At 58.5% G+C, this 115,343-nt stretch carries 76 protein-coding genes and 3 riboswitches (1 of these 79 cut by a window edge); of the genes, 44 read left to right on the top strand and 32 right to left on the bottom strand.

Annotated elements, in window-relative coordinates; genetic code table 11:
• Nucleotides 1-73: 73 nt before the first annotated feature.
• Nucleotides 74-562: a hypothetical protein gene (locus ACIX8_RS15040; protein WP_014266213.1), complete on the top strand. Its 489-nt coding sequence runs from the start codon at nucleotides 74-76 to the stop codon at nucleotides 560-562.
• Nucleotides 563-922: 360 nt separating this feature from the next.
• Here ACIX8_RS15040 and ACIX8_RS15045 read toward each other — a convergent pair whose 3' ends face one another.
• The 4 genes from ACIX8_RS15045 to ACIX8_RS15060 form a co-directional block, all read right to left on the bottom strand.
• Nucleotides 923-2,758 (bottom strand): carboxypeptidase-like regulatory domain-containing protein, encoded by a 1,836-nt coding sequence (locus ACIX8_RS15045; protein ID WP_014266214.1) that lies wholly within the window; start codon nucleotides 2,756-2,758, stop codon nucleotides 923-925.
• A gap of 15 nt (nucleotides 2,759-2,773) precedes the next feature.
• Nucleotides 2,774-4,528, bottom strand: coding sequence for a GWxTD domain-containing protein (locus ACIX8_RS15050; protein WP_014266215.1), 1,755 nt, complete (start codon nucleotides 4,526-4,528; stop codon nucleotides 2,774-2,776).
• 114 nt (nucleotides 4,529-4,642) lie between these two features.
• Nucleotides 4,643-5,605, bottom strand: coding sequence for a tyrosine-type recombinase/integrase (locus tag ACIX8_RS15055; RefSeq protein ID WP_014266216.1), 963 nt, complete (start codon nucleotides 5,603-5,605; stop codon nucleotides 4,643-4,645).
• Nucleotides 5,602-6,555, bottom strand: a complete 954-nt coding sequence (locus ACIX8_RS15060; RefSeq protein ID WP_014266217.1) for a tyrosine recombinase — start codon at nucleotides 6,553-6,555, stop codon at nucleotides 5,602-5,604. Before ACIX8_RS15060 ends, ACIX8_RS15055 begins: the two co-directional genes overlap by 4 nt.
• Before the next feature lie 214 nt (nucleotides 6,556-6,769).
• On the opposite strand from ACIX8_RS15060, the gene ffh reads away from it, so the two are divergent.
• The 3 genes from ffh (at nucleotide 6,770) to ACIX8_RS15075 (ending at nucleotide 8,977) form a co-directional block, all read left to right on the top strand.
• Nucleotides 6,770-8,152: a signal recognition particle protein gene (ffh, locus tag ACIX8_RS15065; RefSeq protein ID WP_014266218.1), complete on the top strand. Its 1,383-nt coding sequence runs from the start codon at nucleotides 6,770-6,772 to the stop codon at nucleotides 8,150-8,152.
• 65 nt (nucleotides 8,153-8,217) lie between these two features.
• A complete protein-coding gene (locus ACIX8_RS15070) occupies nucleotides 8,218-8,496 on the top strand; it encodes a UPF0175 family protein (RefSeq protein WP_014266219.1) in 279 nt (92 codons plus the stop codon).
• Between the two features lie 10 nt (nucleotides 8,497-8,506).
• The gene (locus ACIX8_RS15075) at nucleotides 8,507-8,977 is read left to right on the top strand and encodes a hypothetical protein (protein ID WP_014266220.1); all 471 of its coding nucleotides are present in this window, start codon (nucleotides 8,507-8,509) and stop codon (nucleotides 8,975-8,977) included.
• Between the two features lie 25 nt (nucleotides 8,978-9,002).
• Here the strand turns inward: ACIX8_RS15075 and ACIX8_RS15080 are convergent, their stop codons facing one another.
• Complete coding sequence (locus ACIX8_RS15080) at nucleotides 9,003-10,559, bottom strand: carboxylesterase/lipase family protein (protein WP_150110615.1); 1,557 nt, start codon at nucleotides 10,557-10,559, stop codon at nucleotides 9,003-9,005.
• Between the two features lie 395 nt (nucleotides 10,560-10,954).
• On the opposite strand from ACIX8_RS15080, the gene ACIX8_RS15090 reads away from it, so the two are divergent.
• On the top strand, nucleotides 10,955-12,052 hold the full coding sequence (locus ACIX8_RS15090) for a YeiH family protein (RefSeq protein ID WP_014266223.1): 1,098 nt from the start codon (nucleotides 10,955-10,957) through the stop codon (nucleotides 12,050-12,052).
• Nucleotides 12,053-12,475: 423 nt separating this feature from the next.
• Entirely contained in the window at nucleotides 12,476-13,132 is a 657-nt protein-coding gene (locus ACIX8_RS15095) for a peroxiredoxin-like family protein (RefSeq protein ID WP_014266224.1), read from the top strand.
• Between the two features lie 23 nt (nucleotides 13,133-13,155).
• Here the strand turns inward: ACIX8_RS15095 and ACIX8_RS15100 are convergent, their stop codons facing one another.
• Complete coding sequence (locus ACIX8_RS15100; RefSeq protein ID WP_014266225.1) at nucleotides 13,156-13,848, bottom strand: alpha/beta fold hydrolase; 693 nt, start codon at nucleotides 13,846-13,848, stop codon at nucleotides 13,156-13,158.
• The gene (locus ACIX8_RS15105) at nucleotides 13,845-14,264 is read right to left on the bottom strand and encodes a hypothetical protein (protein WP_014266226.1); all 420 of its coding nucleotides are present in this window, start codon (nucleotides 14,262-14,264) and stop codon (nucleotides 13,845-13,847) included. The genes ACIX8_RS15100 and ACIX8_RS15105 overlap by 4 nt, the downstream gene beginning before the upstream one ends.
• Before the next feature lie 200 nt (nucleotides 14,265-14,464).
• Here ACIX8_RS15105 and pgi point away from each other — a divergent pair, with 200 nt between their 5' ends.
• The 4 genes from pgi (at nucleotide 14,465) to ACIX8_RS15125 (ending at nucleotide 20,159) form a co-directional block, all read left to right on the top strand.
• Nucleotides 14,465-16,096 carry a glucose-6-phosphate isomerase gene (pgi, locus tag ACIX8_RS15110; RefSeq protein ID WP_014266227.1) on the top strand — a complete coding sequence of 544 codons (1,632 nt, stop codon included), beginning with the start codon at nucleotides 14,465-14,467 and terminating at the stop codon, nucleotides 16,094-16,096.
• A gap of 212 nt (nucleotides 16,097-16,308) precedes the next feature.
• Nucleotides 16,309-17,169, top strand: coding sequence for an IclR family transcriptional regulator domain-containing protein (locus ACIX8_RS15115; RefSeq protein WP_014266228.1), 861 nt, complete (start codon nucleotides 16,309-16,311; stop codon nucleotides 17,167-17,169).
• A 207-nt stretch (nucleotides 17,170-17,376) separates the two neighbouring features.
• Complete coding sequence (locus ACIX8_RS15120; RefSeq protein WP_190273670.1) at nucleotides 17,377-18,465, top strand: hypothetical protein; 1,089 nt, start codon at nucleotides 17,377-17,379, stop codon at nucleotides 18,463-18,465.
• A gap of 173 nt (nucleotides 18,466-18,638) precedes the next feature.
• Complete coding sequence (locus ACIX8_RS15125; protein ID WP_014266230.1) at nucleotides 18,639-20,159, top strand: MBOAT family O-acyltransferase; 1,521 nt, start codon at nucleotides 18,639-18,641, stop codon at nucleotides 20,157-20,159.
• A gap of 282 nt (nucleotides 20,160-20,441) precedes the next feature.
• Here the strand turns inward: ACIX8_RS15125 and ACIX8_RS15130 are convergent, their stop codons facing one another.
• The 3 genes from ACIX8_RS15130 to lexA all read right to left on the bottom strand — a co-directional run bounded on the left by ACIX8_RS15130 (nucleotide 20,442) and on the right by lexA (nucleotide 23,553).
• The gene (locus ACIX8_RS15130; RefSeq protein WP_014266231.1) at nucleotides 20,442-21,140 is read right to left on the bottom strand and encodes an HAD family hydrolase; all 699 of its coding nucleotides are present in this window, start codon (nucleotides 21,138-21,140) and stop codon (nucleotides 20,442-20,444) included.
• A 294-nt stretch (nucleotides 21,141-21,434) separates the two neighbouring features.
• Entirely contained in the window at nucleotides 21,435-22,289 is an 855-nt protein-coding gene (locus ACIX8_RS15135; RefSeq protein ID WP_014266232.1) for a DUF4097 family beta strand repeat-containing protein, read from the bottom strand.
• 658 nt (nucleotides 22,290-22,947) lie between these two features.
• Nucleotides 22,948-23,553, bottom strand: coding sequence for a transcriptional repressor LexA (lexA, locus tag ACIX8_RS15140; protein WP_014266233.1), 606 nt, complete (start codon nucleotides 23,551-23,553; stop codon nucleotides 22,948-22,950).
• A gap of 604 nt (nucleotides 23,554-24,157) precedes the next feature.
• On the opposite strand from lexA, the gene ACIX8_RS15145 reads away from it, so the two are divergent.
• From ACIX8_RS15145 to ACIX8_RS15165, 5 genes are all read left to right on the top strand, one after another.
• The gene (locus ACIX8_RS15145) at nucleotides 24,158-24,844 is read left to right on the top strand and encodes a dienelactone hydrolase family protein (RefSeq protein WP_014266234.1); all 687 of its coding nucleotides are present in this window, start codon (nucleotides 24,158-24,160) and stop codon (nucleotides 24,842-24,844) included.
• A gap of 175 nt (nucleotides 24,845-25,019) precedes the next feature.
• Nucleotides 25,020-25,286 (top strand): 30S ribosomal protein S15, encoded by a 267-nt coding sequence (gene rpsO, locus ACIX8_RS15150; protein WP_014266235.1) that lies wholly within the window; start codon nucleotides 25,020-25,022, stop codon nucleotides 25,284-25,286.
• A 372-nt stretch (nucleotides 25,287-25,658) separates the two neighbouring features.
• The gene (gene pnp, locus ACIX8_RS15155) at nucleotides 25,659-28,115 is read left to right on the top strand and encodes a polyribonucleotide nucleotidyltransferase (RefSeq protein ID WP_014266237.1); all 2,457 of its coding nucleotides are present in this window, start codon (nucleotides 25,659-25,661) and stop codon (nucleotides 28,113-28,115) included.
• 85 nt (nucleotides 28,116-28,200) lie between these two features.
• Complete coding sequence (locus ACIX8_RS15160) at nucleotides 28,201-29,088, top strand: hypothetical protein (protein ID WP_014266238.1); 888 nt, start codon at nucleotides 28,201-28,203, stop codon at nucleotides 29,086-29,088.
• A 464-nt stretch (nucleotides 29,089-29,552) separates the two neighbouring features.
• Nucleotides 29,553-29,963, top strand: a complete 411-nt coding sequence (locus ACIX8_RS15165) for a hypothetical protein (RefSeq protein WP_044176837.1) — start codon at nucleotides 29,553-29,555, stop codon at nucleotides 29,961-29,963.
• A 26-nt stretch (nucleotides 29,964-29,989) separates the two neighbouring features.
• Here ACIX8_RS15165 and ACIX8_RS15170 read toward each other — a convergent pair whose 3' ends face one another.
• From ACIX8_RS15170 to ACIX8_RS15180, 3 genes are all read right to left on the bottom strand, one after another.
• Nucleotides 29,990-30,505 carry a DinB family protein gene (locus ACIX8_RS15170; protein WP_014266241.1) on the bottom strand — a complete coding sequence of 172 codons (516 nt, stop codon included), beginning with the start codon at nucleotides 30,503-30,505 and terminating at the stop codon, nucleotides 29,990-29,992.
• 50 nt (nucleotides 30,506-30,555) lie between these two features.
• Complete coding sequence (gene mak / locus ACIX8_RS15175) at nucleotides 30,556-31,461, bottom strand: fructokinase (RefSeq protein ID WP_044176839.1); 906 nt, start codon at nucleotides 31,459-31,461, stop codon at nucleotides 30,556-30,558.
• Between the two features lie 167 nt (nucleotides 31,462-31,628).
• A complete protein-coding gene (locus ACIX8_RS15180) occupies nucleotides 31,629-36,065 on the bottom strand; it encodes an Ig-like domain repeat protein (protein ID WP_014266243.1) in 4,437 nt (1,478 codons plus the stop codon).
• Nucleotides 36,066-36,468: 403 nt separating this feature from the next.
• Here ACIX8_RS15180 and ACIX8_RS15185 point away from each other — a divergent pair, with 403 nt between their 5' ends.
• Entirely contained in the window at nucleotides 36,469-38,472 is a 2,004-nt protein-coding gene (locus tag ACIX8_RS15185) for a winged helix-turn-helix domain-containing protein (RefSeq protein WP_014266244.1), read from the top strand.
• Between the two features lie 21 nt (nucleotides 38,473-38,493).
• On the opposite strand, the gene ACIX8_RS15190 is transcribed toward ACIX8_RS15185, so the two are convergent.
• The 5 genes from ACIX8_RS15190 to ACIX8_RS26570 are packed head-to-tail and all read right to left on the bottom strand — an operon-like array spanning nucleotide 38,494 to nucleotide 42,141.
• Entirely contained in the window at nucleotides 38,494-39,189 is a 696-nt protein-coding gene (locus ACIX8_RS15190) for an MgtC/SapB family protein (protein WP_014266245.1), read from the bottom strand.
• A gap of 9 nt (nucleotides 39,190-39,198) precedes the next feature.
• Nucleotides 39,199-40,173, bottom strand: coding sequence for an acyl-CoA dehydrogenase family protein (locus ACIX8_RS15195; RefSeq protein ID WP_014266246.1), 975 nt, complete (start codon nucleotides 40,171-40,173; stop codon nucleotides 39,199-39,201).
• Nucleotides 40,170-40,883 carry a glycosyltransferase gene (locus ACIX8_RS15200; RefSeq protein ID WP_014266247.1) on the bottom strand — a complete coding sequence of 238 codons (714 nt, stop codon included), beginning with the start codon at nucleotides 40,881-40,883 and terminating at the stop codon, nucleotides 40,170-40,172. Before ACIX8_RS15200 ends, ACIX8_RS15195 begins: the two co-directional genes overlap by 4 nt.
• On the bottom strand, nucleotides 40,880-41,455 hold the full coding sequence (locus ACIX8_RS15205) for an SAM-dependent methyltransferase (RefSeq protein WP_014266248.1): 576 nt from the start codon (nucleotides 41,453-41,455) through the stop codon (nucleotides 40,880-40,882). Before ACIX8_RS15205 ends, ACIX8_RS15200 begins: the two co-directional genes overlap by 4 nt.
• Nucleotides 41,452-42,141 (bottom strand): PIG-L deacetylase family protein, encoded by a 690-nt coding sequence (locus ACIX8_RS26570; RefSeq protein WP_014266249.1) that lies wholly within the window; start codon nucleotides 42,139-42,141, stop codon nucleotides 41,452-41,454. Before ACIX8_RS26570 ends, ACIX8_RS15205 begins: the two co-directional genes overlap by 4 nt.
• Nucleotides 42,142-42,310: 169 nt before the next feature.
• Here ACIX8_RS26570 and ACIX8_RS26575 point away from each other — a divergent pair, with 169 nt between their 5' ends.
• Nucleotides 42,311-42,454 carry a DUF3309 family protein gene (locus tag ACIX8_RS26575; protein ID WP_014266250.1) on the top strand — a complete coding sequence of 48 codons (144 nt, stop codon included), beginning with the start codon at nucleotides 42,311-42,313 and terminating at the stop codon, nucleotides 42,452-42,454.
• 68 nt (nucleotides 42,455-42,522) lie between these two features.
• On the opposite strand, the gene ACIX8_RS15215 is transcribed toward ACIX8_RS26575, so the two are convergent.
• Both ACIX8_RS15215 and ACIX8_RS24660 read right to left on the bottom strand, forming a co-directional pair.
• Entirely contained in the window at nucleotides 42,523-46,440 is a 3,918-nt protein-coding gene (locus ACIX8_RS15215; protein WP_014266251.1) for an Ig-like domain repeat protein, read from the bottom strand.
• Between the two features lie 82 nt (nucleotides 46,441-46,522).
• Entirely contained in the window at nucleotides 46,523-49,150 is a 2,628-nt protein-coding gene (locus tag ACIX8_RS24660) for a choice-of-anchor tandem repeat GloVer-containing protein (RefSeq protein WP_014266252.1), read from the bottom strand.
• A gap of 203 nt (nucleotides 49,151-49,353) precedes the next feature.
• Between ACIX8_RS24660 and ACIX8_RS15225 the strand changes: the two genes are divergently transcribed.
• Nucleotides 49,354-51,597 carry a winged helix-turn-helix domain-containing protein gene (locus ACIX8_RS15225; protein WP_014266253.1) on the top strand — a complete coding sequence of 748 codons (2,244 nt, stop codon included), beginning with the start codon at nucleotides 49,354-49,356 and terminating at the stop codon, nucleotides 51,595-51,597.
• 188 nt (nucleotides 51,598-51,785) lie between these two features.
• Here the strand turns inward: ACIX8_RS15225 and ACIX8_RS15230 are convergent, their stop codons facing one another.
• From ACIX8_RS15230 to ACIX8_RS15240, 3 genes are all read right to left on the bottom strand, one after another.
• The gene (locus tag ACIX8_RS15230) at nucleotides 51,786-52,910 is read right to left on the bottom strand and encodes a phosphatidylinositol-specific phospholipase C1-like protein (protein WP_014266254.1); all 1,125 of its coding nucleotides are present in this window, start codon (nucleotides 52,908-52,910) and stop codon (nucleotides 51,786-51,788) included.
• A gap of 115 nt (nucleotides 52,911-53,025) precedes the next feature.
• Nucleotides 53,026-53,967: a metallophosphoesterase family protein gene (locus ACIX8_RS15235; RefSeq protein ID WP_014266255.1), complete on the bottom strand. Its 942-nt coding sequence runs from the start codon at nucleotides 53,965-53,967 to the stop codon at nucleotides 53,026-53,028.
• A 22-nt stretch (nucleotides 53,968-53,989) separates the two neighbouring features.
• Complete coding sequence (locus ACIX8_RS15240; protein WP_223295349.1) at nucleotides 53,990-57,532, bottom strand: TonB-dependent receptor; 3,543 nt, start codon at nucleotides 57,530-57,532, stop codon at nucleotides 53,990-53,992.
• 315 nt (nucleotides 57,533-57,847) lie between these two features.
• Here ACIX8_RS15240 and ACIX8_RS15245 point away from each other — a divergent pair, with 315 nt between their 5' ends.
• Nucleotides 57,848-59,227, top strand: a complete 1,380-nt coding sequence (locus ACIX8_RS15245; RefSeq protein WP_044176846.1) for a hypothetical protein — start codon at nucleotides 57,848-57,850, stop codon at nucleotides 59,225-59,227.
• Between the two features lie 108 nt (nucleotides 59,228-59,335).
• Nucleotides 59,336-60,811, top strand: a complete 1,476-nt coding sequence (locus tag ACIX8_RS15250) for a SulP family inorganic anion transporter (RefSeq protein WP_014266258.1) — start codon at nucleotides 59,336-59,338, stop codon at nucleotides 60,809-60,811.
• Nucleotides 60,812-60,897: 86 nt separating this feature from the next.
• On the opposite strand, the gene ACIX8_RS15255 is transcribed toward ACIX8_RS15250, so the two are convergent.
• The gene (locus ACIX8_RS15255; protein ID WP_190273672.1) at nucleotides 60,898-62,856 is read right to left on the bottom strand and encodes a mechanosensitive ion channel family protein; all 1,959 of its coding nucleotides are present in this window, start codon (nucleotides 62,854-62,856) and stop codon (nucleotides 60,898-60,900) included.
• A 215-nt stretch (nucleotides 62,857-63,071) separates the two neighbouring features.
• On the opposite strand from ACIX8_RS15255, the gene ACIX8_RS15260 reads away from it, so the two are divergent.
• On the top strand, nucleotides 63,072-63,815 hold the full coding sequence (locus tag ACIX8_RS15260) for a GntR family transcriptional regulator (protein WP_014266260.1): 744 nt from the start codon (nucleotides 63,072-63,074) through the stop codon (nucleotides 63,813-63,815).
• Nucleotides 63,812-65,146, top strand: coding sequence for a chromate efflux transporter (chrA, locus tag ACIX8_RS15265; protein ID WP_014266261.1), 1,335 nt, complete (start codon nucleotides 63,812-63,814; stop codon nucleotides 65,144-65,146). Before ACIX8_RS15260 ends, chrA begins: the two co-directional genes overlap by 4 nt.
• Nucleotides 65,147-65,463: 317 nt before the next feature.
• On the opposite strand, the gene ACIX8_RS15270 is transcribed toward chrA, so the two are convergent.
• Together ACIX8_RS15270 and ACIX8_RS15275 are read right to left on the bottom strand one after the other, a co-directional pair.
• Entirely contained in the window at nucleotides 65,464-69,018 is a 3,555-nt protein-coding gene (locus ACIX8_RS15270; RefSeq protein WP_150110616.1) for a TonB-dependent receptor, read from the bottom strand.
• Between the two features lie 165 nt (nucleotides 69,019-69,183).
• Nucleotides 69,184-69,382: riboswitch (cobalamin riboswitch) on the bottom strand.
• Nucleotides 69,383-69,404: 22 nt separating this feature from the next.
• A complete protein-coding gene (locus ACIX8_RS15275; RefSeq protein ID WP_014266263.1) occupies nucleotides 69,405-70,013 on the bottom strand; it encodes a histidine phosphatase family protein in 609 nt (202 codons plus the stop codon).
• Nucleotides 70,014-70,449: 436 nt separating this feature from the next.
• Between ACIX8_RS15275 and ACIX8_RS15280 the strand changes: the two genes are divergently transcribed.
• The 15 genes from ACIX8_RS15280 (at nucleotide 70,450) to ACIX8_RS15350 (ending at nucleotide 88,341) form a co-directional block, all read left to right on the top strand.
• Nucleotides 70,450-70,668, top strand: coding sequence for a CbtB domain-containing protein (locus tag ACIX8_RS15280; protein ID WP_014266264.1), 219 nt, complete (start codon nucleotides 70,450-70,452; stop codon nucleotides 70,666-70,668).
• A 5-nt stretch (nucleotides 70,669-70,673) separates the two neighbouring features.
• Nucleotides 70,674-71,432 carry a CbtA family protein gene (locus ACIX8_RS15285; protein ID WP_014266265.1) on the top strand — a complete coding sequence of 253 codons (759 nt, stop codon included), beginning with the start codon at nucleotides 70,674-70,676 and terminating at the stop codon, nucleotides 71,430-71,432.
• A 37-nt stretch (nucleotides 71,433-71,469) separates the two neighbouring features.
• A riboswitch (cobalamin riboswitch) is annotated at nucleotides 71,470-71,659 on the top strand.
• Nucleotides 71,660-71,849: 190 nt separating this feature from the next.
• Complete coding sequence (locus tag ACIX8_RS15290) at nucleotides 71,850-76,211, top strand: cobaltochelatase subunit CobN (protein WP_014266266.1); 4,362 nt, start codon at nucleotides 71,850-71,852, stop codon at nucleotides 76,209-76,211.
• Complete coding sequence (locus tag ACIX8_RS15295) at nucleotides 76,208-77,929, top strand: ATP-binding protein (RefSeq protein ID WP_014266267.1); 1,722 nt, start codon at nucleotides 76,208-76,210, stop codon at nucleotides 77,927-77,929. The genes ACIX8_RS15290 and ACIX8_RS15295 overlap by 4 nt, the downstream gene beginning before the upstream one ends.
• Nucleotides 77,930-78,002: 73 nt before the next feature.
• A riboswitch (cobalamin riboswitch) is annotated at nucleotides 78,003-78,173 on the top strand.
• Between the two features lie 117 nt (nucleotides 78,174-78,290).
• Entirely contained in the window at nucleotides 78,291-78,851 is a 561-nt protein-coding gene (cobU, locus tag ACIX8_RS15300; protein ID WP_014266268.1) for a bifunctional adenosylcobinamide kinase/adenosylcobinamide-phosphate guanylyltransferase, read from the top strand.
• Nucleotides 78,848-80,233: a cobyrinate a,c-diamide synthase gene (locus tag ACIX8_RS15305; protein ID WP_014266269.1), complete on the top strand. Its 1,386-nt coding sequence runs from the start codon at nucleotides 78,848-78,850 to the stop codon at nucleotides 80,231-80,233. Before cobU ends, ACIX8_RS15305 begins: the two co-directional genes overlap by 4 nt.
• The gene (gene cobT / locus ACIX8_RS15310; protein ID WP_014266270.1) at nucleotides 80,230-81,306 is read left to right on the top strand and encodes a nicotinate-nucleotide--dimethylbenzimidazole phosphoribosyltransferase; all 1,077 of its coding nucleotides are present in this window, start codon (nucleotides 80,230-80,232) and stop codon (nucleotides 81,304-81,306) included. The genes ACIX8_RS15305 and cobT overlap by 4 nt, the downstream gene beginning before the upstream one ends.
• Nucleotides 81,306-82,088, top strand: coding sequence for an adenosylcobinamide-GDP ribazoletransferase (gene cobS / locus ACIX8_RS15315; protein ID WP_014266271.1), 783 nt, complete (start codon nucleotides 81,306-81,308; stop codon nucleotides 82,086-82,088). The genes cobT and cobS overlap by 1 nt, the downstream gene beginning before the upstream one ends.
• Nucleotides 82,085-82,648 carry a histidine phosphatase family protein gene (locus ACIX8_RS15320; protein ID WP_014266272.1) on the top strand — a complete coding sequence of 188 codons (564 nt, stop codon included), beginning with the start codon at nucleotides 82,085-82,087 and terminating at the stop codon, nucleotides 82,646-82,648. The genes cobS and ACIX8_RS15320 overlap by 4 nt, the downstream gene beginning before the upstream one ends.
• A complete protein-coding gene (locus tag ACIX8_RS15325; protein ID WP_014266273.1) occupies nucleotides 82,645-83,463 on the top strand; it encodes a hypothetical protein in 819 nt (272 codons plus the stop codon). Before ACIX8_RS15320 ends, ACIX8_RS15325 begins: the two co-directional genes overlap by 4 nt.
• Nucleotides 83,460-84,035, top strand: coding sequence for a cob(I)yrinic acid a,c-diamide adenosyltransferase (locus ACIX8_RS15330; RefSeq protein WP_014266274.1), 576 nt, complete (start codon nucleotides 83,460-83,462; stop codon nucleotides 84,033-84,035). Before ACIX8_RS15325 ends, ACIX8_RS15330 begins: the two co-directional genes overlap by 4 nt.
• The gene (gene bluB / locus ACIX8_RS15335; RefSeq protein ID WP_014266275.1) at nucleotides 84,017-84,706 is read left to right on the top strand and encodes a 5,6-dimethylbenzimidazole synthase; all 690 of its coding nucleotides are present in this window, start codon (nucleotides 84,017-84,019) and stop codon (nucleotides 84,704-84,706) included. Before ACIX8_RS15330 ends, bluB begins: the two co-directional genes overlap by 19 nt.
• On the top strand, nucleotides 84,703-86,280 hold the full coding sequence (locus ACIX8_RS15340; protein WP_014266276.1) for a cobyric acid synthase: 1,578 nt from the start codon (nucleotides 84,703-84,705) through the stop codon (nucleotides 86,278-86,280). Before bluB ends, ACIX8_RS15340 begins: the two co-directional genes overlap by 4 nt.
• Nucleotides 86,277-87,248 (top strand): adenosylcobinamide-phosphate synthase CbiB, encoded by a 972-nt coding sequence (cbiB, locus tag ACIX8_RS15345; RefSeq protein WP_014266277.1) that lies wholly within the window; start codon nucleotides 86,277-86,279, stop codon nucleotides 87,246-87,248. Before ACIX8_RS15340 ends, cbiB begins: the two co-directional genes overlap by 4 nt.
• Nucleotide 87,249: 1 nt before the next feature.
• Nucleotides 87,250-88,341: a pyridoxal phosphate-dependent aminotransferase gene (locus ACIX8_RS15350; RefSeq protein ID WP_014266278.1), complete on the top strand. Its 1,092-nt coding sequence runs from the start codon at nucleotides 87,250-87,252 to the stop codon at nucleotides 88,339-88,341.
• On the opposite strand, the gene ACIX8_RS15355 is transcribed toward ACIX8_RS15350, so the two are convergent.
• Complete coding sequence (locus ACIX8_RS15355) at nucleotides 88,315-89,346, bottom strand: YihY/virulence factor BrkB family protein (protein ID WP_014266279.1); 1,032 nt, start codon at nucleotides 89,344-89,346, stop codon at nucleotides 88,315-88,317. The genes ACIX8_RS15350 and ACIX8_RS15355 overlap by 27 nt on opposite strands.
• A 390-nt stretch (nucleotides 89,347-89,736) precedes the next feature.
• On the opposite strand from ACIX8_RS15355, the gene ACIX8_RS15360 reads away from it, so the two are divergent.
• Complete coding sequence (locus tag ACIX8_RS15360) at nucleotides 89,737-90,345, top strand: polysaccharide deacetylase family protein (protein ID WP_044176849.1); 609 nt, start codon at nucleotides 89,737-89,739, stop codon at nucleotides 90,343-90,345.
• On the opposite strand, the gene ACIX8_RS15365 is transcribed toward ACIX8_RS15360, so the two are convergent.
• Nucleotides 90,346-90,987, bottom strand: coding sequence for a TetR/AcrR family transcriptional regulator (locus ACIX8_RS15365; RefSeq protein ID WP_014266281.1), 642 nt, complete (start codon nucleotides 90,985-90,987; stop codon nucleotides 90,346-90,348).
• A 77-nt stretch (nucleotides 90,988-91,064) separates the two neighbouring features.
• Here ACIX8_RS15365 and ACIX8_RS15370 point away from each other — a divergent pair, with 77 nt between their 5' ends.
• Nucleotides 91,065-91,949 carry an aldo/keto reductase family oxidoreductase gene (locus tag ACIX8_RS15370; RefSeq protein WP_014266282.1) on the top strand — a complete coding sequence of 295 codons (885 nt, stop codon included), beginning with the start codon at nucleotides 91,065-91,067 and terminating at the stop codon, nucleotides 91,947-91,949.
• Nucleotides 91,950-92,198: 249 nt separating this feature from the next.
• On the opposite strand, the gene ACIX8_RS15375 is transcribed toward ACIX8_RS15370, so the two are convergent.
• From ACIX8_RS15375 to ACIX8_RS15385, 3 genes are all read right to left on the bottom strand, one after another.
• A complete protein-coding gene (locus tag ACIX8_RS15375) occupies nucleotides 92,199-93,899 on the bottom strand; it encodes a 30S ribosomal protein S1 (protein WP_014266283.1) in 1,701 nt (566 codons plus the stop codon).
• A gap of 382 nt (nucleotides 93,900-94,281) precedes the next feature.
• The gene (locus tag ACIX8_RS15380; protein WP_014266284.1) at nucleotides 94,282-98,070 is read right to left on the bottom strand and encodes an Ig-like domain repeat protein; all 3,789 of its coding nucleotides are present in this window, start codon (nucleotides 98,068-98,070) and stop codon (nucleotides 94,282-94,284) included.
• A 480-nt stretch (nucleotides 98,071-98,550) separates the two neighbouring features.
• The gene (locus tag ACIX8_RS15385; RefSeq protein ID WP_044176852.1) at nucleotides 98,551-98,922 is read right to left on the bottom strand and encodes a hypothetical protein; all 372 of its coding nucleotides are present in this window, start codon (nucleotides 98,920-98,922) and stop codon (nucleotides 98,551-98,553) included.
• Nucleotides 98,923-99,034: 112 nt separating this feature from the next.
• On the opposite strand from ACIX8_RS15385, the gene ACIX8_RS15390 reads away from it, so the two are divergent.
• Complete coding sequence (locus tag ACIX8_RS15390; RefSeq protein ID WP_044176854.1) at nucleotides 99,035-102,151, top strand: sensor histidine kinase; 3,117 nt, start codon at nucleotides 99,035-99,037, stop codon at nucleotides 102,149-102,151.
• Entirely contained in the window at nucleotides 102,148-102,768 is a 621-nt protein-coding gene (locus ACIX8_RS15395; protein ID WP_014266287.1) for a response regulator, read from the top strand. The genes ACIX8_RS15390 and ACIX8_RS15395 overlap by 4 nt, the downstream gene beginning before the upstream one ends.
• A 114-nt stretch (nucleotides 102,769-102,882) precedes the next feature.
• Here the strand turns inward: ACIX8_RS15395 and ACIX8_RS15400 are convergent, their stop codons facing one another.
• The gene (locus tag ACIX8_RS15400; protein WP_014266288.1) at nucleotides 102,883-105,264 is read right to left on the bottom strand and encodes a tetratricopeptide repeat protein; all 2,382 of its coding nucleotides are present in this window, start codon (nucleotides 105,262-105,264) and stop codon (nucleotides 102,883-102,885) included.
• Between the two features lie 345 nt (nucleotides 105,265-105,609).
• On the opposite strand from ACIX8_RS15400, the gene ACIX8_RS15405 reads away from it, so the two are divergent.
• The 3 genes from ACIX8_RS15405 to ACIX8_RS15415 all read left to right on the top strand — a co-directional run.
• A complete protein-coding gene (locus ACIX8_RS15405; RefSeq protein ID WP_014266289.1) occupies nucleotides 105,610-109,230 on the top strand; it encodes a TonB-dependent receptor domain-containing protein in 3,621 nt (1,206 codons plus the stop codon).
• Between the two features lie 220 nt (nucleotides 109,231-109,450).
• Entirely contained in the window at nucleotides 109,451-112,663 is a 3,213-nt protein-coding gene (locus ACIX8_RS15410) for an alpha-mannosidase (RefSeq protein WP_150110620.1), read from the top strand.
• A 69-nt stretch (nucleotides 112,664-112,732) separates the two neighbouring features.
• On the top strand, nucleotides 112,733-115,343 hold the 5' portion of the coding sequence (locus tag ACIX8_RS15415; RefSeq protein ID WP_014266291.1) for a S53 family peptidase. The gene runs 848 nt beyond the window's last position; 2,611 of the gene's 3,459 nt are visible here — the first part of the coding sequence; its start codon is at nucleotides 112,733-112,735; the stop codon falls past the right edge of the window.

The following is a 115,343-nucleotide window of genomic DNA, read 5'->3' on the forward strand; positions in this document are numbered from 1 at the left end:
CGTAAGCCATAGCCCGCGATGAACGTCAGGTCACCTTACTAGCAAATCAAAGTGAAAGAGAGAACATCGGACAATGGAAGACTCTGTACCTGGATCATGGAGCAAAAGGAACGCGCTCCTGGCAATCGCTATAGGCGGCATGATTGCCGGAGCTTTGGACCTTACACAAGCCTGCATCCTGTTTGGATGGGACATCCCCCTCTCGATTGCGGCCGGCCTGATTGGGCCGAAGGCCCTCCATGGAGGCGCCGGCACTTATGTTCTCGGTGTCTCTTTGCACTTCGTTATTGCTCTCTCCGCAGCGACGATTTACTACGCTGCAAGCCGCAAGCTCGGCTTTCTTATAGAGCATCCGCTGGTATGCGGCTTGTTCTACGGTGCCGCCATTGAAACGGTCATGAACCTTATCGTCTTGCCGCTCTCCGCGCTCCACGCAAGAGGACCTTACGAACTTCATGACCTGCTTCAAGGCCTGCTAGTACATATGGTCGTAGCTGGGCTGCCAATCGCTTTCAGCATTCGGCGATTAGCGAATAATCCTATGCGCGCCATAAAGCCCTAGAACCTGTCATCAAGTTGCTTTTGTTTTTCTGGTTGTCATTCCGGCCCTGAGCGTAGTCGAAGGGGAGTGAACCTGCTTCCTCCCTTTTTCGCCAGTGATGCCACAAACGTTATGCTTCAACCCAAATATCGTTTCGGTTCGCGCCTACATGTTTTCGGGGGGGACGAGCGAAGAAAGGGAAAACAATAGGTCGCTCGCTACGCGCGAAATAACTGCCAGAAAAGCAAAGGCAACAACCTCTCTTTATCCAGCTACGGCACTAGCACTCAACGAATCTGCGAAATAGCCTGCGCCCAGCAGACGATAGAAATTAAGGACTTTAGCCAGAGAGACTACAACAGGCAATGCTGCCAGAAACAATTAGAAGTTGAACGCCAACCCACCCTGAAAAGCGCGCGGCATCTGGGCGAGGAACAAAGTCTGCCCATCCGGCGCGAGAACCGGCTGATAGCCCTGCTCCAGTAGGTTCGTAGCCTCTACGACCGCATCCAGTCCTTGCGGAAGAAATCTTCCGCGCCAGAGCCGTTGCCGCACATAGAAGCCCACATAGGCTTCTCCAGCATCCGCATTGTAGGCATTGACCTGCGTAAGCGTACGCACGGGCTGCCAGCGATACTCTGCCTTCAGCGAAGTTCCCGTACGCTGAATCTTTCCCCGCAACGACACGCTGGCCGCCTGAACGGTATGAGGCGCAATCTGGTTCTGGACATCGCTTACAGCGAACGACGGCTCCAGGCTGCTCCGCAACGCCGTACCCAGGTCATACTCCACCCACGCCGAGAGCGAAGACGTCAGCGGCTCTACCAGCGTGGCACTAACGCCGCGCCCGGTATATCCATCAGCCGTCAGACGGAAGGCTCCTGTTGTCGGGTCCGTAACCATTCCCAGACCGCCCGCACTCAACTCTTCGAGATCGTTGCGGTCGATCAGGCCATTGCCCTCAAGGGCTGCATTGGAAAACTCGTCATGGTAGGCAGCCACCGTGATCGAACGCTCCCCACCCAGCTTGCGGGTGATCGAAACCTCTTGATGGCTTCCCTTCGCGTCCAGTGGACGTCCCGCCGCATCGGACAACACTCCCACCGGAGGCTTCAGATCGTCCAGATCGTCGGAGCTCTGTAACGTACGGCCTGTCGCGTAGCGATACTCCACCATCACATTGGAAGTGGGCTTTACCTTGACTCGCACAAACGGTTCGGAGGTAAATCGACTTGCAGCCAACCGTTCCGCCTGGATCAGGGTTCCAGCATCGATCATGACCGCATCGCCCAGATTCAGTTGTTCTGCGCTGGCCAGTTGCAGCACCTGCAACCCGGTACCGTCTCCATAGGTCAACTCAGGATGCGACTGGTAGCTCGAGACCATCCGCATGCTTCCGCCAAGCGGCGAACGGCGCTCATAACCAGCGGTCATCTCGACTGAAGCTCCTTCTGGAACTCCCGGCCGTGGGTCGCCGATCTCGGCGCGCATAACCGTGTTATCGCCATTTCTAAGGGTGTGGTTCAGGATCAACGTCTGATGGACGCCACCTTCACCAAAAGCACCATCGCTGCCGGACACGGTTACACGACCCTGCAGGCCCAAACGATGGCCTTCCTCTGTGTCCGAGGAATTCGGTGCTTTGTCATCATCGGAGCCGACGAGCCGCAGCAGAGGACGGTTAGCCGTCGATCGCAGCGTCCACTTCCAATCGTCGACCGGTTCATCGGCACGACGCTTTTGTGCCGGCAACCAGTTTTCCGCTTCGAACAAGGTGCTCATCGTCAGGTTGACGATGGCGGCTGCGCCCGCCTGCAGCTTCAGATTTGCCCGCGTTACCGGAACAAGAAATGCCGCCGTCGCACGAATCTGATATTGCCCCGGAATGATCGAAGCCAGACGATAACGTCCCTGGTCATCCGTGAAAGCAGTGGCAATCGCACCAGCATCGGCTGAGAGCAGTTCCACCACGGCGCCCATCTGCGGTGTTCCGTGCGCGTCGCGGACTACGCCGGAAACGATGGCGTAGTTCGACGCGGCAAAGCACGACCCGGTCAAACCGAGCAATACCGCCAGCAGCATACCTGGTACAAACACTTTCACCGCGCTATTATGCCCTCGCGCGCCCGACTCTCCAAAGATGGACGTCCCTGAAGTACCTGAGACGCTGGTGCCTGTGCTATGAAGCTGGCCATCGCGATCCGGTCTGCGTGGCATTGCTTCATCTTATTTCTACTGCTCCACGGTAAATGGTGCGGACTCCGCAATGTGCTGCTGCGAGATTCCGTCATTCACCTTGATCGTTACCTGGTACTTGCCCGGTGGCAGACTGGCCAACGGCATCGTCTTCTCCAGAGTCAACTGGTCTGCATTGGGGTTCAGCTTCGACGCCGACTCCTGAGAAACCAGAACCTGTTTGTTGGTCGCAAGATCCAGAACCTGGTACTCAATGGTTGCGTCGTTCTTCTTGGTGCTGTCCGAGATGCCCAGGTTATACACCTGCATCCAGAAGTTGAGGTTCTGTCCGCGATGGAAGGTTACCGGCGTAGAGATAGTCGCCGGAACGCGCGGGATGACCTTCGTGTTTCCGATGACAAAGTTGCCCGTGCCTACATCCTTCGTGGGCACCCGCTCCATCGAACCCGCCAGGATCAACGATGACGCGGCTAACCGATCATCGTCATACTTCGGAACCAGAACGCTGCGCCGCCAGACACCCACGTGGTCGGCGTTGTTGTCGTCCTTGATAGCAATCTCGATCTTGTAGTTGCCCGGAGGCAGCGGCAACGCCTTCCAGTACACCTGAAGGCCGTTCTTCGTCTTATCCAGCAGGTCGGCAGGGGTTTCCACCGTCACCGTGTCTTCAAACGTTTGTACGATATGGTGGGTCATTGTGCTCACGCGCCCACGAATATCCACGACACCACGAGCGTCGCCATCCTTAGTGTTATAGGTAATGTCGCTATTACGAATCTGCAGCGTGATCGGCACCATGACCGTGTCATTGGTCAGCTTCACATAGTCGGTCCGAACGTCGAACAGGAAGGGCGGACCAGTCAGCACTTTGGCCGTACCCAGAAACTCATCCAGATCGGCAAACTTCACAGGAGGCGGCGCCATGATCTTGGCGAACGTGTCCAGGCGATCGAACTGCTTGCCCTGGTTGCTGGAGGCCATGGGACCATCACCCAGCTGCTCCAGACCACCACCGCTGAAACGATCAGCTTTGGTCGACTTGCCCATCTGCTCATAGAGCGTCTGGCCAGCACCGGGGACGTTCTTCAAGGCGTCCTTCTCCGAACGATCGATCGTAGCGTGATAGTCGCCGCACATGCAGGTATCGACGAACTCGATGTCGATATTGTCACCCACATTGGACAGATACCGGTAGTGCCACACTTCGAAGGGATAGGTCGACGTATTGCCGCCGCCCTCTTCCATCGGGCGGTCATAGTTGCCGCCGGAAGGATGCGAATCAATGCTGTCCGGCTTGCCGTAAGCAATATAGATATGGCCGCGGTCGGTCATCCAGCCGGGTTTGCCGGCGGCAAAGTGCTCGTTGGCATAGGCGATGCGCGCATAGTGCTCATCGCGAAACTCATTTTCAGGCGACTCGGGATTCGGGTTGCGACGCAGCCAGAATTGCTCGATGAACTGATCGCGCTCTTCATCGTTGGCGAGTCCCTTGAAGGCTCGGGCCTCTTCGTCGGTGATGATCCACCGTACATCCTCATTCAGCCACTGCTTGTACTCACCCTTAAGTTCCTGTCTGGTGAGTTCGCGGCGCTTCTTTTCCTGGCTGTCGCTCAATCTGCGCTTCAACGGATCGGGCTTTTCCTCGATCGGAGGCGACTTCACGACGGTACCACTGCCATCCTGTAAAACCTGTTGATCAGGCTGTGCCGGCGCCGTCTGCGCGTGTGCTCCTGGGGCCATACCTGAGAGCGCCAGGATCGTTATCGCAGATAGAAAAAATCGGACTTGCATGGGTGCCGGCTCCTTGAGTTAAGACCCCACCATTCTATGCCCCGCCACCCCCCTTTCACAAGCGACGCGCACAACCCCTGGCCGGGGTTTCGCATCTGGGCCAGCTCGGCTCATCTAGCGGGCACGCGGATGCGTCTCTTCATACACCCTCTGCACCTGCCCGACCGTCAGTTGCGTGTATCGTTGCGTGGTCGAAAGCCGCTCATGCCCGAGCATCTCCTGGATTGCTCGCAGGTCCGCGCCCTCCTCGAGCATGTGCGTTCCGAACGCATGGCGCAGGGTATGGGGATGTACATCGGCGGCAAGGCCCCGGCTCAGGGCAATGCGCTTGACGATGCGTCCGACACTGCGAGTCGTCAGCCGGCACGCGCCGCGCATGCGCAGGTTCATCAGCAGTGCGCCGTCATGCACCAGCTTCGCCTTCCCCGCCGCCTCAAGCCGCGCCTGGCGCTGGGGCAGATAGGCCCGAATCGCTGCCGCCGCCTCATCGCCCAGTGGAACCAGCCGCTCCTTTTTCCCCTTGCCGAAGACCCGGATCGCATCGTCGTGCCAGTGAATGCTTTCGAGGTTCAACCCCACAAGTTCCGAGTTGCGAATGCCGCAGCCATACAGCAGCTCAAAGATGACGCGATCGCGCTCCGGCCACGTCGCGGCCTCTTCTCCATCCTCCCCCTTCGTGCCCGCACTCATTGAGTTCAGAACGCGGTTCAGCTCTTCCATCCCCGGAACCCTGGGAAGATGCTTGGGCAGCTTCGGAGTACTCACCAGCGACGCTGGATTCGCCTCGACAAAGCCCGACTTCGCAAGCCACTTGAACCAGCTTCGTACCGCCGCCAGCGCCCGCGCCGCACTGGCCTTCGTCAGCCCCTTGTCATAGAGGACTGCCAGATAAGCCCGGATGTGCGTGTGCTCCACGCTGCGAATATCCGCATCTTCGCCCAGCAACTCGCCAAGAAAATCGGCAAATCCACGAACCTCGCGCGAGTAAGCCCGCAGCGTGTGCTCAGACGCACCCCGCTCATCGCGCATCATCGCGAGAAAACTCTCTGCCAGCTCATGAAAGTTACGTCTCTTCACGATGCCCTCTCTTGTAGAGGAGTGGAATGGACCTTCGCCCGCGGATGATGCAACCGATGCACCTGCTTCAACCGGTCGATCGCCAGATGCGTATACACCTGCGTCGTCGCAATGTCCGCATGCCCCAGCAGTGTCTGTACGGTGCGCAGGTCCGCTCCATGCTCGACCATGTGCGTCGCGCAGCTATGGCGCAGCTTATGCGGACTGGCATGGGAGTTCACACTGCGCACCATCTGCCATACTTTCTGCGTCGTCAGAGGATTGCCGCGCACGGAAAGAAACAGCGTCCGCTGCACCCCTGACTTCGAGCGCATCAACTCCGGTCGTCCGCGCTGCACATACGCCTCCAGGGCCTCAATCGCCGAGCGCCCAATCGGCACAATGCGCTCCTTGTCTCCCTTGCCGCGCACCTGCACACTCGCCGATTCAAGCCGCAGATCTTCCTGCCGCAGCGAGACAATCTCTCCCACGCGCAGCCCCCCGGCGTACAGCAACTCCAGAATCGCGTGGTCGCGCAGTGACGCTCCATCCGCCGCATCGCTCCGAGCCGCAACCCCGGTACGCTCCAGCATCTCGTTCACTTCAGTCTCGGCAAGGCTCTTGGGCAGCACCTTCCAGCTCGATGGCGACTCGATATTCACCGTCGGATCGTGAGGAATGCGCTTATCCATCAACAGCCAACGGTAGAACCCGCGCAGACAACTCAACTTACGCGCCACGGAGCGCGATTCGATACCATGCTCCCGCAGATGCTGCATAAATCCGCTGACGCTCTCCTGCCGCGCCGTCAGCAGCGTTGCGTTCGCCCCCTCCAGGAACTCCGCAAACATCTCCAGGTCCCGCTGATAGGCCTCGCAGCTCAGCGGACGCAACCCTCGCTCCACGCGAAGATGCGTCATATACTCGCGCAGCAGACTGGCAGCGTTGATCGTTGGCGACGGCAAAGGCATACCTTTGATTCTTGCTCTCCACGAGGCCCAGCGCCAGCCCCCTGAACCACGCTTGCCAAGTATCCACACCAACCCACCCTTTGTGATACAAGGCCATTGCCTTTGTTTTTCTTGTTGTCATTCCCGCAGGGAATCTGCTTCCCGAATCACCACAACCGCACAAGTAAGGCAATAAACGCCAGAAGCAGATTCCCCACTGGTAAACTTAACCTCTATGTTTGAGAACCTCTCCGAGAAGCTGCAACGCTCCTTCAAGACCCTGCGCGGCCAGGGCACCCTCACCGACGAGAACATCAACGACGCCCTGCGCGAGATCCGTCTCGCCCTGCTCGAGTCCGACGTCAACCTCAACGTCGCCAAAGACCTCATCGAGCACATCCGCACCAAGGCCCTCGGCTCCCAGGTCGCCACCGCCCTCTCGCCCGCCGAGCAGATCGTCAAGATCGTCCGCGACGAGCTCGTCGAAGTTCTCGGCCGCGACACCGCCCGCTTCAAGTTCGCCTCACAGCCGCCCACCGTCATCCTCATGGCCGGCCTGCAGGGCTCCGGTAAGACGACCACCTCCGGCAAGCTCGCCCAGTGGCTCAAAAAGGGCGGCCACCGCCCCATGCTCGTCTCGGTCGACGTCTATCGTCCCGCCGCGCGTGAGCAGCTCAAGGTCGTAGCCCAATCCATCAACGCCCAGATCTACGAGGGCGACACCAAGGGCGAAGCCGCCGGTACTCCGCTCGTCGAGCGCCTCGCCCGCGAGGCTCGCCGTGAAGCCGCGAACTACGGCTGCGACATCCTCATCGTCGATACCGCCGGCCGTCTCGGAATCGACGAGGCCCTCATGGAGGAGATGGCGCTGCTCAAGAAGCAGCTCAATCCCTCCGAGATTCTCTTCGTCGCCGACGCGATGACCGGCCAGGACGCCGTCAACTCCGCCAAGGCCTTCAACGACAAACTCACCATCACCGGCTCGATCCTCACCAAGATGGACGGCGACTCACGTGGCGGTGCGGCGCTCTCCATCCGCCAGATCACCGGCCAGCCGGTCAAGTTCCTCGGTACGGGCGAAAAGTCCGACGCCTTCGAACCCTTCCACCCCGACCGCATCGTGGGCCGCATCCTCGGCATGGGCGATATCGCCACGCTGCTCGAACGCGCCGACGAAAAACTCGACAAGACCAAGGCCGAAGCCTTCGCGAAGAAGGCGCTCTCCGGCGATGGCTTCACCCTCGAAGACTTCCGCGAGCAGCTTCGCCAGATCAAGAAGCTCGGCAGCATGCAGTCGATCCTGAAGATGTTGCCCTCCGTCGGCCCCTTCGCGGGCATGCAACAGGCCGCGGCCAACGTCGATGAGAGCCAGTTCACGCGCGTGGAATCGATCATCAACTCGATGACCAACAAAGAGCGCCAGAACTCGTCGATCATCAACGGCAGCCGCCGCAAACGCATCGCGATGGGCGCAGGCGTCCAGGTCTCCGAGGTCAACAACCTCCTGAAACAGCACGCCCAGATGAGCAAGATGTTCAAGACCATGGGTGCTGGCGGAAGCAAGATGCAGCAGCGCCTCATGAGCCAGATGCAGGGTGGGCAGCGGTTCGGAAGATAAGGTCACAATGGCACTAACTGGACGATAGGCTTCAGATCTGAAGCCCCAAATGCTATCGTTATGCCATGCAAGTGACCATCGACATTCCGGACACTCTTGCCGCCCAGCTCTCAGCAGCGGGCAAGAATCCCTCACGGGCAGCTCTTGAAGCCCTGGCCGTCGATGGTTATCGCACCCGGCAACTATCTGAAGGCGAAGTCCGCACGATGTTGGGATACGAAACCCGCATGCAGGTCCACGAATTGCTCAAGGAGCATGGAATCTATCTCAATTTTTCTGTCGAAGATCTTCAGCAGGATATAGAGACTTCCGACAGACTTTTCGAACGATCAACTGCAGCATAAATCTCCCCAGATGATCGTCGTTGCCGATACAAGTCCCCTGAACTATCTGGTGCTCATCGAGCATATCGATGTTCTTCCTAAGCTCTATGGCTCGGTTGTCATACCGATAGCCGTCAGAGAGGAATTGCTCGTTCCGCTCGCCCCACAGCCTGTAAGACGTTGGATCGAGAGCGCTCCCGACTGGTTGGAAGTTCGCGATTCTGGCGCCATCACTCTGAGCTTTGATCCCAAACTTGATGCAGGAGAGCGCGAAGCTATTACGTTGGCGCACGTTCATCGAGACAGCTTGCTACTTATCGATGAGGCTCTCGGCCGACAGGAAGCCCGGCATTTTGGCATCGAAATTATCGGCACACTCGGCATCCTCCGCTACGCACATCTGCGAGGTCTTCTCGATCTAAACGAGGCAGTAAAGAGTCTACAGACGACCACATTTCAAGCCTCTCCTTCTCTCATCAAGTCCGTGCTTGCATCTGTTTAGACGACTGAAGCAATAGGCGCCTGTCTCACAACACCCCATCCCAAAACCGCAACTCCGCCTCCTGCGGCTTCTCTTCCACTCTGCTCTGCGTATCCAGAACCATCGTCTGCCGCGCCCCATTGACATACTGCGGCCACTCCGGAAACCCCGGCGCCCCTGGTGTCTTCCCCTGGATAAACGCCACCCAGGCCTGGTGCATCTGCTTGGCCAGCGCCGCCTCCGCAGCCGCATTGTCGATGTCCCGATTCGGCTTGTCCCACGCCAGTCCCAGGTCCTCCGAGTGGTATGCATAGCTCTTGAGCCTGCCGCTGCTCGGCGCAAAGTCCAGCCGATACATCCACGCGCTTCCACCGCCGCGAACATGAGCATCCGCCACGCGCATCGACGGCACCCAGTACTCCTCCGCCGTCAACGCACGAATCCGTAGCCGCTCTTCGTTCATCTCCGGATACAGCGCCTTGTACTTCGCATACACCGCCTGGAACCGTTCCAGCGGCACATTCCCCAGGTCGGCCGCGGTCGCATCGTGCGCCGGATGCGGCCCCACAAACAGCGCGCTCTCATCGCGATTGGTCCCGATCAGCAGTCGCTTCCCGCGCGTCGATCCACCTGCCGAACCACCTGCGATCGTCTCCACCGGAAGCTTCGGCAACAACGTGCCATCGATCTCTGTGCGCAACGGAAAGTGCTGCGGCCAGCTATCGATAAAGCTCGTCTGCGCCGTCATCAACTCCGTCGCCGAAGCCGTCTTCAAACCGGCAGCCCCACGCGCACCCCACACGTCTCCAAAGCCCTTCGCCACCGCCGTTGCATTCGACGCAGGCCACACGCGCTCCGCTCCGCCGCTCTCCGAGATCATCTGATGGAACAAGCCCTGCGCCTCCGGCACACCCATCAGAATGTCTGTCAGCTTCGCTCCCGCGGACTCACCACCCAGCGTCACCCGTGCAGGATCGCCGCCAAACGCAGCGACGTTCTCCTGCACCCACTCCAGCGCCAGCATAAGGTCGCGCAACGCATTGTTGCCCGAGCCGGCATACTCCGCCCCCAACAGCGGCCCCATATTCAGGAACCCCAGCACGCCCAACCGGTAGGTGACAGTAATACAGATAATCCCCTCGCGCGCGAATTCGGTGCCATCGAAGATTGGGGCAAACGAGTTCCCGCCCGTAAAGCCGCCGCCGTGGATCCACACATACACCGGCAGACCCGCACCGCTCTTCGCGGCCGCGCCTTCCAGTGCCCATACATTCAGGTACAGACAGTCCTCACTCTTGCTGACCGCCGGATCGCCCGTCTGTATCGCCGCAGCCGCAAAGCGCGTCGCATCGCGCTCGCCCTTCCACGCAGCCTTCTTCACAGGAGGCCGAAAGCGCAGCGGCCCCACCGGCGGCTCGGCAAACGGGACACCGCGAAACACTCGCACCCCATCCGTACTCTCTCCGCGCAAAACACCGTTGGGAGTCCTCACCACACACGGCCCCGCCGTTCCCTGTGCAAACAGCCTGCGTCCCTGCAACGACAGCGCCACCATCGCGCTCTTTGCCAGAAACCCTCTGCGATTCATGCCACGTTCGATCATCCCGCCATTCTAGTGGGACAACTACCTGTAACACTCCTTTTATGTCCACAAAGCCCTGCTCCGTGGTACAAATAACCAACGCATGAGCACCCCTATTTCATCTTTCGCTGCTCTGCCCTCGCCTGCGCGTACGCGTTGTTGTTGTACAGGCCATAGCTGTCTGCGCTAAGCAACTGTCTGCGCTAAGCGCCCCTGCCCCACCCCAAAAATCCAGATCAGAACAGCCGCGGCCTTTTTCCATGCACCTTCGCTGCTGCTGTTAAGGAGCCATTCCATGCCGGCCAATTCCCGCCGCCTCTCGCCAGATACCTGGGCCGTTCTACTCTCACTCGGCCTCGCTCTCCTCATTCGCTTCGGCGTCCTCAAAGTAGTGCCCTGGTAGGAAAGGAGACCCCATGTCCACAAGCACCCAAACCATCCCCCAACCTATTGTCCAGACCGCGCCGGACTCCTCCACGAACCCGCTCGGCCTCATCCCCGGCTTGCTCCTGCTCGCCGCCGTCGGCTATGGCGGAAAGTTCATCGAGCAGTTCATCGCCCGCTACGGTAAAGTCCACCACCTGGTTCTGCCCAACATCGAGTACGTCCTCTGGGCCATCCTCATCGGCCTCGCCATCTCCAATACCGTCGGCGTCCCGGCAATCTTCCGTCGCGGCGTGGCCACCTATGAGTTCTGGCTCAAGACCGGCATCGTCCTGCTCGGAGCGCGGTTCATCCTCGGAGACATCGCCAAGCTCGGCGGCATCTCCCTCGCGCTCGTCTTCATCGAGATCGCCCTCGCCCTCACCTTCATGACCTACCTCGGCCGAGGCTTCAAGCTCTCGCCGAAGCTCGTCACGCTGCTCGCGGTCGGCAGCTCCGTCTGCGGAGTCTCCGCCATCATCGCCACCCAGGGTGCCATCGAGGCCGACGAAGAGGACTCCTCCTACGCTATCGCCGCCATCCTCGCGCTCGGAGCGGTCTCGCTCTTCATCTTCCCCCTCGTCGGACACGCGCTGCACCTCTCCGACCATGCCTACGGCGTCTGGACCGGCCTCGCCGTGGACAATACCGCTGAGACCGCCGCGGCCGGCGCGCTCTACTCCGACGCCGCCGGCAAGATCGCCGTCCTCACCAAGACCTGCCGCAACGCCTTGATCGGCTTCGTCGTCCTCGGCTATGCCATCTACTGGGCCTCCAAAGGCCAGGCCGCAAAGGTAGAAAATAAAGCCGCCTTCCTCTGGTCGAAGTTCCCCAAGTTCGTCCTCGGCTTCCTGCTGATCTCGCTGCTCGCGACGGTCGGGTTCTTCTCCAAGCCGCAACTGCTGGCCGTCGGCAACCTCTCCCGCTGGGCCTTCCTGCTCACCTTCGCGGGAGTCGGTCTCCGCACCAGCTTCCGAGACCTCAGCAAACAGGGCCTTCGTCCATTCCTCGTCGGAGCCATCGGTGAGGTGGTCATCGCACTCCTCACCCTCGGCCTCGTCTATGGCGCAGACCACGCCTTCCATTTGTAGCCAGTGACTTTATTAGCGGGCTGGAAGGGGATGCAACAGCAATTTTTAGGTGAGACAAGAACAGTAAGAAGCGACACAGCCCCCAGCCCCGCAGGGGCGGCTCCATCACAGCCCAGGGTGGAACTCTGGGTTACGGAATCACTATAAGAATCGAGCCCTGAAGGGGCGATCTATTGCGGGTGCATCGATAGATCGCCCCTTCAGGACTCTGCATTTTCTTAGCATCACAGCCCAGGGTTCCACCCTGGGCTGTGATGAAGCCGCCCCTGCGGGGCTAGGATTTGTGCGACACAATCGACTTCTGCTTCATCTCAGACAATTCAAAAAGTCACCGGTTCTCAGGATGACGCTTTTAAAGTGAGGTCAAAAACCACCTCGTCCCCCCACGCCACCATAGCTCCCGACCATCTACACTGGAAGCAGATGCCGTCCTCCGCCACGCCCCGACTTCAAGACCAGCTCGACACCATCACGGCGCAAACCCGAGGCCTCGTCCAGCCGGAACGCCTCGCCATCACCGACACCGCCGTGCAGGAGCTCCTCGCCACCGGCATCGAGTCCCGCATCCCGAGTGTCGGCACACAGGCTCCGGAGTTCGCCCTGCCCGACGCCATCAACGGCAAAACGGTACGATCCTCTGACCTGCTCGCCGTCGGCCCGCTCGTCGTGAACTTCTTCCGAGGCCGCTGGGACCCCTACTGCATGACAGAGCTCGAAGCTTGGCAGAAGCTCTACCCCACAGTCCGCGAACGCGGCGCTTTGCTGGTAGCGATCTCGCCGCAATCACAGCGGCAAAACGATTTCACCGTCCAGCAGCACAACCTGACCTTCCCCATCCTGTCCGACGCAGGCGCCCGCCTCGCCGAACAGTTCGGAATCACCTACGCGGTCCCGGAGCCCATGCAGCGCCACTACCGCTCGATCCTGGTGAACATCCCCTTCATCAACGGCGACGAGAGCTGGAGGCTCCCCCTCCCCGCGACCTTAGTGATCTCGCAGGCAGGAAAGATCCTCTTCAGCGAAGCCCACGCCGACCACCGCGTCAGGCCTGATCCAATGGATGTATTGGGAGTGCTCTAACCCAAAACCTCGCGGCAAACGGCTCACGCAAGTCCTTGCACAAACTTCATCACCACTTCCGCGCTCAGCACCGGCTCCCGCTGGAACAACAGATGCGGCCCATCCACTACCACCGTCATCTCCGGCTTGATGCTTCTTGCCACCTCCAGGCTCACGGGACCGACCATCTTGTCCTGCGCGGCCTGTAGATACAGGATCGGCACGTTGACCTTCGCCATCTCCGCGCGCACGTCGCATGTCAGCACATCGCGGGCACGGCCCGCCATGATCTCCGGTTCAACCCACGAAGACGCCGCCTGCACCGCGGATACCAGAGCAGACGAAGCCCCCGGCCCGGCCAGAAACATCTCAATGAAGAAACGCGGCAGCGGCAGCCAGAAGATGAACTGCGCCAGCGCCAGGGCAAGCGTACGCCGCCATCCCCATACCGGACTGGTGACAAACCCCGCACACAGCACGATTCCCTTCAAGTTCGGAGGATTCGTCGCTGCGTACAGGATCGCAAGAGGCGTCGAGAACGACTCCGCCACCAGGCAGAACGGCTTGTCTTCCGGGGCCGCCGCGCGCACGAACTCCAGCAGCCCCGGGTACCGCAACCGGCGGTCGCCCGGATAGTGCACTGCGACCGTATCGGTTCCCTCCGGCAACGCCGCTACAAAATCCCGGAACAACTCACCCGTTCCATCCATGCCGGGCAACAAGACGAGCTTCGTCACCGGCAAATACCCATGCGCTCAAACATTGCAATCCCCCTGGCCACCTTCTTCTTGCCCCGAAATACCGTGTACGTCATGGTCATGCGCCGCCCATCCTCCGTGACCACGAGGGTCTCCTGAATCGTCACAATCCCCTGCCTGCTGGCAGTTCCGGAGATCGTCTGGTTGTCGAGGCGTGTGTAGGCTATGGCGTCTGCCGCCGGTGACCCACTTACGGTATACGATTTGCCGTTGAATTTAGCTTCAATCTCAACGATCGTCGCATGGCCTCCCCCAAAGTCGATCTCCTCCCGCACACTCACCACGTCCCCCTCGCACTCGATCGTCTGCACCCACCTTCTCGGCCCCGGCGTATTCATCTTCGACAGCGCGGGCCGGAAGATCCAGCAACCCGTGAAGGGATCGACCTTATCCATATGCGTGTGATTTTAAGGCCTGCGGAAAAAAGAAAACGTCAAAATCGATTTTGCCTTTCGACGCCATCCTGATCACAGCATTCAGGACGACGAAAGGCTGTTCACTGCATATGACAACCTTCGCGCTCCTGGGGTTGTCATAAAGGGGTTGTCATAAAGCAGTGATCGCTCAATGTTCTAATAGCGACAGGAGAGATTCCATGAGTGAAAAGATAGCCCCTCTGACCCAGCGCCCAGCCTGGAAAGCCTTGACGCAGCACGCAGAAACCGTGAAGACGCTCCAGCTTCGCCAGCTCTTCAAGGACGACCCCGCACGCGGCACACGCCTTACCGCTGAGGCCGAAGGCCTCTTCCTCGACTACTCGAAGAACCGTGTCACCGACGAGACGCTGAGCCTGCTCACGCAGCTCGCCGAGCAGTCCGGCCTGAAGCAGCACATCGAGGCCATGTTCACCGGTGAAAAGATCAATATCACCGAGAACCGCGCCGTGCTGCACGTCGCCCTGCGCGCTCCCAAGTCCGAGTCCATCAAGGTCGACGGCGAAGATGTCGTTCCTGAAGTCCACAAGGTGCTCGACAAGATGTCCGGCTTCGCCGACCGCATCCGCTCCGGCGAGTGGAAGGGCCACACCGGCAAGCGCATCAAGAACGTCATCAACATCGGCATCGGCGGCTCCGACCTCGGCCCCGTCATGGCCTATGAGGCACTGAAGCACTACTCCCAGCGCGACCTCACCTTCCGCTTCGTATCCAACGTCGACGGCACCGACTTCGCCGAGGCCGTGCAGGACCTCAATGCCGACGAGACCCTCTTCCTCGTCGCCTCCAAGACCTTCACCACGCTTGAGACCATGACCAACGCGCACTCCGCGCGTGACTGGGCTCTCGCCTCGCTGAAGGACGATTCGGCGATCGCCAAGCACTTCGTCGCCATCTCGACCAACGCCAAGGCCGTTGCAGCATTCGGCATCGACACCGAGAACATGTTCGGCTTCTGGGACTGGGTCGGTGGTCGCTACTCGATGGACTCCGCCATTGGTCTCTCTACGATGATTGCCATCGGCCCGGACAACTTCCGCGCCATGCTCGCCGGCTTCCACGCGATGGACGTTCACTTCCGAACCACGCCCTTCGAGAAGAACCTGCCCGTGCTGCTCGGCCTGCTTACTGTCTGGTACACGGACTTCTTCGACGCCCAAACCGTGGCGATTCTGCCCTATGAGCAGTACCTCAAGCGCTTCCCGGCCTATCTCCAACAGCTCACGATGGAGTCGAACGGCAAGCACGTCACGCTCTCCGGCGAGCACGTTGCAACTGAGACCGGCCCGATCTACTGGGGCGAGCCCGGCACCAATGGCCAGCACTCGTTCTATCAGCTCATCCACCAGGGTACGCGACTGATTCCCTGCGACTTCATCGGCTTCTACAAGACACTCAACCCGCTCGGCAGGCACCACGACATGCTGATGGCGAACGTCTTCGCACAGGCCGAAGCGCTGGCCTTCGGCAAGACCGCCGAAGAGGTCAAGGCGGAAGGTGTCGCCGAGGCTCTGGTGCCGCACAAGGTGTTCGAGGGCAACCGCCCCTCGAACACGATCCTCGCCGACGTACTCACACCCGAGGTGCTGGGCAAGCTGATCGCACTGTATGAGCACTCCGTCTTTACCCAGGGAACGATCTGGAGCATCGACTCGTTCGACCAGTGGGGCGTAGAGCTCGGCAAGGTGCTGGCACAGAAGATCATCGGCGAACTCGAGAGCGCGACAGAACCGACACTCGCGCACGATACGTCAACCACCAACCTGATTCGCCGCTACAGAAGCAAGAAGTAATTACCGGAAAGAAAATGCAAAGGTCGCCACGGAATTCGTGGCGACCTTTGCGTTTTTACTCTGGTCAAAAGCCGTTGGAAAGAGACGCCATTTCCGTACCGCCTGGGGGAGAAATGGGGGAGATCTTGCGCTTATCCGCATCGTGCGTTTATCGTAGAGACAGGACGGCAATCGCACCATGTCGGTACGTGGCCCGTTTTTAGGAGGTTTCCGTGAACCCCACTCTGCCCGCGGCCACGCCAGCAGTCCCCGTTATTCCGTCTACCCCCGCTCCCAAAGTCAAGATCTCCCCTGCTACCGCGCTTGAGGTTTACACAGGCGACCCGAACTTTATGGCCTCGCTGGCTCGCGGCCTCGTAGTGATTCAGGCTTTTACCCCGCAGACACCGCAGATGACCATCTCGCAGCTCAGCGTACGCACCGGCCTCTCGCGCGCTGCCGTGCGGCGTTGCCTGTACACCCTGGTCAAGCTGGGATTTGCCGGCTCCGATGAGACCCAGCGCTACTCTCTGCGGCCCAAAATGCTGACCCTGGCTAACACCTACACCGCCTCCAGCACACTCGCAAACGCAGCGCAGCCCATTCTGGAGCGCATGTCGTCCACCCTGCACGAGTCCTTCTCCGTGGCCACGCTCGACGGCGACGACATCGTCTACATCGCGCGCACCAGCGTTACGCGCGTCATGTCAGTCGATCTGCACATCGGCTCTCGCCTGCCGGCGTTCTGTACCAGCATGGGCCGCGTCCTGCTGGCTTACCTGCCCCAGGACCAGCTTGAGCTCTACCTCTCGCGGGCTACCTTCACGCAGTTCACGCCGCGGACGATCACCTCGGCCGACAAGCTGCGGCTCGCACTCCGGAATGTCCGCCGTAACGGCTATGCCCTGGTGGACCAGGAACTGGAGATCGGTCTGCGCTCTCTGGCGGTACCGGTACAGGCTCCCAATGGACGCGTCGTGGCCACCGTCAATCTGAGCGGTCATGCTCCGCGCATGCCGATGCTTGAAATGCAGACGCGCTTCCTGACCCATCTGCGTGGGGCGGCAGCCGAGTTGAGCGTCTTTCTGCGCTAGTAACTCATTGATAAAAAACAATTTGGGAGCTATGTAATCTTATTGGCTAGTTCTTCGTCAAAGATCATAGTGGGTTGACTTACAGGCTTCTGCAATGAAGCCGTACGCTGCCCTGTTATGAAAACGACGCTGTCTACAGATTCGCCAAACCGGTCTTCCCGGTTAAGCGGACTTGTAGGTAGAATGATCCCACAAACCTTGGACCTCATGAGCTTGGCACTAGAGCTTCACGAAGCTGCGACGCACTTGCCTTCGACCGCCATCGGTCACCAGACAGGGCGACAGACCGCCGATCCAGCGATTCGCTACTGCATGCTGGTCGTGCTCCTTCCGCTATTGGCGATACCGGCGTTTATCTGCCTCGGCAAATCCGATTTCTTTCTTCACCATGGCGCCAGCGTCTGGGTTCAGTCCAATGACGCGATCTTCAACTTTCAAGATCGCAACTGCGACGTACTCGTCTATGGCGACTCCACCGCGATGACGGGTATCGACCCCGAGGTGGTGAACCGCGAAACCGGCTTCAAAACCTGCAACATCGCCGTGACCAACGCCGTTCTGGCCGTCACCGGAAACCTCACGCTCGACCACTATCTCAAACAAAACACACACCCTAAGGTGCTGGTCGTACAGTTGGCACCGGATGACTTCCAGCAGGAAAACCGTGTCTGGAGGCACACCATCTACGCGGAAGGCCTGCTTGAACTGCTGCGTCATGGATCACCCAGCGAAAGCCGCCAGGTCCTTTTGAGTCACCCCCATGAAGCCATTGCCTTTGCCGGCTATGCCGCAGGCTTCACAGCGTATTACGCAATTAAAGATGTTTGGTTCCGTACAACGCATCTTCGCGCGGAAGAAGACCAGATTCAGGTACGCAACGGCTTCTTTACTCCCCCCTCGCCGGCTCGAACGTACTGCGAATCGGCTGCCAAGCTCAATGAGCACTCCCATGGAGACTTTCCGCGCACCCTGGCGGATCAGTATCGGAAGGGCTATTCCAACCGCAGCGCCATCGTCCTGGTAGATGTCGCCCCGATCCCCTCCTGCGACGACAATCTCAAGGCCTACTCCTCACAGTTGGAAGGCATCACCAGCAACTCTCTGCAATCGTTGCCCATCGGCCTCTTCAACGATGGCCGCCACTATACGGCCTTCGGATCGCGCATCGTCAGCACCCTGGTGGCGCGCCAGGTCAACGAAGTCCTCCAGAAAAACCCCTATATTGACAACGACAACCGCAGCATTGCGTCACAGCCCAACATCCCTGAGTTTCACTCTGTTTCTCTGCAGCGTTAGAGCAGAATCCCTATCACTGTCCCCCGGAAAGAGCTGAGGAGTGACGCTTTTCCTGGGGAAAAGCGCCGTCTAGAGGATTGCCTTTGGGTATACCTATAGGGATTCTGCTCTAGTCTCGCGTAGGCCCCGGCCCGCTTTGATACCCTCGTCTTTTATTTACGCTGCGGCAAACAATGCTTTTTAACTCTTTCAAATTCATCTTCTGCTTTCTCCCCATCACCATGGTGGGATTCCACCTGCTCGGGCGCCTTGGACGCAGGCCCGTGATCGCGTGGCTTGCTCTCTGCTCAATCGTCTTCTATGCGGTCTTCAAGCCGGTCTTTGTCTTCTTCCTGTTGGGCTCCATCGTCGTCAACTACCTGGTTTCGATGGCCATTGCCTCGTCCGAGGAAGGAAGCTCGCGGCGTCGCCAATTTTTGACATTGGGCATCACGCTCAACCTGCTCGCACTCTTCTACTTCAAATATCTGTACAAGACGCTGCTGCTGATTCACAGCCTGCACCTGCCCGCTCCCGCCGCGCATCCGGTGCTTCTGCCCCTTGGAATCTCCTTCTTCACCTTCACCCAGATCTCGTATCTCGTAGATCTCGCGCAAGGACAGGCTGAGCGCCAGGACCTTCTCAGCTATGTGCTGTTCGTCACCTTCTTCCCGCACCTCATCATCGGTCCGATCCTCCATCACAAGGAGATGATGCCGCAGTTCGCGGTGGGACGACGCTTTCGCCTGGTGCCTGCGGACGTATCGCTGGGAATCACCTGGTTCCTGTTCGGCCTCGGGAAAAAGGTGTTGATCGCGGACAGGCTCTCAGGACAAGCCAGTCTCGCCTTTGCTCATGCCGGTTCGCAGTCCGCAGCCTCAGCGTGGACCGGACTCATCCTCTACACGATGCAGCTCTACTTCGACTTTTCGGGCTACTCGGACATGGCTTTGGGACTGGCGCGTATCTTCTCCATCCGCTTCCCGCTCAACTTCGACTCCCCGTACAAAGCCACCAGCGTGACCGAGTACTGGCAACGCTGGCACATGACGCTCACGCGCTACGTCACGCTCTATCTCTACAATCCGATCCTGCTGGGCGTGCAGCGCCGCCGCCTGGCGGCTGGGAAGAAGATCTCGCGCAAGGCTCTGGCGACCGTTGGCGGGTTCTCCGCGATGGTGGCCTACCCGACGATCATTACCATGCTGCTCACCGGACTGTGGCACGGCGCAGGCCTGCAGTTCCTTCTCTTCGGACTGCTGCATGGCATCTACCTGACGGCAAACCAGGCCTGGCGGCACTTCCGGCAGCGGCAGAAGGGCGTCACGGAAGAGCCTCCGACGGGACTTCTGCGTATGGCGCTGCGCATCGGCGTCTATCTGCAGGTCTCGCTCGCGCTCATCTTCTTCCGCGCGGATTCTCTGCATTCCGCCTTCGCCATGCTGCACGATCTCTTCGGCGGCAACGGGCGTGGACACATCGGCAATCTTCTGGACGGAGCCCTGGGGCTGGCGCTCTTCCCCATCGTCTGGTTCATGCCCAACACCCAGGAGATTCTCGGAGAAGAACCGCCGTCCTCAGCCGCGCCCAGTATTCTTCTGCCGCGTCTGCGCTGGTCTTCCAACATTGTCTGGGGCATTGCGATGGCGGTACTCTTCTTTGCTATCCTCGCCAATCTCGACCACACGAGTTCGTTTCTTTACTTCCAGTTTTGAGAGTGTCCAAAGGTTCGTGGCGTTGACATTGGCTTTTGCTTTTCTGGTTGTCATTCCGACCCTGAGCGTAGCCGAAGGGGAGCGAACCTGCTGTCTCCGGTTTTTGCCATTGTCGCCAGAAACATTGTGTGTCAGCTGAAGCCAAGCCTCAGTTCCAGATCGCTTGCTTTCTGGGTGATACGAACGAAGAACGGGAGACAGCAGGTTCGCTCGCTGCGCTCGGAATGACAACCAGAAAAGCAAAGGCAACAGCAAGGGCAAGGGCAAAGGCAAAGGCAAAAACTACAACCCGAGCACCGCTGGCCACTCCGAGGCATGTTCAACAAACGCATCGGGTTGTGCAGCAGCCAGAGCATGAGGCGACAAACCGAACCCACAGCCGAGAGTGCGAACTCCGCAGCTCCGTCCAGTGAGCACATCCACATCCGTATCGCCAATCATCACAATCTCATGGGCCTGTAGCGGCTGCTCGAGCCTTGCATTCGCTTCAGCGATGAGCGTCTGCAACCCTTGCGGATCGGGCTTCTTGGTGGGGAAAGAGTCGCCACCGTAGTTCTGGAAGAAGAACGGCTCAAGGCCCAGTTGCCTGCAAATATCGAGCGAAGGCCCTACCGGCTTATTGGTCAGCACAGCCATCAGGATCTGCGGATGCCGGCTGCGAATCTGTTCCAGCGAGGTCAGCACTCCGTCATAGACGACCGTGTTATCGAGCTTGTGCACACGGTAGTAGCTCAGGAAAAACTCGAGCGCTTCGCGCACCACGCTCTCATCGTGGGTACTGGCATCGAGGTCCCCGGGATCACCCAAGGCGCGGCGAACCAGCATCGCCGCGCCATCTCCGATGTAACTTGCGATCACTGCATTCGGCAAAGGAGGCTTGCCGAGGTGCTCCAGCATCGCATTGACCGAGTTGCAGAGGTCAAGCGAAGAGTTGATAAGGGTACCGTCGAGATCGAAGACCAGAAAACGTGGAACAGGCATGAACCTAGTTTAGGTTAGAGCGTGTCATCAAACCCACAGCTTCAAACTACGGATGAGGGGATTAGAGCTCAAGTTTTTGTTTTGAAGGGGCGGGGCTTTAGCCCGCCGTTGAGGCGATCTCCTGAAGGGCTTTAGCCGCGGAGGGGACATGGGTTTGCTCCGATATCATTCCCTCAGTGGCTAAAGCCACCGTTCGCAGCGACTTCTAACGGCGGGGCTGAAGCCCCGCCCCTTCAAAACAAGAATCTGGCTAAACCTGGAATAGGACTGCTGGAACAGGACTGAATGACCAGCCTAGCGAGGCTCCACATTGATGTTCCCGGAACCCGTGCGGATCTCCAGGGGAGCTCCGCCTCCATTGATGGAGGCCGTGAGGTGGTGCCGCGAGGAGTCATCCTGCTTCGGAGCTCCGGGGAACTGGATGTGAATATCGCCTGAGCCCGTTGACGCTTCGAGGTTAAAGCGCGCATCCGGATTCAGATGCAGGCGCACCGATCCCGAGCCGCTCGCCAGATTTCCTGTTCCCTCAAGCCGTCCGATCGCCTCAACATCGCCCGAACCCGTGCGAGCATTCAGTGAGCCATTGAACTCGTGAATGCGAATATTGCCGGAACCGGTCTTGGCTTTCACATCGCCGGCAGCATCCTGATCCAGTTCGATATCGCCCGAGCCCGCCTGAAGTTCGGCAGGTCCATGAATGCCATGGGCGCGTACGTTTCCTGAGCCACTGGTCGCCGAAAGATAGCGGCCCACGTGGTTGATCTCGATGTCACCCGAACCGCTATGGAGGTTGAGTGCGGCGGATGAGGGAACGGCAATCTCGTAGTCGATGGAGATGTTATTGAACAGGTTGCGATCGTTTGTCTCACCGATGCGGACTTCATTCCCGTTCTGCACGATTGGCGGGTTGTCGACGATACGCTGTTCGCGGGCTTTGACGTCGCCGAAGGAGCTCCATCCGGCATGAATGTGGCCAACCACATGAATCTGGTTGTCATTGGCCTGGGAGATCTTGATATCGCCTGACCCCGTAGAAACATAGAGATCGGCCTGCGACGAGACGTTTAAGGTGCGGGTAAAGGTGCTGTCCGCGAAAGCGGGCGCGACAAACAGCAGAAGACTCGAAGCGACAAGAAGATGAAGTTTCATGATGACGGCGGCTCCCTCATAAAGCGGCAGTTGTACAAGCTAGATCAGGATACGCAGTCTTACAGGTATTAGTTCCCCTCATTTCCTGGGGTGTGTCATCAAATCGCTCTTGTCGCGGAAGCGAAGGGTGCAAACAGTTTGTTGAGGCAGGGATCGGAAGGATCTGGCTTCAGCCAGGCCGTATGGGACCGGGACTAAACTCTTTCCGCAAGGACCGTGCAAGGCTCACAGGCATGTATCCGTAGCGAGGGAGGATTAGTTTGCCACGGCCAAAGAATGCAATTCAGTCGTTGCGGCTTCGCCTTCACTCCGGCCTTCGGCAGAATGGTATGCCCTTGGGCCTGCTATTTACGGCATGGCTAAACAGGCTGCGGAAAAACTCTTAGCCGGGAAGCGAGTCTTGATCTTTAGGGCCAAAGGCCCGTTTCATACCAGCCTGGGGTGAAGCGCAGCAGCGAGCGGTTTTTAGCTCGCTGCAAGCCTAACCTGGGGCGTCGCTCCCCGAGCCACCACGCTGTCGCGTGGTGCCCCTGGGTTCGCTTTGCCCCAGGCTGGGATGAAACGGGCCTTTGGCCCTAAAGATCAAATGGGGATTTTTCCGCAGCCTGTGAAGCCATGCCCTTAACGAAACAATGCCGTGGCAGTTGCCTGAACAGCCCTACGCGTACTTGCGCAGGACTCCCAGCACCTTCCCCTGGATGCTCACATTGGAGGCCGGAGCGTAGATCGGGGCCATCTCCGTATTGGAAGGCTGCAGCCGGATGAGATTGCCCTCGCGGTAGAAGCGTTTGAGCGTGGCATCGGCGCCGTCGATCAACGCGACGATAATCTCGCCCTCCCGAGCAGTGCGGGTTCTCTCGACCAGTACATAGTCTCCGGAGACGATGTGTTCGTCCCGCATGGAGTCTCCGCGGACCTCCAGGGCGTAGACCTCGCGGTTGCCGATAATGTCGCCCAGGGAGATGGATTCGGCGGTCTCGATGGCCTCCACCGGCTTGCCCGCTGCGATACGGCCCAGCAGAGGAAGGCGGTCGAAGCCCTTCTTCGCGGAGCGCTGCGGCAGAACGTCGATCGACCGGCTGCGGTTGTGAGCGCGCTGGAGCAGGCCTTTGTTCTGCAGATTGGTGACGTGCTTATGCACCGTGGCCAGCGAATTCAGGCCGAGGCCCGACGCTATCTCTTCGTACGAAGGAGAGTAGCCGTTCCTGGTGGTAAAGCTCGAAAGAAAGTCGATGACTTCTTTTTGCCGCCGCGTAATCGCCATGCGGACATTCTAGCGAATAAAAAGCGAATTGCAAGCGGGGGAATCACATTTGCCATCATTTCCCAGTATTTGTCATCAAACTCCCCTTGGTGTTAGACCGAACGGCGCAGTCAGTTTGTTGAGGCACGAATCGGAAGGGCACGGTTTCAACCGTGCCGAGAAAGCGGCGACAAAGCCTCTTTCCACTCTGCCGAAGGCGGGAGCGAAGGCGCAGCCGGAGCGACGGAATTGCTCTCTTTCATCGCGGCGAAACGGGTGGCCACATCCCCGGTGCTCCTTGTTCAGCCTGGGCCGCACGAAGGAAGGCAATTCAGTCGTTGCGCCCTGCGGGCTTCACTTCAGCCTTCGGCAGAGCGGAGAGGACCTCTAAAAGCTCCCTTTTCGGCACGGTTGAAACCGTGCCCTTCCGATTCGTGACTCAACAAACTGCTTGCACCCGTCCGACTTCGTCTCAGGAAGCAGTTTGATGGCACACTCTAGCCGTCGAACGCCCCCGGATATGAACGGCACAATAAATCATCCGTTTACCGCGCGCGTGACAAACAGATGATGCACCTTTTCACAGCTTTCCTTCGTCTGAGGCAGTGGAGGACAAGTAAACAACATGAGTGAATGGGTAAACGTAAAAGCAGCCGACGGGCACGAACTTTCCGCCTACGTGGCAAAGCCTGAAGGCGAGCCGATCGGCGCGCTGATCGTGGTGCAGGAGATCTTCGGCGTAAACGCTTCGATCCGCAGCGTCGCCGACAGCTATGCCAAGGACGGGTTCCTGGCCATCGCACCGGCGATCTTCGACCGCTTCGAGCGCGGGCTTGAACTGACCTACGAAGGCGAAGATCTGAAGAAGGCCTTCGACCTGTACGGAAAGCTCAATCCCGACACCCAGCTTCTGGATATCGCCGCAGCTTACGAGCACGTCAAAGGTGCCGGAAAGGGCGTTGCCATCCTTGGGTTCTGCTACGGCGGCCTGATGAGCTGGGTGAGCGCGACTCGCGCCGAAGCACACAAGATGCAGCTGGATTGCTGCGTCGGCTACTATGCCGGCGGTATCGGCAAAGTGGCTGCCGAAGAGCCCACCTGCCCCGTTCTGCTGCACTTTGGCGCGGAGGACAGCCACATCGGCAGCGACCAGATCGATGCCGTGCGGAACGCGCATCCTGAGGTCGAAATCTTCCTCTACGAGGGCGCCGGGCACGCCTTTGCCAACCACGCACGCACCGACTACAAGGCGGAAGCGGCAAAGCTGGCCCGCGAACGCTCGTTGGAGTTCCTGAAAGAGCACGTAGCGTAAAGGCAGAGTGTAGAGAATAGAGCGTAGAGGATAGAGACAGCGGAGCAATCCGGTTGCCTCTATCCTCTACGCTCTTTTGCGTCTACACTCGGTTCCTGGGCTCCAGCGTGCTATCTTTAATTGGACACTGAGAGAAGTGGACTAGAGCACAGAGAATCAGGAGTACGTTACAGCCGTGTTGGCACCCGCAAAGAAGACAGACATTATCACTAAATTCCGCACTCACGATTCGGACACTGGTAGCCCGGAAGTGCAGATTGCGATCCTCAGCGAGCGTATCGGCGAGTTGACCGAGCACTTCAAAACCCACAAAAAGGATCACGGTTCACGCCGCGGTCTGCTGATGCTTGTGAGCAAGCGCCGCCGCCTTCTGGACTACCTGAAGAAGACGGATCCGGATCGCTACCGCGACGTTATCGGCAAATTGGGTATCCGCAAGTAGCTTGCACGTATCCCATCGAGGGCTGTCGCGGCCTGTCGTGCCGCGCAGTCATCAGGAGTATAGGAAAGCATTGAGTTCGCCAAGCGCCATGGATTGGATGGGAGCCCCTTCGAGTGTTCCCGTTCCCGCTGCTCTCCGCAGTGTCACCCTGCGCTTGCCGCTGATGCTTCCGGCTTTCTATACCCTGAACTCACTAACTGGCTATGCCCCAAACCGGCTAAATTTTCAGACCCCGAATTCATACCTGAACCAAGGAGCCCCGACCGAAGCTACTTCGGCGGGGCTTTTGTCTTAGCACTGCTCCCGTAGCGGGCAGTCGGACGACATGACTTTCGAAAAGCTTAAAGACAGAAGACAAGAAGAGGAACGTACATGAAACAAGACGTTACAGTGGAGCTTGCCGGTGGCAAGCAAATCAAATTCGAGACAGGACGGATAGCCAAGCAGGCATCCGGCGCCGCCTATACGACCAGCGGCGATAACGCGGTACTGGCCACCGCAGTCGCTTCGCCCGACCCGAAGGAAGGCATCGACTTCTTCCCTCTTACGGTTGAATACCGCGAATTCACCTATGCCGGCGGACGCATCCCCGGTGGCTTCATCAAGCGCGAGGGCCGTCCTTCCGAGAAGGAGATCCTGACCAGCCGCCAGATCGACCGGCCGATTCGCCCCTTGTTCCCTGAGGCCTTCCGTAACGAGACGCAGGTCGTCGCGTTCGTGTACTCGGCCGACAAGGAAAACGATCCGGACGTGCTCGGCATCAACGGTGCAAGCTGCGCCCTGGCGCTCAGCGACATCCCCTTCCACGGCCCCGTGGGCGCGGTTCGCATCGGCTACATCGATGAGCAGTACATCGTAAATCCGACCTACACCGAGCGCCTCACCAGCAAGCTGAACATCATGGTCGTCGGCACCAAGGACGGCATCGTGATGGTTGAATCCGGAGCGAAGGAGATCCCCGAGGAAGTCGTCGTCGGCGCGATCGAGTTTGCCCACGAAGAGATCAAGAAGATCGTCGCCGGTATCGAAGACCTGGTCAGCCGCGCCGGCAAGACCAAGCGCACCGTTACCCCGCTCGAAAATGACACCGAGTACGCCGCGGCCCTCAAGGCCAAGGTTGGCGAGTCGCTCGCCGATGCGCTCAACACCAAGAAGTATCCCAAGTTCGAGAGCTACGCCAAGGTCAAGGAGATCAAGGACGCGCTCAAGAAGGACCTTCCCGAGGGCGATGCAGCCGCAGCCAAGAAGCTCGGCAAGTACTTCGAGGGCCTGCGCGAGACCATCTTCCGCGAGCAGGTTCTGAACGACCGCATCCGCCCCGATCACCGCGCCTTCGACGAGATCCGTGCGATCACCATCGAGACCGGTGTTCTCCCCCGCGTTCACGGCTCGGCCCTGTTCACCCGCGGCGAAACCCAGGCGCTGGTCTCCGCGACGCTCGGCACCACCGACGACGCGCAGCGCATGGAGAGCTACGAGGGCGAGCAGAAGCGCAAGTTTATGCTGCACTATAACTTCCCGCCGTTCTCGGTAGGCGAAGTCGGCCGCATGACCGGCGTAGGCCGTCGCGAGATCGGTCACGGCGCACTTGCCTGGCGCGCCATTGAAGCCGTTCTTCCTGGCGAAGACGAGTCCCCCTACACGCTGCGCGTCGTCTCGGACATCCTCGAGTCGAACGGTTCGTCGTCCATGGCGACGGTCTGCGGCGCTTCCCTCTCGCTGATGCAGGCCGGTATCCCCCTCAAGGGTTCCGTTGCCGGCGTTGCGATGGGCCTGGTGAAGGAAGGCGACAAGTACGCCATCCTGACCGACATCGCCGGAGCCGAAGATCACTACGGCGACATGGACTTCAAGGTCGCCGGCACCCGCAACGGCATCACTGCCCTGCAGATGGACATCAAGATCATGGGCATCACCGCCCAGATCATGCGTGAGGCGCTCGAACAGGCCCGCCACGGACGTCTCTTCCTGCTGGACAAGATGGACGCCATCATCTCCAAGGCGAACGAGGAGAAGAGTGCTTTCGCTCCGCGGATTCACACCATCCAGATTCCGACCGACAAGATCCGCGACCTCATCGGACCTGGCGGCAAGGTCATCCGCGGCATCGTGGACGCGACGGGCGTCAAGATCGACGTGGACGACACGGGCCGCGTCAACGTCGCTTCGAGCGACGCAGAAGGACTCGCCAAGGCGATCCAGATGATCAGCGACATCACGGCAGTGCCCGAGGTCGGCAAGACGTACCTCGGCAAGGTCGTTCGTCTGGCGGAGTTCGGCGCATTCGTCGAGATCTTCCCCGGCACCGATGGCCTGCTGCACGTCTCCGAGATCGCAGAGCATCGCGTAAAGGACGTCAAGGACGAACTTCGCGATGGCGACCAGGTCCTGGTGAAGGTGCTTTCGATCGAAGGTAACCGCATCAAGCTCTCGCGCAAGGCCGTGCTCAAGGAGCAGCGCGCCAAGCTCGGCCTGCCTGACCCGGAACAGCCCACGACGGGCGGCGACGAGCCGCGCCGCGAGCGTGCTCCGCGCCCTGAGCGTGGCACACGTCCCGAAGCGCCCAAGCATGAGGACACCATCACCATCGAAGGCGGCGAGGATTTCGACGACGACGATGAGGATGAGGACTTCGACGGCGATGAGGATGAGGGTACCGAGGACAACGGCGTCGAGGAGAACAACGACGCCCCCACAGAACAGCCGGCGGGCGGCGCTCCAGCGGGCACCCGCCCCGCAGGCGCAGGCCAGCAGAAGCGTCGCCGCCGTCGCGGCGGTCGTCGTCCCGGCCAGGGTGGCGGAGCTGCTCCTCAGGGCGGCAACAGCTAGTCTGAAACACGAATGCAAACGATGGAAGCCGCGCCTTGTGCGCGGCTTCTATCGTTTCAGCGTCGAACCAGACAGAAGAGGTCGTATGACACAGAGACGGGGGATTGACCTGTTGCGCCAGGGATGGCCGTTCGCTCTGCTCTGCCTCGCCGCTTCGAGCGAAGGGTGGATCACCGACACCTGGCCCCAGGCAGGTTCAACGCTGGCTTCTGAGACCGCCGCCTGCGCCCTGGCTGCGGCGCTGAGCTTTGGTCTGGCCTTTCTGAAGCCAAAAGCACGCCCTACACGGCTATCGACCTCTTCAACAGCATGGGGTGGAGCTTTGATTCTTGTCGGCCCTGCCATCGGACTCTTCCTGATGTCTTCTCTGGGACCCGCGAACCGGGTTCTGGCGTTGGCACTGACACCGGTGGTAGTCGCTGTCGCTGAAGCCGCTCTCGGCACTCAGGAGCAGGGCCTTTCAGCAAGAAGCCTCTGGCCGGGGCTTGCCGCTGTCTCCGGCCTACTGCTCGTGCTGCCGGAGCCCTCCCTGGCGAGTCCACTCAACGATGCAGCCTTGCTATTGGCACCCCTGCTCACTGGTATCGGATGTACTTTGTTCCGCCGCCACACTCTCGATGCGATGGACGCCACAACCACCTTTGCGGGCGGGTGCCTTCTCTTTGGCCTCGGCACAGTCGTTCAATCCGCGCTGCAACACACCCTTCCCGTTCCAGATTTTGCGGCTGTAGCCATCGACCTTGTTCTCACACTGCTCTCCATCCTTGCGCTGCAAAGGCTGACAGCCACCCAATACGTGTCGCGATACGTGCTCGTCCCGTTAGTGATCCTGTTGCTAAGCCTTCTTCAGGTTCACGAGACGATCACGGCTCGGAGTGTGACCTGCGCTGTCCTGCTGGCAGGAGCGGCAATTTCGCTTTTGCGGCAAAGCGACAGACGGAAAGATGAACCCTTGAATGTTGTGATTGGCTAAGGTGTGTCATCCAACCGCTTTAGGACACTGCGTGAATGCCAGCCCCAAAGGGGCGATATATACCAGCCCAGGGTCAAGTGGCGAAGAAGACCGAGCGCTGTAAACGCGACATATCGTGCAGCCGCGATAGGTCGCCCCTTCAGGGCTCTACCTTCGCGGAGCCCGTAACCCAGGGTTGCGGCGACACGGCGAGCAAAGAACGCTCGCCAGCCGCCTCCACCCTGGGCTAGTATAGGCCGCCCCTTTCGGGCTTGTACCCGTGGACGTGTGAGCATTTCCTCTCCATTTTGTGTTCCCGTAGGCGCGAAGTGGGCAAAGTCCCATCATTATCTCGGACAACAATTTGATGACACGCTCTAGACTCACTATCTTTCTGGCAAAGGCACAGGAAGCGTGAACCATGAACTATTCAGACCCACAAAAGCCACTCGAAGATTTGCCCCTGCGAAGGTAAACTGCGGAACATGGCAGCATCGATGTATATCGTGGTCCAGGGCGAGGATCCCGGCTTCAACATCTACGTCAACGGACGCGCGCTGGCACGTCACGAAAGCGCCGTGGAACGTCTGGCGCTTGAGCTTGGGGTGCGTCCGCTGCTCGAGTTCTTCTCCGCGGATGAAAGCTCCATGTCGCTGCTGATCGAAGAGGGCGCGGGCAATCCCGAGCTGCTAAAGCGCCTGCCGCCGCCGCAGTGGTATCGCGGCGAAGACGGCATGCCCACCGTCATGGCCCTCATCGAATCTCTCGAAAACGACCCGCAACAACTCGGCACCGAGGGGGCTTCGGTGCTGGAAGAACTCCGCGAGTATGAGATCGTCCTGCGTAAGACAGCGGAACGCGACCTTCGCTGGCATCTTGCAGTAAGCTGGCGCTAAGAATTACGCCCGAATGAAGAAGTGCGTTAGTGTTTCTTCCACACACCCAGCAACCGCCGCAACACGATCAGTTCACCGATGTGGTACGCGTTGTGGTCGGCGATCAGCAGGGCCTCTCGCAGCAACGTCTGACCGTTTCCCCAGGAAAAGGCTTCGGTCAGCGCCTTCTCGTCCGCTGCCTTCAAAAGCTTCTCGAAGGCCTTGCGATCGGAATGAATCTCGCGAATCGCATGATCCCATGCGGCTTCACTCGGTGGCGCGGCTTCCTTTGGCCAGTACTCCTCCGGCCACTTCAGCTCGCGATACCCTCCAGCCTTGTTATCGCTGAATTCGAGGATGTCACGCTGCGTAATCCGCAGGTGTTCGACAAGCTGCCAGGCGGAGTACGGCAGGCCCACAGGAATCTCGCTGCGAAGCTTTGCCGGAAAATCCTTTACGGCGTCTTCGAAGGTGGCATGGGCATTACCGCCCTCAAAGAGGGAAAGCAGCTCCCGTACCAGGCTTCCATTCAGATCTTCTTCGGTCGTCGAATCGTGTCTCATGCCCTATCGGATGCAGGTTCGCGGAGAACCGTCGCATGAAAGATGAAGCCTTAGCGTGTCTCCGGCTGCCACAGCCACGCTGCCCCACGAACGCCGCTGGAATCTCCATGAACCGCCCGAACGACGGGGGTATCAACGCCGCCGCCAAACGGATAGTCACGCAACCGTCGCGAAATTCCCGCGTAGAGACGTTCAATGTTGGAGAGTCCGCCCCCCATCACGATCACGTCCGGGTCGAGGATATCGATCATGATCGCCAACCCACGCGCCATGCGGTCTTCCAAGCGGTCGAGCGCGTCCAGGGCCTCAGCATCTCCAGCCTCAGCCGCCGCGACGATCTCCTTGCCGAGAAGATCCCGCCCGGTTCTGCGAGCAAAGTCCTGCTCAAACCCCGTGCCCGAGATCCAGGTCTCCAGGCACCCGGTGCGGCCGCAGTAGCACTGCGGACCGGGCACCTCATCGCCCTGAGCCCAAGGCAGAGGAATGTGTCCCCACTCCCCGGCGATACCGTTCCTGCCGGCATGGACACGGCCGTCGATCGCCACGCCACCACCGCAACCTGTGCCGACGATCACGCCAAAGACGATCCGAGCGCCACGGGCCGCGCCGTCGGTGGCCTCACTGACGGCAAAACAATTCGCATCGTTCGCGCAACGGACCTCGCGTTCGAGCGCGACACTCAGATCGTGCTGGAAGGGACGCCCGTTGATCCACGTCGAGTTCGCATTCTTTACAAGCCCGGTCGACTCAATAATCGTTCCGGGAATTCCCACACCGACGCTGCCGACCCGTTTGGTCGCCTGCTCCATGTCATGAACCAGTCCGGCAATCGTGGACACGGTTGCATCGTAGTCTCCACGTGGTGTTGCCACGCGAATCCGGCGCAGTTCCTGTCCTTTTGCATCCAGCGCAATCGCTTCTATCTTCGTCCCACCAAGGTCAATTCCAATTCGCACGTCTTCGTTCACTCCAACCTGTCTAGTCAAGGGTAACGCGAGCATGGAGTTTTGGGCTACGTCGATTGAATTCAGTCACCTAAACCCTTGTTCGCAGTCGCAAAAAACGTGTAGAGCGGCCACCCGAAGGTGACCGCTCTGTTTTATTCGTTCGCAATGGTAAGGACTTAGTTAAGGGTGATCGGCAGACTGATGGAGTGAACCAGGGTGCCGGAGGTCGCAGTGATCTGCAGCGTGCTGCTTCCGGTGATCACCTGGGTAACAGGGGAGGAAGTGCTTCCACTGTCCTTTGCATCGCCGCTGTACACGGCCGTGATCGTATGCGCCCCCACAGCAAGGGTGGAACTCGCGAGCGTTGCCGTCCCGTTCATCACGGTCACTGACGATCCAAGCTCCGTGCTTCCGTCGTAGAACTTAATCGTTCCTGTCGGATTGCTTGCAAGCGAGTTGAGTGTGGCTACCAGCGATACACTCTGACCGGAAGCTGTCTTGGTGTTGCTGGAGGTCAGCGACAACAAAGTCGCCTGAGGTACAGGTGCGCTCGGACTTGAGCCACCACAACCGACAACCGGCAGAAGCACCGCCAGCAGAACCAGAAGAAATCCCGGACGGCGGCGTACCGCAGGCAGACAAAACAGAAGCAGCCCCGCGAGACTGGTAAGTTCAAGCACGCTCCCCGTGAATGCCGGCTTCATCGCTACCCTTGCACTGGTCATTGGCGACGGCGCAGGAGTCGAGATCGAAACCGTAGCGGTTTGCGCGGTGCCAAACGTTACGCTCGAAGGATTGACGACACAGACCGCCCCTGCTGGGACGCCTGTACCGCAAGCCAGTGTCACGCTGCCGGTGTAACCCAGCTCCGGAGTCAGCGACAACGTCGCCGCGCCAGGAGCCCCCGCCGTCAACTGCAAGCCGGCTTGTCCGCTGGTGAAGACGAAGTCCGGCGGGCTGACCACAACCATCGTGGAGGAGACGACAGCATTGAAGTTCGGATCGCCGGGATAGGTTGCGGTAACGACATTTGTTCCGACAGGCAAGGTAAACCGTCCGCTATAGCCTTCAAGCAGACCATTGATCGGAAGCAGCTGGAAATTACCTAGCGGAGTAGCTGCTGCACCATTCACAGAATCGGTAAAAGTGATGGTCCCGGTAGGAGCCTGCTGCGCTCCGCCGGAGTTGATGACCAGACCCGCCGTTGTGTAGTTGAGACTCAACTGTGTGTTCGGCAGGATGTAGCTTGCTCCCGCCGCGAAGGTTACCGCCGGAGTTAGCTTTGGAACAGTAAGCGTGATGTTGTCTTTCGCGGCGCTAGTGCTGCTCGCAAAGTTGTTGTCTCCCTCATACGTTGCGGACATCACAAAGGTTCCGGCACCGTCCATGTAGCAGGCACCTGTCGCCGTACCGTTGACAAGATTGCCTCCGCATATGGCACCGGAACTGCCGGCCGGGTAGACAAGGACCAATCCTGAAGGCACGTTGGCGTTTTTACTTTGTGACTTCACAGTGAATACGAAGTTGGCGATCTGCCCTTGCTGCAAGGTTGCAGGCGTGGTCATCGTGAATGTGGTTGTCGTGGCCGCTCCCGTATTGCTGCCCACGTTGATCGTTGTGACTTTTGCGTAGGGACTATTAAGAGCCACACCCACATAATTCGTATCGCCACTATAGACAGCCTGAAGCGAATGGGACCCGGGGGTAAAGGTGTAGGGAATATTGACCTGCGGCCCGCTATTGTTTGCTCCCATAACGATCGGCATCGGCTGGCTGATCGCCTGGCTGACCCCCTTGTATTCGTCAAAGATCTGCAATGTTCCAGTCGGTTGCGTCGTCCCCGAGACCCCGAGATAAGCCGTAATGCCATTTCCGGTTTGCACTAGTGTGGAACTCTGACCCTTGGCGACAACGACCGATACAGGACTGGATGTGCTCGGGTTGAAGCTGTTATCGCCGAGATACTGCAGCGTGATGGCGTGGTTTCCCACCGGCACAGTCCCTGACGAAAGAAGAACTCCCGCATCGAGTGTCAGGGTTGTAGATCCGAGGTTCGTGGTTCCATCCATCAGCACATTGACGGTTCCCGTCGGTATACCTTGTCCGGAAAGCCCCGCAACCGATCCCTTGAAAAACAAAGCACTGCCTAAAAAGTTCGAGGTGGGGGTAGAGGGGACAAGAGCACCCGTATTGGGATCGATGATATCGACCGCAAGCATGGGCGTGCTGTCTTCAGGGGTGATGTTCAGGCTCGTTCCCGCCGATGTACTGGAAGCATACGTACCGTCTCCTGCATAACGAGCGGTGAGCGTATACGTGCCGCCGGGAAGATCCTTCACCTGTCCCGTCCACGTTCCATCCGAGCCCAGGGTGTACTGGTCGTTCGCACCGTACTTATCGGTGAGCAGCACGAAGTCTCCACCCGGAGTGCCTGAGGCAGACGTAACGGCCACCGACAGAGGGACCGCCGTGCCATGCTTGGCGGTTGTCGTCGTCGCCGTCAACTGGGTAGTCGTAGCCGTTCCGCCGGTGCCTGCCTTCCATCCCGCCACCAGGTTGGCGATGTTGACACTGCCCAATCCCGTCGCCAGATCGTAGCCCACACCTGCGGTAAAGTCCGCAGTATCGGTGCCATATCCCGGCAGCCCCGGCGCGCTGTTATTGCCTACGATTACGTCGTTGAAGATGCAGGTCACGGGCGCGGCCGGATCGGTGCGGGCACTCGAAGAACAGGAAGCATTCTGCTGCGCGAGGCTATACAAAGTCGGGTTCACAAGCCCCTGGAACGCGCCATTCTGCTGCTCGACAAGAGCCAGGATCGAAGCCATCACCGGAGATGAAGCCGACGTTCCGCCCACGAGGGACTCCCCTGTGAGCGAAGTGCCCGTGCTTGTCTGCGTATACGTACAGCTTCCCAGGAAGCAGATGATGTAGGGATCATCGACTCCGGAAGCATTGAGCGCGACATCCGGAATATCGCGAACTCCGTCTGCGGGTACGCCCGTGCCGGACTGCCATGAAGGCTTCGGATACCCAGCCGTGCACGTCACATTGCCGCTGTTGTCGACCGTACCGGTTGCGCAGTTACTGCGGCCACCACCACCGCCGGTGCTCTCGTAGTACGTCTGTCCATAGGCACAGTTTCCTGAGCCAACACCCACCGGCAAGGTAGGATCGCAGCTCTGGTTCCACACCGCCTCGGGAATATATCCGAGCGCCGACGCGAATCCCGTGCTGTTGTTCGAGTCCCAATACTGGAAGGCAAGATCGCCCTCGGCAAACTGCGTTCCGCCCACGGCGAGGTTGTATGGCGTGGACGCAATTCCATTGACCGAATCACCATCGATGTCGGGCGAGTTTCCATAGTCGGCATCGCAGATTCCCGCGCCGCCATCCCCCGAAGAGGCGAGGGCAGTAATGCCTTCAGCGGCTGCCTGCTCCCAGAGCGTGCTCCAGAATAAGTTGCCGGACGGCCCCTCGTCCTTCTCGCACGCGCCATAGCTGACGGTCATAATCGGGGACACGACATTTTCGACGGCATAGGCTGCGGCGAGCGAGATGCCATCCGTCGTATCCGTGCTGCCGGCGATCACAAAGTTGACGGTTGCCTTGGGAGCAATGGCGCCAGCCCACTCCAGGTCCAGGCTCGACTCGATGGCATCGTTCAGGCTATTCAGTCCAGGATCGGGTCCGCTCACGATCATGTTGGGATCGTTGACCGGCAAAGCAAAGAGCTTGCGGAAGGTCTGGAGATCGCTCAGCACGATGTCCGAACGCCCAATCACGGCAATCGACACCCCGGTGCCATCAACTCCGGCCGGCAGCGTCGTCGCTCCGTAGATCTTGCTTACGTCGCTGGGTGACAAGGCATACTCGAAGTCACCATTGCCATCGGTAAAGGTCGTATCCCCTTTTGCCTTTACAAACTTCCCGGCAGCATTCCTGACGACGTTTTGCAGGGTGGTGTGCAGCGGCTTCGAGGTGAAGTTATTGAGCGAGAGAACGCCGGACACGACGGGCGCGAGTGCCGCCGGAATTGAGATCGTCGTCGCATTCGCGATGTGATTTTCAGTACCGGCTGCAGTCTTGAGCTGATACTGGTGCATCGACGTACCGAAGGCCGACTCGACGCTGGAGACACCGCCGGAAAATTCAATCCTCTGGCCGCTGCGGCTCACCGCAACCTGTGTAAATCCATGGCTCTGCAGCCAGGCCGCGACCTTGGCCACATCGCCTGGGGCAGGCGCAAAGCGCGCCGAGAAGGCTTCAGGAGTCAGCCACTGATGATATTGGGGCGTCCCCTTCTTTTGTTGGGCTGCTACCAAAGTATCAAGGTCCTTCTGCTGGGTCGCGGAACGCTTCAGGACAAGGACCATGCGGTTCATCTGCTGGGCCGGGGACAACACGCCCAGGTCGCTTGCTCGTTTCACAGTGGGCACTACGGAGTTGGGCAGGGTAATGCGTTGTGAATCATCAATCCGCTGCGTAAGCACCGCAGGAACAGGTGCGATAGCCGAAGCAGCAGGTGCCCCGGGTTGTTGAGCCACGGCGAAGGCTCCCAGCAGAAGACAGAGGGCAGCATTCCAGACGATACGACGAAGTCGAACAAGCATAAAGCCTCCAGAAGGTAGTGAAGCGGCAAAATCCAAATAGCTAGATCAAGACAACGGGCGGCGAACGCAACCTCAGTGCATCGGGCGGCAGATAGACCGATATCGCCAATCCACCCCATCGACGCCACGGTCATGCGCTGGCGACGGCGACTCCGAGATACACCGGAGCGCCGTGGCGGCAACAGAGGCGACACCTGTTCTGCGCTTTGAAGAGAGCGAATCTATCGCCTCTCCAAGCCCAAATGTGAAGGACATATGAAGAATGTAAGGGGAGTCGTGAAAACTCGTTTATCGGAGAAATATACTTTTAACATCGTGCCGTAAGTTGTGTTGCATGAGCTACTTGAGACACAATAAGCCGCGCCGCGACCGCTCTTTCAGCTCGCTGGTGTAGAGTTTTGACATGGGGGAACAGCCTGACGGGAAGTTTATTTTCAGCTCGTTTGAGTTTCGAGTTTCGACCGGAGAACTCTTTCGGCGAGGCCACAAGCTCCGGCTACCCGATCAAAATGCTCGTCTGCTGACAGTTCTGCTGGAACATCCCGGTACGGTTCTGGGCCGAAATGATTTGCGCTCGGTGATGTGGCCGGACGGCGAACACCTCAACCACGATCACGCCATCACCAACAGCATCAACCAGCTTCGCGCGATTCTTCGTGACAACTCCCGCTCCCCTTCTTACATAGAAACCATCCCCAAGCGAGGCTATCGCTTCATTGCCGAGGTGCGCTTTGAACCGGCGAGCCTCCCACCAGCGGCTCTTGAGGAGCCAGGGTCAGCCGGGATCATCATCACCCCGCCTGAGCTGCAGCCAGCCTCGTCGCCCGAAGCGCTTCCTCTTCCGACTGTCGAGCTACCAGACCTGTCCCCGGGCTTGGTTGACACTCAAATTACCCAGCAAAGGCGACCTTTTCTCTGGTACGGAGTTATCGCCATCCTCGTGGCCGGGGTACTTTTCGGGGCGGAGCATCTATGGGGACACCACGCCCACCCCTTGCCATCCCCGCCACGGCAGATCACCCTGGGCATCGCTCCCATCGAGGCCTCCGATGTCGAAGCCCAATCGATCGCTGAACCGTTTCGCCTGGAGTTAGTGGATGCCGCTTCGCAGTTGCCGGGAGTGGTAGTCCGGGCTGCTCACTCCTTTGGCTCCACGACCATCAACCATGACGCCATCCCGTCCCTCACGCAGGGACTTCAGTTGGATACCCTATTACTTGGCAAAATCACAACCAGCGCTCCCCATCACTTCGACTTCACCTTCGAGCTGGTACGTGGAAGCGATGCAGTCCATCTCGCCACCTTTCACTACAGCGGCACCAAGGAGCAGCTCGGCACCATTCGCAGTCAGATTCAGCGAGACCTCTTCCTGCGGCTCAGCGACTCCCCGAGCAGTCGCCTGGACCCTATCCACAGTACGGAGAACACTCAGGCCTATAGCGACTATCTGCAAGGACGCCAGGAGCTGATCCATCCAACAGATGAAGCGATTGGAAGGGCTATTCAGGACTTTCGCAGCGCTACAAGCCAGGACGCCTCCTTCGTGCAGGCCTTCTCAGGACTGGGAAGCGCGTATCTGCTGCGGGCCGAACACAGCAGTCTCGATCGCGATGCGAGTTACGCGGCGGCCCGTGCTGCATCTCTGACCGCCATCCATCTGGACCCTCGTACGGCGGAAGCCCATGCCACCCTGGGATTCCTCTACTTTCGGCACGATTGGAACGCTGTAGCGGCAGAATCCGAACTCAAGCAGGCTATCGATCAGGAATCAGGGCAGGCCTTGCATCGGATTATGTATGCCCTGGTGTTGGGCAATACGGGCCGATTCCGCGAGGCTCTTGAAGAGCTGGATAAAGCCCAGGCGGCCGACCCGCTCTGGCCACCGATTTACCTTACCGAGATCTATCTCTACAGCGCTGCCCGGGACAACGCACGGGCGCTGGACGCTGCCCAGAAGCTGCAAAAGCTCATGCCGGACTGGCCTCTGGCTTGCGATCAAAAGGCCTGGGCTTTCTGGTATGCAGGGCGTCATGAAGAGGCTATCCGCGAGTGGATTCACATGGCGACCCTGGAGCACGATGCGCTGCGCCTCAAACTCGAACAGGATGGACTGAAGGCCCTTGCCACCGGTGGAACCATCGCCTATGCCCGCCTGAAGCTCGCCTCCCTTCAAAGCGAACAATCCTCCTCGCATCCCAATGACTTTCAGCCCGCCGAGTGGCAACTCAACGCCGGAGAGCCACAGCAGGCCCTTCGATCGATGGAGAGCATGGTCCACGCCCACGATCCGGAGGCCCTTCAGTTTGCCGCCAGCCCTGCCTACTTTTCACTTCATGGCGATCCAGCCTTCAATGCCTTGTTAACGCAGATCGGGCTCCCCTTACCCGCTAAGACTTCTACGCCATAGAAGCATAGCGTGCCCCTTTATTTACTCCCTCCAACTAAGACTAAGCACTCCAGGAAGAGTTCGCAGCCTCTCGATAGCCGGCGGCGTTTCGGGAATTCGTGAAGCTTTGGCTACCCACTTCAGCTCACAGTTCAGGACCACCATTGCGGTAGCAGGCTCATAGAGCGGACTCCAATGAACGATGCCGAAATCGGTCAATAATTGACTCCGAAGGGCCGTCTCACTCGGAGCCTCTCCGGACAAAGTGAGGCTTAGCGACCCGTGATACTCATGGGCAATATTCTTCTCGATCCGCTTCAATGCCCAAAGCACCAGGAACGTGGCCAGCGATCCCGCGATGCCAAGATAGAGATTGCCTCCGCCAAAGAGCAGACCGAGGACCGTAACCAGCCAGAGGGTCGCTGCGGTAGTCACGCCACTAACGTTCCCCTCGTGCTTGATGATTACGCCTGCTCCTATAAAGCCGATACCGGAAAGAATGCCCAGCGGAAGCCGCATGAGATCCATAACGACGAAAGAGCTTGATGGTTTCCCCGCAAGAGGAAGCAGCAGGTTTACCTGCAACATGGCCAGGGTAGCGGCCAGACAGACGATCATCGTGGTTCGAATGCCGGCAGGATGACCATTCTCATCGCGATTGAGACCAATCACAAAACTGGCAAGCAACGCCAGAACAAGGCGAAGAGCGATCTGTTCCCATGTGAGATGAAGTGGCATATCGGTCTCCTAAAAAACAGGCGAACTAACATGTTCGTTCGATCGAATCTGCTGGCTCTTCAGTTCCCTGCCTAACGATTCCAGGTCGCGCTCCGCATGGGATTGCCGCAGATACAAATCGAGCTCCTGGTAGCGGCGGGAGATCTCTTCATCGAAGGCAAGCGGGTGCGGACCATAGGCCCGAGGCAGCCGGCGAAGGACCTCGGTGCAGGCCTGCTCCACGAGATGTCGAACGATGAGTGCCCGGCTATGAGCCTCACCGACATCGCAGGGCTTCTCGTCGATCTCTCTGCCCGCCAGATCAAGATAGGACCTAAGTCCCCAGATAGAGGCGTTCATCGCTCCCAGGTGCGCCAGGGTATGGGAGTCATCCCGTGACTGCTGCATGGCGTAGTCCACGAGCCCCGCAGCGCCTCCGGCCCAGCACGCTGCAGGACCACAGGCCCCATGCCAGAATCCCGGACGAGAGAGATACCACCCGGCCTCCCTAACCACTTCATCCGGCAGGATGGAGATCTCTTTGAAAGTAGCCGTCGCAGTCCCCGTTTGCTGGAAAGCATTCGACTTCCAACCCGAGGTATTGAATTCAAAGCCCTCCACCTCCCTGCGAAGATCGACATCCACGAGAAATCGCTCTGGCTTCGAAACAGTGACAAGAGCGCGATCCACCAGCCCCGCTCCACTACAGAACATCTTTGTTCCCACAAGAGAATAACGACCACTTCGTGGAATGAGACTCAGTTCTTGCCCTGGCTTCTCGGACGCCCATACCCCATAGATCGCACCCGGCTCAGGCTTGAGTCCGGCCTCCGCCAGAATGGAGACGGCATCCCAATGGGCTTCGGCCAAACGAGCCAGGGACAGGTCCTCCCGCCCAATCTCCATCAACTGCCTGTGACGCCCGGGAGTATCACCCGCACCCGGCAATGGCATAGCGATCTCTGTAAGGGAGCGGAGTCTTTGGAGCAGAGCTTCGCTGGTCATGCCGCCACCTCATCATGCGCTGCAAGTGCCTGGGCAAATCCATAAGGCGCGCGCCCCACCTTCCTGCCGCTGGTCAGAACTTTCATCCGGCCGACCGAAGCCCGCCTGGACCCCGCAATCCGCAGTCGATTCCACAGATCATGATCTTCGGCGGTTTCAAGATGCCGCCATCCGCCCACTCTTAGATACGCATCTGCGCGCACTCCGAGATTTGCGCCGTGCACATGGGGATGCGTGCCATCGGAAAAGATTCGGTAGCTCGCTCGGAACAGGTCATCCACACCTGCACGATGTTCCTGGAAGGTGTCGACATCGACGGTGCCCGCAAAGGCCTCTACGTTAGCTGCCGCCAGTTCCCATTGATCCCTCAGCCACGTCTCAGGAACGCTGCAGTCAGCATCGGTATTTGCGAGCCAGCAGCAGTTTCGCGGACCGCGATAACGCTTAAGAGCTACGGCAGCGGCCAGCGCTCGGGCTTTCCCCACCGCGCCTGCATCGGTGCGGATGGCGACTCCGCGACCACGCAGCACGCATTCCGCGATCTCAAAGGTCCTATCGGTGGAGCTATCCACGGCAACGACTACATCCCAGCTCACAGACAGCGGCAACAAGGAACATGCCGCAAAGATGGATCGAAGACACCGAGGCAATAGCTCCTCTTCATTGCGCGCAGGAATCAACACGCTCATATGTTGGAGAGCGCCATTCATATCCGTTTCCACCTATCCAGCCGAAACCCAGCATGATGTTCCTCATGTTCATGAGCTAGCCCCTTAAGGGATGCCAGGATCTCATGCACGCGGTCACCACTCAGCACATGATCTTCCGAGGCTCCCAACCAGTGCGCGGCAACCAGAACACCGGACATACTCATTTGGGCAACAATGCTCTTAGCCAGACCTTCCAACTCTTCTTCCTCGAAGTAATAACCAATCTCGCTGAGCACTACAAGATCGAAGGAACCTATCGGAATGAGGTCCGGTAACGCTCCACACTCAATATCGACATTCAACAAGCCACGACAGCGCTCTCGTGCATATCGAACGGCTGTCGGCGAAATATCCATAGCATCGACATATTGACAAACCGATGCCAGCCGCTCTGTCAGCAGACCGATAGAACAACCCGGCTCGAAGCCATGCCGATAGCGCCGATGATTCAGCGAACGAAAGATCGCGTCATACCGGCATTGCTCGTAGCTACTGGATGCAAACGACCAGGGGTCGGCATTCTTCAGATATTTCTGCTCAAAAAAATCCCGGCTTGTTGTCTCTGTATTCATCCGATGCTGAAAACCTCAAAGGAACGCCTCGCGGGAGCTAACAACGACTCCGGCAAGATAGGATCGCCTGATTCACGAGTTAGCTGAGACCTGTGGCAGAGGAGCGCCTCGGTCTTGGCGAGCAGCGACTCATCGCTCAAGGAAAAGGAGCGTAGAGACATCTCCTGCAGTAGCTCTGTCGTTCCCCTGTGCCATGTCCAGAAAAAATAGGAGGTAAGACTCGCACCGGTCCGTCTTGCCACCTCTTCGGCAGCGCGGCCACAAGCCTCATGGTCCGGGTGAAAGTCCCCTCGCCAGGGAGCAACGATAGAAGTAGAGCGAGAAACCAGTGGCATTAACTGCTCTACCAACAGTCGCTCCTGAGAACCTACATCACTATCCGGCAACTTGAGTCGAACAATATTCTCAGCGGCAACGCCGAGCCGCTTTAGAGCGTCTCTCTGTTCGCCGGCGCGTAGGTCTCCCAGCCCCGGAAAATCGGGATATGCATTTTCGCCGTCAGTTACTGCGGCAACGATTACCTCAAGACCTTTCGCGCGCTGTGCAGCGATCAATCCCCCAACGGCTAATGTCTCGTCATCGGGATGGGGAGCGATGACTAAAAGAGATGCCGCAGGCGGCTGCCAGGATGCCAAGGCATCCAGACAATTGATCCACTCATGTTCTTCTACTATCGGGACAATCATAGTGAGCCAAGCATTGAGATGCTTAATCTCTCAAAAACGTGCAAGCGCTCACCAAAAGAAGGACGAATCGTTCTCAGAAACAAGCAGAAGGGCAGGCTTTGCATTCTTTCTCAAAATATTCAGCTGCCGCACGCGCAAAAAGCATCATAGAGGTACAGGGAGAACATTTATGCTCATCATTTTGCTCATCTTGCTTTTGGTTTTTGGTTTTGGCGGCTATCGCATGGGACCTGGTCTGGGTTACTACGGAGGTGGTGGCATCAGTTTGATTCTGTTGATTGTCATCATCCTTCTCCTGCTAAAAGTTTTTTAGGAAGACACGTAAGAGGCAACGCAAAATGCCGCCCTATCAGCAGGCGGCATTTTTGCGTTGGAACATCTTTAGTTAGTCGACGCGGCTGTTACTACGATATTTGCCAGGACATTGTGAGTAATTACTCCGTCCGTTGCAGTGATCACGGCCTTGTAGGTCCCGGCCGGAACAAGGGTTGGGCTGGGTGGAGCAGTAGTAACCGGCGGGCTGCTGCCTCCACTGCAGCCTCCCATCACGCCCAGGAGTGTCACCGATAGAACAAAGCCAAGCGTCACCGTCCATCTGCGCTTCCGTGATGGAACCCCAAACAGGAGAAGGCAGGCAAAGGCTGCGATTCCACTGCCTCCAGCTAACCATCTTCTGGCTGGCTGCGCCAATTGAGACGTAGTAGCAGGAGGAATCGAGGTTACCAATTGGACAGAGGCTGTGGCTTGCCCCGTAGTAGCAACGGCCACCGTACCCGGCACGGTGCAGAGCGGCACAACTGTGCCACTACCGGTAACAGCACAGGCCAGAGTTACCTTTCCGCTGAACTGATTATTGGAACTCAGCGTCAGGTTTACGGATGCAGGAGAACCAGCAGCTACTGTAACCGTTGGATTGTTATTGAGGATCGAAAAATCCCCCTGCAGGTTATTGAACATCAGCACAGGACTGCTTGAAGTGCTGTAGACCTTATCGCCGAGATAGATCACATAGAGCTGATTCGAGCCGGCGGAAGAGTTCGCAGCGGTAAAGGTGATGGTCGCCGTCGATGTGCCACCACTCCCCGGAACAAGCGTCACTTGAGGGCTGTTGCCGGAGCTGAAGAGCTGGCCATCTGAGACGAAGTACACTCCGCCGGTAGGCGCGACAGTAGAACCGGTGACCTTCGCTGTCAGCGTAATCAAAGTCCCAGGGACGATGGTTGTAAGGTCTACAGGATCGCTGGTGACCGCCGTGGTTGTGGGCAACAAGGTTGAGGCGCCAGTGACCATGACTGTTTGAGGCGAGGCCGTTGAGCTGCTCCAGTTACTGTCTCCCGCGTAACTTACTCCCAGGCTGAAGGTACCTGCAGCCAAGCTGGTAAACGTTTCAGTAGCAAACCCTTCGCCATTCGATGTCGCCGAAAGCGGCACGGTCTGGGTGAGACTGCCCAAAGTGAACGTCACGTTGCCTGTAGGAGATAACCCACTATTTAGCCCGGTTACCTGGGCCTGGACCACTAACGTACCACCCGCAGAAAAAGAGGTGGAGTTAGCGACCGTGCCAATCTGAGTAAGTCCCTTGGTTACGGTGAAGGTCAGTGGACCTTTAGGGTTGCTGGTGGTTGTTGCGTTGTAACTGGGATCACCGGAGTAGCTGAAGGTAAGACTATGCTGCCCCAGGGTCCATGTTCCCGAGGAAAGAACAGTCGCGCCATTCGCGTTGAGAGGCAGTGTCGCAATCGCGGTGCCGTTGTCCTGCACCGTAACCGTCCCGGTGGCGATGCCATTCACGCTGCCGGCGCTGCCGCCAATTTGCAGATCAATGCCCACGATGGTGCCATAGGTTACCGACGGTCCAAGCGGTGTCTGCAAACCATAGGGACTCGTCTGGTTCTGAAAGGCGCCCGCCAGAATGATGCTGCTCTCCGGTTTCACCGTAATCGAAACGGGCGCGGACTGACTGGCTGCGAAGGTCGCATCTCCGCTGTAGCTAGCGTGCATGTTGTAAGTACCGCCGGGCAGGAAGCTAACGCTGGCAGCGCCGGCCCCCGTGCTGTCGAGCGTCATGGAAAGCTGTCCGCGGTTGGAGGGCAGCGGGGTATCGGCCACAACGGCGACGGCTCCCGTGGGAGTTCCTGAACCTGAATTCGCGACGACGTTCGCAAGTAAGTTCATCGTCTGGCCGTGGGTGATGGTTGTGGGTGTCGCCTGGAACGCAATACTGGTAGCGCTCAGACTAACGCTATTCCAGTTTGCGACCAGCGCATTGGCATCCATACTGCCGAGACCCGAGGCAAGGTCATAGCCCACTGTCGCCGGCCACTCCTGCAGAGAAGCCCCCGTGCCGGTCTTATCTTTTGAGCATTGCAGGCCGCCCTGCACACTGCACGGAACGTTGTTGGAACCAACCGTAACGTCGTGAAAGATCGACGGCATCTTCGCGGCAAGGGGATAAAGAACAGCGTTCGCCTGTCCCTGCGGACCATACTTCTGATTGACAAGTGCCATGATGCCTGCAAAGGCAGGGGCAGAGGCAGAGGTTCCACCTACCGAGGTATAGAAGACAGATTTCGTATTGGGGTCAGTATTGATGCAATCGCCAGTAGCGGCACAGATAGCATAAAAGCTATTGTTCGCGGCAAAGGCGGCAAACAGTGAGACGTCCGGAATATCGCGCACCTTATCATCGGGAACGCCAGGGCCCGCCTGCCACGCGGGTTTTGCATAACCTCCTAGTCCAAGGCACAGGCCCTGCGAGGTAAGAGCATTTGTTCCAGCCAGAGGCCCGCCGACGACCGCACAGGTACTCTGTCCACCACTACCACCCACAATGGAAACGCCAGTAGTCGGATTAATATTCAAGCCATAAGAGCTGTTATTCCAGGGCTGTTCAGGGAGCGGATGAAGGAGTGAGCCGAGACTTGCATCGTTCGTTGCGCTCCAGTCCTGCGCGCTGCTTGCTCCACCGGTAGCGTAATCGTTGTAGTAGAAGTCGGTGCCGCCCACCGCGATGTTCCATGGAGTAGAAGCCAGTCCATTGATCTGCAAACCGTCTGCGGCATCGAACGGATCGTTCTGATTGTCGCAACCGGCGGAGCTGTTATCGCCCGAGGACACCATCACCGTTTGGCCCTGGGCAGCAGCCTGCTCCCACAAAGAATTGACGTAGGCCATGTAACCCGCGCCTTCTTCGGCTTCACACGTACCGAAGCTCAGGCTGAGAACGGTGGCGGCATCGTCCTCCACGGCGCGCAGCATGGCAAGATCAAGGCCATCGTTGTAGTCGGTACTGGCAGCGATATACAGGTTGACGGTGGCTTGCGGAGCCACAGCGCCAGCCATCTCCACATCCAGATAGGCTTCGGTCAGGGCAGGAGTATAAAGCCCAGGATCGTTGCCGTCGATGATGATGTGAGGAAGATTGGGAGCGGCGGAGTTCGTATCCAGGGCAAAGAGCTTTCGGTAAGCCTGGACAAGTCCCAAATCGATATTGGACTCATTGATGATGCCGATGGTTTGGCCGGCACCATTCGTACCGGCGCTGTAAAGCGGAGTGACGTTGTACTGAGTCGCGAAATCCTTCGGCCCAACGGCGTAATAGGCTCCGCCCGCGCCGTCGGGAGTCGTCCACTGTGGAATCACTTTATGCGAGGTCGCATCGTACTTCGCTCGGCCCAGCGTCTGCGCTTGCGATTTGGCGTGAAAGTCATTCAAGGACCCAACCCCCGCGATCACCGGCGCGAGCGCAGAGGGAATCTGCGGATTGGTGGCATTTGCATGGTGTACTTCCCCGTTGACGCTGTAGGTATGAAGCGATGTATGGAAGGCGTTCGCGACCTGGCCGGTAGTTCCGGAGAACTCGATGGCCGTTCGACCTGCACCGACCTTATCGATACTGAAACCATGAGACTGCAGCCAGGACTCAACCTGCGCGAGATCTGCGTCAGCCGGCCCATACTTCTGCCCGAACTGCGCCGGTGTAAGCCACTTGTGATAGTTCGGACTTCCCTTCGTCTGAACGTCCGCAAGGAACTGATGCAGAGCATTCTCCTGCGCATCTGGACGCTTCAGGGTGAGGATCAACCGGCCTGTCGGCGTCGAGTCCGGAACCGCACCCTGATCGTAGATCGCTTTCGCGAGAGGATGGACGTTGTTCTGCAGCGCAACTACTTCAGCGTCGTTCACTCTTTGATTGATCTGAGGAGCAGCCTGCGCACTGGCGGCATTCACTGAAAAGGCCAGTAGCGCAGCGGGCAATACGGACGAGAGAGGGGACAACATACGGAAGTTCAGTTTCATCGGAAGCTCCTGAAAAGTGGTGCAGGACAAGACGAGCGGCTCGGCTTAGAGACCTCGCATCCTCGTACGTTTCTGTAGCGCTTTATTGCACGACGATCGTCAGGTTGAGAGCGGCGGACTGACTGCCATCCGTCGCCGTCACGATGACCGTGCTTGTACCGGAGGGAGTCGCATTGTTTACGGGAGCGCTGGTCCCACTACCGCCGGAACAAGCCGTCATCAACCCGCCCATGCAGAACAGCACCGCCAGCATCAGCATCTTGCGCCACCGGAGATATCCTCTCCTTCTGCCAAAGAGCCCTGCGACCGCAAAGAGTCCAGGCAACGTCAGCGCATACATCAGGCGCGTGCCCATTCCATTTGCAGGCTGAACGAGGCTCGCACTGCCGCCGCCGGTCGTAGTGATCTGGAGAGCAGACGTGCCCGAGCCGCTCAAAGCGCCAAAGCTGCAGGCTGCTCCCTTGGGCAGACCGGAGCAGGCGAACGAGACGGAAGCGTCAGGAAAGTTGAGGACCTTCAACATCGTCGATCCATTTCCACCTGCGCTGGAGATCATCACGGTGTCGGGTGTCGCCACAATGGCGGCAAGAGTCGGAGCCGTTACGGTCAGCGTGGTTGTCGCTACATTTCCGGCGGTGTAGTTGCCATCACCGGAGTACGTAGCCGTAATACCGTAGGAGCCGGTTGCTGTAGGAGCCTGGCCTGGCAGCGTCGCCGTGCCATTCGACAGTTGAACCGGCGCACCCAGAGCACTTCCGCTGGCAGCGAACTGCACGGTGCCCGTCGGCGTGGGCACATTGGCGAGACCGGTTACGGTCGCCGTCAGCGATGTGCTCTTCCCCAAAACAATGCTGGAGGGACTTGCACTGACAGACACCGTGGGAGGAACCAGCGGAGCCGGAACGACAACGATGCTGAGAGCGGCGGTCGCGGTCAAAGGAGTGCTCTCCGAGTCCTTCACCTGTACGGTGAAAGAACTCGTCCCGCTCTGCGCCGGGGCTCCGGAGATAACGCCGGTGCCGGCCGAAAGAGCGAGTCCGGGCGGCAGACTGCCGGCAGTGATGCTCCAGGTATAGGGCGACGTTCCTCCAAGCAAACCAATGGTCTGCGCGTAGGCCGCCCTGACCATGCCGCCCGGCAGGTTGGTCGTCGTAATCTGCGGAGGAATCGTTCCGACCACGATCGTAGCCGTAGCCGTCTCGCTGCCACCGCAGGTAAACGAATAGGTCAGAATGCCCAGGGCAAGCGTAGGCTTCACCGTCGCACTACCGGTGGTCGCAACAGAGCCCGTCCAGGAGTTGTCGGAGCTATAGGCGAAGCAGACCTTCGCATTGGTGGAGAATGCGTTCGTGACCGACCACGTAAGGGTAAGAGAATCGCCGGGATTCACATTCGCAGTGCCTGGAGTAAGAGTTATGGCGGGTGGCAGCGTGGTCAGAATCTGGTAGATGTTTCCCTGGTAATGGGGTCCACCAGACGAAGCCACTCCATAGAGATTGCCGTCTGTCGATTCAAAGGGCTGCGTCTGTACATTGAAACCATCTGCCGCGTTCGAGCCAAAGTCGTACACATCGGCTTTCGTGCCGGTGGGGCTGATCTGCATCACCTGTCCGGAGCTATGAGATCCGCCTTCAGAACCGGCGATGTAAAAGTTGCCGTCGCCGCCAAGGAAGGGCCGTCCGTGGAGCGGATTGTTTCCGTCGCCGACCTGGAAGTCATAGATGTTATGGAGCGTCGAGTTCACACCGTTCGGCACGATCTGGTAGAAGATGCCGGTTCCATTTCCCTGCGTACCGCACTCGAAGGTAAAGCCGTAGAGGTTCCCATCCGGCCCCTGAACCGGAGAGCCGGTTGGCCAGCAGCTATCTTCAACGCCCTGTCCGTCGTTATCGAAGTTGTGGAAGACATGGAAGTTTGAACCGTCGGGAGCGATAACGAAGGCCGTGCCATAGCCATAGCCCAAAGGGCTGCCGGAGACATAGGGACCGCCAAACTCAGCCGTGCCGTAAAGGTTTCCATCGGAAGCCAGAACGAGGCCTCCAACGGGGCTATTGCCATCCGCCCCGGTAAACGAATGGAGCGTTGTAAAGGTCTGGGTCAGGTAGTTGAAGGACCAGATGCTGCCTAGATTGTTGCCCGTCGGGTCGTCGACGTTGGCTGTGCCATAGATCGTCCCTTTCCCATCGTCGATCAGTTCTCCAAAACCGGCCGTCCCTCCATATTGGAAGGAGTGGACAGTGGTCAGCGCGCCTGTTTTGAGGTTGTACTGGTAGATCGTGCCGCCAGTCTGAAAGGTTCCGTAGGCTCCGTAGTAGTTGGTCACGCCATAGAGATTTCCATCGCTGGCTTCGATCGGGCTGTTGTAGGGGGCCTTGCCGTCGTTGCCGCCGGTAAAGCTGTAAAGCACCGTGTACTTGCCGGATGGGCTGAGCTGGTAGAGCGTGCCGTCTCCATAAGTACCGCCCCCGTAGGTGCCGCCATAGAAGTTGCCATCGCTGGCCTGCATGAGGGCGGTAGAGGGATCCGCAGCATCGGTGCTGCTCGCCCCGAACTGGTAGAGGATGTTGTCGCTCGCAGGCAAGGAAGCCGCGTTGGTCTCGGCCTTGGCGGCTGTTTTTGTCTGCCCTGCACTCTGGGCCCGCGCCGGAGAAAAGCTCAACGCCAATAGGCACAGCACGGGAAGAATGTGAAAAGACTTGAGAGGATTCATATGTGCCACATCAACTTGTCGGGCACGAAACGGTCAAGTAAATTGATTGTTAACTATTTGCCAACAAATCATTCCGGGCTTTTTGGCCCAAAACGACGCAAAGGCGGCTCTCTATCTCATCAGGCTCTGACCCTAGCCCTCGACCTCCTATTACTGCCTACCTGTTCGATTCCTTCGAGTTGCAGGCAAATAACGGAGTCCTGTTGCAGAACGGCGAACGGGTTAAGCTGCAGGAACAGCCTCTCCAGATCCTGCTGAGGCTGCTGGAGACTCCTGGAGAGCTGGTTTCGCGCGAGAAGCTCTGGGCCCAGCTATGGCCTGACAAAACTCCCGAAGAGTCCGATCGCAGCCTGCGGGTCGCCGCGACAAAGCTCCGGCAGGCGCTCGGAGACAACTCGACGTCGCCACGCTATATCGAAACGGTCACCCGGCGCGGCTACCAGTTCATCGGAAAGGTAACGTCTGTAGCGGCTCCGGCACCAGCCGAAGAGTCCTCGCAAAGTCTGCCAGACGACCAGATTCAAGAGCAGACGCAGCTCCCCTACCGGCCTGCCTTGCTCGTCCTCTTGCTGATATTGATCGCGCTTGCCTTCGCAGGCGTGTGGCTCTACCGCTGGCATCGAGCGAAGTCCCTACTCTCTATCAATGATTCGGACATGATCGCCGTAGGCGGGGTTACCAACGCCACGGGCGATCATTACTTCGACGGAGTGCTCTCTTCCGCTCTGCAGGCCAAGTTGGAAGAATCCCCCTATCTCAACCTCGTTCCGGCAGAGAAGTTCCGCCGCCTGGTGCCTGATTCGGATGTAGCCAGCCAGCAGGACGAGCTGCAAGCCTGTGTCTCGCTGCATGCCCAGGTGCTCCTGCGCGGAGAGATCCTCGCCCAATCGCCGGGCTATCTATTAAAGGTTACGGTCTTTCAATGCTCTAACGGCCGAGCCCTCGCTACCCAGATAGATCAGGCAAAGACCCGGGATGACGTTCTCCAAGCTCTGAATCTGGCCAGCGAGCAGATGCGCCGTACGCTGAATGAGCCGGAAAGCTCGCTGCAGAGGTTCAATGTCCCGCTGGTCCAGGCGACCACAGGCTCTCTGGGAGCGCTCAAGGCTTTTACGCAGGGCGAGAAAAAGCATCTCCTCGGCCTGGAGTCCGACTCCACGGAAGACTACAAGCTGGCCATCGCCCTGGACCCTGAGTTCGCGCTCGCCTATGCCCGCCTGGGCAGCGTCTATTACAACCTGGAAGAGTATAAAGTCAGCCAGCAGTTCTCGCAGAAGGCGTTCGATCTGCGCGAGCACGCCACGGAACGTGAGCGTTTCTATATCGTGTCGCGCTATTACTCGGGGACAGGCGAGATCGAGCCGGAGCTCCAAACCCTGCAGTTGTGGCGCAAGATCTATCCGCGTGATCCGATTGCTGCGAATAATCTGGCGGACATGTACCTCCTTCTCGGGGAACCTGAGAAAGCGCTTGGACTGGCAGAGACAGCGGTCCAGCTCAATCCTGAGATGGATCATGCCTACACGAACCTTGCCTCCGCCGATCTGCGCACCGGCAAGTACGCTGCGCTCAATCAACTGTGCAACCATCCCATCCCCGGCAAGACCGATTCAGTCGAGTTCCGCGTCGCCTGTTTTCAGGGAGCCTTCGCACAAAACGATCCCGCCGGCATGCAAGCGCAGTTGGAGAAGGCAAAGAATGACCCGGCGGAGAGCGAGATGCTCGCCAGCGCGGCGTGGGCGGCGCTGTATCGCGGCCAAATGTCGCAGGCGAACCATCTCTTTTCGGAAGCCGAACAGAATGCGCGGGCCAATCATCTTGGAGAGTTTGCCGCCGAGGTGAGCCTGGACCAGGCTGCGCTGGAAGCCGATCTCGGCTTTCCTCATCAATCCCAGGCGCTCGCTCGCGATGCCTCGCACCAGTTTCCTGAAAGCCCCACCGTGCAAGCCTATGCCGCGCTCGCGCTGGCAAGATCCGGAGATACCAGCGACGCGCTGACAGCTGCAACCCACGCAGCCGCGCAGGCTCCCTCCGACACCGTTCTCAACTTTGCCGTCCTGGCTTCCGTTCGCGCCGCCATGCAGGTGCATAAGGGCGATCCGGCCGCAGCCATTCGGGAACTTGAGGAGACACGGCCCTTCGATTTCTGCAGCTTTATGGACCTAAGCCCCGCGTACTACAGAGGCGAAGCTTATCTCCAGATCAGGCAGTTCGATAAAGCCGCTGAAGAGTTCAAACGGGTCATCGGTCAACAAGCCAGCTTTCCCGAGTCTCCCTACCTTGTCCTGTCGCAGCTTGAACTGGGAAGAACGTTTCAGTTGCGAGAGGATCGCGTCCATGCCGATCTCGCCTATCGTGCCGTTGCGGATATATGGAAAGGGGCGGACCCAGGCTTTCCGCCCTTGCAACAGTTGCACGCCTATCAGCGTGAGATGGCGAAGCCGTAGGTTGCTGCTGCTTTTGTTCTTGCTGTTCCGGTTGTCATTCCGAGGGGAGCGAGGAACCTGCTTTCTCCCGTTCTTCGCTCGCACCCCACAGTAGCATTGCCACAGCAAGCAGACAGCAGGTTCCCTGCGGGAATGACAACCAGAAAAGCAAAAACGACTACAAAAAGAGCAGCATAACTGGCTACAACTTACTTTGACTCTTCAACCTGACAGGTAGCCGGAGCGTTGACAGGATTGCAGCGCGCGTCGACATTCCCCGGAAGAGTAACGACGTAGTGTCCGTCCCAGCGAGCTGGCTCATTGATGGGATAGTCGGTGCTGAGCATCTGGGCTCCGCTGGCGATCATGGCATCTCGCGTGGCGGCATCGTTTGTTCTCGCTTCCTTCGTATCGGAGTCGGTGCGAGCACGAATGAGATATCCCTGGCGCACAAGAGCGGAGATATCGGCCGCAGGACCGTCGTTGCGTTCGATAAAGGCCGCGTCAGGCTGGCCGGGGTCAGCGTTGGTAAAGATAACGCGACCGCGCAAAGCGGGATGTCCGGCAAGATAGACAGGCCCGACAGCTTTTTGATCCATGAGGAAGACAATCTTCCCGCGCGCCTTCGCAAGCGTAGGCCATTTGCCCGCAAGAACAGCCTCATTCAGCGTCTTGTGGTGGCCGCGGACGTCATCTGGAGTGATGAGCTCGTTGGCCGGAAACACAGAGCGGATCTCCGCATCGAGAGCGTCGAAGGTCTCCGTCGTGAAGGATTCGGGCATGGTCAGATGAAGATTGCCCTCTGGCTTTCCCTGCTTGGTTTCAACGAGGATGAAGAGAGGAACGTGCCCTGGGTGAGCGTGGGACCACTCGCGAATCTCTTTCAGGCAGCCGATGAAGGGCTGGCAGGTGCTGCGATAGTCGACATCCTGAACGTGCATGACCTTGAAGCCTGGCTTGCTCATCACTCCGTTGGGATCAAAGTCGGGATCGGCAGGAAGGTGGGCAGAGGCTACCATCTTTGGGCCTGAGGGATGGGCGTAGAGACCGCCCTTGGTATCGGCATAGACGTCGAGTTCGATCTGGCGAACTCCGCTATCGAACTGCTGCGTCAGAGGCTGGTGCTGGTAATCGAGCCCCTTGAAGGCGTCCGCATACTTGTCCTGCCAGAGCTTGCTTTCGTTGGCAGCAATACCGGCGTGATAGCTGTTGTGCGTGCCGATTACCTGAATCTGATTGAGCTTGATCGCCTTGTCCTCTGACTGAGCATGGGCAGTTCCCAGGAATGCAGCCAGCGCGACGGCGGAGAGAATACGGCAGGAGTTCGAAAGCATAGGTGCATCCTTCATTCGTATCTATAGAGCGTGTATTACAGACAGATGGTCCAGTGTCGTTAGAAGCCTTGGCCCTAACGACACTGAACCATGTAAATAACGACTATGCCTGTGATCAAGCCGTCTTGTAGGGCTTGCTGTAATGCGTGTCCCACTCCACGAGGCTCTCATTCATAAACCGCCAGGTGCCACGCTTGGTGTCCACTTCCATCAGCATGTAGGCATTGGGGTCATAACGGGTAGCAGCCATGATGTAGTGCCGTGGCCCATACAGGCGGGAGAAATCGACCCACTTATGCTGGTGGCCGGAGACGACCAGTTGAATCGTGTCTTCGTACTTGCGCAGAAGAGGATGAAGACCGTAGTCGGCAAACTCGACCGGAACATCCTGAATCAGCGGGTAGTGAATAAAGACGAAGGTAGGCTTGTGCTGCTGAAGCTGCGCCTCAAACCAATGGAGCTGCTCTTCCCCGAGTGATCCGACGTTGGGATTGAAGTCCGAAGAAGTATGGTCCTGGGTGCTGCCAAGGAAGTTATTCAGGTGAATAAATTTGTAGCCCTTGTAGTCCAGCACGGAGTAAGGCTTCGCCTTGAACTTCGCCTCAAAGAGGCGGTGGCTCATCTCCCGCGAGACATGGCGCACATCGTAGTCGTGGTTGCCAAAGCCAAGGTGCACCGGCATCTTGAAGCCATCGGTAATCACCTTGGCATTGTCGAGGCGGGTGGTGTTCTTGAAGTAGAAGTCGTAATCGGTAGAAGGATAGTTATGGAAGTAATCGCCGATCAGAAAGACCTGCTCGATCGCAGGATTGAGCGAGTTGATCAGATCGCGTGCGGAGATCAGGCGAGGAGTCGTAACAAGAATGCTCTCGTTATCTTCCACTCCGTTCTCGCTGCCTTTGACATAGAAGTCGTCGATGATGTGAGTGTCGGCAACCAGAGCAAAGTAGAACTTATCGGGTGAAGCCCCGGCCCGGGCCTGCTCAGCCCAGAGTTTCTGGGTGAGCAGGCTGCCGAGCGACGCGGCTCCAAGGGTAGTAAATTGTCTACGATCCATCGTGAGACGTCCCTTCTGTTTCTTAGAAGATGATCTTGCCAGCGAATTGCAGGATGCGTGCCGGGAAGACCGTAGATGAGGTAGCGAGGCCGAAGGCGCTGTTGCCGAAGGTCTCGTTAGCCGGTCCCTCGTAGTTGACCTTGTTCAGGACGTTGAAGGCCTCGGTGCGGAAGTCGAACTTGATGTTCTCGCGGGGGAAGACATCGAACTGCTTATGCAGGCCGAGGTCGAGTTGGTAGAAGGGATCCAGGCGTGCGCTGTTGCGACCCGCGTTGCCGTAGGGCTGGTTGAAGGCCGGCAGGCTGAAGGACGCGGGATTCAACAGCGAGTACGAGGTGCTCGTCTTCACGCGCTTGCTCTTGGGAAGGACTGCCGGACCGGTCTGGTTGGGGCGTTGTGTGAGGATCGAGCTGACCGATTGCACACCCGTTGGAGAGTAGGAGATGTTGAACGGCTGACCGCTGTTCATATCGTTGATGGCGGTAACCTGCCAGCCGCCGAGAACCTGCTGGACGACAGCCGGAGCGTTGCCCCCGAAGGTGCGGCCCTTGCCGTAGGGCAGGTCGTAGACGATGGAGAGCGTGTCGTTGAGAGGCTGGTTGTAGCCGGAAGGACCACGATCGTTACGCGGATTGGCTAGGTTGATGCGCGCGCTGTCACCGTTGTTGGCCTCGAGGTTTCCGCCGGAGTTATCGATCGCCTGCGAGTAGGTGAAGGAGTTCAACAGGTAGAGGCCATGCCCGGAGCGATGCTCGAGCTTGGTCTGCAGGGCGTTGTAGGTGAGGAAGCCAGCGGGGATCGTCTCCTCGATGGTGTAGAAGGACTGGATGGGACGGCGAGCAGCGAGGTTTCCGCAACCAGAGGTGATGGTGGTGGAGCAGGTGGCCGAAGGGGTTGCGGGGTTGGCTTGGTTCAGATCAGCGAGTGTCTGGATCTTGACGCCATGCTCACCGACGTAGGCGACCTCGAAGGTGGTGGAAGGACCGAGTTCACGCTGTACGGTCAGGTGGTAGCTCTGCACGTAGCCGGTGGGTAGGTTCGGGGGAAGGTAACGGACTTCGGTGTTCTTGTAGCTGGCGGCCGTGACGTTTGCAGGGCTGGACATTCCAGTGGTGTAACCCTGAGCGCTGGTCCGGAAGCAGGGGGTGGGGTTGGTCGAGCTGTAGGGAAGAGCTGCCTGAGCGGTGGTGCAAGGGGCGAGCGGAGCAGAAGAGCCTGAGGTAGCCAGGTTGCCGAACTCCGGCGCCTGGGTGAGGACCGTGTCGACGACGAAGGGAGCGTTATAGACAAGCACGTTCTCTCCGCCTTGGCGATTGAACTGAAGGAAGCCGATGCCATAGCCGGCGCGGACAACGGTTTTGGAATCGATCTGGTAAGCAAGTCCAAGACGCGGAGCGAAGTCGAGTTTGGGCATGTGAACGAGAGCACGGTTGTAGATGGAACCATTGGAGGCGTTCACCATCGAAACGGTGCCGGGATCGAAGTTGGAGAGGTGGTTGCTTGACTCCCACTGCGGAGTGACGAGCTCATAGCGCAGACCGGCGTTGATGGTCAGCTTCGAGGAGAAACGGATGTCATCCTGGAAGTAGAAGAAGTGGAAGCGCTGGTTGATGTAGGCGAGGGTGTTGTTGTCTAGCTGGTAGGTGTCGCGAGCGCCGAAGAGGAAGTCTGAGAGTGCGACGCCTTCCTTGCTACCGGTGTCGAAGCCGCTTGGCGATGATGTTGTTCCGGTGGTGACGCCGGGGTGTGCGGCGGAGATATATCCATTGGCGCTGAAGTACTCGTTGTAGGTGTCTTCGCCGTAGGCCGGGTTGAAGTCGGAGTCCGTGGTGAAGTCGGCGACGTACTCGTAGCCTGCCTTATAGGTGCTGCGACCCTTGATCCAGGTGTAGTTGATCTTTGGATTGTAGGTGTAGGGATCCTGGAACTGGGGGTTGGAGCTAAGGCTTCCGAACTGTGAGAAGTTTTGGACTGACTGCGCGTTGAGGCTGGTGACCGCCGGGCCGCTGGTCGGCAGGCCGGCGATACCGCTCTCGAGGCTGGCGAGGCTGTGGCCGTAGGGGCTCTTACCGCCATCGGTGCGAGTGAAGGCAAAACGCGCATCCAAAATGGAGTTCGGGGTGAAGGCGTGCGTCACACCACCCGCCACCTGCTGGTTGAAGATATAGACGAAGCCGTTCGAGTTACCACCAGCTGGGCCCTGGATGTTGGGCGGGCTGAAAATGTTGCCCTGGTGCTCGCTGTAGCGGGCGAACATGGTCGTCTTCGGGCTGATGGTATAGTCAACGCGGATATCGCCCTTATCGTCGTTAAGGGTATCGGCGGGCAGCGAGATGTAGTTATTGGACACGATGCCGGAGAGGTTAGGCGCAGGCAGCGCGGCGAGAACGCCCTTGGCGAAGCTGGAGACGGTTGGGTCGCTGAAGGGGACGACGCCGTTGGTGTAGACCTGGCCGGTGATCGGGTTTTTGATCTGGACGGGAGTGTTGGCGGCGATACCGAGGGTGGAGCTTGCGGTCGTCAGGAAGGTATAACCGCCGTTGGCGATGGCTTGGGCGCTGGTGCCGTTCTGGTCAGCGTCGGGCACGGTGGCGGTGTTGATCGCGTGAACGACCTGGCGGGTACCTTCGTAGTCGCCGAAGAAGAAGAGCTTATCCTTGAAGATGGGTCCGCCGAAGGTTCCACCGAACTGGTTGCGCTGTAGAGTCGGCTTCTGGCTCTTGCCTGTGAGGGGATTGATAGGAGCACTGAACGGCCCGATGGCGTTTAGCGCGGTGTTGCGGAGGTAGTCATATGCGGCGCCGTGGAAGTGGTTGGTACCGCTCTTGATCGACACGTTGATGACGGCGCCGGGAGCGCGGCCGAACTCGGCTGAGTAGTTATCGGTCTGGACCTTGAACTCGTCGATGGCATCTGGGGAGGGCGGGAGGGCTTGGTTGGAGAAGCCCTGGTTGGAGGTTCCGTAGGAGTTGTTGTCGAGACCGTCGAGCAGGAAGTTATTCTGCTCGCTGCGCATGCCGTTTACGTTGAAGCTGGCATCACGGCTGGAGTCGGTGCCGTTTTCGAGGAGGCTGCGGCGAACGCCGGGGACCAGGGCGGCAAGGTCGGCATACGCGCGGCCGTTGAGCGGGAGGTTCTGGACCTCGCGGGTGCCGATGACCTGTCCACGTTCGCTCGAGTCAGTCTCGAGCAGCACGGCAGCGGAATCGACGGTAACGGTCTCGCTGGTGGAGCCGATGGTAAGGGCCAGGTCAACGCGTTGGCGGGCGTTAACGGTAACGGTGAAGGGCTGTGTCGTGCTGACATCAAAACCATTCGCTTGCGCGGTGACCAGATATTGGCCGATCTTGACGTCGACAAATTCGTAAGAGCCCTGAGCGCTGGTCTGTGCCTTAACCACGGCCTTGGTCTCCTGATTGATAAGGGAGACGCTTGCACCGGGAACGACGGCACCCGAGCCGTCACGCACATATCCCAGAACCGAAGCAGTTTCAAACTGCGCAAACATCGGTGCGGAGCTCAAGACAAGACAAGCCATTACTACTAATAAAAAAAGACGCTTCACCGTTCTCTCCAATAATTGCGTGTCTGTGTTTCAATTACGTGAATAGGCTTCTGAAAGAGTCCCTGGAAACGGCCCACGCAGAAAATACAGATGGCCCGATCATGGCCCGCTCTACACAATTCCAAAAGGGTGTTTTACGTGGAAAACGGCTTATGCCCTGTGCACACACCCCGCTTCACCCCTCTGTGATTCAAGAAGAAAATGTACGCTGGATTTTAGCGCATTCACAAACATTTCATATTTGAGCGCTATGCTTCTTCTATGCCCGATGATCGTGAATGGTCCTACGGAAAGAGGTCGGGTACCCCTCGTGTCATGGGGAAGGTAACTTCCGGTTCGTCCGGCGATACAGCAGTACTAGTTGAAGAGCCTCAACCTAACGATCCGAGAAATCTTTCGGAACGACCGGAGTGGAAGCTGGCCTGCAGGGTCGCGGCCAGTAAAGGATTATCGAAATCCGATCTGCTTCCGAAGTTTCTCCAATATGTCTGCGAACAACAGCTTCTGGGAAACGCTCATGAGATTACAGAGCAGCGGATCGGCACGCAGATCTTCAATCGTGCCCCTGATTACAATCCCGGCGAAGACAATATCGTCCGCAGCTATGCACGGCTGTTGCGGAAACGGCTCGATGAATACTTCGAAGGCGAAGGCCGCGATGAACCCATTCGGATCGTCATTCCCCGCGGTGGCTATGTGCCGGTCTTTCAGCAAGAGCCCGCGATCGAGTCACAGGCACCCCCTTCTTCTCTCGGCGACTCTCTCGCACCGATACAGCTTTCCGCCAAGCTCCCAGACACAGCAGAGATCCCGAAGCCAGTCGCTGCGGCTCGCAGAGTGTCTACAGGATTCGCGCTCGCTATCGGGTTGGTTGCCGGTGTTCTGCTGACCTGGACCGTACGGTTCGCCGTCCACAAGATGCAGGACACAAAGGTACTGGGACCAGCGCATCCGATCTGGGCCCAACTCTTCCAACCGAATCGGAACATGCTCATCGTTCCTTCGGATAGTGGACTCGGAGTATTGCAGAACATCACGGGGCATCTGGTCACCCTGGAAGAGTACGCGAGCGGGACCTATCTCACCGATACGAAGCCTGTGCCCATGCTTAGCGTCGGCAACATGAATGACCTGCGCCAGCAGCGCTATACCAGCGTAGTCTCTTTGAACATTACGAACACGCTGACGCAGCTCCCCGAATTTACGCCAAGCCGGACACAGATTCGTTATGCACGAAGCATTACAGCGGAAGACCTGAAACGCTCCAATGTCATTTTGCTCGGATCGGTGCACACGAATCCCTGGGTCGCTCTCTTTGAGAAAAACCTTAACTTCAAATTCGAATACACGTCCGAAGTCGACCAATCGTACGTGCTGAACGATCATCCGCTTGGCACTGAGCAGCAAAGGTACTCGAACGGCATAGGCGGAACCACCAACCGTACCTATGGTGCCATCGACTATCTGCCCAGCCTCGATGGAAAGGGCCACGTGCTGATCATCCAGGGACTCAATATGGCCGCCACCCAGGCCGCTGCGGACATCCTGTCCAACGCTGCGGAGATGAAGCCGGTTTTGAAACAGGCTCTTCTGCCGGATGGTTCACTGAAATCCTTCGAGTTCCTGGTCGAGACCAGCAGCATCGGCGCGAACGATCCTGGCGGCCATATCATCGCGACTCGCTTCTATCAGTAGCCCCATCGAGCAGCACCTCACTCATCCTCTGAAATGTCGTATTAGGCCCATCGCCGGCATTCGGCGAGAATAGGGAGATGCGCAAAAACACAGAAGATGAGGAACTGAATGCGGCCAGCTGAGATGAAGATGGAAGTCCTGGCCGGATTGACCTCAGCCCTATCGTTAGTTCCGGAGGTCGTCGGCTTCGCGCTCGTGGCCCATGTAAACCCTCTCACGGGTCTCTATGCCGCCTTCATCCTCTGTCTTGTAGCCGCCATCTGGGGTGGACGCCCGGGCATGATCTCGGGCGCGGCTGGCTCGATGGCCGTCGTTTCGGCGGGGCTGGTCGTACAACATGGGGTGGAATATTTGTTTGCCACCATCGTATTGACGGGCGTGCTGCAGATGCTCTTCGCCTGGTTCCGGCTGGGCAAACTCATCCGCATGGTGCCGCATCCGGTCATGCTGGGTTTCGTCAACGGACTCGCCATCATCATCGCCTCCGCGCAGCTACAGCACTTCCATGTGCGCGCTGCAAATGGCGCAATCACCTGGATGGCTCCTGCCATGCTCCTGACAATGCTGGCGCTGGTCGCCATCACAGCTGCGGTTACCGTACTGCTGCCGAAGCTGACCAAAGCGTTTCCGTCTGCGCTAGCGGGCATTCTCATAGCGACAGCTTGCGCGCTGGCCCTGGGAATCAAGACGCGGACCGTCGGAGACCTGGCATCGATCCGTGGCACGTTGCCATCTTTTCATCTACCGCAAGTGCCCTACACTCTCGCGACGCTACGGATCATCTTGCCCTATGCGCTGATCCTCGCGACCATCGGCCTGGTTGAAACGCTCCTGACATTAAACCTGATCGACGAGATCACGGACACACCCGGACGTCCTAACCGCGAATCGATGGCGCAAGGTGCGGGCAACCTGATCGGCGCACTGTTCGGAGGCATGGGGGGTTGCGCCATGATCGGACAAAGCATGATCAACGTGAATGCTGGCGGCCGGCGGCGTCTCTCTGGTATCGCTGCAGGCGGATTTTTGCTGTCCTTTATTCTCATTGGTTCAAAGCTGATCGAGCGTATTCCTCTGGCAGCCCTGGTCGGAGTGATGTTCGTTGTCGCAGCGGAGACCTTCAACTGGAAGAGCCTCCGCAACCTGGCCAAGGTCCCGAAGCACGACACCCTGGTGATGATCGTCGTAACCGTTGTGACCGTCTTTACGAATCTCGCGGTCGCTGTTGTCACCGGCATCGTGATTGCCGCTCTGGTCTTCGCGTGGGACCATGCACAGCAACTGGACGTGGAGATCACGGAAGCGCCCGGCAGCAAAATCTATCGACTGCGCGGCAGTCTCTTCTTTGCCTCAGCCACGCAGTTCACGCGATTCTTCACACCGAAGGATGATCCCGCCGAAGTCTATCTCGAGTTCGATCACGCTCGCATCATGGACTCTTCCGCCCTGGAGGCAATTGAAGCCCTGGCCGGGCGTTACCGCACACAGGGGAAGGTGCTACATGTACGCGGGCTCAGCGAAAATTGTGACAGGCTTCTGCGTCGCAAAGATGGAAATGTGACGCTGCTTCCGCTGGAAGAGTAGGAAACACGAGCGGGGCTTTAGCGTTAGGACTTTTGCCAATACAGGCAAATGTCCAACGCTAAAGTCCTCTCTTGATGCACGCTAACTTACCCGCGAATCGACGCCTGAATCAAGGGCGTCGAAGCCACGGAACTCTTGATCTCAGGGTTTGTGGCGATGAGTTCGATCAACGCTCGCGTCAGCTTTTCGTCCGTCTCAGAGGCGTGCCGGATCAGTACCGGAAAGCGTGCCCAGAGCTGGAACGTGCCTCCATTGAACTGCAACCGGGATTCGATCGCAGGAGAAGCAATCGATGTCTGCATCCAGTTCTCGACCACTTGGTGCTGCAGCTCAATGCTGGAACGGTAGCCGTCATAGACGGCATGCAACTCTTTCATCATGGATTCGCAGACCAGCTTGTAATTGGCCGCGTCCGTGAACTTCACAATCAGTTCATGCCAGGCATACTCCGTGCCCGGTATCTGCTTATAAAGAGGCGTGCCTGCCTGAAAGAGAACCGCATTCGAAAAGACAGCGACACGTCCTGTCGGATTCAACTCCGTCCCGCTGCCGGCCAGTTCCATCATGTAAAAGCGAACCAGCCCCACATCGATCACGTCTCCGGTCACCGACGAGATCGTAATGCGATCGCCGACCTTCACTCCATAGCGCCCAATGATGAAGAAGTAAGCGGCGACAGAGAGCAGGATCGTCTGAAGACCGACAGCAATACCGGCGGTGATGAAGCCCGCAAACGTTGCGAGTGAGTTGAACTGGGTCACAAACCCAAACAAAATAACGATGACGGAAAGAAAGCCGACAACAACCCTGCGCACAATCAGAAATTGACGGCGACGGCGGATGTCCCGAATGTACTTATTAGTGGCCCGGCTCCAGATCTCTCCGCCCCCCAGAATGAGGCCCAGCGCGATAGCAATCACCAGGATTCGAAGAAGAAGGGTGTGCAGAATGCTGAAGTACTCTTCATCCACAGAGGAGCGCCAGGCGGAGAGGTTCGCACTGCTCTGCTCCAGGACGATAATCTCCTGGCTCAAAGGAACAGCGGCCGCCGCTAAGACCTTGAACTGAGTGGTAATGGACGTGATATTAGGTTGGCCGGAGGCAGGTGGCGTGGCTGGCGGAGCTGGAGTCGAGGCAGAGGGATCGTCAGGGTCCTCCGCCTGTTGAGAGAACAGTTGTCCCTGCTTAATCAGAGTGCGAAGGATGTTCGAAACCGGCGTACGCAAGTCAAGAGCCTGCTTCTTCAAATTCGCATTCTCTTGGACCAGGTTATCGAGGGCACGCCGCGTCTCAAACAGCTCGAACAGGACGGCTCCCTGGCTGGTAACGCCCGAAGACTTGGCTGCATCGAGCGTAGTGATCTGGGGCGCAGCCGTCTTATTCTTGCTCTGCAGTTCTGGAACTGAACTCTGCAGCCGATCGATATCAGCCGCCATCCCCGAACTATTTTGAGTATCCGTGATGCCAACAATCTTCTGCAGCGCATCTTTCATGGCGGTAGCCAGATCGAGAGCGCCCTGGGCCTGCTTCCGCTGAGCCTGCAATCCTGGCAGGGTCTTCGCATTGGCAGAGTCGATCTGCTTGTCCAAAGCGGCTTCGCGGGCCTGCAGATCGCTTATCTGCTTTTCGACATTGGCCTCGGTCGCCTGCATCCGCTGTTGCTCAGTCCCCGCATCGCTGGGCGCGGCACCAGGCGCAGTTCCCTGATGGGCCTGATACCCGGCCATCAACGTGGCTTCCGCCTTCGCCGATTGGAAGGCATACCCAGCTACCTGTGACGAAAGCGCGACAGCCTGGTCGCGATAGACGATATCGTTGGGTTCGCCAGCCTTTTGGATAGGCTGCATAGAAGCCCGGTAAAACTGGATGACCGTGTTCAGATGGGCCAGGATATCGCGGCTTCTGGCAGCCGGATCGAAGCTGGCACTCGCAACCTGTTGACCATGAGCGACATACAGCGTAGCAGCCGAACCTGCCAGCAGGGTGGCAGCAAAAACACTTAGCAGAACAACTTTTCTGGATGGCCGGGCACTTCGCTTTTGCATTCGTGTGGCGCGCTTCCTCTTCGAATTAACCTGAAACATGTCACCTCATGTCGCCTCTTTGACGACATATGTGAGATGCGAAAATCACAGCCCTAATTGTGTCATTCGCTTCAGCGTTCCACAGAGTTTTCTCATTTTTAACAACCCAAAAGCTGTTCGGCCAAAGCGAGGCTCATTTCTCCAAGCGAAATACATCATAATGTTATAATGACGTCATGATTGATTCGATAGCAGACGCACATCACCCTCTTTATGCGCGCATCGAATCGGTTCTTGCGTCGGATATAGCCGCAGGGGCGCTGCTACCGGGCAGCCAGCTTCCTACCGAAGATAGCCTGATCGCACGATTCGAAGTAAGCCGCATTACCGTGCGCAAGGCGATTCAGAATCTGGTGAGCCGAGGCCTTGTCGAGATTCGTCGCGGAAAAGGAACCTTCGTCGTTCAACCCAAGATCACGCAGGAGTTGACCGAACTAAGCGGCTTCGTCGAAGACATGCAGGCAGCAGGACGAAACCCTACCGCTCGCGTGGTCGATCAACAGACTGTTGCTGCCACCGAGGCTGTTGCCAGGCATCTCGCTCTGACCACAGGCATGCTGGTTGTTAGAATTCAGCGCGTGCGCCTGGCCGATGGAGTAGCCATGTCGTTTGACGAAACCTACCTGCCGCTCGAAATAGGCAAGAAGATCATCACCAACGATCTGGAACTCGAACCGATCTTCTCGCTGCTTGAGGCGAAGTACAATATTCCTCTCATAGAGGCGGAGTATAAGCTCGAAGCCATTGCGGCCGAACCCCACGTAGCCCAGGCCCTACAGGTAGCTGGCGGCAGCCCGATCTTTATGATCGAGCGCACCTCCTACACCAGGGGAGGGCAGCCCATCGACTACGAGAGACTGCACTACCGAGGCGACCTGATCCGGTTTGTCACTCGGCTGGCCCGTAATCCATCCAAATGAACTCTTCTGCTACCCCGCAAAGACCCTCGTTCAGAGAGGCACTCGGCTTCTGGTCCAGGCTGGGGTGGATCAGCTTTGGCGGCACCGCCGCGCATATCGCCATCATGCATGGCTACCTCGTAGAGAAGAAGAAGTGGATCAGCAACGGAAGATTTCTGCATGCCCTGAGCCATTGCATGATCCTGCCCGGACCTGAAGCGCAGCAACTGGCAATCTATATCGGCTGGAAGCTCCATGGGAAGAAGGGCGGTCTGGCGGCAGGCACTCTCTTTGTCCTGCCCTCCATGTTCGTGCTGCTCGCACTGAGCCTGATCTATGTTCTATTCGGCAATCTTCCGTGGATTGCCGCCATGTTCAACGGACTAAAACCAGCCGTCATCGCGCTGGTCCTTCTTGCACTGCTCAAAATAGCAGGCAGGGCTTTGCGAGGACCCGTGCATTACGTTGTAGCAGCCGCTGCCTTTATCGGCATGTTCTTCTTCAACGTGTCGCTGCCGCTGATCATGCTGGGAGCTGTCGTTCTGGGCGTCCTGCTCGGCCACCTGCGCCCTTCCCTCTTTCACCATCAGAACTCGCTGGAGACGGACGAAGACGAACACGAGTATTTCATCAATAAATATTCGAAGAGCAGCGAAACAGATTTCAGCAGCAAGTCTCTCGTCAAACTAGTCGCAACCGCCTTGCTCCTATGGCTGGTTCCCTTCGTGTTGTTCTATTTCTTTGTCGACGACTTTCACTTCTGGAGAGGGCTGGCCTTCTTTTTCACGAAGACGGCCTTCGTGACGATTGGCGGCTCTTACACTGTCATTCCCTACGTGGCACAGATCAGCGTGGTGAAGCTGCACTGGCTGAGCAAACTCCAGATGATGGATGGCTTTGCCCTGGCTGAGACGACTCCAGGCCCCTTGATTATCGTGGTGGCTTTCGTCGGCTTTATGGCTGGCTACAATCACTTCCACGGCTCTCTCTGGATGGGAATCCTAGGACTGTTAGCTACCACGTTCTACACCTTTCTTCCCTGCTTCCTCTTTGTCTTCGCAGGCGCGCCGATCGTAGAACGCACACAAGGCAAGCCCGCGGTGGAGGGCGTTCTAAGCCTCATCACCGCTGTTGTAGTGGGCGCCATTCTCGACCTGACACTGTTTCTCGGGAAGGGTGTTGTCTTTCCCTCGGGCACGATGGCGCTACGAAGCATCGACATCGTCTCGGTAGCCTGGATCATTACATCTCTGCTGTTATTGAAGAAGTTCAGGCTGAACGTGGTCTACCTGATTCTCTTGAGCGTTGCCTTCGGAGCGGGACGGTATCTGATCATGCTGCACATGCGATGAACGAGCGACTTCAAAATGAACATCTTTGATAGAGGCTATTCAGGTACGGAAGTAGATTAAAGCCGCGTCCAAAGTCCTGTCTTTGCCTTTCTTTTTGTCATTCCGAGCGTAGCGAGCGAATCTGCTTCCTCCCGTTCTTCGTTCGTATCACCGCGAAACGCGTGAGTTGAAACTGGGATCTGCTTGAACGCATAACGTTTGTGGCAATGCTAGCGAAAAACGGGAGACAGCAGATTCGCTCGCTACGCTCGGAATGACAACAAGAAAGGCAAAGGCAACTGCACCGACGATCCATTGGCAAATCGGGCTTTCCCACCCTAAAATGCAAACTTCGCCGCAAGCTGAACCAACCGTGGAGCAGCCGCACTCACAATCTTCCCGAAGTTGGGATCTTCCACCTGTCCATCCACGGATGCCGGCCCGAAGAATTGAGCGTGATTGAACACGTTGAACGCCTCCAGGCGAAGGTCCAGGGATTTCGAACCTTGAATCCGAATACTCTTCTGCAGGCTGGTGTCGAAGTTGTTGATGCCCGGTCCATAGAAGTTCCGGCGCTTCGCATTTCCAAGCTGACCGATGATCTCTTCGGGAAAGAGTGCCGTATTGAAGGCGGTCCGGCCATTGCGTCCGTTTGTATTGATCTTCAACGGACCCGGCAAATATTGCGGCGTATCGAGCAGGAAGTTATTTGCGCCATTCCCGAGAGTTCCCAACAAGGAGTTATCCGAGTTATCGGAGAGAGTGACAGGCAAGCCACTGGCGAAGCGTGTCGTACCGGACAGCGTCCAACCTGTCGTCCATCGATTTACGCGATGCAGGAATTCGTCAAAGGGAAGATACAGGCTGTAGGTCGCGACAAAGTCGTGCTTGAGGTCGTATGCCGAAATGGCACGGGAGTGACGCGGATCGATGGGATCGAGCTGCTCCCCAAGGTTTGATCCCTGATCGATCGATTTGGCATAGGTATAGCTCAGAAGAAAAGAAGAGCCACCTCGCTGATATTTCAGCGTAGTCTCCAGGGCATTGTAGTTAGAGTTTGCAACGGACTTATCGGCGGTATTCTCACCGTAGTTCGATCCTTGCCCCACGCGCGTGCCCTGAATCACCTGACCGCTGGCGGTAGTGTAGGTCGTATCTTCTCCGAAGGGGCCACAGCCAACGCTCTGAAGACTCAAACAGAGCGCAGGGTTGCCGGGATTGACGGAGACGAGGGTCAGAAGATGGTGCCCCTGGTTGCCGACGTAGCTCGCTGTAAGAACCAGATTGTGGGTAATCTGCCGCTGCAGAGAGAGCATGAAATTATTGATGTAGGGCACACGATTGCGGTAGTAGAAAAATGGGTCCGCAGCAATAGGAGTGAAGTTCGACCAGTCGACATTGTTGTCGGGATTGGAGGCGGACACGTTGTGCGGTGGAAATGGGAACGGAAAGCGCTGGCCGTTATTGACGCCGGATGCAGCCGTAATAAACGGCGACTCAAGCAGTGGCGGTCCGGGGCTCAGATAGTTGAAGCCGAAGGGTGGAACTGCATACATGATGCCGGCAGATAGCCCGGGGAAAGCTGTATAGAAGATGCCGTAACTCGCGCGAATACTGATCTTGCCTGACTCACCAAAGAGCAGGCGGCCAAGCCCCTTTTCAAAGTGCGGCGCATAAGCCAGGCCTATGCGTGGAGCAAAGTTCTTATAGCTCGTTGGGGCAATCGTCTGCGGGACGCCAGGATCTCCCGCAACGACGAAGCCCAGAGGCGCTCCGGGAAATAGCACAGATTGCTCCCCGGGAATATAAGTCTGAAGCTGATGGTTCTTCTCCGACCAGGGCTCGATGATGTCCCAGCGAACACCCGCATTGAGCGTAAGATCACTGCGCACGCGCCAGCTATCCTGCGCATAAAAACCGAGATAGTGATTGCGCAGATAAAAGGGCTGGCCGGAGGACTGCGTGTAGTTACTCGGAGTACCGATCAGAAAATCGGCATACGGATCGCCGGTCTCCGTCCCATTGATATTGAAGGTCCCATTGAAGGTAGCGTTCGGATGTTCATTGACCTGGTCAACGTGGAACTGCCCTCCAACTTTGACGGTGTGAGTCCCGAAGACGCGCGAGAAGCCATCGCTCAGGTAATACGTATTGTTCACCTGCGTCTCATTCGTAATAGGAACACCCATGACAAAGGTCGGGAAGGTAATATTCTCGACCCCCTCGAACTGAGGGGCCTGAACATAGATCCCCGAACTACCGGCCCCGGTCGTAAACCCTTGCGAGGCAAGCGAGACACCAAGGCCGCCCTTTGGCTGTCCGATCACATTCGCGTAACGAAGGTAGCCAACATTGAAGTCGTTCACCGCGTTCGCTCCGATCACCTTGGTATCGGAGATCGAAAGAAGCTGTGCGCGGCCCAGGGTGAGAGCGTCGAAGCCGGGGATGGAAGCTCCTCCCTGCTGGCCGGGATAGGGATTATCCAGTGTGTAGTCGTCGATAAAGTAATATCCCGAAATCCGGCCCAGGAGAGTATCCGCATCGAGCCGCACGGAACCCTTGTCGTCGCGGTTCACCTCAGCGAAGGCCGAGGTCGAAAACTGGCCGGAACCCACGTTCGGAGAGGGGATGTACTGAAGTAAGTTCTTCCCGGGCGCCGACCACGCAGCCGGGGGGATTCTCAGGCCCGGGAAGACGCATTGAGCCGTGCTGGTACAGGTGTTTGAGTAAGTACCTGGGTTCTGGTCAGGATGGTTCGGATCGATCGGCATCGATTCGCCTGCCGTGAAGCTGTAAGGTTCTCCGGCACTCACGGGATACCCGAGCTTTGGCGCAAGCACCTGGGACGCGAGATAAGGACCGCTGACAACTGTTGGAACCGTAACCTGTGCGCCGTTCACGGTGGCCGTCGTTGTAAACGATGACCCGTCATCAGAGAAATCGCCACTCCGTTCAGCCAGAGTAGGAACCGAAATATTTCCCGTAGAGATGCCCTGTGTCGTACGCGTGCCCTGGTAGTCGGCGAAGAAAAACAGCCTGGTGTGGGTTACCGGACCACCCAGCGTTCCACCGTACTGGTTTTGTTTGAAGGCCGGGCGAGTGGGGTCGAAATAGCCGCGGGCGTCGAGGGCCGTGTTACGAAAGAACTCGAATGCCTTTCCGTGAAACTGGCCGCTGCCGGACTTGGTGACAACAGTGATCATGCCGCCGTTGTAGTTGCCATACTCTGGATCGAAGTTATTGGTCAGCACGCGAAACTGCTCGATGGAGTCCAGATCAGGAACGATCGACGTTCCACCATTCATGTGCTCCTGCACATCAACGCCATTCACCATAAAGCCATTGGAAGACTCGCGCTGGCCATTGATCGAAACATTGCCGGGATTCTCATCCCCCGAAGGAGAGATGCCGCCTGTCACTCCGGCCATGATCACGGCGTTGGGAAGCAGCGTGGATACAGGTGCGACGCCGGGCTGAATCGAAAGCAGGTCGGTGTAACTCCTGCCGTTGAGAGGTAGTGCGGTCATCTCCGCACCCGAGACAACTTCCCCCAGATGCGTCGAGCTGGTATCGACCTGCGCATTCGTATCGCCGCTTACCGTTACGGCATCGGACGTACCGCCAACGGCAAGCGCCACATCGGTGCGAAGACTGGCATCCGTATCGACGACCAGGCCTGTCAGCTTCTTCGTGGCAAAGCCGGTTCCGGTAACAGTAAGGTCGTATCGCCCCACCGGAAGATTGAGGAAGAAATAAGCTCCCTGCGCATTCGAGACAGCTCGATAGGTAGTTTGCTGCGCCTGGTTTACCAACACCAGTTTGGCTGCGGGAATAACCGCTCCCGTAGCATCCGTAACCGTGCCGGTAATACTTCCACCCACAGCGGCAAGCATCCGCAGACTGGTGAAGATCGAAATAGCGAAAAGAAGAAGAGTTCGTTTTGTCTTACAACCAGCAGACAACAAAATCGAATCGAGCAAACTGCACCTCAATCCGTGGCAAAGAGGCACAAAGCTCAAAAGAGAATGAGCGATCGCTTCCCGTTTCCACGCGGAAAAGAATCAAATTGATTCCAGGTAGGTCTCCTGACTTTCAGGCGAAGCTTCTGTTACGAAGCTCCCGACTCTTCACCTTCCCCGATCGCAACCGAGTGGCCTATGAAAAGTCGTTTTCCTGATTACAGTGGCGGGACCGTGCCGGACTTACACCGGACTTCCCTTTTATGCCCTTGCGGGCACCTGGAACGTTTTGCCAGACTAACACAGCCCTTCTAAGGGCCTTATAAATTTCCTGAAGAGCGAGAGAGAGCGCATCCAGTGGAGCGCGCCGTCCAAAGTCGCCCATTAAATCGCAGATCGGTCACAGAGAGCGGCGCGATTTCAAGCCGCCAGAAAGACTCCGGCGGAGCCTGCAAGCTATAGAGAATCGCCGCACGAATCACGGCAGGATGAGTGACGGCTAAGGTGTGCCCGGCACTGGTCTGCGCTTCCATCCACTGCCCCACACGGACGATCAATTGCACAAAGGATTCACCGCCGTGAGGTGCGGCACTTACATCGGTAAGCCAGGCGGCCAACCCTATCGGATCGCTCGCCTGTATCTCGTCGATCTGCTTGCCGCTCCACTCTCCGTAGTTGACATCGGCAAGCCCACTTTCTACAGATGCTTCAAGACCCAAGGCTGTCGCTGTCTGTCGCGTGCGCTGCTCGGGCCCTGCGCAGATCTGCTGTGTGCGCGGAGCCGCCCAGCCAAGCGCTGCAATCTTCTCCGGCTCGCCTTCGACGAGAGCTTCGTCCAGCGGAAAGGAGGCACGCTTCAGGGCAAGCGTGGCAGCGTGGCTGATCAGGGTGATTCGGGGGGGTAGAGTTTGCGGTTCGGAGGATTGCATCGCCAATCATTCTACGTGGCAGAGCTATTGGCAATGAGTAGAGAGGAACGTGCAACGACGAATCACATATTTTGTTCCCCCACAGAGACGTCATTCTGAGCGGAGCACTTCGCGCTTTTGCGAGGTGCGGAGTCGAAGGACCCCGAAGGGCTTGAGCTTGCCCAGAAGGTTGGGACCTTTTCCAGCGCGAACGTCCAGGCTCGAGCGTTCGAGGTAGAAAAGGTGCAAAAGGTTTGGGCAAGAGGATAACCTTCGGGGTCCTTCGACTCCGCGTCCCCAAAGGCCGGAACGCTCCGCTCAGGATGACGATTCTGTGGGGATGGGGAACTTCCTCCATGGCCGCTCGACCCCACTCCTTGACACTCCCCCTCGCCTTCACTAGGCTCAGATTCAGTTGAGCTTGCGTTATCCCTCAACCAGTTCAGGAGACTTCACCATGTCACAATCTGTCGCAGGTTCCATTGCATCCCCGGTATCTATCCCCGTTGTTCCGTTGCGGGAGCTGTTGCCCTGGGCGCTCTTCGGCGGCCTGCTGATGCTGCTCCTGATCTATTTTGTCGGCGCAGAACAGGGAGCCACCTCGCTCATCCACGGTCGTGCTGTACACGAATTCGTGCATGATGGACGCCATCTGCTCGGCTTTCCCTGCCACTAAACCCGATGGCCCGTACGCTGCTTCTTCGTGGAATGCTGGTCGGCCTCGTAGCCGGGTTGATCGTTTTTGCGTTCGCGCGCTGGATCGGCGAGCCTCAGGTCGACAGGGCTATCGCCTTTGAGACCAGCATGGACCAGGCCAGGGGAGAAGCTCCCGAGCCGGAAATGGTCAGCCGCAAGATTCAAAGCGGCCTGGGATTGCTGACCGGTGCCGTGGTCTACTGCACCGCGCTCGGCGGCATCTTCGGAATCGTGTTCGCTTTCACGCGCGGACGTCTCAGCACTGCCAGGCCACGAGTACTCTCCGCAGTGATCGCGGGCCTGGGATTCATCTCCATCGTCCTGGTTCCATCGCTCAAGTACCCGGCTAATCCTCCGGCGGTAGGAAACCCGGAGACGATCGGTGTTCGTACCGGGGCCTATTTTCTGCTCATCGCCATCTCTCTGATGTCCCTGATTCTGGCGATCAAGGCCGGACGGAGCTTGAATAAGCCCTTCGGCCCCTGGAACGCGTCGCTGCTCGCGGCCCTTTTATTCGTGCTGCTGGCGGGAACCAGTGCCCATTTCCTGCCTGTCATCGACGAAGTCCCCGCAGGCTTTCCGGCCTCTCTGCTTTGGAAGTTCCGCATAGCATCGTGGGAGACCCAGGTCGTGCTGTGGAGCGTACTGGGCCTGCTCTTCGGAGGTCTGACCGAACGGCAGGAAGCCGCGGCTCAACAAAGCGGACGAGCTTTCCCTACCTCGGACGAGATGCGCTACTCCTGACAAAATCGTGACGTCCCGCGTGGGATTACGCGTGATACTAATGGTGTTGACCTACGGTGCCCACATGGGCTTAAAAGGGAAGTCCGGAGCAAAACCGGCGCGGTCCCGCCACTGTAAACAAAGATGAGCCGCTAGCAGTACCACTCGGGAAAGACCGGGGAAGGATAGCGGCAGACACTCAGATGTCGTCTTTGAGCCAGGAGACCTGCCAGGGTTCGAACTGCAACTTTCTGCGGAGACAGAAACCCTGCGCCTGAGCTTACGTTCCATCGAAGACAACCCGTATCCCTCCCTGCTGACCCTGCGCAGCCTCACGACCGCTGTCGCGCGCGTGGCTATGCCCCCGTGCCTTTCCCTGCGCGGCCCGCATCTCGTTCGGTCAATCCGCCAAAACAACCTCTCGGAGCAGATGTAGCCATGCCGACCTACCGCCAACGCGTCATCCGTGCCGATGGGCGCGCCTTCAACATCACCCAGCACCGCGCGCACCTGACCTACTGCTACACCGGCTGCTGCTGCGGCATCACCGAGCGCGGCTATGCCGCAGTACCGGTCGACGTCTACACAGAGGAGTGGCTCAAGCGCAAGATCCGCAACGACGTCCACCTGACCAAGGGCGGATGCATCGGGCCCTGCGCCCTGGCGAACGTCGCCAGTCTCGTCTTCGACGGCAAGAGCATCTGGTTCCACTCGGTCAACAGCGAGTGGCAGGTACGCCAGATCTACGAGTACATCGACTCCATGCTGAAGGCGGACCGCTTCCTGCAGCCGCCCTCCGAGCTGAGCGAATACGTCTTCAACTACTACGACTGGGACGTTCGCCTGCCCAGCCCCGCAGAGGGGCTAACCCAGCTTGAGATCGTGCAGCCGAACGGCGCCATCATGCTGCTCTCGCACGCGGATACCGATCTGCTTACGCTCATCAAATCCTCGGAGACGCTGCCGGAAGAGCTGCGCGTCAGCGGCTTTTCCCTGAACGCACTCCGCACCGAAGACCAGATGAACGTGCTGATCCTCGGCGAGATGAGCAAGGCCAAGGTCATCGTCGTGCGCTGCCATGGGCCGCTCAGCGGCATCCCCGGCTTCGACCGTCTGAAGGCGGCCTGCATCGAGCGCGGACAGTCGCTGGTACTGGTGAGCGGCACAGGCGATAACGCCTCGGAGTTTTCCGAGACGATCAACGTGCCCGCCGATGTGATGCAGACTGCCTCGGGCTACCTCGATTTTGGAGGCGTCTCCAACTTTGGCGAGCTGTTCCGCTTCCTCTCCGACCGCCTGATGCTTACCGGCTTCGGATACACCACGCCGAGCCCTATGCCGGAGCACGGAATCTACCTGCCGGAGATGGACGCCGCGACCTTTGAAGACTGGCAGCGCCAGGCCGATCCCGCAAAGCCGACCGCAGCGGTACTCTTCTATCGCGCGCATCGCATGAGCGGAAACACCAGCTTCATCGACGCGATCGCTGAAGCACTAAAGAGCAAGGGCATGAATGCGCTCTGCATCTTCACCTCAAGCCTCAAGTCGAAGGAGAACGGCCGGCCCGCAGCCTTCGGCCTGATCGAAGGCAAAGCCGATGTTCTGATTTCGACGCTATCGTTTGCGCTCGGAGAGGTGAACACCGGCTCTGTAACCATTGCAGGCGAGGCCGTGGGCTCTCTCGAACAGCTCGGCATTCCTGTGCTGCAGGCCATCGCGAGCGGCATGCAGTATGGGGCGTGGGAAGGCTCGCGTCGTGGAATCAACGCTCTCGACACCGCCGTGAACGTCGCCATTCCCGAGTTCGATGGCCGCATCATCACCGTGCCGGTCTCGTTCAAGGAACGCAGCGCCGCCGGAACAGACAATCTCTACGTTGCGCAGCCGGACAGAGTGGACCGCGTCGCCGGAATCGCTGCACGTCTCGCGACTCTGCGCCGCAAGTCCAATCGCGAACGCCGCATTGCCTTCGTGCTGACGAACTCCGCGGCGAAGGCCTCGCAGGTTGGTGGCGCTGTGGGCCTCGATACACCGGCGAGTCTCCTGACTACTCTCCACGCCATGCGTGCGCGCCGGTACAACGTCTCTGCCCTGTCCGAAACTTCGGACGAGTTGATGCAGAGCCTGCTGCAGCATGGCACCTACGACGACAACTATCCGCTCGATCCCGCGCAGGCCAAGCGCTTCTCCCGAGCGGTTTACCGGAAGATCTTTGCAACCTTCCCCGACCGCCCGAACCGCAGGATGCAGGACTTCTGGGGACAACCTCAGGATCGGGGCTTCAGCGTTCTGCCTGCCAAGAAGACGGACAAGAAGCTGCTCCCCACTATCGGCGGCAAGGTCGTGTCCATCGAGCAGGAAGAGCCATGGGGAGACGAACACGACTACCTCTTCGCCGCGATGGACCTCGGCAATGCGCTCATCGCTCTACAGCCCCCGCGCGGCTACGGTATCGATCCCGACACGATCTATCACACGCCCGACCTGCCGCCGACACACCACTACACGGCCTTCTACCGCTGGCTGGGAACACCGCAATCCGAAGGCGGCTGGGGTGCGGATGCCATCGTCCACATGGGCAAGCACGGCACGCTTGAGTGGCTTCCCGGCAAGGGCATAGGCCTCTCGGGTGAGTGCTACCCCGATCTGCTGCTGGGCGATCTACCGCTCATCTACCCGTTCATCCTCAACGATCCCGGCGAAGGCAGCCAGTCCAAGCGACGGGCCCACGCCATCGTCGTCGACCACCTCACGCCGCCGATGACCAACGCAGAAACCTACGGCCCACTGGCGGAGCTGAACCAGCTCGTGAACGAGTACTACGCCGTAGAAAAATTGGACCCCAAGAAGCTGCCATACCTGCAGCAGCAGATCTGGGAGCTGGTGGAGCGCACCAATCTCAAGACCGATCTCGACACCAAGACGATGCTCACGCGCGAACGCGGCGACCACACTCATGAGTGGGACGACGCGCTGACGCCGGAGGGCGTTCCAACGACGCTGGCCTCGATGACCGGCAACGAAGTTGCGCATCTCATCGAAGATCTCGACGGCTACCTCTGCGAACTGGGCATGGCACAGATTCGCGACGGTCTCCACATCCTGGGACAGATGCCCCCGCTCCCCGAGATGCTTCGCTCGCTCACGCGGCTGGCAAACATCAGCACACCGAGCCTGCAGGCGAGCCTCGCGACGGCGTTCTCTTTCGATCTCGCGAGCCTTCTCGACAAGCCTGGAGAACGGCTGGAAGAGCCGCAAGAGATTCTCGACCAGACCTGCTACACACGAGCCGACGTGCTGGAGCTGCTCGACCGTGCCTCGCTCGATCTCTTCACCATGCTGGAGACCTTTGGGTTTCGCACGAAAAAAATCGCTGACGTTCAACGGGCCGTGCTCGGCCTCCAATCCGAGGACATCACGCAAGCGCTCATCTTCGCCTGCGAAGAACTCGTGCCGAACCTCGAACAGACCGGCGACGAGATCGAGCACCTTCTGGACGCTCTCGAAGGCAAGTACATCCCAGCCGGACCGGCTGGCGCACCCACGCGCGGCATGGCCCACGTTCTACCTACGGGGCGCAACTTCTACGCCGTCGATCCGCGCGCTCTACCGTCACAGGCCGCATGGCGCGTCGGGCAGCAACTCGCCCGCGAAGCCATCGAACGCTTCCGCATGGAGGAGGGCAAGTACCCCGAGATGATGGGCCTGAGCGTCTGGGGAACCTCGCAGATGCGCACTCACGGCGACGATCTCGCCGAGGCCTTTGCTCTGCTGGGAGTGCAGCCCGTTTGGAACGCGCAGTCCCGCAGACTGGAAGGCGTTGCTGTCATCCCGCTCGAACAACTGGGACGCCCGCGCGTGGACGTCACACTGCGCATCAGCGGCTTCTTCCGCGATGCCTTTCCTCACTTGATCGATATGTTCGACCAGGCCATCTCTCTCGTCGTCGAACTGGACGAACCGCTCGAACAGAACTTCCCACGCAAGCACTATCTCGCGGATCTCGAGGCGCATAAAGATCTTCCCGAGCATGAGGCGGAGGCCCAGGCTCGCTATCGTATCTTCGGATCGAAGCCCGGCTCCTATGGCGCCGGCATTCTTCCGCTGATCGAAACCGGCAACTGGCACGGCGACGAGGACTTTGCACGCGCCTTCCTCGCCTGGGGTGGCTACGCCTACGGCAAGGGCACGGACGGCGTCGATGCTCAGCCTGTGTTTGCGGAACGCCTGAAGGCGATCCAGGTCGCGCTGCACAACCAGGACAACCGCGAGCACGACATCTTCGACTCCGACGACTACTTCCAGTTTCACGGCGGCATGATCGCGTCCATCCGCGCACTCACAGGCGTGCAACCCAAGGCCTACTTCGGCGACAGCTCGCGCCCTGAGAACGCGCAGGTCCGTGACCTCAAAGAAGAAGCGCTGCGCGTCTACCGCTCGCGTGTCATCAATCCGAAGTGGATCGAGAGCATCAAGCGGCATGGATACAAAGGCGGCCTGGAACTCTCGGCCACGGTCGATTACATCTTCGGCTTCGACTCCACTGCACACATCGCTCCGGACTTCGTCTACGAGGGCCTCGCCGAGCACTATGCGCTGTCCCAGGAGATGCGCGATTTCCTAAGCGCTTCTAATCCGTGGGCGCTGAACGCCATCGCCGAGCGGCTGCTCGAAGCAGCCCGGCGCGAGCTCTGGGAGAACCCCGCACCAGAGACATTGAACGCCCTGCGTGAAGTCTTGCTGGAGAGTGAGACGCTGTTAGAAGCCCAGGGCGAACGGAGGCGCGAGATCGTCCAATGAAGCCTTTCATCTATCCCTTCTCCGCCATCGCCGGACAGCAAGAGATGAAGCTGGCCCTGCTGCTCGCAGCCGTGGACTGGCGCATCAGCGTGCTCCTGCGGGGAGACAAAGGCGCCGGCAAAACCACCACGGCGCGCGCGCTTGCCGCTCTTCTGCCCCAGCCCAGCCCCTTCATCAACCTGCCGATCGGTGCGACCGAAGACCGGCTGCTCGGCGGCCTGCACCTGGAGCGCGCCCTCAAAGGCGATCCCGCGCTAAAGCCCGGTCTGCTGTCAGAAGCGCACGGCGGCGTCCTCTACGTGGACGAGGTCAATCTTCTCCCAGCCCATCTGGGCGATACCCTGCTCGATACCGCTTCGAGCGGAGTCAACGTGATCGAGCGCGAAGGCTTCAGCGCCTCCCATGCAGCCGAGTTCGTCCTGCTCGGCAGCATGAACCCGGAGGAGGGCCTGCTGCGGCCCCAACTGCTCGACCGTTTTGCGCTTGCGGTGAACATTACCGCTCCTCTGGAGCCTGCCGAACGGCAAACCGTCGTCGAACGCCGCATCGCCTTCGATCGCGATCCGGCCGTCTTCCTCGCGGATTGGGCGGAGATGGAACAGCAGCTTCGCGAACAGATCCTCAGCGCACGCGCACAGCTCTCCGGCGTTCTGTGCTCGCAAGAGATTCTCGCGCAGATCAGCGCCGCCGTCTGCGAAAGGGGCGTGCGCTCCCTGCGCGCCGATCTCGCGGCAGTTCGAGCCTCCATCGCCTACGCTGCCCTCACCGGCGATGCCTCGGTACAGCCCCACCATGTAGCCGCCGTACTGCCGCTGGTACTCGTGCATCGCGCCCAGGAACGAAGTCGTCCCCCGGCACCCCAGCCGCCAGCACTCCAGACACCGCAAGACGCTCCTTCCGAGGCCTCCGACAAAGACCAGGCGCAGAACGCAGGCGAGGCCCAGGAACGAATCTTCGCTCCAAGGGAGATCAAGACGCCCAAGGTGCAGGCGAAGTTTGAAGACGCCGCAGCACGCGGCAACAGCGCTCCGGCGCAGGCGCACCAGCCGGGGCCTGCGGTCGGAGCACGCCGGTCTGAAACTCCCGTAGAGCTCGACCTTCGCGCTACCTTGAACCACGCCGTAATGGAGACCGGAAGCCTTCAGCCGCGCCTGCAGGATCTTCACGAACGAGTGCGGCAGCCGGCGACAGGCACCCGATATCTCTTCGTCATCGATTCAAGCGGCTCCCACGCAGCACAGGAGAGAATGCGCCTCGTCAAAGGCGCGGCTTCCAGCCTGCTGACACGCTCTTTCAAAAATGGGGACGAGGCTGCCATCATCGTCTTTCGCGGCACTGCAGCGCAGGTGGTGCTTGAGCCGACGCGGACACTCCCCGAAGCCATCACCGCCTTCGAGTATCTGCCCACGGGCGGCAGAACCCCTTTGGCCCATGCCCTCGATCTCGCACAGAACTACCTGACACCGGCAACGGTCCTGGTGCTTCTCACCGATGGGCGAGCAAATGTCTCTCTTGGAGAGGGCGACCCCTGGCAGGAGGCATTGGAGATTGCGAGCCGGATCAAGGCCACCGCCCTCGTGGTCGATACCGAAAACTCCGCCGAACGGTTGGGGCGGCCTCGCCAGTTGGCAGAGGTCATGGCCGCAGAGTATGTGGGGCTGGAGAATCTCGAATCCAGTGATGCGGCGATTCTCACCTTGCATCGGCTTTCGGGATAAACGAGGAAGCAGGAACCGGTCAATCACGAAGCTGTACCACGTTTTGCGTGATTGACCCACCTCCTCCGCGAGCGGTATAACTCGGATATCTGGTGTTCGGGAAGACGGTGCAAATCCGTCACTACCGCGTAACTGTAAGCGCTAAGAGCCTGGCATATAAGGTCACTGGGATCAGAGTCCTGGGAAGGCCGATCAAGCTCCACGAGGCGCAAGTCAGGAGACCGGCCAGATACGGGCTTAATTCAACTTCGCTGGGAGAGTTGAAGAGCATATCCACGCGCCCTCCAGGCCGTGGCAGCTGCCTATCTACCACTTCCCGCTCAGTGTCCGGCGATCTCACACTGGATGCCAGGAGCGATGTATGCAGCATCAACCCGTCTCCGTAACTCTCGTGCTCGGCGGCGTTCGCAGCGGCAAAAGCCGATATGCGCAACAAATCGCCGAACGCTCCGAACGAGTTACGTTCATAGCCACCGCGGAGCGCCGCGACGATGCCGAGATGCACGCCAAGATCGAGCGTCATCGCGCCGAACGGCCCTCCTCCTGGGCCACGATCGAAGAGCCGCTCCACCTGTCCCGGACGATTCGCGAAGCAGGCAAGGATTGCGACGTCCTTCTCATCGACTGCCTCACCCTGTTCGCGGCGAACCTCCTCGAGGCCTGCGGCGAAGACTCCGAACAGGTCCAGGCTCACATCGCAGATCTCTGTCACGCACTCAGCACGGCATCCTGCACAGTCGTCCTCGTATCCAACGAAGTGGGCAGCGGGGTGGTTCCAGCCTACGAACTTGGCCGCCGCTTTCGCGACCTCGTCGGTGAGATCAATCAGCGCGTTGCCGCGACAGCGGACACAGTGCTTTTCATGATTGCGGGGCTTCCCCTCGCACTCAAGGGCACCGTCCCCGCGAAGGTGCAGTCGTGAAGGGATTCCTCATCGCCGGGACCGCCAGCGGAGTGGGCAAAACCACCGTCACGCTTGCGATCCTGGCCGCCATGCGCCGCCGCGGATTAGTCGTTCAGCCCTTCAAAGGCGGCCCCGACTTCCTCGACACAGGCCACCATACCCGCATCGCAGGGCGCGCTGCACGCAATCTCGACACATGGATGCTCTCGCACGAAGCGAATGAAGAAGTTCTTCGCCAAAACGCGGAGGGCGCCGATGCCGTCGTTGTAGAAGGCATGATGGGCCTGTTCGACGGCAAGGACGGTGCCACCGAAACCGGCAGCAGCGCAGAGATTGCCAAGCTGCTGAAGCTGCCCGTCGTCCTGGTGCTCGACGCCAGTAAGAGCGCCAGGAGCATCGCTGCCGTTGTCCTGGGCTTCGAGCACTTCGACCGCGAGCTTCCGCTGGCAGGCATTATTCTCAACCGCGTCGCCAGCGAGCGCCACTTCAGGATGCTCGAAACAGCGATCCTCTCCGCCTGCCAGACGCCCATCCTGGGCTGGCTGCCGCGTGAGCCCTTGATCGCCATTCCCGAACGGCATCTCGGCCTGCGTACTGCAGAGGAGTCAGAAGGCCACGAGCAACAGCTCGACAGGCTGGCAGCTCTTGCGGAAGAGCACCTCAATCTGGACGCGCTCCTCTCGCTCGAATGCGGACTGGACCTCGAACAGGCTCCCTCGCTGCGAGAGACACCAAAGACCGCCGTACGAATCGGCGTGGCGCGAGACCGCGCCTTCTGCTTCTACTACGAGGACAACCTCGACCTCCTGCGCCAGCACGGTGCGGAGATTGTCCCGTTCAGCCCCTTGCTGGATGCAGCACTCCCTCCAGACCTCGATGCCCTCTATCTGGGCGGTGGTTACCCAGAGCTCTACGCGCAGCAACTCAGCGCAAACACCTCGATGCTCTCATCGATTCGAGACTTCGCCGCCTCCGATCGCCCTGTCTATGCCGAGTGCGGCGGCATGATCTATCTCTCCCAACAGCTCACGGCAGCCGATGGCACAGCGCACAACATGGCGGGCGTGCTCCCCCTCGCGATGGAGATGACGAGCAAGCTCGTTCGGTTCGGCTACGTCACCGTTGAACTCACACAGGATTGCCTGCTCGGCGCACGCGGGACAGTTCTGCGAGGCCATAGCTTCCACTACTCTCGCGTCACTAACGCACCCACAATATCCACCAGCTATTGCGTGCAGTACTCCCTCTCCGGACATCAGGAGGAGGAAGGCTATAGTTTCGGGAATGTTCTCGCGAGCTACGTCCATCTGCACTTTCGCACCGCTCCAGCAGTGGCTCAGCACCTGGTGGAACAGATCCGGCATTCGGCAACAGAAGCTATCGCCCAGGAGACCCGATGAATTCCCTCACGCAACAACTCGATTCGATCACGCACGGCATCGAGCTCCCCAGCGAACTCTGGCGGCAAAAAGCACGAGCGCATCTCGACACCCTTACGAAGCCTCTCGGCAGTCTGGGGCGGCTGGAAGACCTTGCAGCCCAGATCGTCGCCATTCGTGAAGAAAAGTTCTCTGAGCCCATCAGCAAAGGTGTCTATGTCTTCGCCGCGGACCACGGGATCACCGCAGAGGGCGTGAGCGCCTATCCTCGCGAAGTCACGCACCAGATGGTCCTGAACTTTCTCGCGCAGGGAGCTGCAGTGAACGTGCTGGCGCGACTGCATCATGCAGAGCTTCGCGTCGTCGATGTCGGCGTTGACACCGACTTCAACGATATCCCCGGTCTGCTTCATCGCAAGGTTGCGAGAGGCTCGCGCAACATGCTGCACGAGACAGCGATGACGGGCGAGCAGCTGGCGCAGGCCCTCGCCGTCGGCGCGGAGATCGCTGCCAACGCTGTTGCCGCTGGGCAGACGATGATTGCCATCGGCGAGATGGGCATCGGCAATACCACCTCGGCCAGCGCCATCACCTGCGCCCTCACGGGCTCTGCCGCCTCTGAAGCTACGGGCCGAGGCACAGGCCTCAATCCCGAAGCTCACGCACGCAAAGTCAGTGTTGTGCAAGCTGTAGTGGCGAAGCACTTCGGCGGTTCCGCTGCTAATGCTTCGCCGCTTGAAGTGCTGCGCTGCGTTGGCGGACTGGAGATCGCCGCGATGGCCGGCATGGTTCTCGCCGCAGCCCAGCACAAGCTCGTCATCGTCATCGATGGATTCATCTCCACCGCTGCCGCAGCCATTGCCGTCGCGCTCTCCCCCAACACCCAGGGCTATCTCATTGCAGGACATCAGTCCGAAGAACCCGGACACAGACTTTTGTTGCAATACCTGAACCTGGTGCCCGTTCTGAGCCTTCACATGCGTCTCGGCGAAGGCACCGGAGCGGTACTTGCCATGCCCATCCTCGAATCGGCCGTCGCCCTCTATACGCAGATGGCGACCTTCACTTCGGCAGGCGTGAGCGGAGCCGCGTAATGAGCCCGGCCGTCTATATCCGCAGGACAGGATCGGAGTTTCTCTCCGCCCTCCAGTTCCTCACGCGTATTCCGGTCCCATCGCAGCCCTACGAAGCCGACTCCCTCTCGCGAGCCGTCAAGTTCTTCCCACTCGTAGGCGTCGTTGTCGGCGGCATCGCCGCACTGTTGCATCTTCTACTCGCCCCGCATCTTCCAAGGCTTGTCGCTGCGTTCCTCGTCGTTCTGTGCCTCGTCCTCGTAACAGGCTGCCTGCACGAGGACGGTCTTGCCGATACGGCCGATGGCTTCGGTGGCGGAACCGACCGCGAACAGATTCTGCGCATCCTTCGCGATAGCCGCATCGGCAGCTACGGAGGCATAGCGCTCGGGCTTAGCCTTCTTGGCCGCGTCGTGCTGATCGCCTCTCTTCCCCTGCCGCAGGTTGCAACCTATCTCATCGTCGGCCACATGCTGTGCCGCTGGACGACGCTTCCCCTTAGCTACTTCCTCCCCTCGGCCCGCACACAAACCGAAGGGCAGGAGTTCAACGGACAGGGCGCGCGCATCGCACGCCTCACTTCAACCGGCACCCTCATCGGCGGCACTCTCTTCAGCTTCGCCGTCGCAGCCTGTCTGCTCAGAACGGGCGCGGTCGCTCCGATTCTTATCTCCATTGTGCTGGCTCTGTTTACCGGCCTCTACTACAAGCGCCGCATCGGCGGTGTCACAGGTGACTGCTTCGGAGCTACCAATCAGCTCGCTGAACTCGGCGTCTATCTCTGCGGAGCGTGGACCCTGTGAACGGCCTCCTCTTCATTCGTCACGCCCGAACCGACCTGGCGGGAACCTTCTGCGGACACTCCGATCCGCCGCTTAATGCCACTGGCCAACAACAGGTCACCGACCTGATCGCGCGTCTCACCGCCGAACACTTCGATGCGATCTTTTGCAGCGATCTGCGTCGTGCCGTGGACACAGCAGAACCGCTCGCGCAAGCCTTCAAGGCTCCGCTCACCCCAAAGCAGGGCCTGCGCGAGATTCACTTCGGCGACTGGGAGGGTCTGACCTGGGCCGAGATCGAACAGCGCGATGCAGAGTACGCGCGCCGCTGGAGCGAGACCTTTCCAGCTTTGACCGCACCCGGTGGTGAATCTTTCGCGGACTTCGAGAGTAGAGTCCTGGCCGAGATTGCCCCTCTCCTCAGCCTCGCCGAGCGCCAGCGAATTGCCGTGGTCACGCACGCCGGAGTCATGCGCACCGTCCTGCGCTCTCTGCACGGTTGCAACGAGCAGGAAGCATGGGAGAAAACGAACTCTTACTGTTGCACGTTCTCCTATCCAATCAACCTGGAGAGCCTATGAGCCACAAGCAGGTCCATGTTCGAGAGCTTGCCGGCTGGGGACTCGACGACTATGAGTTTCGCGTCAGCACCTTCGACCGCACGAAGCCATCGCAAGCCGAGCATCTCGTTGCACAGCGTACGCCCTTTCAGCAGTCAACCGTCGTGCTCACACAAGAGAGCGCACAGTTGAGGGATGCGCTCCTGCAGCACGCCACAAGACCGGACCTGCTCGACGAGATGACAGGCCTCACCTGGTCTCTTGGTGTCGTCGACCTGCGGTCTCTTCTCGCCTTTCAGCGCAGGCTCTCCTTCAACCCTGAATTTCCGCATCCCCCGGCCCCCGCTGCAAAAGATTGGACTGCCCTGCTCGACTTTTCTTTCGGCCCGGCAAAGCCCGTTCTCTTCGACCGGCTGCAAGATAATGCGGCCCACACCCTGGTCCTGCAATCGACAAATCCGAACCTGCATCTTAGGACCACGATCGACGCCGCTTTCCCGCTCAGCGTCCACGCAGGCGGCCCCTTCTTCGAGGTCGCTTCCTATCGCGACCGCTGGTTTCTGCGCGATGGCTATCATCGCGCCTACACTCTTCTACAGGCTGGTGTCTTCGAGGTTCCCGCAGTGATCGTCCACGCCAACACGATCGAAGAGCTTGGCCCAACCAAGCCCTGGTTCTTCTCAGAAGAGGTCCTCTTCTCGGAAACACCGCCCCTCGTTCTGGATTTCCTCAACGACGAACTCGTGCTCGAATACAACCGCCCTCCCCTTATCAAGACACTGCGCATCACGATGGAAGAAACCCTCAGCCCCGCAACATCAGGAGATCAATCATGAGCATCGCAACCAAACGCGGCGACGGCGGACAAACCGGCCTGGCCGGCGGCATCCGCGTCTCCAAGGCAGACCTTCGCGTCGAGTCCTACGGCTCGGTCGACGAGCTGAATACAGTCCTCGGATTTGCCCGCAGCATCTGCCAGAACAAGGAGATCGCTACCTGGACCGAAGACATCCAACGGACGCTCTTTCGCGTCGGCTCTGCCCTCGCCACACCTCCTGAGAGCAAGAAACAGCCGCCCGTCGTCACCGAAGAAGACATCGACAAACTCACGAACCTCGTCCACCAGATTGAGGCGACCGAGGGCATCCTCTCCGACTGGTCACTGCCCGGAGCCCATACTGAATCCGCAGCCTACGAGATGGCCCGCACCGTGTGCCGCCGCGCGGAACGCGCAGCCGTCCGCTTCATCGAAAGCGGAGGCGTCGTGCAGCCTACGATCCTTCCCTATCTCAACCGGCTCTCCGATGTCATCTGGCTCTTCGGCCGTCTCATCGAGTTCAACGCGGGCGTCGAGTCGCGACTCCGTCCCGAGTCCAAAGGCGGTCCTAAATGGTCGAGAGCCTGGTAAATCCCGAAGACCTGGCCTTCAGCGAATCCGAGCGGGCAGCGGTCTATCGCACGATCGCCGCGCGGCGTGATGTCCGCCGCGGCTTCATCGTCGATCGTCCGCTGCCGGATGAGTTGCTCCAGCGGTTGCTGGCCGCGGCGCACAGCGCCCCCTCCGTCGGGCTCATGCAGCCTTCACGCTTCATCGTGATTCGTGATCTTGCCACCCGCAAAGAGGTACACAACATCTTCGAGGAGGCGAACCTCCAGGCGGCAGCCACCTACTCCGGAGCGCAAGGCGAGCAATACTCGGCTCTCAAGCTCGAAGGCATTCTTGAAGCGCCGCAGAACCTCTGCGTCGTATGCGATACGCAAGCTGCGCGCGGCCATAGGCTGGGTCGCCACACCATGCCCGAGACCGCAGCCTACTCGACGGTATGCGCCATCCAGAATCTCTGGCTGGCTGGACGCGCCGAAGGAGTCGGTGTCGGCTGGGTCAGTATCCTCGATCCCGTGCGACTCCGTGCAGTGCTGCATATCCCGGAACACATTCTTCCTGTCGCCTACCTCTGCCTGGGCTACGTCGATCAGTTCGCCTCGGCGCCTGACCTCGAACGCTTTGGATGGGAGAAGCGCGTGCCTCTCTCCACCGCCGTATGCTACGAACGCTACACGGAGGAGACTGCCTCGTGAGAGCTCGCGCCATCATGGTGCTCGGAACCAGTTCGCACGTCGGCAAATCGTTGCTGACGGCAGCGCTATGCCGCATCTTCGCGCAGGAGGGCTATCGTGTCGCGCCCTTCAAGTCGCAGAACATGTCACTTAACTCCGCGGTCACGCCGGAGGGCTTCGAGATCGGCCGCGCCCAGGCGCTCCAGGCTGAGGCCGCTGGCATCCTGCCCACGGTCCACATGAATCCCATCCTCCTGAAGCCCATGGGAAACATGACCTCGCAGATCGTGGTGCGAGGAAAGATCTGGGGCAAGCTCACGGCGTCCGACTACCATCTGCGCCGCGTGGAAGAGTTGTTGCCAGTCGTGCGTGAGAGCTATGAGATTCTCGCCGCGCAGAACGATGTCATCATCCTCGAAGGCGCTGGCTCACCGGCGGAGATCAATCTCAAGAAACACGACATCGTGAACATGCGCATGGCCGAACTCGCCGATGCCGCCTGCCTGCTGGTCGGCGATATCGATCGTGGCGGAGTCTTCGCCTCGCTCTTCGGCACCGTTGCGCTTCTCGATCCTCACGAGCAGGACCGCATTCATGGCTTCCTGATCAACAAATTTCGCGGCGACGTCTCCCTCCTCGAACCCGGCGTCCGCATGATCGAAGAGCGCCTCAACAAGCCGTGCCTCGGAGTCGTGCCCTATCTTCCTCAACTCACAATCGACGAAGAAGACAGCCTGGGGCTTCCCTCCCCTCTCTCAGAACATAGCGAGCCGTGGGTTATTTCAAGCGATCCAGCGAGGCCACTGCGAATCGCCGTGATTGCACTGCCTTCTTTCTCCAACTTCACGGACTTCGACGCCCTGCGCGCCGAGCCTTCCGTATCGCTGCGATTCTGTCGCACGGCGGGACAACTCGCCAACGCTGACATCGTCATTCTTCCCGGCAGCAAACAGACGGCGGACGATCTATTGTGGATGCGCTCCGAAGGCCTGGCACCCCTGCTCACGGATCACGCCCGCACCGGACTCGTCGTTGGCATCTGTGGCGGCATGCAGATGCTGGGCGAAGAGATTGCCGACCCACAAGGCATGGAACGCGCGGGAGTGATCCTCGGGCTGGGACTGCTGCCGATCCACACGACAATGCAGCCGCAAAAGGTCACAAGGATCAGTTCCGGCCAACTCATCGCTACCTCGCTCTTCAGCCAGCCAACCCCGTCTGTGCCCATCAGCGGGTACGAGATCCACATCGGAGAGACCCGCTACCTCGAAGGCGCAAAACCGTTTGCGCAGCTTGAAACTGAATCGACTGCGGACAGCCTTCTCGACGGCTGCACCGCGCACGAAGGACGCATCTTCGGAAGCTACCTCCACGGCCTCTTCGACGACGACAACTTCCGCCACATCTTTCTCGCGGCTGCCCGGGCCTTCTATGGATTGGCACGGGACATGTCTCTCAATCACTGGAAGCAGCAGCGCGAAGAGTCGTTGAATCGCCTTGCCGATACGGTGCGCGCCTCGCTCGACATGGAACAGATCTTCGCCTGCGCAGGCCTCTCCTACAGCGCACAAAGCAACAAGGAGACGCAGTCTTGAACCGGAGCACCCTTCTTCCCGCCGCCTATCTACTCGATCAGATTGCAGGAGATCCCGAGGAGTTTCCTCACCCGGTCCGCCTCATCGGCCTCGCGATCTCGCGCGGTGAAACAGCGCTGCGGCATCCGGACCAGAGTGCCGCATCCGAACTCTTCTCAGGCGCAGCTCTTACCGTCGCCGTCGTTGGATCAACGTATTGGCTTACCGCAGGCCTGCTCCAGTTCATGCGTCGCTACAGTAGTTCTCTCGGGGACGCGACAGAGCTCCTGCTCGGCTGGACCTGTCTCGCGGCACGCAACCTCGAACAGGAAGCCAGAGCCGTCACCGATGCACTAGAGAGCGATGATCTGCCTCTCGCACGTAAACGCCTTGCGCGGATCGTCGGCCGCGACACCGAACAGCTTGATGCGCAGGAGATCAGCCGTGCCGTCATTGAGACTGTCGCTGAAAGTGCATCCGATGGAATCATGGCGCCGCTGTTCTACATGGCACTCGGCGGTGTTCCCCTCGCGATGGCCTACAAGGCGGTCAACACACTCGACTCCATGATCGGCCACGCCGACAGCCGCTACTTTTACTTCGGCAAGGCTGCAGCCCGCCTCGACGACGCGGCGAACTACATCCCCGCGCGCCTGACGGCTCTCAGCCTCGTCGCGGCGTCGCATCTCGTCGCTCCCTCCGACGCACAGGCCGCATGGCAGACCTGGCAACGTGACGGCAGCAAACACAAGAGTCCCAATGCAGGCCAGCCGGAGAGTGCGATGGCCGGGGCTCTGCACGTATCACTCGGCGGAGACAATACCTATGCGGGTGAGCTGATCCCTGCACAACGCATGGGACAGGAGTTCCCTCCTGCCAAGCCCTCCAAAGCAGTCCAGGCCGTTCGTCTCGTATCCGTGGCGTCACTCGTTGGATTAACCCTGGGTGTTCTGCTGACGGCACTCGCCCAGCCAAGGAAGCGCAGCTGATATGACCTACCCTCTGCATGGCGGTCAACTCCGGCAGATCGCCGAACGATTTGGCATCGCCCCGTCGCAGCTTCTGGACTTCAGCGCCAACATCAATCCGGCGGGCCCACCACCTGCCGTGTTATCAACGCTGCGCACGAGCCTCGACGATCTATCGACGCTGACGGACTATCCCGATCTGCAGGAGCTCGAGCTTAAACAGTCGATCTCTCAATACTCGGGAGTCGCCCCTGAAAACATCGCCGTCGCCAACGGCTTCGTCTCCCTGCTCGAAGCAGCCCTGCGAACTCTGAAGATTCGTCGCTGCCTGCTTCCGGTCCCGGGTTTCGTCGAATATCGCAGAACGCTTGAGCGTGCAGGCGTTGAGGTGTGCCTCCATGAGCTAAACACTCAATCGAAATTCAGCTATGATCCCGCAGCACTGACTGCCGGACAGCACGACGCCATCCTCCTTGCGAATCCGCAGAATCCTTCGGGCGTCTGTCACTCTGCTGAGACGCTGCAAACTCTAGTCACGAGGGCTGCTGAAACAAACACCTACGTATTCCTCGACGAAGCCTTCATCGACTACGTCCCGGAGCATTCGCTCACAACAGCGGTCGATCGTTTCGCTAACCTGATCGTCTTTCGTTCCGTCACGAAGTTCCACGGCATCCCCGGCCTGCGCGTGGCCTACGCCGTCAGCAATCACGAACTGGCTTCATCCCTCAGCGAGAGCCTGCCGCCCTGGCCCATCACCACCCTCGCCTCTCGCGCTGTAAGCGCAGCACTGGGTGACCAGCCCTATGCTGTTCGTTCGAGGGCTGAAAACGCTGAGCGTAGAACCACACTGCAAAACGACTTGGAACAGCTTGGACTACTCGTCTATCCCTCGGCGGCGAACTTCCTCCTCTTTCGGCTGCCCGCAACCATCGATCCGGATCGTTTCTGGCAACACATGATCGTTGCTCACCAGATCGTCCTGCGCGCCTGCGCGAACTACGAGGCCCTTCCTGCCGGACACTTCCGCGTTGGCGTCCGAACGCAGGAAGAGAATGCTCGTCTCTCGACGGCGATATCGAAATCGTTATCGTACTTCGCCGGAACCCGGTAGATCTCTCACAGGGGGCTCCGCGACCACCTCCGGCGGAATCACACCGGCTGCCTTCAATTGCTTCTCGATCACTGCCGCTTGAATCTCGCTGTTTATCTCCGCGCCCAGCAACAGCATGAGCCCGGTGATGTAGAACCACGTCAACAGGATGATGACGGCGCCCAGTGATCCGTACGTGAGGCTGAAGTTATCGAAGAAGTGCAGATACACTCGCAGTCCCAGTGAGGCCAGCACCCAGCCAGAGATTCCGATGGCGGCTCCGGGAGTGATCCAGTGCCAGCGCTTGGCCTTCAGATCGGGCGCAAAGTAATAGATCGTGCTGAACTGCAACAACAGCAGACCACTGGCCACAACCCACTGCACAAGATGAACGACGATAGCCGTCGTCGTTGCCAGGGCATGATGCCAGATGCGCACGTAGACCAACTTCGCAATCAGGTCTCCGCCCAGCAGCACGCCAAGGTTTGCCGTCACCATCACCGAGAGCAGCATCGTAACGAGGATCGCCGCGCCGCGCGCCTTCCAGTAAGGCCGCGACTCGCGCACCTTGTACACCGTGTTCATGCCGTCCTGAATCGCAGCGAATCCTACCGACGCCGACCACAAGGCGGCTACCAGCCCCAGCGTAATCTTGCCGCCCGTTGCCGCGGCAGCCGTTTGGTTGAAGGTCTCGATGACCATGTTGTACGCCGATCCCGGCACGACCAGCGCGAGATAGTGCAACAGGCTGTCGTAGATGCGCGATGCCTGCCGCGCCGCAAGTCCCAGGATCGAGCTCGCGCAAACCAGCGTTGGGAACAACGCAAAGAGGAAGTAATATCCCATCTCGGCCGCCCTGGAGAGCAGGTTGTCGCTCATCATCGCCTGGAAGGTACGCTTCCACACGAGCTTCGGGCTTGCACCTTCAAAGTTCCACAGGCTGCGCAGCGGCGACCGCGCGACCTGATCCCAGATTCGCTGGGCCAGAGGATCGGTCGCCGTAAGTGTATGGTCTGTGACGCGCACTCGAGTTCTCCCAGCGTCCCTCCCATGAGATGCACTGAAAGACTTTGACGTCCAAGGCGTCCGCAGTTTTATCGCAAGCGTAAGCAAGGCCCATCGCCCAACCGATGAGATAGCCTAGCTTGAGAGGAAGATCAGGAGATGCACTCCAGCGAATTCCGGAAGGTCGCAATGGCAGGAATGCTGATGGCACTGCTAACCTCTTGTTCCAGGACACCTTCTTCCCCTGCCGCAAAAGTCGCGGCTCAACCTGCCGTCCAACCATCGGCAGGCGCCCAAACCACGACTACATCGACCGCAACCGGACACGTGAAGCTTCGGCTCCTACCTGCAATTGGTGAGAACGTAGACTCCTTTCCGCGCGTTGTTCCTAACGAGAACGTATCGCCCCCTATGGCGGCGACGCTCAACACAAAATTCGATCGCCTCGATTCCGATATGCGCAAAGGGCTTCACGAGTGCAAGACCGGTGCAAGGAAGATGCACCCGGACGACAGTGCTTTCGACTATGAGCACAAGCTATCGGTTTCCATGCGCGGTCCTCGTTATCTGAGCGTATTAGTTTCGGACGCCTATTTTTGCGGAGGGGCGCATCCCGAAAACAACGATGAGGCGCTGGTTTATGACGTCACCACAGGTGCGGCGATCGACTGGCTCACCATGCTCCCCGGCTCCAGCATAGGGTACAAGGCAGAAGATACTTCGCATTCATCCTCAGTAATCTGGCCTCCACTGCAACAGCTTGCACTGGAACAGGCCGACGACGACTGCAAAGATGTTTATCGCGAAAAGAATCTGTCGTTTATCCTTTGGCCGGATGCCGATCAGGGAGCCATCGTGGCAGAGGCAGACGGTCTCTCCCACATAAGCTCTGCACTCTGCGGAGAACAGGTCGTGCTGGATATTCCCTCCGCACAACGCCTTGGGATTTCTCCGACCCTCTTGTCTTTGGTCGTTGCGGCCCACGCCGCCTCACAGACCTCGGCGGCTAAGAACCACTGATTAGACAGATAGTCGTGCAGAACAGGCTTTCAGATAGGCGCAGGCGAGAAAGATAAGCTCTTTCAACAAAGGCTCAAACTGCTTATCCGGAGAAGGAGATTCCAGCAGCCTGCGGCTAACTCCAACCATCGCCCCTTGAAGCATCGAAGCTGCGAGCTGTGGGTCGGTCGCCAGTGGATCGGAGGAGCTTGCCAGCATTCCAGCAATCGCTTTATTCGAGCGATTGCCCGACTGTTGCACGATCTTCGCTCCATCCACATCGGAGCTCACGGAGTAGAGAGCGACACTCGTCTTCACATCTTTCATCTTGGCCCGAAGGAAAGCAGTGATAAGAACGGTAGCCATCTGTGCGAGCGTTTGGCCCTCCTGCTCTCGGCAGGTACGAACGATAATGTTGTGGACTTCGTCCAGATGACGCTTCAGCGCAGCCTGTAAGAGAGCACTCTTATTGGGAAAGTACTGATACAAGGTTCCAACCGATACCCCCGCCCGCTGCGCTACTTTTGTCGTGGTCAGCCGTTCCTTTCCCACGCTAAGCAAAACCTGAATGGTCGCTTCGAGAATCGCGTCTACACTGGCGATTGAACGCGCCTGAACCGGCGCTTTTCGGGGAGATAAGGGGGATTTCAAGCTTTGCGGCAAATGCGAACTCCTAACCTGAAGCTTTCTTCATCTAACCACAGGTAAGAGCACTAACAAACAGTCAAGAGGAAAACAGAATGACGAATTCTAGAGATCTCAATGCCAGCTTCACGCTTCCAGGCACTTCGATGACCGTGAATCGAATGGGTTATGGAGCTATGCAACTCGCCGGACCGCAGGTCTGGGGACCGCCACGCGATGTCAATGTTGCCGTCTCTGTTCTACGAGAGTCCCTCGAGCTTGGAGTCAATCACATCGACACCAGCGACTTCTATGGTCCCCATGTCGTAAACCAGATCATCAAGCAGGCGCTGCACCCCTATCGGAACGGCCTTGTCCTCGTTACCAAAGTCGGTGCTCGCCGGGCTGAGGACAAATCGTGGCCCCATGCGCTCTCGCGCCAGGAGTTGATCGATGCCGTCCACGATAATCTCCGCAACCTCGGTGTCGACAGGCTGGATGTCGTCAATCTTCGGGTGGGAGGACTCGCGGCCCCTACGGAGGGATCGATCGCAGAGCCGTTGACGGTCCTGGCTGAGCTCAAACAACAGGGGCTCATTCGCCATCTCGGTCTCAGCAATGTCTCTCCAGCGCAGCTCAAAGAGGCTGAGACGATCACGGAGATCGTTTGTGTGCAGAACTTCTACAACGTGGCCAACCGGAGCGACGACCGCTTCATCGAGGACCTCGCCGCACGGGGTATCGCTTATGTGCCGTTCTTTCCGCTGGGAGGATTTACGCCCCTACAGTCGGGGGTGCTCGATGCCGCGGCGGCCTCGTTGCAGGCTACTCCGATGCAGGTTGCGCTCGCCTGGCTTCTGCAGCGTTCGTCCAATATCCTGCTGATCCCCGGGACTTCTTCTCTCGAACATCTTCGCGAGAATATGGCTGCGGAGAAGCTTCAGCTGCCGCCTGAGGTGATTGCGAAGCTTGATTCGATTGGTGGGGCTGCCGGTCAGTAATTCGGCACGGGCGCAGAGGCCGGGGATACAGCCACCGCAATCCCTTTGATTGCGGTGGCTGCACGTAAGAAGGCAATATAGTCGTTTCGGCTGCGCCTTCACTCCAGCCCTTCGACTACGCTCAGGGCAGAGAGGTATGAACCTTCAGTTCGACCTTTTGTGGCATGGCTGAAGCCATGCCCTTCCGGTTCGCGACTCAGCAGATCTACGCAGACGGAGCTACCTGGAATGAGAGATTCGAGGTAGCGCTTAAGCCAGTTCTACTTCGATCTGCTGCGCCTCTGGATCGAGCTTTACCAGCCGGAAGCTGCGAACCTGGCCGACGCCGAACGGCTCCGGCTGACTGCCTGCCGCAGGCGCACCCGTTTTCCAGCGGGCATTCAGCATGGAGGTCAGGGACGACAGGTCCAGGGCTGCACCGCTGTCGCTCTTGGCCTCAACTGCCGCCTTGGCAGACTTCAGGCAGGTGACGCGAATCCCATCGCCAAGCTCGACGATGGCCGAATCCGCCGACTGCTCCACGACACGGCCGGAGACCACATCGCCCACCTTGTGCTCTTCCATGTACTCTGCGAAGCCCGTAGGAATCAACTGCTTCATGCTGAGCCGGAGCTGCCGCTTCTCGGGGTCGAGGCCGATCACCTGGGCCTTGACGACCTCTCCGACCCGCAGGACATCCTGCGGATGGTTGATACGTTTGTCCGCGCTGATCTCGCTGATGTGAACCAGGCCCTCGACGCCCTCCGCCAGCTCCACGAAGGCGCCGAACTTCATCAGGCGCGTGACAGGGCCTTCGATAGCCGCGCCCACAGGGAACTTCTTCGGCACTTCTGCCCAGGGGTCTCCGAGTGCCTGCTTCAGGCCGAGAGAGATGCGGCGTTCGGCCGGGCTCACGGAGAGCACCATCGCATCGACCGTGTCGCCTGACTTGAGCAGGTCGCTGGGCTTCCGCACCTTCTGGACCCACGACATCTCCGAGACATGGATGAGGCCTTCGATGCCCGGCTCCAGCTCGACGAACGCGCCGAAGTCCATCAGCCGTGTGACCGAGCCGGTGATGCGCTGGCCTTCCTTGTACTTCTCGCCCACAGCCTCCCAGGGCTCTGCCTCGAGCTGTTTCAGGCCAAGCGAGATACGCTTGCTCTCCGGCTCGACCTTGAGGACCTTGAGCTGAAGCTGCTGGCCGACAGTCAGAACATCCTCCGGCGTGCCTACACGGCTCCAGGAGATATCGCTGATGTGCAGCAGGCCGTCGATGCCGCCGAGATCGACAAACGCGCCGTAGCTCGCGAGGCTGCGAACCTGTCCGCTGACGATATCGCCTTCCTTGAGCTCGGCATAGCGGCTCTGTTCGAGCACGCGAGCCTGCTCCTCCACGAGGACGCGCCGGTCGACGACGACGTCTTCCTCCTCCGTATCCAGCTTGATGATGCGGCAGGTGATCTCCTGGCCGACGAGCTTTTCCATCTCGGCGGCATCGCGCACACCGCTGCGAGAGGCCGGCATAAACGCACGCATGCCGATATCGACCGTAAGGCCGCCCTTCACGACTGCCGTCACGACGCCTGAGACCGCGGCCTTCTGCGCAAAGGCCTCCTCCAGCGAGGACCAGTCCTTGGGCTGAGCCACGTGAATGCGGGAGAGCTCGTAGTAGCCCTCCGGATTGCGGCCCTTTACCGAGACCGGGAACTTGCTTCCTGCAGCCAGGCCTTCGGCGTTGTTCTCAAAGGCGGTTCGCGGCAGGATTCCCTCGGTCTTGAAGCCGATGTCCAGATACACAGACTCTGCATCGACCGTAACCACGATGCCTTCCAGCTGCTTCGCGCCGTCTTCTGTTTTATGGGAATGGCTGTGCTCGAACTGCGCGAGCAAATCGCCAAACGACTCAGTGGACGATTCGGTTGTGTTTTCGACGGGAGGCAAGGAGGTAGGGGTAATTTCGTTAGGCATGATGGTCTGGCTTTATTTTGTCACGAACCACGAATGGGTCGTCGGCCCCTTGCTGTTGAGACCTTTCCCCCATGAACATTCAGGCTCGAGCGCTTGGGGTAGAAAAGGTCCGAAGGGGCATGGGGAAGACTGCAACCCTCGGGGTCCTTCGACTGCGCGTCCCCAAAAGCTGGGACGCTTCGCTCAGGATGACGATTTTATGGGGAAACCTAAAACAAAAGCGATGCGTGCAGCGGGACGCGTCAGATTCAACGCGTCCCGCCCACACGGTTAGAGCAGTATTGCTGATACTATCCCCCGGAAGACGGAGAGGAGTGTCGTTTTTGTTGAGAAAAACGACCTTGAGATTCATGCCCTCGGGTATACCTTCAGCCATACTGCTCTACCGTCGGAAAGAATCTCCCTGTACGACGATCGGTACTGAGACGTCATGCGTTGCCGCGCCTGTCGTCCCGGTAATGACCGCTGTATAGGTTCCAGCGGGAATGGCGGAAGAGTGCCGACCGAACACTTCCGTATTGAGCAGCACAATCGAAGTGGAAGGACGAGTAGTCTGAACGATCGCTGTAGGAGGAACCAGGCAGCTCGGCAGCTCCTTGTTCCCACTTGGGCCACCGGTCACCTTGCAACTGAGATTGACTCCACCGCTGAAGTTGTTGAGCCCCTGCAGTTCCAGGAACGCTACTCCAGACTCGCCGGAACGGATGTTGACGTTCTGCGTGGTTGCGATCAGCGTAAAGTCATTTCCGTTTTCGGTGTAGGTAGTCAACGGAGAGAAGGCATCCTGATAGTTGGCATCTCCTATGTACAGCACCCACAGCTCATTGACACCACCATAGAGAGAAGCCCCGCGGAAGCTGACCTGCCCTGTGGCCGTGGCACCGCTCGAAGAAGGAACCAAAGTCCCCACCCCGATCAGAGTTCCCTCATCTACCAGAGCGAACTCCCCCGTCGGTGCGATGGTAGCCCCTGAGCCGCCGGAGACGGTGACCGTCGCAGTCAAAGGCGTCGAGGGCTGAATCGGGCCAGTTCCCGTGGACGAAACCGTAATCCTGGGGAAGGATGGCAGCAGCGGACTGACACCCGCGGCCGTAAGGTCTTCCCCTGCGGAGACAGAAGGTCCCCAGTTCTGGTCGCCAGGATAAGAGGCTTTGATCGTATAGCTGCCGGCGGGAATATTCGCGAAGTAGGCTGCGGCGTAAGCGACTCCGCTGCCCTGCTCGAAGCCGCCACCGATCTGGGGCCTCAAAGTCACAACCTGCGGAGGCAGATTGCCCATAGTGAAGGTCACCTGTCCGGTGGGCGCTACTCCCCCGCCGGTTCCGCTGACCTGAACCTCAAACACAATATTGCCGCCAACCATGATCGAGACTGGAGCCGTCAGATTAGGTGTGATGATGCTGGGAGCCCTGACGACGGTGAAGCTGAGCGGACCCGCCGAACTCTGCGCGGTCGGCAGATAGCTCGAATCGCCGCTGTAGACGTATTGCAAGCTGTGCTGGCCAATCGGGAGTGCGAGGTTCGAATACGAGCTGGAACCGGTCACATCGAGGGGGTTGGTCGAGATCGGAATCCCATGATCGAAGAGTGTGGTTGAGCCCGTGGCCGGTGTACCGACCGTGCTGGCTGATTCTCTCGAGCCCGCGACCTGCAGGTCGACGAAGAAGACAGTGCCGTAAGGGTAGGTCGCTCCATTCTTGATCGGGCCAAGATCGGTCACTGTGGGCACGCCATTCGGGTACGTGAGGGTCTCGGCATGGGTCGTGGGACGCAGGACACTCTTTTCCGGGCTGATGGAAAACGAGACGGGCTGCGACTGGCTAGCACTGTATCTCACATCGCCGGCATACTGCGCGGTGAGCGAATACGTGCCGCCCGGAAGCTGGTTGGTGGTCAGAGTTCCATGGCCCTCTGCATTGAGAGCGATGGTGCCAAGACCGGTGGAGGCGTATTGAGGGAGGGTGGTGACCAGCGCGACGTTACCGGTCGGGATGCCGTTACTGCCGAGGACACTCGCGTTCAGATTGATGGACTGACCATGAACGAAGGTCCTGGTCGAGGCGCTGAGGGTCGTGCGAGTCCCCTGGAAGCTGACCGCGCCCCAATTGGAGATCAGCTTGCTGACGTCTACCGAACCAAGACCGCTGGCCAGATCGTAGCCGGGTGTAGCACTCCAGCCGCCGATCGAAGAGGTCCCTCCCGTAGCATCGGGAACGCACTCAATGGAGAGAGCCGTAGTGGGGCTGCAAGGCACGTTGTTGCTGCCTACCGTAATGTCGTGGAAGACAGCCGGCACCCGCTGTGCCAAAGGATAGAGCACCGTGTTGGCCTGTCCCTGTGGTCCATACTTCTGGTTCACCAGAGCCATTACGCCTGCAAACACCGGAGTAGAGGCAGAGGTTCCGCCGATCTGGGTGACCTGAAGCTGAGTGGTTCCAGGAACATCCCCGGAACAATCTCCAGGCGCCTCGCAGGTGACATAGGAGCTTCCGTTATCGCCATTAGCAGCGAACATCGAGATATCCGGCAGGTCGCGGACACCATCGGCAGGAACGCCGGGACCGGTCTGCCAGGCGGGCTTAGGATAACCCGCGTATTGCGCGCAATCCAGGGTTGTCGTTCCACCATTCGAGTTCTCCAGCACGATGCCGGTCAGTGGGTCAGTGCCCGCGCCGGGAATCGCACAGGCGCTCTGGCCTCCCCCGCCGCCTACGACCTCATCGAGGTTTCCCAGGTTCTTGCCGTAGATACTGTTGTCCCAGGGCTGCTCAGGGAGCGGCTGAAGCAGAGAACCATTCTTGTTGTCGTTGGTCTGGCTCCAGAAGTTGAAGATGGTATTCAAGCCGCCGGGATAGTAGAAGTCGGTGCCGCCAACCGAGATGTTCCAGGGCGTAGAGCCGAGTGCGTTGACCTGTCTGCCGAACTCGGCAAACTGGGAGCCTGCAACGTCGCAGTCCGCGGAGCCCGCGTCACCGCTGGATACCATCACGGTCTGTCCCTGGGCCGCCGCCTGCTCCCATTCGCTGTTGTAGAAGACGTTGCCAAAAGGAACGTTGAAGGCCTCGCAGCCACCGAAGCTGAGGCTAAGCACGCTGGCAGCATCGTCCTCTACCGCGCGTGTAACCGCGAGGCTGAGTCCATCGCTGTAGTCGTTACCGGCTGCGGTGTATAGGCGAACCGTGGCCTGGGGAGCGATAGCTCCTGAAAGCTCCACGTCGAGATACGCTTCCACCGCGTCCCCGTTGACTCCAGGGTCGTTGCCGTCGATAACGACCTGCGGCAGGTTCGGATTGGAGGGATTGGCATCGAGCTTGAAGAGCTTGCGATAAGCCGCGACCAGGCTGAGGTCGATGTTGGTGTCGTTGATGATTCCGATGGTCTGACCGGCACCCGTGATGCCCTGGGAGTAGGCAGGCTGAATGTCGTATTGCGTGGCGATATCTTCCGGCGCGAGACCGAGATCAAAGCCTGCCACCGAAAGCGTGAACTGGGGCTTGAGCTGATGGTTTTGCGGATTGAACTCGGCCGAGCCCAGCAGGTGGGAGAGCGGCTTCGGGCGGAAATCGTTCAATGGGCCGACAGCAGCGATCACCGAGCTCAGAGCTGCGGGAATCTGCAGCTCTGTGGCGTTCGCATGGTGCATCTCCCCATTGAGGGAGTACTTGTGGAGCGAGGTCTTCAGCGCCGCCCCCACCAGGCCTGCCGTGCCGGAGAACTGGATGGCGCTCTTTCCTGCGCTTACCTTCTCCACCTTCAAGCCCTGCGACTCCAGCCAGGACGTGACGGCGTTCATGTCGGAGTCGGCCAGGCCAAACTGCTGGCCGAACTGAGCCGGGGTCAACCACTTGTGGTAGTTGGGCGAGCCTTTGCTGTGCGCGTCGCTCAGGAACTGTTGCAGAGCCTGCTCCTGCGCCTGGGGACGCTTGAGCAGCAGCGTGATGCGACCGGTCGGGGTGCTGTCGGGAACAGCGCCAAGGTCCGCGGCGGCGCCTTTGCGCACCAGGGGATGCACGGAGCCCTTCAGGGGAGTGACAGCTCCAACATCCACCTGGCGCGTGATCTGGGGAGCGGCCTGGCCCTGCGCGGAATGCGCAGCGACCGTTGTAAGTAAAGCGAGCGAGAGGAGGCGTAACAACGATTGAGAGAATCGACGTGCATCAAACAGGGGCATGGTTTCTTTCTCCGGCCTTGCAGGCATGGAATACGAAAGCTGGACGAACCTGATGAACAACTGGACGAATCGAATGGAAGTGAACTGCGAATTGCTGATAAGTCTCCACCAACTTCCACGAAGACGAAAGCCCCATTGGGATTGAATTCCTATGGCTCTTTGGGATAGGTGAGAAGTGGATTGCCTTTGCTTTTCTGGTTGTCGTTCCCGGAGAGAATCTGCTTTTGTCTTTGCTTTTCTAGCTTGTCATTCCGAGCGCAGCGAGCGAACCTGCTGTCTCCCGTTCTTCGTTCGGATTACTCGCACATAGTAAGTAGTGTCAAGAGATTTAGCTTGTACCAGCACGAGTTAAAGACAGGAGGAAGCAGGTTCGCTCGCTGCGCTCGGAATGACAAGCTAGAAAAGCAAAAGCAGAAACAAAAACAAAGACAAAAGCAGATTCCCTGCGGGAATGACAACCAGAAAGGCAAAAGCGCGGGCTTACTTGCGGGATGGAAGGATCAGGAGCTGCCGTCCGAACAGTCGCGCATCTATCGAGTAGGCACCCGGCCCCAGTAAGGCGACCGTGCCGCCATTCAGAATCGACATGGCGAGATGGAAGCCGTTACTGCCCCCGGTTTTGAACAGAACCACAAGCTGGATCAGGCAGCAGATCATCGAGCCGTAAGGCGTAAGCAGGCCGACAATCAGGGAAAACGCGGGCAAGAGAAAGACAATCAGAACCCAGAGCGAAGTCACCGATGCCCAGTTCGCCGTTCCATCTACGATCAGGGTCGTAGCGGCGGCAAACCGCAGAAGGAGAAGCGCAACGCCTGCCCTTCCAGCCGGGAACATGGAAAACAGTCTCTGCACGACTCCGAGACTAGCTGCCCCTCCACGACTCAACAACCCCCAACAGGAGGGTCCGGCCTCTATCCTTCCGGAAACCGGCTCTTCCCTGCTCTGGAATAAGATACGAATTAGCATGCCTGTATCAGCTGACACCCTGCGACCTGCACGGAAGACATTCGTGCATCGACTCGCGCTGTTTGCTTATCGGCTTACAGTCATCCTCCTGCCCGCGCTCTTGTGCGTGCCCGGCTTTGCGCTGAATCCTAATCGAAGCGTCTCGCAGTATTCGCACACCGCCTGGCGCATGCAGGAAGGGTTCTTCACAGGCCGAGCAACCGTGGTGGCACAGACGACCGATGGGTATCTATGGTTCGGAACCCATAATGGGTTGCTGCGCTTCGACGGCGTTCGATTCATGCCCTGGACTTCGCCTCTCGGAACAAGGCTGCCGCAAGATGATATCCGGTCCCTTCGGGGAGCGCACGACGGAAGTCTCTGGATTGGCACCAGGGACGGCTTGTTTCGCTGGAAGGGCCAGAAGCTGGTACATATCTCCGGCATTTCCGGCCCGATCATCGCGATCGTCGAAGACCGGCAGGGAGACATCTGGGTGGCACGCGGAGGACCGGGCGATTCCCAGGGATCTCTCTGCCAGATCGTTGACGACAAAGCGCAATGCTTCAACCAGGCCAACGGCCTCCCTGCCAGCCTCTCGGGCGGCGAATCGCTCATCATGGATACAGGCGGCGACCTCTGGATGGGAGCCGACCATCTGCTGGTTCGGTGGAGAGGAGGTTCTCCTTCGCTCTACACGCCTCCCGGACTCGACTCGAACAGCGGCGTTGGTATCGACGCGCTGGCCTCTTCGCCCGACGGCTCCATGTGGGTGGGACTGGACGAACCAGGCCATGGCCTGGGGCTGGAGCGTCTGGTCGATGGAAACTGGGCTCCGTTTCCATCGACACAACTGGATGGCAGCAAGTTACAAGTGACGGACCTCTTCTCCGACCGCGACGGCGCCCTGTGGATTGGAACCGCCGACCAGGGAATCTATCACTACTACAACGGCAAGGTCGATCAATTTCGCAGGACCGATGGTCTCTCCAGCGATTTCATCTCTACCTTCTTTCAGGATCAAGAAGGCACCATGTGGGTAGTTACAGCTCAAGGCGTCGACAGCTTCCACGATATCAATGTCACCACCTGGTCAGCACGCGAAGGACTTACAGCCGACAATGTTGCTTCCGTGGTGGCTTCCCACGATGGAACGGTATGGATCGGCAACGCCGGCGGCCTGGACTCCATCAAGAACGGGAAGGTATCGTCGATTCGCGAAGGCAAAGGTCTGCCGGGAAACCAGGTACGATCGATCTTCGAAGACCAGAAGAATCGATTATGGGTTGGAGTCGACAACGATCTCACGCTCTATCAGGGCGGCCACTTCAAAAAAATATCCAGGCCGGATGGATCCTCCCTGGGGCCGGTCTCCAACATCACAGAAGATCCCCAACAGAATCTCTGGATCGAGTCTGTACAGAACAAAAGGCTCTCGATCATCCGTGACCTCAAGGTCCAGAAAGAGATCTCGCTTTCGGATATTGATCCCACTCGTGCCCTGGCAGCCGACGCTCAAGGCAACCTGTGGTTAGGCGTAAGAGAAGGTGGCCTTGCACGTTTTCAGAACGGCCACGCGGAGAAGATTCACTTCCCGCACTCCATGAACTCTCGCGTGCGCCAGATGATTATCAATCCGGATGGATCCATCTTTGCAGCAAGCAGTTCGGGGATCCTTGCCTGGAAAGAAGGAAGGACGTTCGTTCTGGGAACCCGTAACGGTCTTCCCTGCGAGGGGATCAACGGCATGGTAGGGGATGAACACAGCAACCTATGGCTGCATGCCTCCTGTGGTGTGATTGAGATCGATCAATCAGAACTACAGCAATGGTGGAAACATCCGGCAAACACGGTGCAGTTCAAATTCTTCGATATGCTCGATGGCACGCAGCCTGGAAATGCCTTCTATGAACCGGCAGCGAGATCGAAAGATGGACTTCTGTGGTTTGCCAATGGCAGCGTTCTCCAGATGGTCGATCCCTCCAATTTGATCAGGAATCCGGTTCCTCCGCCGGTACACGTGGAAGAGATCATAGCGGATCGAAAGCATTACTCCCCTCTAGGGCTCATGCGCCTTCCTCCACTTACCAGGGACCTGGAGATTGACTACACGGCGTTGAGTTTTGTGGCTCCGCAAAAGATGCGCTTTCGTTATCGGTTGGATGGCCACGATAAAGATTGGCAGGAGGTAGGAACCAGGCGACAGGCCTTCTATAGCGATCTCTCCCCAGGCAACTATCGCTTTCGGGTACTGGCCTGTAATAACGATGGAGTGTGGAACGAGAGTGGAGCGACCCTCTCCTTCTTCATTGTGCCCGCGTTCTATCAAACCTCGTGGTTTCATATTCTTTGCGTGATAGCCGCCGGCAGCATCTTCTGCATCTTTTACCTGGCTCATCTGAAACGAGTGACGCGCCGCCTTCAGGAACAGCTCGCGGCTCGCCTGGAGGAACGCGAACGGATCGCACGTGAACTTCACGACACCCTGCTGCAGGGGTTTCAGGGCCTGATGCTGCGCTTCCAATCGGTGCTGAAGAATATTCCCAGCGAAGGACCAGCGCGGCAGATGATGGAGAGCGCTCTGGACCGCGCGGACAAGGTGTTGTTAGAAGGACGACAACGGGTTCATGACCTCCGCGAGGGGAGCATAAACGGCGATGGCCTGTGGAACGACCTGGCACTCTGGGGCGAAGAACTCGCACTGGACCGCAGCACTCGATTCAGCGCGACGATCATCGGCACACCCCAACCGCTTACCCCTGCCGCGAGTAACGAGGTCTACCAGATAGGCCGCGAGGCTTTGACCAATGCCTTCCGTCATGCCTTTGCTGACCGGATTGAAATAGAGATCACCTATGACCATTTAAAGGTAAGGTTGATTATTCGCGATGACGGAAAAGGCATGGACAATGAGATCCTTAAACGTGGCCGCTCCGGCCATTGGGGATTGTCCGGCATGCGTGAGCGCGCTCAAAAAATCGGCGCACAGTTGAACATCTGGAGCCACGGAGGAGCCGGCACCGAAATCGACCTCAGCATCCCCGCCAAGCTGGCCTACCAGCGGCCACGGAAAAAGTTTGGATGGCATGAATTCAAGCAAAGAATCATGGGACATCCGGGACAGGAATCATCATGAAAACAATAAAAGTGCTCACCGTGGACGATCACCCTCTTTTGCGCGAGGGCATCGCGGCTGTCATCCAGGGAGAACCTGACATGGCATTGGTAGGCGAAGCTACCAATGGACAGGAAGCCATCGAAAGCTTCCGGCTACACCACCCGGATGTGACACTCATGGATATTCAGATGCCCAGAATGAACGGTATCGATGCGATGATCGCCATACGCAGTGAATTTCCTAATGCTCGCTTTATTGTATTGACCACTTATCAGGGAGACGTTCAGGCCCTGCGGGCGATCAAGGCTGGAGCCGCCGGATATCTGCTAAAAAATATGCTGCGAAAAGATCTGCTGGACACGATCCGCGCTGTCCATGCGGGAAAACGAATCATCCCACCTGTCATTGCAGCAGACCTTGTGGAACATCTGGCTGACGATGCACTCTCCGAGCGCGAAATTGAGGTGCTGCGCAGCGTAGCTTCGGGAAACTCCAACAAGCTCGTCGCGGAACAGCTTGCGGTCTCAGAAGCTACGGTAAAGGGCCATATGAAGAGCATCCTCTCTAAGCTTGGAGCACAGGACCGTACCCACGCAGTCACCATTGCACTGAAGCGAGGATTTATTCTGGATTGACCTGGCCGTTCAGATTAACCGGCCGGCGACACTCATCCCCTCTTCGCTGGACCCCTTGTAGCTCTTTGCTGACCCCAGCCCCTAACCCAGCAAGCCACAGCACCGAGAGCTGTTCTAATCCTGTAACGATGGCCCCGAACCAAAGCGGTCCGCCGTGGATTGGAAGGAAGGCATCGACGAGCTAAGCAGCCTGGAGTCCCGGCCGCTGTCTGAAGTCCTGTTTTTTACGCCGTGCTGTTTTTCGTCAACACGAGCTATATGAGTTTCAGCCTCTGCAAGATGCTCTCTCGTCTGTGGGTAATTCGGATTCAACTTAAGGATTCTGTTGTACTCAACGGCAGCTTCTTCATATCGCCCAAGCTGCAACTCGGCATTGGCGAGACAATCCTCATAGATATCCATGCCTGAACTGGGAGGTAGATGCTCCAGCGCCGTTTTAAAGTCGGCAAGAGCCTGTTGCGTATTTCCCTTATGGAGATCGATATAGCCCAGGTAGTAAAACTTCGTCCGCTGATCGCCCGGCGTGCCACGTTCCTGGGTTGGAATATTTTTGAAGAGAATCTGCTCGAGATGACTTTCAGTCTTGTAGTCCGATTTCTTTAGTGCAATCACCAGAGAGGGCCAGACCGCGTTGGGATTACTTTTCAATCCAAGCGTTGCTGCCTGCTCGGCCTCAGGCATCTTTTTCATTGCGAGGTAGACCGTCGCCAGATCCTCATAACCCAGAGCCTGTGCATCTTCCGTACGGGTTACCTGAATATAGTGTTGATAGAGTTCGATGGCCTTATCGAACTGGCCGGTCTGGTAATACACATCACCCATATGGATAATAGCTGGCTCAAACTGCGGATTCAGCGAGAGGGCCTTGTTAAACTGCAAAATGGCGTTGGGGTAGTCGCCCGACTGCTGATAGGCCATTCCCAGACTGTCGTAAGGATTTGGCTCGTCTGGAGCTAGCGTCACATATTTTTTCTCCGCGGCAATCGCCTCGGAGTAACGATGCAGGCACAGCAATATAAATCCCAGGGTGTTATTCAGGTTTTTATCGTTTGGACTGTAGGCCAGACCGCGCTTGAGGATTTCAATTCCTTCAGCCGGGTGTTCATCCGCTCGGCTCAGGCGCGCCAATCGCCAATAGGCCTCCGTCTCCTGGGGATAGAGCTCGGTAATCCTGGTAAGAGTTTGCTCTGCCTCTTTAACATCGCCTTTGGAGATGGCATACCAGGAATTAACGTAGAGCCTGTCCTTCTCCGAGAGCCGAGCTGATAATTGCAGCGCTTTCTGCAAATAAGGCTGTCCCTTCTCAGGGGCAAAGTCAACCATCGCGTAGGTATAACCGATCCTTGCGTAGGCCATGGCGAAATTAGGGTCTAGCTCAATGGCTTGCTTCAGGAGATTGAGTGCCTGGGCATTTTCAAACTCCTGTGCCTTTTCCACCCCCAGGGAGTAATACTGATAGGCCTCTACATTTTTGGTAGTCTCAGCCGCAAGATCCGGTTTTCCTACTGGATTCAGGGCCATCTTCGTTTCCAGATGAGCCGCAAGGACATCCACCTGGCTCAAAATATCGCTCGAATCCTGGAAGACGCTATGGTCGGCAAAGAGGATCTGGCCGGTATGGGAGTCATGGAGTTGGATGTCAATGCGGAAATGCCCTGCAAGCGCGGTGAAGCTGCCGGTAAGGAAGTTCGTGGCATGCACCGTCTCCGCGATGTGCATGGGGTCCGCACGGCTTCCCCCAAAAGACTTATCCGTGGCCTCCAGAAGTGACGCCAACTGCTGCCGGCTCAGAACACGCAACGCCCCCGATCGGGACATGTCCGTGATCATCATGTCTGCAAGTCCCTGGCTCAGCCAGTCGAAGTCACGATTCTGAGATTCATTCTCAAAGTACATGACAGCAAGCTGCTGTCCCGCCGAGGGGGAGATCCCAGGAGATGCGGTGTCCACTCCTCGAAAGCCTTTTGTAATTCTCCAGACGAGCAATGAGACAAGGATCAGCAAACCGAGAAGGATTAGCCTCGCCTTTTGTCTGTCAAGAAGAGAGCCGGTCTGTCCGGTTACGGGAACGTCGGCCGGCTTCAAGGCCGTGTCTTCCGCCTTAGCTACCGGGAGACTTTCATCGGGTGTAATTTCCGGCTTGGAGGCGTCTGGCGCTTGACTGACTTCTATGGTTTCAACAGGAGCGACAAACTGATAGCCGACCTTTGAAATTGTCTTGATGTAGCTCGGATGCCGCGAGTCATCCCCGAATGCCTTCCGGATCTCCGCAATACATTGCGTCAGGGCATTATCGGTAACCGCCGCGTCAGACCAGATCGCTGCTGTTAGTTCTTCCTTGGAGACAAGCTTTCCTCCCTGCTGCAAAAGATAGAGCAGGACGTGGAAGGTCTGGTATCGCAGAACATAGTCGACCCCCTCGCGGCGCACACAATTCCCGGAGACATCAACCTCTATTTGGTTAACCCGATAAATAAGTCCAACGGCGGTGCTCAAGCAAAGCCTCCACGGAAGCTCAGTTAAAGGTGGAGAGGTGCGCCCTGACTCTCAGGTGGCGCTTGTGGGTTTGCTGGTGGGAGCAATCTTACCAGACATCCCCCACAATCTCGAACGAGACCGGCTTCCTTACCGGGCTACTGCTGGCGGAAATACAAATATCCGGCGAAAGCTCAAAACACTCCATAACTGAATAATTCGCCCTATTTATGGGTTTCAGATGGATTTCACAAAAATTTCAGAACATCTCAGGACTTTACCGCTTACGGAGCATAGGGTTTGGCAAACCAAACATCTGGGCCGAATCCTCGCTTAGGCGACCAGAAATTCATTTGGGGGCTGGCAATGCATAAACTCAAAAAGACCGCACACATAAGTGGCATCCTCTTTCTTCTCATAGGGCTGTTTACCGGAATAGGGAAAGCACAGGAATATCGCGGAACGATCTCCGGACAGGTTCTGGATCCGTCCGGAGCTGTAATTCCTGGGGCGAAGGTGGTCGCAAAGGGTCCACAGCAGACGTACAAGGCTGTCTCCGCGGCCAACGGTCAGTTCGTGGTCCCTTTCGTCGACCTGGGCACCTATACCGTTTCGGTCGAGGCGCCCGGCTTCGCCATTGAGTCCCAGATAAATGTCCATGTCGACGTCTCCTCCAAGGTCGCCCTTACCTTCCGCCTGATGGCGGGGGGTGCGAATGAGACGGTCACCGTTACCGACACCAGCGCCGGGGTCAACACCTCAGATGCCTCACTGGGTACCGTCCTCGATCCTGAGAAGATCCAGAACCTCCCGCTCAATGGCCGCCAGCTTTACAGCCTGCTCGGCCTCACCCCCGGCACTCGCTTCACCACAACCACCTTTGGTCCGGGCGGCAACTCCGGCACGCGCGCCTGGGATCAGACCAACTCCTACTCCATCAACGGACAATCCGGCACCCAGAATCAGTTCTCGTTGAATGGAGCGCCCGTCTCCGCACAAGGAGGAGGAGGAGCCGGCACCTGGAACGTCGCCCCCACCATTGACGCGGTGGAAGAGTTCAAAGTCATGACGAACACCTACGACGCGCAGTACGGCCGCGAGACCGGTGGAACCGTCAACACGGTAATGAAGAGCGGCAATGACGCTTACCACGGGACGCTATACGACTTCTGGCGCAACTCCATCCTCGACGCCAACACCTTCCAGCTCAACCAGCAGAATGCGGCCAAGCCCTTCCACAACCAGCACCAGTTCGGCGGCACTGTCGGGGGGTACGCCTGGCGCAAACACACCTACTTCTTCTTCTCCTTCGAAGGATGGCGTGAAGTCCTCCCCGTCGGCGTTGTCATCGGCGTCGCTACCGCCGACATGCTCCCCGGAATCGATGGCAGCGTCAACCTGACCAAATACCTCGCCGCGACCAGCGGACACGACATCTACGATCCCGCCACCACACGCTGCAAGACAATCGGCCAGAACCCCTGCCAGAATTACACTCGCGACCAATTTCCCAATAACACCATCCCCGCCAACCGCATCAGCGCTATCGGCCTCGGCTTCCTCCAACTCCTCCCCAAGCCCAACATCACCAGCGACAACTACAGTAATAATTACGTTGCGGCTGATCCTGGTCGCTACACCTACAACCAGCCCATGGTTCGTGTCGATCATGACTTCTCCGACAAGACCCGTGCTTACGGCATGTTCGTCTACTTCGGCGGACAGGAGTATCGCAACTCCTCCGGTCTCCCCGCCCCCATCTCTCAGGGCGACATCGACAATCACCGCACCACCTACACGTCCGTCTTCGACATCACCCACACCTTCTCCCCGACCCGCGTCCTTGACGTCCGCGCCGCCTGGAATCGCGCCATCAGCAAAGATCCCGATGGAGGCGCCGCAGCCGGTCTCGCCCCGTCCTCCTTCACCGCTGCCAGCATGGGTCTCAACATGCCCGTCATTCCCACTTCCCCTGCGACCCTCCCGCCCGAAATCAACATGTTCAACTGCTGCACTGCCAACTTCATCGGTAATCACCTCTCCTCCGACTCCACCTTCGAGACCTACGACCTCGCCATCTCCCAGAACCAGACCGTCGGCCCTCACAGCCTGCACTACGGCTTCGAAGGCATGCTCTTCCACGACGTCCCCAGCGGCATCGGAAGCCCGAACGGCCAATTCACCTTTGCCCAGCAGTTCACCCAGCAGGATCCCTACCATAATGTCGGCGATGGCGATGGCGTCGCTGCCATCCTCCTCGGCGATCCCGACAGCGGTTCCGTCGACTGGTTCGACTCCCGCTACGAGAGCTATAACTATTACGCCGCCTACATCCAGGATGACTGGAAGGCCCGCAAGAATCTGACCTTTAATTTGGGCCTCCGTTGGGAGACCGAAACTTCCCCCATGGATCGCAACCAGGAGCTCACCGCGGGATTCTGCTCGACCTGCGTCAACCCGATCACCTCCGTCCTCAACGGAGCAGGTGGCATTCCCAACCCGCTCCTCGGCGGCTATCAATTCGCCTCTTCCAACTTCACCGCCTACCAGAACTTCGTTGGCGACTTCCTGCCCAAGATCGGTGTCTCCTTTGCCATTACCCCCACGTTCGTTCTTCGCGGCGGCTTTGGCCTCGCCACCGGTCTCGGTATCGAACTCGGCGGCCAGAGCAGCTGGCAGCAGACGACCAACTACGCCGCCAGCCTTAACGGTGGCCAAACCCCAAGCGGCTACTTCAACACCGGCACTCCCTACCCCACCGGTGCCATCGCACCTCCGGGCAGCGCCCCTGGCCTTCTCACCGAGGTCGGCAACGGCGTCGGCTACGATCAGCGCAACCGCAAGATTCCCCTCGTCCGCCAGTACTCCTTTGGCCTCCAGGCGGCTGGTCCCTTCAAAACCATCTTTGACGTGTCGTATGTTGGTAACGTCACCACACGCCTCCGTGTCGGAACCGAGATGAACGCACTCACACCCGCACAGTTCGCACAAGGCCACTCCGATAACGGTGCGTACCTCAACAATCAGGTCCCAAACCCCTTTTACGGCCATATCGATCCTGCATCCAATCTTGGCCAGAGCTCTACCATCAAGCAGGCGCAACTCCTCACGCCGTTCCCCCAATTCACCTCTGTCTACGACAACAACGTGCCTATCGGATATAGCGACTACAACGCGCTTCAGGCTAAGCTGGAGCGCCGTGTCTCGGACCAACACTCCCTCCTTGGCGGCCTGAGTGTCCTCGTCTCTTTCACCTACTCCAAAACGATGAATGCCACGAATCTCCTCAACAACGGAGAAGCCGGCCTCGTCGACGCTGCTCCCTATGTTGCCGTAGACGGTGCAGACCGCCCCTACGACCTTTCCATCAGCGGCCTCTATACCCTTCCCTTCGGTCGCGGAGCCGCCCTCTTCAACCACACCAACGGCGTCGTCAACCAACTCGTCAGCCGCTGGCAGCTCGACTGGATCTTCCAGAACTCCGGCGGTACACCCATCGGTGGAACACCCGGAAGCAACAATATTCCTACCAATTACACCTACGCCTGCGGCGGGAGCTATGACATCCGTCCCACTGGACACCGTAGCTACAAGTCCTGGCTCAACAACTCCGACAACGTTCAGGCATTTGGCACAGGTAACTCCGCTAACTGCCAGGTCGGCTTTGGACCCTACACCGCCACGACGATCCTTCCCATCACCAGCAAGGTTCGCGCACCCTACGCACAGCAGACTCAGATCGGCCTCGAAAAGCGGGTCAGCCTCTACCGCGCCTCCGAACTTCAGTTCAAGGCCGAAGCCTTCAATCTCACCAACACCCCGATCTTCGGTGGTCCAGCCCTTGGCAACGTCAACGACCCCCTGACTCGTAACAATCAGGTGGCCAACCCCAATGATCCCGGCGCCTGGTCCGGCTACGGTACCGTCGGAGCCACTCAGCAGAACTTCCCGCGCCAGATACAGCTTTCCCTCAAAGTCCTTTTCTAACCCCTTGGTGTATCTGACGGAACGCTGCATGCCGCAACAGCGCATGCAGCGTTCCATCAGATACGCCTTCTCCTCAACCCAAATCAATTGTTTGAAGGGATCCATCGTGACAGTGTCTTTGCTCTTGAAGCCGATTTTCAGATCGTTTGCATGCGTTTTGCTGAGTGCCGGAGTAGCAGGTCTTGCCCTCGCGCAATCACCGCCTAACTCCGAGAAAGCAATGAAGTCGCTCTCTGCGCACTCGCAGGATGTCGTAACTCGGCTGGGAGAACTGAGCCAGCTTCCGCCGACTTCGTGGAAGTGTCACTCAGGAGATGTGGCTCACGGAGAAGATCAGGATCTCGACGACACCTCATGGAAGCCCCTCGAAGTGAAGAGTAAGCCTTCTGAATGGAGCGAATATCCAAAGGAGGCTCTCTGGTGCAGAAGCTGGATTGAAGTGCCAGAGACCCTGCACGGCTATAGCTTGTCCGGCACCCGCATCTGGTTTAACTTCCATGCCACAGCGGACGATGCGATGCCTGAGATTATCTATTTCAACGGGCGCCGCGTGGCGCTGGGAGAAGACCTGGAACCCATCGTGCTCTTCGACAAGGCAAAGCCGGGAGAGAAGGCACTGGTCGCGGTTAAGCTGCTGCAGACTACCGGAACAAAATATCTACAGCCCGCAAGATTGAAGATTGATTTTGTCGCGAACCGCCCTAACCCGGAGGATTTTCGCTCGGAGATTCTGTCTGCGGCTCTCCTGACACCTAGCCTGTCGCCCAATGCTTCTAACCCCATTGCAGGTCTGGATAAGACACTGGAACAGGTGGATCTAAAAGCCCTTGATTCTCATAACCAGCAACGTTTTGATGCCTCATTGACCCAGGCACAGCAAGCGATGGATAGCCTGAGCCCCTCGCTCAAACCATTCACCTTCCATCTCACCGGCAACTCACACATCGATGCTGCATGGCTGTGGCCCTGGACCGAAACCGTTGATGTGGTGAAGAGGACCTTCGGAACAGCACTGCAATTGATGAATGAATATCCGGAGTACACCTACACTCAATCCGCCGCGCAGTATAACGACTGGCTGGCGGAGAAATATCCCGACATGAACGACCAGATCAAACAGCGCATCAAGGATGGCCGCTGGGAGATTGTAGGTGGTATGTGGGTGGAACCGGACCTGAACATGCCTGACGGCGAATCGCAGGTCAGGACGCTACTGATCGGCAAACGCTGGTACCAACAGCACTACGGAGTGGATGTTCGCATCGGCTGGAATCCCGATTCCTTTGGATACAACTGGCAGCTTCCGCAGATCTATAAGAAGTCGGGCATCGATTACTTTGTCACGCAGAAGATGTCCTGGAACGACACCAACCAACTGCCGCTCAAGCTCTTCTGGTGGGAGTCGCCGGATGGCAGCAAAGTCCTGACCTACTTCCCGCATGGGTACAACGATACAAACCTGGAGCCGGTACATCTCTCCTCCGATCTGGTGCAGGCCCGTAAAGACGCCCCCGGCATGACCGAGATGATGGACCTGTACGGCGTAGGCGACCACGGCGGAGGGCCCACTCGCGCGATGCTTGATGAAGGCACCCATTGGGCTCATGCCTCCAGCATCGTTCCGAACTTCAAGTTTGGAACGGCGACTGCATTCTTTGGAGAGGCAGAAAGCAAGCTGGCCCCCGAGTCCAAAACATGGAACTACGGCTCGATCGCCAAGGGCTATACGTCACCCGATCCCGTCGAAGGCAAGATCTCCATTCCCACGTGGAAGGACGAGCTCTATCTCGAATACCATCGCGGCGTCTTCACCACCCAGGCCGATCACAAGCGCAACATGAGGAACAGCGAAGAGTGGGCGTTGAATGCCGAAAAGTATGCCTCGCTCGCCTGGCTGGACGGCAAGACCTATCCCGCAACAGAGCTGACGGAAGCGTGGAAGAAGATCACCTTCAATGACTTTCATGATCTGGCTGCCGGTTCCGGAATCGGAGTGATCTACAAGGATGCTCAGCGCGACTTCGATCAGGTGCACTGGGCCACCAACGAGATCTCTCAAGAGGCGCTCAAGACACTCGTCTCAAGAATCGATACTTCGGCTGCAGGCAAGGTGCCTGTCGTAGTTTTCAATCCCCTTGCCTGGGAGAGATCGGGAGTCTTCACGGTAGACGTACAGATGCCGGAAGCCGTCAAGGGCGATATCTCAATCGTCGATAACAAGAACCACGTACTTCCTTCCCAGGTTCTTTCTCACGATGCTTCGACGAGCAGCTACAAGCTGCTGGTTAAAGCTGACCATGTTCCCTCACTGGGATACACCGTGCTCAACGCAGTCCCCGGAAAGAAGGCGTTTGTCAGCGATCTTAAAACAAGCGGCCTGACACTTGAAAACGATAAGGTCCGCGTTGCGGTAGATGCGCACACAGGCTGCATCACCAGCCTGTACGACAAACTCTCAAAAGCCGAGATTCTGGCATCGGGAAGCTGCGGCAACGAGTTAGAGGCCTTCAAAGACACGCCGAAGAACTTCGACGCATGGAACATCGATCCGGGCACCCTGGATCAGCCTCCTACGAAGCTCAATACAGCCGACGCCGTCGAGGTAGTCGAAAAGAGCCCCCTGCGCGCGGTGATCCGTGTCACTCGTACCTGGCAGAAATCGAAGTTCGTACAAAATATCATCCTCTACACCGGTGCAGATCAGGTCGAGGTTGAGAACGACATCGATTGGCACGAGACACACGTTCTCCTCAAGAGTGCTTTTGCTCTGAAAGAGAGCAGCCCCAAAGCGACCTACGAGATTCCTTACGGAACGATCGAGCGGCCCACGACACGAGATAACAGCTGGGAGAAAGCAAGATTTGAAGTGCCGGCCTTGCGTTGGGCCGACCTCGGCTCAACCACTGAAGGCCTGAGCCTCATCAATGAATCGAAGTACGGCTATGACGCTACCGGCAATATCTTGCGGCTATCCTTGCTGCGTTCGCCGGTCTCGCCTGATCCAGACGCAGACCGCGAACACCATCACTTCAGCTATGCTCTCTATCCTCACGGCGGCGACTGGAAACAGGCGCTTACCGTACGTCATGGCTATGAGTTCAACTACAAACTAGCTGCCATGCAGGCGGGAGTCCACACGGGAGAGATGCCGCTCGAGCATAGCTATGTCTCTGTCAAACCAGAGAATGTCGTGCTCACAGCTCTCAAGAAGGCGGAGGATAGCGATGGACTTATCTTCCGTGTCTATGAGTGGAAGGGCAAGGAAGAAGATCTGAAGATCCAGGTGCCACCCGGGGCCACGGATGCAACCGTAGTCAATCTGCTGGAAAAGCCAGAGGGAAGTCCTATCCCTGTGGCTAACGGCGAGATGCATGTTCCTATCCATCCCTACGAAATCCTCACGATTCGCGTCAACTATCCAAACCACGCCTAAGGGAAGTAAAGCTGTAACGATTTCATCTGCCTTTTGCCCGAAATACATGAGTTAACTGGAGGCACGAAAATGTTTCTCGTCAGCCGTAAATCATTTTTCAAGTCAGTTCTCTTCTCTCTTATGGTTTGCACCACCGCCAACGCATGGTTACCTGTTCATGCGCAATCTCAGCGCCGCAATCTACCCGCCAGTGTTGCCGCACCCTCCAACGCCAAGAGCCTGGGACAACTCCCAGGCTCGCAGCCTCTCAATCTTTCCATTACGCTGCCCCTGAGAAACGTGGCACAACTCCAGACGCTGCTCCAGCAGCTTCATGATCCGAAGAGTCCGCAGTATGGGAAGTACCTTACCGTCCAGCAGTTCACCGAGCAGTTTGGCCCGACCGAAGAGGACTACAACAAGGTTGTCAGCTATGCCCAATCGAAGGGGATGACCGTTACCCGCACGCATAAGAATCGAATGCTGGTGAACGTAAGCGCTCCGGTCGCTGCCGTAAATCAAACCTTCGGAGTCAAGATCGGAACCTATCATCACCCGACAGAAAATCGAACCTTCTTCGCGCCGAACGTGGAACCTACCCTCGAGCCCGGACTGCCGATTCTGGAGGTCCATGGTTTGAGTAACTACAACCAACCTCACTCGATGCTGAAGAAGGCCGATAGCCACGCGGCACAAAGCTTCACCACCGGTTCGGGACCAAGCGGTCAGTTCCTCGGCAGCGATATGCGCGCCGCCTATGCGCCAGGAGTAACCCTGGACGGCTCAGGCCAGACGGTAGCCCTTGTCGAGCTGGGGCCCTATAACCTCAGCGATGTACAGACCTACTTCAGCTCCATTGGCCAGCAGATCAAGGTTCCGATCTACAACGTCCTGTTGGGCGTGGATGGCGTCTGCGCTGGAACGCCAGCCACAAGTGGTTGCGACGATGGCGAAGAGGTAATCGATATCGAGCAAGCGATCTCGATGGCACCCAATCTCTCCGCGCTGATCATCTACGAGACCAATGGACCGAACACCGATGCTCAGACTGCCTTCACGCAGGCGGCTGAAGACAACATCGCAAAACAGATCAGCCTTTCCTTCGGCTGGGGTGGAACGCCAGCCACTGAACCGGGCTACGAACAGGTCTTCATGGAGCTGCAGGCGCAGGGACAGAACGTATTTGTGTCCTCCGGCGACGCCGGTGCTGCAGTCGGCACAGTAGGTTATCCCGGCAACAGCCCAAACATTGTAGCGGTAGGCGGTACAGATCTTGTTACTTCGGGGCCGGGCGGAGTCTGGGTCTCCGAGTCGGGATGGATTGGCAGTGGCGGTGGATGGAACACGCAGTCTCCTATCCCGTCTTATCAAACTCCGGTGATTACCGGATTGAACCAGGGCTCGACGAGCTTCCGCAATATTCCCGATGTCGCGATGGAAGCAAATCAGGACAACTACTTCTGCGCGAACGGCACTTGCAGCAATGGAATCGGCGGCACAAGCCTCGCGGCGCCACGTTGGGCAGGATACCTTGCGCTGGCCAACGAACAGGCGAATGGTCATCCGATCGGCTTCCTGAATACGACGGTCTATACCCTAGGCCAGTCGTCCGCCTACACAAGCCTCTTTCATGACATTACGACAGGCAACAACTTCAACAGCAGCAGCCCCAGCCTGTTTTCCGCAGAGACGGGATACGATCTAGTCACTGGCTGGGGTTCTCCCAACGGGCAGACCATGCTGGATACCCTCGCTCCGGTCAATGCCTCCAGCCCGAACTTCAGCCTCACGGCGACGCCCTCCAAGATTGATTTGAAGCCGGGAGAAACAAGCCAGGCAACGATCACTGTAGTCCCCACGAATAGCTTCAACGGAGCCGTCAATCTCGCGGTAACGATTCTTGGTGCACCTGCGGGCGTGACAGCTACCCTTAGCCCGTCTTCCATCACTGGAACTGGCTCGTCGACGTTGAACATCACGACGACAAGCGCGGCTCCAGCGGGAAATATCCTGATCGAGATCTCTGGCAGCAGTGAAGGAATCTCACAGTCGGCTTATATCTCGCTGGGTCTGCCGGACTTCGGATTAAAGGTCTCACCCACCACCCTCTACATCAACCAGGATGACTTTACGACGGCATCGGTTACGACGACTCCAGAGAATGGCTTCGACAGTAACGTGAAGGTATCGCTCAACGCCGGTCTTCCAACAGGAGTGCAGGGCAAGATCTTCAAAAGCGGAAAGCAAGGCAATAACACTCTGATCCTGACTGCCGATAGCAAAGCGTTGACGGGTATCGGCAACATGGTCTCCGTTGGAGCACAGTCCGGCAGCATCTCTCAGAGCTTCTCTTCCGTGGCCCTCGCCGTAAATGCCGGAACGGGTAGAAGAGGAACAGGCGTTCCCGTCGATCTGGCTTCGGCTTACAACGTGGATAGCTTCTATAGCGATGGCACCAACTTCACAACGCAGGGTGGGCTGGCAGGTTTTGCCTACTCGGCGAACCTGCTCACTCCGTCACGTGTTCTGAACGGCATTCAATTCAACTTCGGCAAAGCCAATGCGGCGAATGCCGTTGCGGGCGCTGGACAGATCATCACACTTCCTGAAGGCCGCTTTACCACACTGCAGTTGCTGGCATCAGGCATCAACGGCAATCAGGCTGCGCAACCCATCGTTGTCACCTACACCGATGGAACAA

The organism is Granulicella mallensis MP5ACTX8 (genome assembly GCF_000178955.2).
Lineage (GTDB): Bacteria > Acidobacteriota > Terriglobia > Terriglobales > Acidobacteriaceae > Granulicella > Granulicella mallensis.

What these genes read in the sequence shown, in the direction of transcription:
- ACIX8_RS15040 (WP_014266213.1), top strand. Translation starts at nt 74, where the DNA reads ATGGAAGACTCTGTACCTGGATCATGGAGCAAAAGGAACGCGCTCCTG.
- ACIX8_RS15045 (WP_014266214.1), bottom strand. Translation starts at nt 2,758, where the DNA reads ATGCCACGCAGACCGGATCGCGATGGCCAGCTTCATAGCACAGGCACC.
- ACIX8_RS15050 (WP_014266215.1), bottom strand. Translation starts at nt 4,528, where the DNA reads ATGCAAGTCCGATTTTTTCTATCTGCGATAACGATCCTGGCGCTCTCA.
- ACIX8_RS15060 (WP_014266217.1), bottom strand. Translation starts at nt 6,555, where the DNA reads ATGCCTTTGCCGTCGCCAACGATCAACGCTGCCAGTCTGCTGCGCGAG.
- ffh (WP_014266218.1), top strand. Translation starts at nt 6,770, where the DNA reads ATGTTTGAGAACCTCTCCGAGAAGCTGCAACGCTCCTTCAAGACCCTG.
- ACIX8_RS15070 (WP_014266219.1), top strand. Translation starts at nt 8,218, where the DNA reads ATGCAAGTGACCATCGACATTCCGGACACTCTTGCCGCCCAGCTCTCA.
- ACIX8_RS15075 (WP_014266220.1), top strand. Translation starts at nt 8,507, where the DNA reads ATGATCGTCGTTGCCGATACAAGTCCCCTGAACTATCTGGTGCTCATC.
- ACIX8_RS15080 (WP_150110615.1), bottom strand. Translation starts at nt 10,559, where the DNA reads ATGATCGAACGTGGCATGAATCGCAGAGGGTTTCTGGCAAAGAGCGCG.
- ACIX8_RS15090 (WP_014266223.1), top strand. Translation starts at nt 10,955, where the DNA reads ATGTCCACAAGCACCCAAACCATCCCCCAACCTATTGTCCAGACCGCG.
- ACIX8_RS15095 (WP_014266224.1), top strand. Translation starts at nt 12,476, where the DNA reads ATGCCGTCCTCCGCCACGCCCCGACTTCAAGACCAGCTCGACACCATC.
- ACIX8_RS15105 (WP_014266226.1), bottom strand. Translation starts at nt 14,264, where the DNA reads ATGGATAAGGTCGATCCCTTCACGGGTTGCTGGATCTTCCGGCCCGCG.
- pgi (WP_014266227.1), top strand. Translation starts at nt 14,465, where the DNA reads ATGAGTGAAAAGATAGCCCCTCTGACCCAGCGCCCAGCCTGGAAAGCC.
- ACIX8_RS15120 (WP_190273670.1), top strand. Translation starts at nt 17,377, where the DNA reads ATGAGCTTGGCACTAGAGCTTCACGAAGCTGCGACGCACTTGCCTTCG.
- ACIX8_RS15125 (WP_014266230.1), top strand. Translation starts at nt 18,639, where the DNA reads ATGCTTTTTAACTCTTTCAAATTCATCTTCTGCTTTCTCCCCATCACC.
- ACIX8_RS15130 (WP_014266231.1), bottom strand. Translation starts at nt 21,140, where the DNA reads ATGCCTGTTCCACGTTTTCTGGTCTTCGATCTCGACGGTACCCTTATC.
- ACIX8_RS15135 (WP_014266232.1), bottom strand. Translation starts at nt 22,289, where the DNA reads ATGAAACTTCATCTTCTTGTCGCTTCGAGTCTTCTGCTGTTTGTCGCG.
- lexA (WP_014266233.1), bottom strand. Translation starts at nt 23,553, where the DNA reads ATGGCGATTACGCGGCGGCAAAAAGAAGTCATCGACTTTCTTTCGAGC.
- ACIX8_RS15145 (WP_014266234.1), top strand. Translation starts at nt 24,158, where the DNA reads ATGAGTGAATGGGTAAACGTAAAAGCAGCCGACGGGCACGAACTTTCC.
- pnp (WP_014266237.1), top strand. Translation starts at nt 25,659, where the DNA reads ATGAAACAAGACGTTACAGTGGAGCTTGCCGGTGGCAAGCAAATCAAA.
- ACIX8_RS15160 (WP_014266238.1), top strand. Translation starts at nt 28,201, where the DNA reads ATGACACAGAGACGGGGGATTGACCTGTTGCGCCAGGGATGGCCGTTC.
- ACIX8_RS15165 (WP_044176837.1), top strand. Translation starts at nt 29,553, where the DNA reads ATGGCAGCATCGATGTATATCGTGGTCCAGGGCGAGGATCCCGGCTTC.
- ACIX8_RS15170 (WP_014266241.1), bottom strand. Translation starts at nt 30,505, where the DNA reads ATGAGACACGATTCGACGACCGAAGAAGATCTGAATGGAAGCCTGGTA.
- ACIX8_RS15180 (WP_014266243.1), bottom strand. Translation starts at nt 36,065, where the DNA reads ATGCTTGTTCGACTTCGTCGTATCGTCTGGAATGCTGCCCTCTGTCTT.
- ACIX8_RS15185 (WP_014266244.1), top strand. Translation starts at nt 36,469, where the DNA reads ATGGGGGAACAGCCTGACGGGAAGTTTATTTTCAGCTCGTTTGAGTTT.
- ACIX8_RS15190 (WP_014266245.1), bottom strand. Translation starts at nt 39,189, where the DNA reads ATGCCACTTCATCTCACATGGGAACAGATCGCTCTTCGCCTTGTTCTG.
- ACIX8_RS15195 (WP_014266246.1), bottom strand. Translation starts at nt 40,173, where the DNA reads ATGACCAGCGAAGCTCTGCTCCAAAGACTCCGCTCCCTTACAGAGATC.
- ACIX8_RS15200 (WP_014266247.1), bottom strand. Translation starts at nt 40,883, where the DNA reads ATGAATGGCGCTCTCCAACATATGAGCGTGTTGATTCCTGCGCGCAAT.
- ACIX8_RS15205 (WP_014266248.1), bottom strand. Translation starts at nt 41,455, where the DNA reads ATGAATACAGAGACAACAAGCCGGGATTTTTTTGAGCAGAAATATCTG.
- ACIX8_RS26570 (WP_014266249.1), bottom strand. Translation starts at nt 42,141, where the DNA reads ATGATTGTCCCGATAGTAGAAGAACATGAGTGGATCAATTGTCTGGAT.
- ACIX8_RS26575 (WP_014266250.1), top strand. Translation starts at nt 42,311, where the DNA reads ATGCTCATCATTTTGCTCATCTTGCTTTTGGTTTTTGGTTTTGGCGGC.
- ACIX8_RS15215 (WP_014266251.1), bottom strand. Translation starts at nt 46,440, where the DNA reads ATGAAACTGAACTTCCGTATGTTGTCCCCTCTCTCGTCCGTATTGCCC.
- ACIX8_RS24660 (WP_014266252.1), bottom strand. Translation starts at nt 49,150, where the DNA reads ATGAATCCTCTCAAGTCTTTTCACATTCTTCCCGTGCTGTGCCTATTG.
- ACIX8_RS15230 (WP_014266254.1), bottom strand. Translation starts at nt 52,910, where the DNA reads ATGCTTTCGAACTCCTGCCGTATTCTCTCCGCCGTCGCGCTGGCTGCA.
- ACIX8_RS15235 (WP_014266255.1), bottom strand. Translation starts at nt 53,967, where the DNA reads ATGGATCGTAGACAATTTACTACCCTTGGAGCCGCGTCGCTCGGCAGC.
- ACIX8_RS15245 (WP_044176846.1), top strand. Translation starts at nt 57,848, where the DNA reads ATGGGGAAGGTAACTTCCGGTTCGTCCGGCGATACAGCAGTACTAGTT.
- ACIX8_RS15250 (WP_014266258.1), top strand. Translation starts at nt 59,336, where the DNA reads ATGCGGCCAGCTGAGATGAAGATGGAAGTCCTGGCCGGATTGACCTCA.
- ACIX8_RS15255 (WP_190273672.1), bottom strand. Translation starts at nt 62,856, where the DNA reads ATGCAAAAGCGAAGTGCCCGGCCATCCAGAAAAGTTGTTCTGCTAAGT.
- ACIX8_RS15260 (WP_014266260.1), top strand. Translation starts at nt 63,072, where the DNA reads ATGATTGATTCGATAGCAGACGCACATCACCCTCTTTATGCGCGCATC.
- chrA (WP_014266261.1), top strand. Translation starts at nt 63,812, where the DNA reads ATGAACTCTTCTGCTACCCCGCAAAGACCCTCGTTCAGAGAGGCACTC.
- ACIX8_RS15270 (WP_150110616.1), bottom strand. Translation starts at nt 69,018, where the DNA reads ATGCTTGCCGCTGTGGGTGGAAGTATTACCGGCACGGTTACGGATGCT.
- ACIX8_RS15275 (WP_014266263.1), bottom strand. Translation starts at nt 70,013, where the DNA reads ATGCAATCCTCCGAACCGCAAACTCTACCCCCCCGAATCACCCTGATC.
- ACIX8_RS15280 (WP_014266264.1), top strand. Translation starts at nt 70,450, where the DNA reads ATGTCACAATCTGTCGCAGGTTCCATTGCATCCCCGGTATCTATCCCC.
- ACIX8_RS15285 (WP_014266265.1), top strand. Translation starts at nt 70,674, where the DNA reads ATGGCCCGTACGCTGCTTCTTCGTGGAATGCTGGTCGGCCTCGTAGCC.
- ACIX8_RS15290 (WP_014266266.1), top strand. Translation starts at nt 71,850, where the DNA reads ATGCCGACCTACCGCCAACGCGTCATCCGTGCCGATGGGCGCGCCTTC.
- ACIX8_RS15295 (WP_014266267.1), top strand. Translation starts at nt 76,208, where the DNA reads ATGAAGCCTTTCATCTATCCCTTCTCCGCCATCGCCGGACAGCAAGAG.
- cobU (WP_014266268.1), top strand. Translation starts at nt 78,291, where the DNA reads ATGCAGCATCAACCCGTCTCCGTAACTCTCGTGCTCGGCGGCGTTCGC.
- cobT (WP_014266270.1), top strand. Translation starts at nt 80,230, where the DNA reads ATGAATTCCCTCACGCAACAACTCGATTCGATCACGCACGGCATCGAG.
- cobS (WP_014266271.1), top strand. Translation starts at nt 81,306, where the DNA reads ATGAGCCCGGCCGTCTATATCCGCAGGACAGGATCGGAGTTTCTCTCC.
- ACIX8_RS15325 (WP_014266273.1), top strand. Translation starts at nt 82,645, where the DNA reads ATGAGCCACAAGCAGGTCCATGTTCGAGAGCTTGCCGGCTGGGGACTC.
- ACIX8_RS15330 (WP_014266274.1), top strand. Translation starts at nt 83,460, where the DNA reads ATGAGCATCGCAACCAAACGCGGCGACGGCGGACAAACCGGCCTGGCC.
- bluB (WP_014266275.1), top strand. Translation starts at nt 84,017, where the DNA reads ATGGTCGAGAGCCTGGTAAATCCCGAAGACCTGGCCTTCAGCGAATCC.
- ACIX8_RS15350 (WP_014266278.1), top strand. Translation starts at nt 87,250, where the DNA reads ATGACCTACCCTCTGCATGGCGGTCAACTCCGGCAGATCGCCGAACGA.
- ACIX8_RS15360 (WP_044176849.1), top strand. Translation starts at nt 89,737, where the DNA reads ATGGCGGCGACGCTCAACACAAAATTCGATCGCCTCGATTCCGATATG.
- ACIX8_RS15370 (WP_014266282.1), top strand. Translation starts at nt 91,065, where the DNA reads ATGACGAATTCTAGAGATCTCAATGCCAGCTTCACGCTTCCAGGCACT.
- ACIX8_RS15375 (WP_014266283.1), bottom strand. Translation starts at nt 93,899, where the DNA reads ATGCCTAACGAAATTACCCCTACCTCCTTGCCTCCCGTCGAAAACACA.
- ACIX8_RS15380 (WP_014266284.1), bottom strand. Translation starts at nt 98,070, where the DNA reads ATGCCCCTGTTTGATGCACGTCGATTCTCTCAATCGTTGTTACGCCTC.
- ACIX8_RS15390 (WP_044176854.1), top strand. Translation starts at nt 99,035, where the DNA reads ATGCCTGTATCAGCTGACACCCTGCGACCTGCACGGAAGACATTCGTG.
- ACIX8_RS15395 (WP_014266287.1), top strand. Translation starts at nt 102,148, where the DNA reads ATGAAAACAATAAAAGTGCTCACCGTGGACGATCACCCTCTTTTGCGC.
- ACIX8_RS15405 (WP_014266289.1), top strand. Translation starts at nt 105,610, where the DNA reads ATGCATAAACTCAAAAAGACCGCACACATAAGTGGCATCCTCTTTCTT.
- ACIX8_RS15410 (WP_150110620.1), top strand. Translation starts at nt 109,451, where the DNA reads ATGAAGTCGCTCTCTGCGCACTCGCAGGATGTCGTAACTCGGCTGGGA.